This window comes from Lactobacillus sp. CA30L, assembly GCF_059900845.1.
The window spans coordinates 1-115,343 of sequence record NZ_JBWXGB010000003.1 but is presented as its reverse complement, the minus strand read 5'-3'; the positions used below and the strand labels follow the sequence as shown (position 1 = coordinate 115,343).

General features: G+C 46.0%; 103 protein-coding genes, 1 tRNA gene and 3 pseudogenes. 73 read left to right on the top strand and 34 right to left on the bottom strand.

The window, feature by feature from the left end:
- Positions 1-70 precede the first annotated feature (70 nt).
- The 4 genes from AC2JF8_RS04630 to AC2JF8_RS04615 all read left to right on the top strand — a co-directional run bounded on the left by AC2JF8_RS04630 (position 71) and on the right by AC2JF8_RS04615 (position 5,027).
- The gene (locus AC2JF8_RS04630) at positions 71-1,525 is read left to right on the top strand and encodes a DASS family sodium-coupled anion symporter (protein WP_500761482.1); all 1,455 of its coding nucleotides are present in this window, start codon (positions 71-73) and stop codon (positions 1,523-1,525) included.
- A 158-nt stretch (positions 1,526-1,683) separates the two neighbouring features.
- On the top strand, positions 1,684-2,994 hold the full coding sequence (locus tag AC2JF8_RS04625) for an NCS2 family permease (RefSeq protein ID WP_500761480.1): 1,311 nt from the start codon (positions 1,684-1,686) through the stop codon (positions 2,992-2,994).
- 231 nt (positions 2,995-3,225) lie between these two features.
- Positions 3,226-3,519 carry a hypothetical protein gene (locus AC2JF8_RS04620; protein WP_500761478.1) on the top strand — a complete coding sequence of 98 codons (294 nt, stop codon included), beginning with the start codon at positions 3,226-3,228 and terminating at the stop codon, positions 3,517-3,519.
- 167 nt (positions 3,520-3,686) lie between these two features.
- A complete protein-coding gene (locus tag AC2JF8_RS04615; RefSeq protein ID WP_500761476.1) occupies positions 3,687-5,027 on the top strand; it encodes an MFS transporter in 1,341 nt (446 codons plus the stop codon).
- Positions 5,028-5,094: 67 nt separating this feature from the next.
- On the opposite strand, the gene AC2JF8_RS04610 is transcribed toward AC2JF8_RS04615, so the two are convergent.
- The 9 genes from AC2JF8_RS04610 to AC2JF8_RS04570 all read right to left on the bottom strand — a co-directional run bounded on the left by AC2JF8_RS04610 (position 5,095) and on the right by AC2JF8_RS04570 (position 15,646).
- Positions 5,095-6,651 (bottom strand): ClC family H(+)/Cl(-) exchange transporter, encoded by a 1,557-nt coding sequence (locus AC2JF8_RS04610; protein WP_500761474.1) that lies wholly within the window; start codon positions 6,649-6,651, stop codon positions 5,095-5,097.
- Between the two features lie 93 nt (positions 6,652-6,744).
- The gene (gene gnd, locus AC2JF8_RS04605; protein ID WP_500761471.1) at positions 6,745-8,130 is read right to left on the bottom strand and encodes an NADP-dependent phosphogluconate dehydrogenase; all 1,386 of its coding nucleotides are present in this window, start codon (positions 8,128-8,130) and stop codon (positions 6,745-6,747) included.
- Between the two features lie 105 nt (positions 8,131-8,235).
- Complete coding sequence (gene spxB / locus AC2JF8_RS04600) at positions 8,236-10,044, bottom strand: pyruvate oxidase (protein ID WP_500761469.1); 1,809 nt, start codon at positions 10,042-10,044, stop codon at positions 8,236-8,238.
- Between the two features lie 268 nt (positions 10,045-10,312).
- Entirely contained in the window at positions 10,313-12,211 is a 1,899-nt protein-coding gene (mnmG, locus tag AC2JF8_RS04595; protein ID WP_500761467.1) for a tRNA uridine-5-carboxymethylaminomethyl(34) synthesis enzyme MnmG, read from the bottom strand.
- A gap of 12 nt (positions 12,212-12,223) precedes the next feature.
- Entirely contained in the window at positions 12,224-13,609 is a 1,386-nt protein-coding gene (mnmE, locus tag AC2JF8_RS04590; protein ID WP_500761762.1) for a tRNA uridine-5-carboxymethylaminomethyl(34) synthesis GTPase MnmE, read from the bottom strand.
- Positions 13,610-13,730: 121 nt separating this feature from the next.
- Positions 13,731-14,597 carry a membrane protein insertase YidC gene (locus AC2JF8_RS04585; protein WP_500761465.1) on the bottom strand — a complete coding sequence of 289 codons (867 nt, stop codon included), beginning with the start codon at positions 14,595-14,597 and terminating at the stop codon, positions 13,731-13,733.
- 1 nt (position 14,598) lies between these two features.
- Positions 14,599-14,967 (bottom strand): ribonuclease P protein component, encoded by a 369-nt coding sequence (gene rnpA, locus AC2JF8_RS04580; protein ID WP_500761463.1) that lies wholly within the window; start codon positions 14,965-14,967, stop codon positions 14,599-14,601.
- A 52-nt stretch (positions 14,968-15,019) separates the two neighbouring features.
- Entirely contained in the window at positions 15,020-15,160 is a 141-nt protein-coding gene (gene rpmH / locus AC2JF8_RS04575) for a 50S ribosomal protein L34 (RefSeq protein WP_003549412.1), read from the bottom strand.
- Between the two features lie 198 nt (positions 15,161-15,358).
- A complete protein-coding gene (locus AC2JF8_RS04570) occupies positions 15,359-15,646 on the bottom strand; it encodes a hypothetical protein (RefSeq protein WP_500761461.1) in 288 nt (95 codons plus the stop codon).
- 304 nt (positions 15,647-15,950) lie between these two features.
- On the opposite strand from AC2JF8_RS04570, the gene AC2JF8_RS04565 reads away from it, so the two are divergent.
- Entirely contained in the window at positions 15,951-16,583 is a 633-nt protein-coding gene (locus AC2JF8_RS04565; RefSeq protein WP_500761459.1) for a DUF3862 domain-containing protein, read from the top strand.
- An 80-nt stretch (positions 16,584-16,663) separates the two neighbouring features.
- On the opposite strand, the gene AC2JF8_RS04560 is transcribed toward AC2JF8_RS04565, so the two are convergent.
- From AC2JF8_RS04560 to AC2JF8_RS04550, 3 genes are all read right to left on the bottom strand, one after another.
- Entirely contained in the window at positions 16,664-17,548 is an 885-nt protein-coding gene (locus AC2JF8_RS04560; protein WP_500761457.1) for a DUF4097 family beta strand repeat-containing protein, read from the bottom strand.
- Positions 17,548-17,955 (bottom strand): hypothetical protein, encoded by a 408-nt coding sequence (locus AC2JF8_RS04555; RefSeq protein ID WP_500761455.1) that lies wholly within the window; start codon positions 17,953-17,955, stop codon positions 17,548-17,550. Before AC2JF8_RS04555 ends, AC2JF8_RS04560 begins: the two co-directional genes overlap by 1 nt.
- A gap of 113 nt (positions 17,956-18,068) precedes the next feature.
- The gene (locus AC2JF8_RS04550) at positions 18,069-18,917 is read right to left on the bottom strand and encodes a helix-turn-helix domain-containing protein (RefSeq protein ID WP_500761453.1); all 849 of its coding nucleotides are present in this window, start codon (positions 18,915-18,917) and stop codon (positions 18,069-18,071) included.
- Between the two features lie 706 nt (positions 18,918-19,623).
- Here AC2JF8_RS04550 and dnaA point away from each other — a divergent pair.
- The 16 genes from dnaA to AC2JF8_RS04470 all read left to right on the top strand — a co-directional run bounded on the left by dnaA (position 19,624) and on the right by AC2JF8_RS04470 (position 37,359).
- The gene (gene dnaA, locus AC2JF8_RS04545) at positions 19,624-20,991 is read left to right on the top strand and encodes a chromosomal replication initiator protein DnaA (protein ID WP_500761451.1); all 1,368 of its coding nucleotides are present in this window, start codon (positions 19,624-19,626) and stop codon (positions 20,989-20,991) included.
- Positions 20,992-21,158: 167 nt separating this feature from the next.
- Positions 21,159-22,289: a DNA polymerase III subunit beta gene (gene dnaN / locus AC2JF8_RS04540; RefSeq protein ID WP_500761449.1), complete on the top strand. Its 1,131-nt coding sequence runs from the start codon at positions 21,159-21,161 to the stop codon at positions 22,287-22,289.
- 217 nt (positions 22,290-22,506) lie between these two features.
- Positions 22,507-22,728 carry a S4 domain-containing protein YaaA gene (yaaA, locus tag AC2JF8_RS04535; RefSeq protein ID WP_500761447.1) on the top strand — a complete coding sequence of 74 codons (222 nt, stop codon included), beginning with the start codon at positions 22,507-22,509 and terminating at the stop codon, positions 22,726-22,728.
- A 4-nt stretch (positions 22,729-22,732) separates the two neighbouring features.
- A complete protein-coding gene (gene recF, locus AC2JF8_RS04530; protein WP_500761445.1) occupies positions 22,733-23,869 on the top strand; it encodes a DNA replication/repair protein RecF in 1,137 nt (378 codons plus the stop codon).
- Positions 23,862-25,823, top strand: coding sequence for a DNA topoisomerase (ATP-hydrolyzing) subunit B (gyrB, locus tag AC2JF8_RS04525; protein WP_500761443.1), 1,962 nt, complete (start codon positions 23,862-23,864; stop codon positions 25,821-25,823). Before recF ends, gyrB begins: the two co-directional genes overlap by 8 nt.
- A gap of 9 nt (positions 25,824-25,832) precedes the next feature.
- The gene (gene gyrA / locus AC2JF8_RS04520; RefSeq protein ID WP_500761441.1) at positions 25,833-28,337 is read left to right on the top strand and encodes a DNA gyrase subunit A; all 2,505 of its coding nucleotides are present in this window, start codon (positions 25,833-25,835) and stop codon (positions 28,335-28,337) included.
- 206 nt (positions 28,338-28,543) lie between these two features.
- Entirely contained in the window at positions 28,544-28,840 is a 297-nt protein-coding gene (gene rpsF, locus AC2JF8_RS04515) for a 30S ribosomal protein S6 (protein WP_500761439.1), read from the top strand.
- A 49-nt stretch (positions 28,841-28,889) separates the two neighbouring features.
- Complete coding sequence (gene ssb / locus AC2JF8_RS04510) at positions 28,890-29,402, top strand: single-stranded DNA-binding protein (protein ID WP_500761437.1); 513 nt, start codon at positions 28,890-28,892, stop codon at positions 29,400-29,402.
- 22 nt (positions 29,403-29,424) lie between these two features.
- A complete protein-coding gene (gene rpsR, locus AC2JF8_RS04505; protein ID WP_500726266.1) occupies positions 29,425-29,667 on the top strand; it encodes a 30S ribosomal protein S18 in 243 nt (80 codons plus the stop codon).
- 197 nt (positions 29,668-29,864) lie between these two features.
- Positions 29,865-30,188, top strand: coding sequence for a lactococcin 972 family bacteriocin (locus tag AC2JF8_RS04500; RefSeq protein ID WP_500761435.1), 324 nt, complete (start codon positions 29,865-29,867; stop codon positions 30,186-30,188).
- A 48-nt stretch (positions 30,189-30,236) separates the two neighbouring features.
- Positions 30,237-32,336, top strand: a complete 2,100-nt coding sequence (locus AC2JF8_RS04495) for a bacteriocin-associated integral membrane family protein (RefSeq protein ID WP_500761433.1) — start codon at positions 30,237-30,239, stop codon at positions 32,334-32,336.
- Complete coding sequence (locus tag AC2JF8_RS04490; RefSeq protein WP_500761431.1) at positions 32,333-32,965, top strand: ABC transporter ATP-binding protein; 633 nt, start codon at positions 32,333-32,335, stop codon at positions 32,963-32,965. The genes AC2JF8_RS04495 and AC2JF8_RS04490 overlap by 4 nt, the downstream gene beginning before the upstream one ends.
- Positions 32,966-33,129: 164 nt before the next feature.
- Positions 33,130-35,151, top strand: coding sequence for a DHH family phosphoesterase (locus AC2JF8_RS04485; RefSeq protein WP_500761429.1), 2,022 nt, complete (start codon positions 33,130-33,132; stop codon positions 35,149-35,151).
- Positions 35,152-35,163: 12 nt separating this feature from the next.
- On the top strand, positions 35,164-35,619 hold the full coding sequence (gene rplI / locus AC2JF8_RS04480) for a 50S ribosomal protein L9 (RefSeq protein ID WP_500761427.1): 456 nt from the start codon (positions 35,164-35,166) through the stop codon (positions 35,617-35,619).
- 40 nt (positions 35,620-35,659) lie between these two features.
- Positions 35,660-37,039, top strand: a complete 1,380-nt coding sequence (gene dnaB / locus AC2JF8_RS04475) for a replicative DNA helicase (protein ID WP_500761425.1) — start codon at positions 35,660-35,662, stop codon at positions 37,037-37,039.
- 161 nt (positions 37,040-37,200) lie between these two features.
- Complete coding sequence (locus AC2JF8_RS04470) at positions 37,201-37,359, top strand: CsbD family protein (RefSeq protein ID WP_500761423.1); 159 nt, start codon at positions 37,201-37,203, stop codon at positions 37,357-37,359.
- Positions 37,360-37,433: 74 nt separating this feature from the next.
- Here AC2JF8_RS04470 and AC2JF8_RS04465 read toward each other — a convergent pair whose 3' ends face one another.
- A complete protein-coding gene (locus AC2JF8_RS04465; protein WP_500761422.1) occupies positions 37,434-38,633 on the bottom strand; it encodes a DUF2974 domain-containing protein in 1,200 nt (399 codons plus the stop codon).
- A 105-nt stretch (positions 38,634-38,738) separates the two neighbouring features.
- Positions 38,739-39,440: an MgtC/SapB family protein gene (locus tag AC2JF8_RS04460; protein WP_500761420.1), complete on the bottom strand. Its 702-nt coding sequence runs from the start codon at positions 39,438-39,440 to the stop codon at positions 38,739-38,741.
- Positions 39,441-39,877: 437 nt separating this feature from the next.
- On the opposite strand from AC2JF8_RS04460, the gene AC2JF8_RS04455 reads away from it, so the two are divergent.
- The 6 genes and pseudogenes from AC2JF8_RS04455 (at position 39,878) to AC2JF8_RS04430 (ending at position 44,749) form a co-directional block, all read left to right on the top strand.
- Entirely contained in the window at positions 39,878-40,519 is a 642-nt protein-coding gene (locus AC2JF8_RS04455; RefSeq protein ID WP_500761418.1) for a hypothetical protein, read from the top strand.
- Between the two features lie 226 nt (positions 40,520-40,745).
- A tRNA-Thr gene (locus AC2JF8_RS04450) sits at positions 40,746-40,818 on the top strand.
- A gap of 448 nt (positions 40,819-41,266) precedes the next feature.
- The gene (locus AC2JF8_RS04445; protein ID WP_500761416.1) at positions 41,267-41,692 is read left to right on the top strand and encodes a flavodoxin family protein; all 426 of its coding nucleotides are present in this window, start codon (positions 41,267-41,269) and stop codon (positions 41,690-41,692) included.
- A 192-nt stretch (positions 41,693-41,884) separates the two neighbouring features.
- Positions 41,885-42,662, top strand: a pseudogene (locus AC2JF8_RS04440) (amidohydrolase family protein).
- Positions 42,663-42,673: 11 nt separating this feature from the next.
- On the top strand, positions 42,674-43,630 hold the full coding sequence (locus tag AC2JF8_RS04435) for an NAD(P)-dependent oxidoreductase (RefSeq protein WP_500761414.1): 957 nt from the start codon (positions 42,674-42,676) through the stop codon (positions 43,628-43,630).
- Between the two features lie 117 nt (positions 43,631-43,747).
- Positions 43,748-44,749, top strand: coding sequence for a hypothetical protein (locus tag AC2JF8_RS04430; protein ID WP_500761412.1), 1,002 nt, complete (start codon positions 43,748-43,750; stop codon positions 44,747-44,749).
- A gap of 186 nt (positions 44,750-44,935) precedes the next feature.
- Here the strand turns inward: AC2JF8_RS04430 and AC2JF8_RS04425 are convergent, their stop codons facing one another.
- Positions 44,936-46,513 (bottom strand): ATP-binding cassette domain-containing protein, encoded by a 1,578-nt coding sequence (locus AC2JF8_RS04425; protein WP_500761410.1) that lies wholly within the window; start codon positions 46,511-46,513, stop codon positions 44,936-44,938.
- 223 nt (positions 46,514-46,736) lie between these two features.
- Here AC2JF8_RS04425 and AC2JF8_RS04420 point away from each other — a divergent pair, with 223 nt between their 5' ends.
- Entirely contained in the window at positions 46,737-48,683 is a 1,947-nt protein-coding gene (locus tag AC2JF8_RS04420) for a M13-type metalloendopeptidase (protein ID WP_500761408.1), read from the top strand.
- A 156-nt stretch (positions 48,684-48,839) separates the two neighbouring features.
- Here the strand turns inward: AC2JF8_RS04420 and lacZ are convergent, their stop codons facing one another.
- Together lacZ and AC2JF8_RS04410 are read right to left on the bottom strand one after the other, a co-directional pair.
- The gene (lacZ, locus tag AC2JF8_RS04415) at positions 48,840-51,878 is read right to left on the bottom strand and encodes a beta-galactosidase, LacZ type (RefSeq protein ID WP_500761406.1); all 3,039 of its coding nucleotides are present in this window, start codon (positions 51,876-51,878) and stop codon (positions 48,840-48,842) included.
- A gap of 71 nt (positions 51,879-51,949) precedes the next feature.
- A complete protein-coding gene (locus AC2JF8_RS04410; RefSeq protein WP_500761404.1) occupies positions 51,950-53,500 on the bottom strand; it encodes an MFS transporter in 1,551 nt (516 codons plus the stop codon).
- Between the two features lie 369 nt (positions 53,501-53,869).
- On the opposite strand from AC2JF8_RS04410, the gene AC2JF8_RS04405 reads away from it, so the two are divergent.
- The 6 genes from AC2JF8_RS04405 to AC2JF8_RS04380 all read left to right on the top strand — a co-directional run bounded on the left by AC2JF8_RS04405 (position 53,870) and on the right by AC2JF8_RS04380 (position 63,258).
- Positions 53,870-56,353, top strand: coding sequence for a hypothetical protein (locus AC2JF8_RS04405; RefSeq protein WP_500761402.1), 2,484 nt, complete (start codon positions 53,870-53,872; stop codon positions 56,351-56,353).
- Positions 56,354-56,369: 16 nt separating this feature from the next.
- Positions 56,370-57,290: an ROK family protein gene (locus tag AC2JF8_RS04400; protein ID WP_500761400.1), complete on the top strand. Its 921-nt coding sequence runs from the start codon at positions 56,370-56,372 to the stop codon at positions 57,288-57,290.
- A gap of 124 nt (positions 57,291-57,414) precedes the next feature.
- Positions 57,415-59,097 carry a polysaccharide lyase family protein gene (locus tag AC2JF8_RS04395; RefSeq protein WP_500761398.1) on the top strand — a complete coding sequence of 561 codons (1,683 nt, stop codon included), beginning with the start codon at positions 57,415-57,417 and terminating at the stop codon, positions 59,095-59,097.
- A 3-nt stretch (positions 59,098-59,100) separates the two neighbouring features.
- Positions 59,101-60,657 carry an MFS transporter gene (locus AC2JF8_RS04390; RefSeq protein ID WP_500761396.1) on the top strand — a complete coding sequence of 519 codons (1,557 nt, stop codon included), beginning with the start codon at positions 59,101-59,103 and terminating at the stop codon, positions 60,655-60,657.
- Between the two features lie 2 nt (positions 60,658-60,659).
- Entirely contained in the window at positions 60,660-62,186 is a 1,527-nt protein-coding gene (locus AC2JF8_RS04385) for a GDSL-type esterase/lipase family protein (protein WP_500761394.1), read from the top strand.
- A 49-nt stretch (positions 62,187-62,235) separates the two neighbouring features.
- Positions 62,236-63,258 carry an aldose epimerase family protein gene (locus AC2JF8_RS04380; RefSeq protein ID WP_500761392.1) on the top strand — a complete coding sequence of 341 codons (1,023 nt, stop codon included), beginning with the start codon at positions 62,236-62,238 and terminating at the stop codon, positions 63,256-63,258.
- Positions 63,259-63,379: 121 nt separating this feature from the next.
- On the opposite strand, the pseudogene AC2JF8_RS04375 reads toward AC2JF8_RS04380, so the two are convergent.
- Positions 63,380-64,252: pseudogene (locus tag AC2JF8_RS04375) on the bottom strand (alpha/beta hydrolase).
- Between the two features lie 555 nt (positions 64,253-64,807).
- Between AC2JF8_RS04375 and AC2JF8_RS04370 the strand changes: the two are divergent.
- The 10 genes from AC2JF8_RS04370 to AC2JF8_RS04325 all read left to right on the top strand — a co-directional run bounded on the left by AC2JF8_RS04370 (position 64,808) and on the right by AC2JF8_RS04325 (position 69,676).
- Positions 64,808-65,026: a helix-turn-helix transcriptional regulator gene (locus AC2JF8_RS04370; protein WP_500761760.1), complete on the top strand. Its 219-nt coding sequence runs from the start codon at positions 64,808-64,810 to the stop codon at positions 65,024-65,026.
- On the top strand, positions 65,013-65,474 hold the full coding sequence (locus AC2JF8_RS04365) for a hypothetical protein (protein WP_500761390.1): 462 nt from the start codon (positions 65,013-65,015) through the stop codon (positions 65,472-65,474). Before AC2JF8_RS04370 ends, AC2JF8_RS04365 begins: the two co-directional genes overlap by 14 nt.
- Positions 65,475-65,531: 57 nt before the next feature.
- Complete coding sequence (locus AC2JF8_RS04360) at positions 65,532-66,356, top strand: YdcF family protein (RefSeq protein ID WP_500761388.1); 825 nt, start codon at positions 65,532-65,534, stop codon at positions 66,354-66,356.
- 82 nt (positions 66,357-66,438) lie between these two features.
- Entirely contained in the window at positions 66,439-66,651 is a 213-nt protein-coding gene (locus tag AC2JF8_RS04355) for a DUF3923 family protein (RefSeq protein ID WP_500761386.1), read from the top strand.
- Between the two features lie 50 nt (positions 66,652-66,701).
- A complete protein-coding gene (locus tag AC2JF8_RS04350) occupies positions 66,702-67,316 on the top strand; it encodes a Type 1 glutamine amidotransferase-like domain-containing protein (RefSeq protein WP_500761384.1) in 615 nt (204 codons plus the stop codon).
- A 131-nt stretch (positions 67,317-67,447) separates the two neighbouring features.
- A complete protein-coding gene (locus tag AC2JF8_RS04345) occupies positions 67,448-67,876 on the top strand; it encodes a MerR family transcriptional regulator (protein ID WP_500761382.1) in 429 nt (142 codons plus the stop codon).
- Positions 67,866-68,282 (top strand): cupin domain-containing protein, encoded by a 417-nt coding sequence (locus AC2JF8_RS04340; RefSeq protein WP_500761380.1) that lies wholly within the window; start codon positions 67,866-67,868, stop codon positions 68,280-68,282. Before AC2JF8_RS04345 ends, AC2JF8_RS04340 begins: the two co-directional genes overlap by 11 nt.
- Before the next feature lies 1 nt (position 68,283).
- On the top strand, positions 68,284-68,598 hold the full coding sequence (locus tag AC2JF8_RS04335; protein WP_500761378.1) for a carboxymuconolactone decarboxylase family protein: 315 nt from the start codon (positions 68,284-68,286) through the stop codon (positions 68,596-68,598).
- Between the two features lie 35 nt (positions 68,599-68,633).
- Positions 68,634-69,317, top strand: a complete 684-nt coding sequence (locus AC2JF8_RS04330; RefSeq protein WP_500761376.1) for a dihydrofolate reductase family protein — start codon at positions 68,634-68,636, stop codon at positions 69,315-69,317.
- 56 nt (positions 69,318-69,373) lie between these two features.
- Positions 69,374-69,676, top strand: a complete 303-nt coding sequence (locus tag AC2JF8_RS04325) for a MazG-like family protein (RefSeq protein WP_500761374.1) — start codon at positions 69,374-69,376, stop codon at positions 69,674-69,676.
- A 151-nt stretch (positions 69,677-69,827) separates the two neighbouring features.
- Here the strand turns inward: AC2JF8_RS04325 and AC2JF8_RS04320 are convergent, their stop codons facing one another.
- Together AC2JF8_RS04320 and AC2JF8_RS04315 are read right to left on the bottom strand one after the other, a co-directional pair.
- Positions 69,828-71,636: an FAD-dependent oxidoreductase gene (locus AC2JF8_RS04320; protein ID WP_500761372.1), complete on the bottom strand. Its 1,809-nt coding sequence runs from the start codon at positions 71,634-71,636 to the stop codon at positions 69,828-69,830.
- A 14-nt stretch (positions 71,637-71,650) separates the two neighbouring features.
- Complete coding sequence (locus AC2JF8_RS04315; protein WP_500761370.1) at positions 71,651-72,436, bottom strand: SDR family NAD(P)-dependent oxidoreductase; 786 nt, start codon at positions 72,434-72,436, stop codon at positions 71,651-71,653.
- A 117-nt stretch (positions 72,437-72,553) separates the two neighbouring features.
- Here AC2JF8_RS04315 and AC2JF8_RS04310 point away from each other — a divergent pair, with 117 nt between their 5' ends.
- Complete coding sequence (locus AC2JF8_RS04310) at positions 72,554-73,453, top strand: LysR substrate-binding domain-containing protein (RefSeq protein WP_500761368.1); 900 nt, start codon at positions 72,554-72,556, stop codon at positions 73,451-73,453.
- 64 nt (positions 73,454-73,517) lie between these two features.
- Here the strand turns inward: AC2JF8_RS04310 and AC2JF8_RS04305 are convergent, their stop codons facing one another.
- Positions 73,518-74,060 carry a PAS domain-containing protein gene (locus AC2JF8_RS04305; RefSeq protein ID WP_500761366.1) on the bottom strand — a complete coding sequence of 181 codons (543 nt, stop codon included), beginning with the start codon at positions 74,058-74,060 and terminating at the stop codon, positions 73,518-73,520.
- Positions 74,061-74,181: 121 nt separating this feature from the next.
- On the opposite strand from AC2JF8_RS04305, the gene AC2JF8_RS04300 reads away from it, so the two are divergent.
- On the top strand, positions 74,182-75,072 hold the full coding sequence (locus tag AC2JF8_RS04300) for a LysR family transcriptional regulator (protein WP_500761364.1): 891 nt from the start codon (positions 74,182-74,184) through the stop codon (positions 75,070-75,072).
- A 157-nt stretch (positions 75,073-75,229) separates the two neighbouring features.
- Here AC2JF8_RS04300 and AC2JF8_RS04295 read toward each other — a convergent pair whose 3' ends face one another.
- Both AC2JF8_RS04295 and AC2JF8_RS04290 read right to left on the bottom strand, forming a co-directional pair.
- A complete protein-coding gene (locus AC2JF8_RS04295) occupies positions 75,230-75,706 on the bottom strand; it encodes a NanQ anomerase/TabA/YiaL family protein (RefSeq protein ID WP_500761362.1) in 477 nt (158 codons plus the stop codon).
- A gap of 26 nt (positions 75,707-75,732) precedes the next feature.
- Positions 75,733-76,005 carry a hypothetical protein gene (locus AC2JF8_RS04290; protein ID WP_500761360.1) on the bottom strand — a complete coding sequence of 91 codons (273 nt, stop codon included), beginning with the start codon at positions 76,003-76,005 and terminating at the stop codon, positions 75,733-75,735.
- Positions 76,006-76,244: 239 nt separating this feature from the next.
- Here AC2JF8_RS04290 and AC2JF8_RS04285 point away from each other — a divergent pair, with 239 nt between their 5' ends.
- Entirely contained in the window at positions 76,245-77,531 is a 1,287-nt protein-coding gene (locus AC2JF8_RS04285) for an SLC13 family permease (RefSeq protein ID WP_500761358.1), read from the top strand.
- Between the two features lie 122 nt (positions 77,532-77,653).
- Here the strand turns inward: AC2JF8_RS04285 and AC2JF8_RS04280 are convergent, their stop codons facing one another.
- A complete protein-coding gene (locus AC2JF8_RS04280; protein WP_500761356.1) occupies positions 77,654-79,393 on the bottom strand; it encodes a PrpR N-terminal domain-containing protein in 1,740 nt (579 codons plus the stop codon).
- A 164-nt stretch (positions 79,394-79,557) separates the two neighbouring features.
- Between AC2JF8_RS04280 and AC2JF8_RS04275 the strand changes: the two genes are divergently transcribed.
- The 18 genes from AC2JF8_RS04275 (at position 79,558) to AC2JF8_RS04190 (ending at position 98,792) form a co-directional block, all read left to right on the top strand.
- Positions 79,558-80,814: a four-carbon acid sugar kinase family protein gene (locus AC2JF8_RS04275; RefSeq protein WP_500761354.1), complete on the top strand. Its 1,257-nt coding sequence runs from the start codon at positions 79,558-79,560 to the stop codon at positions 80,812-80,814.
- Entirely contained in the window at positions 80,793-81,938 is a 1,146-nt protein-coding gene (locus AC2JF8_RS04270; protein ID WP_500761352.1) for a sialidase family protein, read from the top strand. Before AC2JF8_RS04275 ends, AC2JF8_RS04270 begins: the two co-directional genes overlap by 22 nt.
- A 5-nt stretch (positions 81,939-81,943) precedes the next feature.
- Positions 81,944-83,101: an iron-containing alcohol dehydrogenase gene (locus tag AC2JF8_RS04265; RefSeq protein ID WP_500761350.1), complete on the top strand. Its 1,158-nt coding sequence runs from the start codon at positions 81,944-81,946 to the stop codon at positions 83,099-83,101.
- A gap of 19 nt (positions 83,102-83,120) precedes the next feature.
- Positions 83,121-84,023, top strand: coding sequence for a 4-hydroxy-tetrahydrodipicolinate synthase (dapA, locus tag AC2JF8_RS04260; RefSeq protein WP_500761348.1), 903 nt, complete (start codon positions 83,121-83,123; stop codon positions 84,021-84,023).
- Positions 84,024-84,044: 21 nt separating this feature from the next.
- On the top strand, positions 84,045-85,073 hold the full coding sequence (pdxA, locus tag AC2JF8_RS04255; protein WP_500761346.1) for a 4-hydroxythreonine-4-phosphate dehydrogenase PdxA: 1,029 nt from the start codon (positions 84,045-84,047) through the stop codon (positions 85,071-85,073).
- Positions 85,074-85,208: 135 nt separating this feature from the next.
- Positions 85,209-87,878, top strand: a complete 2,670-nt coding sequence (locus AC2JF8_RS04250; protein ID WP_500761344.1) for a calcium-translocating P-type ATPase, PMCA-type — start codon at positions 85,209-85,211, stop codon at positions 87,876-87,878.
- Between the two features lie 257 nt (positions 87,879-88,135).
- Complete coding sequence (deoC, locus tag AC2JF8_RS04245; RefSeq protein ID WP_500761342.1) at positions 88,136-88,828, top strand: deoxyribose-phosphate aldolase; 693 nt, start codon at positions 88,136-88,138, stop codon at positions 88,826-88,828.
- A 107-nt stretch (positions 88,829-88,935) separates the two neighbouring features.
- Positions 88,936-89,676, top strand: coding sequence for a GntR family transcriptional regulator (locus AC2JF8_RS04240; RefSeq protein WP_500761340.1), 741 nt, complete (start codon positions 88,936-88,938; stop codon positions 89,674-89,676).
- Positions 89,677-89,687: 11 nt separating this feature from the next.
- A complete protein-coding gene (locus AC2JF8_RS04235; RefSeq protein ID WP_500761338.1) occupies positions 89,688-90,101 on the top strand; it encodes a PTS sugar transporter subunit IIA in 414 nt (137 codons plus the stop codon).
- 20 nt (positions 90,102-90,121) lie between these two features.
- Positions 90,122-90,628, top strand: coding sequence for a PTS sugar transporter subunit IIB (locus AC2JF8_RS04230; RefSeq protein WP_500761336.1), 507 nt, complete (start codon positions 90,122-90,124; stop codon positions 90,626-90,628).
- A gap of 2 nt (positions 90,629-90,630) precedes the next feature.
- Positions 90,631-91,473, top strand: coding sequence for a PTS mannose/fructose/sorbose/N-acetylgalactosamine transporter subunit IIC (locus AC2JF8_RS04225; protein ID WP_500761334.1), 843 nt, complete (start codon positions 90,631-90,633; stop codon positions 91,471-91,473).
- A gap of 11 nt (positions 91,474-91,484) precedes the next feature.
- Positions 91,485-92,342 carry a PTS system mannose/fructose/sorbose family transporter subunit IID gene (locus tag AC2JF8_RS04220; protein ID WP_500761332.1) on the top strand — a complete coding sequence of 286 codons (858 nt, stop codon included), beginning with the start codon at positions 91,485-91,487 and terminating at the stop codon, positions 92,340-92,342.
- Positions 92,343-92,710: 368 nt separating this feature from the next.
- Positions 92,711-93,607 carry an ABC transporter ATP-binding protein gene (locus tag AC2JF8_RS04215; protein WP_500761330.1) on the top strand — a complete coding sequence of 299 codons (897 nt, stop codon included), beginning with the start codon at positions 92,711-92,713 and terminating at the stop codon, positions 93,605-93,607.
- A complete protein-coding gene (locus AC2JF8_RS04210) occupies positions 93,600-94,844 on the top strand; it encodes an ABC transporter permease (protein ID WP_500761328.1) in 1,245 nt (414 codons plus the stop codon). The genes AC2JF8_RS04215 and AC2JF8_RS04210 overlap by 8 nt, the downstream gene beginning before the upstream one ends.
- A gap of 348 nt (positions 94,845-95,192) precedes the next feature.
- Positions 95,193-96,086 (top strand): EamA family transporter, encoded by an 894-nt coding sequence (locus AC2JF8_RS04205; protein WP_500761326.1) that lies wholly within the window; start codon positions 95,193-95,195, stop codon positions 96,084-96,086.
- A 212-nt stretch (positions 96,087-96,298) separates the two neighbouring features.
- Positions 96,299-97,246, top strand: coding sequence for an ABC transporter ATP-binding protein (locus AC2JF8_RS04200; RefSeq protein ID WP_500761324.1), 948 nt, complete (start codon positions 96,299-96,301; stop codon positions 97,244-97,246).
- Complete coding sequence (locus tag AC2JF8_RS04195) at positions 97,243-98,013, top strand: ABC transporter permease (protein WP_500761322.1); 771 nt, start codon at positions 97,243-97,245, stop codon at positions 98,011-98,013. Before AC2JF8_RS04200 ends, AC2JF8_RS04195 begins: the two co-directional genes overlap by 4 nt.
- Entirely contained in the window at positions 98,013-98,792 is a 780-nt protein-coding gene (locus AC2JF8_RS04190) for an ABC transporter permease (RefSeq protein ID WP_500761758.1), read from the top strand. Before AC2JF8_RS04195 ends, AC2JF8_RS04190 begins: the two co-directional genes overlap by 1 nt.
- A gap of 156 nt (positions 98,793-98,948) precedes the next feature.
- On the opposite strand, the gene AC2JF8_RS04185 is transcribed toward AC2JF8_RS04190, so the two are convergent.
- Entirely contained in the window at positions 98,949-99,830 is an 882-nt protein-coding gene (locus tag AC2JF8_RS04185; protein ID WP_500761756.1) for a LysR family transcriptional regulator, read from the bottom strand.
- Between the two features lie 205 nt (positions 99,831-100,035).
- Positions 100,036-100,776, bottom strand: a complete 741-nt coding sequence (locus AC2JF8_RS04180) for an SDR family oxidoreductase (protein WP_500761320.1) — start codon at positions 100,774-100,776, stop codon at positions 100,036-100,038.
- Between the two features lie 82 nt (positions 100,777-100,858).
- Here AC2JF8_RS04180 and AC2JF8_RS04175 point away from each other — a divergent pair, with 82 nt between their 5' ends.
- Positions 100,859-101,212: a MerR family transcriptional regulator gene (locus tag AC2JF8_RS04175; protein WP_500761318.1), complete on the top strand. Its 354-nt coding sequence runs from the start codon at positions 100,859-100,861 to the stop codon at positions 101,210-101,212.
- Between the two features lie 121 nt (positions 101,213-101,333).
- Here AC2JF8_RS04175 and AC2JF8_RS04170 read toward each other — a convergent pair whose 3' ends face one another.
- Both AC2JF8_RS04170 and AC2JF8_RS04165 read right to left on the bottom strand, forming a co-directional pair.
- Positions 101,334-103,079, bottom strand: a complete 1,746-nt coding sequence (locus AC2JF8_RS04170; RefSeq protein ID WP_500761316.1) for a 1-deoxy-D-xylulose-5-phosphate synthase — start codon at positions 103,077-103,079, stop codon at positions 101,334-101,336.
- A 95-nt stretch (positions 103,080-103,174) separates the two neighbouring features.
- Complete coding sequence (locus tag AC2JF8_RS04165; RefSeq protein WP_500761314.1) at positions 103,175-103,690, bottom strand: cyclophilin-like fold protein; 516 nt, start codon at positions 103,688-103,690, stop codon at positions 103,175-103,177.
- 261 nt (positions 103,691-103,951) lie between these two features.
- Here AC2JF8_RS04165 and AC2JF8_RS04160 point away from each other — a divergent pair, with 261 nt between their 5' ends.
- The 4 genes from AC2JF8_RS04160 (at position 103,952) to AC2JF8_RS04145 (ending at position 108,038) form a co-directional block, all read left to right on the top strand.
- Positions 103,952-104,545, top strand: coding sequence for a TetR/AcrR family transcriptional regulator (locus tag AC2JF8_RS04160; RefSeq protein WP_500761312.1), 594 nt, complete (start codon positions 103,952-103,954; stop codon positions 104,543-104,545).
- A gap of 2 nt (positions 104,546-104,547) precedes the next feature.
- Positions 104,548-105,258, top strand: a complete 711-nt coding sequence (locus tag AC2JF8_RS04155) for an ABC transporter ATP-binding protein (RefSeq protein WP_500761310.1) — start codon at positions 104,548-104,550, stop codon at positions 105,256-105,258.
- Between the two features lie 14 nt (positions 105,259-105,272).
- Positions 105,273-107,567, top strand: a complete 2,295-nt coding sequence (locus AC2JF8_RS04150; RefSeq protein WP_500761308.1) for an ABC transporter permease — start codon at positions 105,273-105,275, stop codon at positions 107,565-107,567.
- A 96-nt stretch (positions 107,568-107,663) separates the two neighbouring features.
- Positions 107,664-108,038 (top strand): MerR family transcriptional regulator, encoded by a 375-nt coding sequence (locus AC2JF8_RS04145; RefSeq protein ID WP_500761306.1) that lies wholly within the window; start codon positions 107,664-107,666, stop codon positions 108,036-108,038.
- A 100-nt stretch (positions 108,039-108,138) separates the two neighbouring features.
- Here AC2JF8_RS04145 and AC2JF8_RS04140 read toward each other — a convergent pair whose 3' ends face one another.
- Positions 108,139-108,525: a carboxymuconolactone decarboxylase family protein gene (locus AC2JF8_RS04140; protein ID WP_500761304.1), complete on the bottom strand. Its 387-nt coding sequence runs from the start codon at positions 108,523-108,525 to the stop codon at positions 108,139-108,141.
- A 150-nt stretch (positions 108,526-108,675) separates the two neighbouring features.
- On the opposite strand from AC2JF8_RS04140, the gene AC2JF8_RS04135 reads away from it, so the two are divergent.
- Positions 108,676-109,428, top strand: a complete 753-nt coding sequence (locus AC2JF8_RS04135) for an alpha/beta hydrolase (protein ID WP_500761302.1) — start codon at positions 108,676-108,678, stop codon at positions 109,426-109,428.
- 386 nt (positions 109,429-109,814) lie between these two features.
- On the opposite strand, the gene AC2JF8_RS04130 is transcribed toward AC2JF8_RS04135, so the two are convergent.
- From AC2JF8_RS04130 to AC2JF8_RS04110, 5 genes and pseudogenes are all read right to left on the bottom strand, one after another.
- Positions 109,815-110,228 (bottom strand): YjdF family protein, encoded by a 414-nt coding sequence (locus AC2JF8_RS04130; RefSeq protein ID WP_500761300.1) that lies wholly within the window; start codon positions 110,226-110,228, stop codon positions 109,815-109,817.
- Positions 110,229-110,419: 191 nt separating this feature from the next.
- Complete coding sequence (locus AC2JF8_RS04125; protein ID WP_500761298.1) at positions 110,420-111,463, bottom strand: zinc-binding dehydrogenase; 1,044 nt, start codon at positions 111,461-111,463, stop codon at positions 110,420-110,422.
- A pseudogene (locus AC2JF8_RS04120) lies at positions 111,463-112,298 on the bottom strand (SDR family oxidoreductase). Before AC2JF8_RS04120 ends, AC2JF8_RS04125 begins: the two are co-directional and overlap by 1 nt.
- Positions 112,299-112,314: 16 nt before the next feature.
- Positions 112,315-112,959 carry an NAD(P)H-binding protein gene (locus AC2JF8_RS04115; RefSeq protein ID WP_500761296.1) on the bottom strand — a complete coding sequence of 215 codons (645 nt, stop codon included), beginning with the start codon at positions 112,957-112,959 and terminating at the stop codon, positions 112,315-112,317.
- Positions 112,960-112,969: 10 nt separating this feature from the next.
- Positions 112,970-113,578: an NAD(P)H-binding protein gene (locus AC2JF8_RS04110; RefSeq protein WP_500761294.1), complete on the bottom strand. Its 609-nt coding sequence runs from the start codon at positions 113,576-113,578 to the stop codon at positions 112,970-112,972.
- Between the two features lie 177 nt (positions 113,579-113,755).
- On the opposite strand from AC2JF8_RS04110, the gene AC2JF8_RS04105 reads away from it, so the two are divergent.
- Both AC2JF8_RS04105 and AC2JF8_RS04100 read left to right on the top strand, forming a co-directional pair.
- Positions 113,756-114,178, top strand: coding sequence for a MerR family transcriptional regulator (locus tag AC2JF8_RS04105; protein ID WP_500761292.1), 423 nt, complete (start codon positions 113,756-113,758; stop codon positions 114,176-114,178).
- Between the two features lie 81 nt (positions 114,179-114,259).
- Positions 114,260-115,123: an NAD(P)-dependent oxidoreductase gene (locus tag AC2JF8_RS04100; protein ID WP_500761290.1), complete on the top strand. Its 864-nt coding sequence runs from the start codon at positions 114,260-114,262 to the stop codon at positions 115,121-115,123.
- Positions 115,124-115,343 lie beyond the last annotated feature (220 nt).

The window sequence follows — 115,343 nt, the reverse complement described above, 5'->3', positions numbered from 1 at the left end:
AATATATAAATATGGTGAGGTAGAGTGCTATTCTTACCATATTTATTTTTTGTTTTAAAAAGGGGTTTGTATGAAAACACTTGAAAAAATAGACTATCGCAAGTTTATCTTACCGCTCTTGTTCGGTTTGATATTCTGGTTTACGACGCCTATAAGGCCCGCGGGCGTTACTGTCCAAGCGTGGCAGATGCTGGCGATCTTTATTGCAACAATCGTGGGGTGTATTACGCTGCCGATTCCCATTAGCGGCGTCACCCTAATTGGCTTCACCCTGACAATCTGCCTGGGCTTGGCGCCTCTAGCCGACAAGGTGGTTAACGGCAAGGTGGTGGCTAAGGGCGCCATTAACGCTTTTGCCAACTCCTCAGCCTGGCTAATTGTCATGGCCTTCATGATTTCGCGTGGTATCGTCAAAACCGGTCTGGGCAGGCGCATCGCCCTGTATTTTGTCAAATGGTTTGGTCACAAGTCATTGGGCCTGGGCTATGCAATCGGTGCAATTGACCTGATTGTTTCGCCCGCCACGCCTTCCAACGGCGCACGGGCCGGCGGGATTGTTTATCCCTTAATCCAATCACTGGCTGAAACCTTTGGTTCTAAGCCCAATGATCCTTCGCGCAAGAAGATGGGCTCTTACCTTATCTTCACAGAATTTCAGGTAAACGTCATCACTTCTTCATTATTCATGACCGCCTGTGCGCCCAACCTCATCGCCGTTGCCTTAGCTGGTAAAGCCGGTGTTACGCTGAGCTGGATGCCGTGGCTCATGGCCAGTATCGTTCCCGCAGCAATTTGCTTGTTGGTAGTCCCTTACTTCGTCTATAAGTTGTATCCACCCGAAATAAAGGAGACACCCAATGCAAAGGAATGGGCAACTAGTCAGCTTAGTGAAATGGGTAAGCTGACGCTGCCCGAAAAATTAATGGCCCTCATCTTCGCCATCACTTTAGTGCTCTGGATGCTTTCAAGCACTCTAGGCATTGACGCAACGCTAATTGCTTTCATTTCGGTATCCCTGCTGCTCCTTTCCGGTGTTCTTGCACCAAAGGACCTCTTACGCGAAACAGGCGCGTGGAATATTCTAATCTGGTTGTCTATCTTGGTGTTCATGGCTGAAAAGTTGACGCAATTCGGCTTTATCGGCTGGATTTCAACCAGTATTTCAAACAGCATGAAGGGTGTCAGCTGGCTGACCGCACTGATCATTCTTGCACTCGTACTCTTTTATACGCACTACCTCTTTGCTAGTGCAACAGCCCATAACTCGGCAATGTACCTTCCGCTCTTAACGGTAGCAATTGCAGCCGGTGCACCCAAGGTCCTGGCAGCCCAATTCCTGGCACTGTTCTCGGCAATCATGGGGTCAACTACCCACTATTCCAGCCCGGCTGCCTCGGTTTTGGCTTCCTCGGGCTACGTCAAGCAGAGTGAATGGTGGAAGCTCAGCTTTATTTTCGGTATCTTCTATATCCTCGTTTACGGCGTTATTGGCCTAGCGTGGATGAAAGTTATCGGCATGTGGTAAGCTCTAAATAATTTTCAATTAAGCTTCGAAGGCCAACCTGCCTTCGAAGCTTTTTATTTCCCGGGAAATGTTTTGCCACCGAATCATGGAAATTGACACTGATTTAGTTATATACTAGATACATTGGTTTTTATTATTTATGTATTTTTGGAGGAAAAATGACGACACTAGAAAAAGTCTTTCATTTAAATGATGCTCATACCACTGTCAAGCGTGAATTAATCGCGGCGTTAACCACCTTTGTCAGTCTCTCCTACATCCTTTTTGTTAACCCGAATATTTTGCACGCAGCCGGCATCGATAAGGGGGCCGCTTTTACGGTCACTGCCCTTTCAATCGCAATCGGCTGTTTCATCATGGGCCTTGTAGCCAATTATCCCATTGCCTTAGCCCCCACCCTGGGCAGCGCGGCGTTCTTTTCTTACAACGTCTGCGTTGGCATGCACATTAACTGGCAGACTGCGCTTGCAGCTGTTTTAGTTGCATCGTTTCTTTTCATCCTAATTACGGTTTTGAAACTGCGCGAAAAAGTCGTCGACGCTATTCCGCAGGACCTTAAGTACGCTATTTCAGCCGGTATTGGGCTCTTCATCGCCTTCATTGGGCTGCAAAACGGACAATTGATCGTTAACAGCGATTCCAACCTCGTCGCACTGGGAAAATTCAATTCACCGGCGGTGTGGATTACGCTGTTTGGCTTAACCTTAACCGTTATTTTAATGGCAATGAATATTCCCGGGTCAATCTTTATTGGCATGGTTGTTACCGCCTTTTTTGGCGTTATCATTGGCCAGATTGCTATGCCCAAGGGTATCATTGCGGCAGCACCAAGCATTGCCCCGACCTTTGGTCAGGCCGTCTTCCACTTAAAAGACATCAATACGCCTCAGCTACTGATGGTCGTCTTAACTTTTTTGTTGGTAACCTTCTTTGACACCGCCGGCACCCTTATCGGCATGACCGAACAAGCAGGCATGGTTGATCAAAACGGCAAGATCCCCCGAATCGGGCGGGCCTTTCTCTCAGATTCACTGTCGATGGTTGAGGGTGCTGTCTTGGGGACAGCGCCCCTGGGCACTTCGGTTGAATCAAGTGCCGGAATTGCCATGGGGGGCCGGACCGGCCTAACCGCGATTTTTATCGGCATCTTCTTTTTAATCAGCATGATTTTCAGCCCGCTTCTGGCCGTCATTCCGACAACGGTGACCGCCCCCGCTTTAATTATTGTCGGTGTGCTAATGGCCGGCAACTTAAAGAAAATCAATTGGGATAAATTTGAAATTGCCTTTCCGGCCTTTCTAACTGTCGTGGGCATGCCGCTGACTTATTCAATTTCCAACGGTCTGGCTCTTGGCATGATTGCCTACCCGATTACCATGATTGCTTCCAAACAGGCCAAAAAAGTTTCGCCGATGATGTACGTCTTGTTCTTTGTCTTTATTATTTTCTTTTTGATCACCAACATGTAGCACTGGATTAGTAAAACAATTTCAAAAAATTGCAGTTTTTGGTTTATACCCGCTAGAGGCTAATGGTCGACCGACCACTAGCCCCTTTTTTTTGCAGCATGAATACGCGTAAATATCTAACCTATTGAAGATTTGCCTTTACTTTTGCTGGCTATTACTCTAATATATATCTAATAAATTTCATATTTTTTTATTTTAATATATTATCGTATAGAAAGAGGCCGATTCATCATGAAAAACCAACCTGACAAGTGGTACAACCGCTATTATGGAACTTTGATGTTCTTTTTGTTATCACTATTTCCAAGTTTCAATTCTTTCCCCTTCCCTTATACCATTGCCGGCAAGCTCTGTGGTCTGTTTTGGCTTTTCTCTTTCACCCTTGTGATGTTTGCCGGTGAATACATGCTCAACCACGTTGAGTTCAAGGGCGAAATGCGCTACCTGAAGGCCACGGTCATGATGGGCGTTTGGTTTCTTGCCATAGTTGCCCTAGTGCTCTTCACGCTGATCTTAAACAAGTAAACCCATTACGACATAATTAATTGTTTACCGGTTCCACAGGCCGCTCATGTGAGCGGTCTTTTTGCATGAACTTTTAATCTTTGTTATCGTGGATAGTATCTTGGTTCATTGCCAAATTAAGGAGATGTTTGGAAAACAGCTTGGCCACTTGGTTTCAAGCTTTAGTTATGCAAAGTAAAAATGAAAATCAGAATACACACCCCATCAAACACGATTACAAAAAGGCGCCACTGTCGGAGGTTCACCTCCGGGTCATGCTCGCCATTGTATTGGGACAGTTCACCTGTGGCTTTGCCCTGGGAATAACTGGCACTGCGCTTACTAATGCGGCAAAATACGTCACGATTAGCGACACATGGACGGGGCTAATCGGCGCTGGCGGACTGATTGGTCTGGCCAGCAGCGCCTTCATCGGACGCCTGTCAGACCGAATCGGCCGGCGGCAGCTGCTAATGGTCAACATGTACGCCCTCGCTGCATTCTCCCTCTTGCACCTGGCAACGACCAGTCTTTTACTCACGTTCTTGCTCAGAATTGCCATCGGACTAATGATGGCAATCGACTACACGGTCGGCAACGCCCTGTTGACGGAGTGGCTGCCTAAGGGCGAAGACAGCAAACGCCAGAGCCACTTGCTAATATATTGGGTGCTGGGCTTCATCGCCGCCTACTTAACCGGAACCTTCCTTGACGGCTTGGGGCCGCACACCTGGCAGGTTATCCTGGCAACCGGTGCTGTTCCAGCCCTTTTTACCGCTCTTTTCCGCAGCATATTTCCCCTGCCACCGTCCCCGAGCTGGATGGCCAGCAAGGGAAAGGTGAAGGCCGCCAACAAGCTGATTGGCAAGATACTGGGACGCAAGTGGGGCATTTCACGCCACTTTAAGCGCCCTAAAAAAGCGGACCAGCCCTCCTGGACCATTCTGTTCAGCAAAAAATACCTGCGCCGCACGCTGGTCGGCGGAATATTCTACGCCTGCCAGACCTTTGCCTTCTTCGGGATCAGCATCTTCTTGCCCATCCTGCTAAAAGGCATGGGCATCAGCAATCCGCGCGTTTCCGGCAACCTTTACAACGCCAGCATGCTGATCGGCATCTTCGTCGGCATCTTCACCTTCAACCGCCTCAGCCGGCGCATGTTTTTAACCAGCAACTTCCTGATTTCCGCTGGGTTGCTGCTGCTCTTGGTCTTGATGCCGCACGCCTCATCGACTTTTAAGCTGGCGATTTTTTCCATCTTTGCGGTTATTCTGTCCTCCGGACTTGTCCTGGACTACCCTTACCCGACGGAATTATTCGACGTGAAGGTCCAAGCTAGCGGCGTCGGCACGTGCATCACCATCAGCCGCATCGGTGCAGCTGCCGGGACGTTTTTGTTGCCGGTCCTAACTAAAGCGGGTGGTACCCGCCTAGCCATCCTAGTTTGCTGCTGCGTTCTGTTTGCTGCTTTCATTATCTGCCTGATCTGGGCACCCGAAACCGCACCGCAGCGTTTTAGTAAAAAATAACAAATATGGGGTACATCGCCAGTTGTTGCTGATCGTGTACCCCATTTGCATGCTTAATTATTAACTTTTATCCGTCGTATTCAACGCCCTGCATCTGCCGCAGCTGCCTAAAGACCTGGCCGCGGCTGCCGGCATCGAGCGTTATCACCAGCGCGTCGCCCGCCTTAATGATGGTCTGACCGCTGGGAATCACGTACTTGCCGTCACGGTAGACCGCCTTGATCAGCGTATTTTGCGGCCAGTCAATCCTAGCAACCTGTTTCCCAACAAATTGACTATTTTCGTAAACGGGCACCGTCAGCTGGTCGGTTTTACCCGTTGCAATTACGGCGGGTTGCTTGCTTTTGGCAGCCATCGACCGTGCCAGCGTGCCATAGATCGGCTCGCCGCCCAACAGTTCATCAACCAGCAAGGCGACAACGGCCACAACGGCGAGCGGCATCAGGTGCAGAAGCGAGCCCACCATTTCTGTAATCAGCATGATGGCGGTAAACGGCGCGCGAATGACCGCTGCAAAGTAGCCCGCCATCGCAAAAATGATGAGGTTGATTACCAGCCTGGCCGGTAACAAGTGCAGCTGCACCATGATCAGACCATAGCTAGCGCCAATTAGAGCACCCTGTGTGAGTACAGGCAAGAAAATACCACTTGGCAGCCCGGAATCATAAGAAATAATTGCAAAAACCAGCCTGACAACCAAGAAAAACAATAATAGCGCCACCAGGCTCCAGCTGCTGTGCGCAATCATTTTGGGGAGCGCTAAGATGAGGCGGCTGCCCGGCCCGGTAATCAACGGCCAAAAGTAGGCAACTGGAATGAGCAGTACAAGCGGAATCAGGCCATGAAGCCAACTGGGGATAACCGTGATCTTGGCATAGAACTCCTTGCCCTTAAATAGACCCTGCTTATATACATGACCTAGCAGCCCCAAAATAAGCCCCAGTACGAGCAGGTGGCCATACAGGGCAATCGGAAAGCTGTGCCGGTAAACCAGCGATAAAGCAGGCTGCTGACCAAAAATATTGGAGACAACAAAGTCGGAAACGAGCGCCCCGGCAAGGGCGTTCAACCATACGCGCGGTGAAAAATTATGAAAAACCTCTTCAAGAATAAAGAGGGCCCCACTGAGTGGCGCACCAAACGCCGCTGCCAGTCCGCTCGCAGCCCCCGTTGCTAAAAGGACACGAGCGTTCGTTTTGGCCTCCTTGGTGGCCTCACCAACGCCCTGACCAATAGTCGAGCCTATCTGCAGCGACGGCCCCTCAGGCCCCAGAAACAGCCCTGTACTGATGACCAAAATACCACCCAGTACTTTTCGCCATAGAATTGGCCACCAGTCCAAAATAAGACTGCCCTCAAGCTGCAGCTTAACTTCCGGAATGCCGGAACCGCCAACATGCGGATATTGTTTAACCAAATAACCGGCAATTAGGCCAACCAGGGCGAGACCAATAATGATGGGAATGAACCACGCAGCATTTTGATGTGCCACGTGAAACAAATCGAGCCACATTACCGTCATCTTTTCAATACCAAAGCGGAAGAAGCCAACCACGAGCCCGCTGCAAAGACCCACCAGCATGGCTTCAAACAAAAGCTTAATCTGTACTCTTCTTTTCTTCATGTTCCTGCCCATTCTTTCTACAACAATTCGGTGCCATCAAAAAATCAGATGAGCAAGTGCTGATCTGATTTTACTGTTACACGTGTAACAAAACTATTTTTCCTCGTACCACTGGGTATGGTAGACGCCTTCACGGTCATTTCTTAAATAGGTGTGGGCGCCAAAGTAGTCCCTTTGCCCCTGAATCAGGTTGGCAGGCAAACTTGGATTAAAAATCGATTCCAGGTAATTGAGCGCCGCACTGAGCGTCGGCGTTGGGATACCGGCCTGGGTTGCCAAGGCAATGGCTTGACGCAAGGCGGGCAGATTATTATTCATCAGATTCTTGAAATAAGGTGCCTGGAACAAGTTGGCCAATTGTTGGTTCCCAGCAAAGGCCTGCTCAATATCCTTCAGCATTGAAGAACGGATGATGCAGCCAGCTTCCCAAGACTGCGCAATCACAGGGTAGCGCAAGTCCCAGTCGTAGCTGTCAGCAGCCATCTTGAGCTGCTGGAAGCCCTGGGCGTAAGCGACCGCCTGGCTCAGCTGCAGCGCTTTTTCCAAATTATCAACCAGGTCCGCGGGAACTCCGCCGTCCCACTTAACTTCGGCACCCTCACGCGTGGTTGCCTTAGACATGAACCGAGCGATTACGGCTTCGGCAATCACACTGATCGGAGCACCCAAGTGCACGCCGTCTTCCAGCATCCAGTTGCCCGTGCCCTTATAAGAAGCCACATTCAAAATATGGTCAATGATATGATCGTTTGTCAAGTCATCCTTTTGCTTTAACACTTCGGCGGTAATCTCGCTGAGGTACGCTTGAACCAGGCCCTGATTCCAATCAGCAAAAATAGCAGACATTTCGTCATTGCTCTTGCCCGCAACCTTGCGCAAAAGATCATAAACCTCGGAAAATTCCTGCATGATGCCGTATTCAATCCCGTTATGGACCATTTTAACGTAGTGTCCGCTTCCCTCAGGACCAATAAAATCAACACATGGCTGACCGGCTTCATTCTTAGCAGCAATTGCCTCCAGAATAGGGGCAACCTGGTTATACGCCTCTTCATCTCCACCTGGCATGAGGGCCGGACCATTCAGTGCGCCCTCCTCACCACCGGAAACGCCCATGCCGATAAAGTGAATGCCGTGTGCTTCCAACTCGTGGAAACGACGATTGGTGTCATGAAAGTTAGAGTTACCCCCATCAAGCAAGATGTCGCCTTCATCGAGTAGCGGCAGCAGCTTGCCAATGGTTTCATCAACCGGCTTCCCCGCGGCAATCTGAATCAAAATCTTGCGCGGCTTTTCAAGCGAGTTAACAAACTCTTCCCAGGAATACGTTGGCTTCAGCTGGTCATCTTCATACTGGGCAAAAGCATCGACCTCTTTTTTAGCAATGCTGTAGCCTGACACGGAAAAGCCACTGTTTCTAACGTTTAAAGCCAGGTTCTTACCCATGACGGACAAGCCAATAACCCCAAATTGTTGCATATTTCATCCTCCATCATAAAATCGTTCTCTCTCATTATACTTGTAAGGCAACAAAAAAGCGAAGCTTTAATCAGCTTCGCCTTTTCATTTATGATACTAACTAAATTAGTGTGCTGAAGCACCTGAAGTAGTGTCAGGTTCTTCTTCTGGTTCAGGTTCTTCTTCAGCTTCTGAAGCGCCTGAAGCAGCGTCTTCAACCAAGCCAGCTTGTTCAGCAAAGTAGCTGAATGGCTTCAAACCTTCTGCTTGATACTTCTTAACAAATTCTGGGTCGTTAAGAGTATTCAATTCAGTTGAGTAAGGCATGTCATGAGTGAACTTAATGTCAACTAACATTGGTCCATCCATTTGCTTGAATTCCTTAACTGCGTCTTCGAATTCCTTCTTGGTACGTACAGTTACGCCCTTAACGTTCATACCTTCAGCAACCTTAGCCCAGTCGTTGTTTGGCATAATAACACCAGACAGTGGTTGGTGAGATTCATCAACTTGTTCAGCTTCGATGTAGCCCAAAGTTTCGTTAGTGAAGACAACGTTGATAACGTGCATGTTGTAACGAGCTTGAGTCAGCAATTCTTGGCTCATCATTGCGAAACCACCGTCACCGCCTAAGTTCCAAACTTCGCGGTCTGGGTGAACAGTTGCGGCAGCAAGTGAAGCAGGTGAACCAAAGCCCATAGTGGCGTAAAGGCCAGAAGTTGCCCAAGTTTGCTCGTCGTGCAGGTTAATCAAGCGTTGGAAGTCAATGTTGATGTTACCAACGTCAATAGCGTATTGTGCATTGTCGTCAGCATATCTGTTAATAACTTCAAAGATTGGCTCGCGACGTACAGGCATTTCGTCTGAATCGTCAAAGCTGTGCTCCCATTCTTCCCAGTTCTTCCGGTCTGCAATTGCAGCCTTGTAAAGAGGTGACTCTTCACGGGCTGGAGCTGCATCGATGATTGCTTGCAGAGTCTTGGCACCGTCAGCTAAGATCGGAACATCAACTGCGTGACGCTTGCCCAATTTTTCTGAATCAACATCGATTTGTACAACCTTGGCCTTAGGGTCAAAGAAGAATACTGAGAATGGTGAGTCGTTACCAACCCAGATAACAGCATCGGCATGCGTTTGAATGTCGTCACTTGGCTTAGGAGCTACACGGCCGATTGAGCCCATGTAAGCTGGGCACTTGTCTTCGACAACGCCCTTGGCCATAACTGATGACATCAACGGAGTCTTGAACTTGTCAGCAAATGCTGCCAAGACGTCGCCGTGGCCCTTCATACCTAAACCGAAGTATACAACTGGGTTCTTAGCTTCTTCAAGAACCTTAACGGCTGCATCAACTTCTTTCTTCTTAGGAGCTGCATAGTTAGGGATAGCTTGCAGTGCGTTGTAGTTAACACGGTAGTTGTCGTTAATCTGAGCCCAACCAAAGTCCTTAGGCAGGATTAAAACAGCTGGACCCTTCTTAGCATAAGCTTGACGAAGAGCAGTATCCATCATTGTTGGAATCTGGTCCGCAGCCTTAACTTGGTGGTTCCAAACTGCAACGGAATCAAACCAAGGCTTTTCATCAAAAGCTTGGAAGAAATCGATGTCTTGACGACTGGTTGGAACGTTAGCAACGATTGCTACCATTGGAACCTTGTCGTACTTTGCATCGTACAAGCCGTTCATCAAGTGAACAGCACCAGGGCCGGCTGAACCGAAGCAGACACCAGCCTTGCCAGTGAACTTATATTCAGCTGCAGCGGCTAAAGCACCGGCTTCTTCGTGCCGAACCTCAACAAACTTCATCTTACCCTTAAAGTCGTGGATAGCATTCATCGTTGAGTCGAATGAACCACCTGGGAAACCATAAATATGATCAATGTGCCAGTCCAAGAGAACTTGGAGCATAGCATTTGCGCCATTAATTTTTGCCATTGAAGTGCATCTCCTTAAATACATTTACTTACATATTACATTAAAACATATAATTTCACAATTTCAAGTAATGAAAAATTACGTTATGATTACGATGTAAGCGCTTTGTAAAAATATTATTTTCACAATATTGGCCAAAATAAAAATACAACATTATAACATCAACATTAAAATTTGTGATTGACTGATCATCACATTTTTTTGTGTTTTTTTAATGAGTTTCTTCGCCTCAAAAATAATTTTCTGCTGCTTAAGTTTTTACTAAGTTTTACCGGGGCATTCGTGAATAACGGCCGTTTTGTACGTAGACGCTTAAAATAGCCAAATCAGCCGGGTTCACGCCAGAAATTCTTTCCGCCTGAGCAATGGTTTCCGGCCGGATCTTGGCAAACTTCTCCCGGGCTTCAGTCGCCAGACCCGCAATCGCTGCATAGTCGATGTCTGCCGGAATCTTTTTGGCTTCCTGGCGGTGCAGCCGGTCGATCTGCTGCTGCTCCTTCTTAATGTAGCCCGCATACTTAACGTTGATCTCAATCTGTTCCTTGACGTAGCGCTCACGTGCAATGCGCATCTTCGTCAATCGCTCAATGTCATCAACCTTGACGCGCGGCCGGCGCAAGAAGACGTCGGCCTTGACGCCCGCCTTTAGTTCTCCCTCGCCAATGCCCTTAAGGTACTCCTGCACCTCTTCACTCGGGTGGACGGTGATCGACTTAACCACGTTCATCGCCTGCGTGATCTGCTCTTTTTTGGCCAAAAACTTGGAATAGCGCTCTTCCGAAATCAGCCCCAGCTTAAAGCCGTAGTCGGTTAGGCGCAGGTCGGCGTTGTCGTTGCGCAGGATTAAGCGGTACTCTGCACGCGAGGTCAACAAGCGGTAGGGCTCTTCGGTGCCCTTGGTAACCAGGTCATCAATCAAAACGCCGATGTAGGCCTCGTCGCGGCCAAGGGTAAACCCTGGCCTGCCGGCCGCGCGCAAAGCGGCATTAATGCCGGCAATCAGGCCCTGGCCTGCGGCTTCCTCGTAGCCCGAGGTACCGTTCATCTGCCCGGCCGTGAACAAGTTCTTAATGTTCTTGGTCTCCAGCGTGTGCTTGAGCTGCCAGGGGTCGACCACGTCGTATTCAATCGCATAGCCCGGCCGCATCATCTCCGCGTCTTCCAGTCCAGCCACCGAATGCAGCATTTCGAGCTGAACTTCCTCCGGCATCGAAGTGGAAAAGTCGCCGACGTAGACTTCCTCAGTATTGGCACCCTCCGGTTCCAAAAAGATCTGGTGGCGCGGCTTGTCGGCGAAGCGCACCACCTTGGTCTCAATCGACGGGCAGTAGCGCGGCCCGACGCCCGTGATCTCACCGGAAAACATCGGCGACCGCTCCAGGTTGGCGTTGATAATCTTGTGCGTTGTTCTGTTGGTGTAGGTCATCCAGCAGGAGACCTGGTCGGTCTTGTAGTCCTCATCCCTGCTCTCAAACGAGAAGTGGCGCGGGGTCTGGTCCCCCGGCTCTTCCTCGGTCTTGGAGTAGTCAATCGTGTGGCCGTTGACCCGTGGCGGAGTGCCCGTCTTAAAGCGGCGCAGCTTAAAGCCTAATTTTTCCAGATTTTCAGACAGCTTGATGGCGGGAATCGTGTTGTTGGGACCAGACGAGTAGTTCAATTCCCCAATAAAAATCCGGCCGCGAGCCGACGTGCCCGTGGTTAAGACAACGCTTTTAGCATAGTACTTGGCCCCGGTGTTCGTGACCAACCCCCTGCAGACGCCGTTTTCAACAATCAATTCGTCAACGGTGGCCTGCCGCAGGGTCAAGTGCGGCGTATTTTCAATCACGTGCTTCATGTGCTCGTGGTACTGCCACTTGTCAGCCTGGGCGCGCAGGGCCTGCACCGCCGGCCCCTTGCCCGTGTTCAGCATCCGCATCTGGATGTAAGTTGCATCAATGTTTTTGCCCATTTCGCCGCCTAAGGCATCAATCTCACGCACCACTGTTCCCTTGGCCGGACCACCGACGGAGGGGTTGCACGGCATGAATGCCACCATGTCCAGACTAATCGTTAGTAGCAGCGTCTTCTGGCCCATCCGGGCGCTCGCCAGGGCCGCCTCGCTGCCGGCATGCCCGGCACCAACAACGATCACGTCGTAGTCGTTTGAATCGTATTTTTTAATCATATTCCTGTGCACCTATTTTCCTAAACAAAATTGACTGAACAGCTCGTTAACTAGTTCATCCGGACTGCTTTCACCCGTAATCTCGCCCAGCGTGTCCCACGCGCCGTTAAAATCAATCTGGGCAATGTCGACCGGCACCTCATCGTGAAGTGCTTGAATGACGTCCTGGAGCTGCCTGCGGGCCTTCTTGAGCAAGCCCTCCTGCCGCTGGTTGGTAACCAGCACCTGGTCGTTTGAATTTTCGATGCCCGCAAAGAAGAGGTCCTTAATCGCATCCTCAAGCTGGTCCAGGTTCTCCTCGTGCAAAATCGAGGCCGCGACGACGGGACAGCCCGCTAACTGCTTTACCTGGTCCACGGTCACTTTTTGGCCCAGGTCGGTCTTGTTCAAAAGCACAATCCGCTTCCTCGCCGCGGTGGCCTCAATCAGCGTTTGGTCCTCTGGGGTCAGTTCGCGGCTTGCATCGAAGAGCAGGAGCACCAGGTCGGCCTTGGCCAGCGCCCTCTTCGACCGTGCCACCCCAATCTTCTCCACCTTGTTGGCGGTCTCGCGGATGCCGGCAGTGTCGATCAGCTGCAGCGGCACGCCTTTAACGGCAACGTATTCTTCCAGCGTGTCGCGGGTCGTGCCGGCCTCATCGGTGACAATCGCCGTATCGCTCTTGGTCAGGTAGTTGAGCAGCGACGACTTGCCCACGTTGGGCCGGCCAATGATGGCGGTCGCCAAACCGTTGCGCAGAGCCGTGCCCTCGCCGGCCGTCTTGAGCAGGTCCGCAATCTTGGTGCTGACCGACTTGGAGACAGCCGCCATCTGCTGGGCCGTCACCGTATCCGCATCGTACTCGGGGTAGTCAATGTTGACCTCAACGTTGGCCAGCGTGTCCAAAATCTCCTGGCGCAGTGCCCGAATTTTTTCCAGCAGTCCCCCCTCCAGCTGCTTTTCGGCAACCTGGCGGGCCCGGTCGGTCTTGGCCCGCACAATGTCCATCACGCTCTCGGCCTGGGTCAGGTCAATGCGCCCGTTGACAAAGGCCCGCTTGGTAAATTCACCGGCTTCAGCCATGCGCGCACCGCATGTGAGCAGCAATTGCAGGATGCGGTTGGTAACGACAATTCCGCCGTGGCAGTTGATCTCCACGATGTCTTCCCGTGTAAAAGTCTTGGGTGCCCGCATCACGGACGCCATTACCTCGTCGATGACCTCGCCATTGGCCGGATCCACCACGTGCCCGTAATGGATGGTGTGGGTGGGCACCTTGGTCAGGTTGGCCCCCTTGAACACGCGGTTGGCAATTGCCACCGCATCATCACCCGACATGCGCACGATCGAGATGCCGCCCTCGCCAATCGGCGTAGAGATTGCGGCAATCGTATCGAATTCCGTCAAAGTCGTACCCATCATTTTCTCCTTTTTTCAATAAAAAAAGCGCATTATACCACCATGAATAACCATGATGTATAAAGCACTTTGACTGCTTTACCTAAAAATTACTTTAGATTAAACTTTTTAATTTTAAATGCTACTTCTTGCGTCTTAAGCGCTTGTAGGTTCTCCTAAGCTTGCGCTTGCGTTCACGCTCCTGTGCGGCCTTGTGTTCCTGCTCGCGCCGGTATTTGATCGGGTTCTGCAGGATGAAGGTCTGAACCACCTGGAAGAGGTTGGAGATCACCCAGTAGACGACGATCGCCGACTGGAAGTACAGACCCATGACCCCGACCATAATGGCCATGCCGTATGTCATCATCTTCGTTGACAGGTTCTTCGACTCCTGCGGCGTCGACATCTGGCTGATGTAGGTCGACACGAACGTCAGAACCATCGATAAGATCGGCATGATAAAGTATGGATCCGGCTTGCCCAAATCCATCCAGAGGAAGTGTCCGGTCTGCAGCTGCGGCGTCTGCCAGATTGCCCCGTACAAAGCATACATAACCGGCAGCTGAATAATGAGCGGCAGGCAACCCGCATACGGGTTGATTCCCGCTTCCTTGTACAGCTTGTTGGTCTCCTGCGAAAGTAGCGTGCGCGACTCGGTGTCGCTGCCCGGGTACTTTTTGCGCAGGGCGTTGATCTCAGGCTGGATGCTCTGCATCTTGGTCGTCGACTTAATCGACAACGCACTGAGCGGATACAGGATCACACGCACAATAACGGTAAAGACGATGATCGCCCACCCGTAATTGTTGCTCATCAGCTTGGCCAGCCACAGCAAAAACGTCGACATGTAGTAAATGACCCAACGGTTCCACCAGTTGCCGCTGGTATGCGATACAGGTGCTGCTTTGCCCGTTGACGCGGCACAGCCCGTCAACACAACGGCTACTGCAACAACGGCCAGCAGCGCAAGCACCCGTTTGACATTCTTTTTGGTTAAGATGTCTTTCACTCTAATCTTCCTCAACTTTATCAGGTATTTCTTCTATAATATTAGCCAAAAAAAGTGCGTGGAGCAAGTTCTTTCGAACCTCGGCCATCCCGAAGTTGCGGGCGTAGGGCCGGGCAATCACCAAAAAGTCGGTGTGTGGCGCTAAGCGCGGTTTATTTTCGGTCAGAACAGCGCGAACATAACGTTTGAGGCGGTTGCGCACAACCGCCGTGTGACCCACCTTCTTGCCGACCGAAATGCCCACCCGGAAGTGGGTATTTTGCGGCCGGGCAATTCTGTAGACCACAAAGGCCCGGTTGGCCACTGAGTTACCAGCTTTAAAAACACGCTGGAAATCATTTTCAGTTTTAACGCGATAAGACTTTCTCAAAACATTTCATTCCACTCTTTGATATTAAAAAAACCACTGGGATTTCAGTGGTTTAAGCAGATAAGACTTTTCTACCCTTTGCACGGCGTCTGGCCAAAACCTTGCGGCCGTTGGATGTGCTCATCCGTTTCATAAAGCCATGAACCCGTGAACGGTGACGCTTTTTAGGTTGGTAAGTTCTTTTAGTTGTCATTAAACTACACCTCCAATATGTGCTAGTTGCACAATTTAATAACTAGAATACCATTATTGTGGTCAAAAACCAAGTGAAATTGCAAAAATAATTGCGTTAATTGGCATTTTAGGGATAAATTGCGGCGCGGCTTAAACCGGTCGCGACGAATTGCGTGGTGCGCAGTGGGCTAATGCCGGCCCGGCCCCCTGCCTATTTTCACGATAAATCGGCCTTGGCAATCTCAATCGACGGGTAGTGTCCGAGTGCCGGCAGGTCGGTGTCCAGCGGGCAGCTGTAAACCATGTAGTAGTCGCCGTCTGCCTGATTGGCCGTCAGCTCCTCCAGCTTTTGCCGGGCGCGACCAACATCCTGCGTAATAAAAACGACGCTAACAACGCCCACCTTCTCCGCCGCATGCGCACTATTTTCAACACTGCCCTTCAGTATCACCTTCAGGTTGCCGTCGTCTTTCAGTCCCAGCTCAATATAGTCTTGGTAATCCATCTTAGTACCCCACAATACATGAATATTTATGTTTGATATTACCCGGCCTAACTGGCGCTGTCAACTGGATTTGCGGGCAAAGCCGAGCAGGAGGGACAGTAAGACAATAGAACTGCAGCCACCTGCATAACAAAAGTCATGTTTGGATTAAAAATTCAAGCATGACTTTTGCTTTCGTTAAGAAGTATGAGCCGCACCGCTCTCAAATAATAAATAATTGAGGCTAAAAGCAGAAATTTCCACCTAGCAATGGTATCATGTGCTTATTATTAAATACATATTAGAATCAAAGGAGGCTAACCACATGACTACCATAAGACGCAGCCTGGCCGCTATTACCACTATGGCAATAGCTGTCACCCTAGCAGGGTGTTCCTCAACGGTGCCAGGCAAAGAATCCAAGACCGAGCAAGCCGCCAAGAAGACGGTGTCAAAAAAAGACCGGCAAAATAAGGCAATCCTAACAGACTTCGAGCAAATTCAAGTTAGCGAACCGCATAAACAGCCCGTTGCGGGCGAAACTGCTTCAGGTTCAACGGTTGCAGACGTTAAGGGCATCTTGGGTAAGCCAACCCAGGTTTCCAACGCTGACTTAAAAAAGTACCATTTTACATCATATACCTGGAAAAAAGCTTCTACCGCCATCTTGGTACAATTCGCTTATAAGCATGTCGTCATGAAGTCCATTGCCGGGCTGAAGTGGTCCGGGCAAAAGCCGAGCCTGAAGAACTATAAAGCAGTCAAAGACGGCAGCTCATATAATGAACTAATTGGCCGCCTGGGCCAGCCCAACCTGATTACGGTTAAAATCATCAAGGGACAGAAGCAGACTGCGGCGGCCTACACTAACAGCAAGATGAACAAGAGCATGGTCTTCTACTTCACTGAAAATAAGCTTACCAGCAAAGCCCAAGCAGGAGGGGCAGTAAGACAATAGAACTGCAGCCGCCTGCATCAACAAAAGTCATGTTTGGATCAAAGATTCAAACATGACTTTTTTAGTACTATCGCGGTTGGCTAATCAATCGTAATGTCGCCATCTTTACTGGTAACCTTGAGGGTTGGCGTTTTGTTTACTGTGGAAGTGAAATGAGATAACTTATAATGGCCCCGGAATTTAATATCGTTGTTAGGATCGGTTGAGAGATCATAAGTGATTTTAGGGGCACCATTCATTTTGAAATCACCAGTATTTGCTTTGAATGAACTGTTGCCAAGCAACTTAGAATTTCTGACTTTAACGTCACCTTCGGATAAAAATGCCGTTACTTTAAATTTACTGTTAGCAATAATCATGTCCGCATCATCTGAATGTATTATGCTGCTTGCCAACGTCGAGTTTGTTACTTTTAACGTGCCCTCTTTCAGTTGAAAATGAGCTCTTTTGTTATCGACATTATCAATAGCAACATCCCCATAATTTGCTTTAAAATTGATGTCGGGAATAACTAAATCGTTCAAGTAAATGGCACCCTCATGACAGGAACCGGTCGCTTCCTTAATAGCATTCGTATTAGGAACCGTAATAATAACTTGATAAGTGCCTTCATCATGGGCAAAAGCTTTGCGCCCGGCATCAGAGATAGTTAATTCCTGGTCTTTAACTTCTGCCTTGACTTTGCTGAGGTCTTCTCCAGCAATCGTTACCTGGTATTTATTACCTGAAGAGATCTGGATATCCGGTTCATATGTGTCAAACTTAACCTTAGTAAACTTCTTAACTACAAAAGTCTTACTTCGATTGTCCTTACCGTCATCTTTATCGCGAGACATATTGGCGATTCTGCTGATACCCGTGTGTACCTTCTTAATGTCTTGATTGCCGTTGTTTAGTTTGCCAACGATGAACAAGGCTAGCCCGACGATGATAATCAAACCACCGATTTGATAAAATTTTTTCATTATTTTTCCTTTCCCTGGTTAGAGGTACTAGTTTGGTAATAATCTTTCTTTAAAAACTTTCTACCCACAGAGCGCATGAATACAGCAAGTTTAGCAATTAAAAAGTTTAGCGCTTTAGCAATAATTGGCAGTAACAGAAGAATTACTCCCATGCCCAACAGTCCGATACCTAAATAGAAACTTCCAATTGCCCAATTACTAGTGAATAGCAGCGCAAAGGCCTTCAGCACAGTTATCCCTCCAATAACAAAGAAAGCAAACATAAAAGCCATAAAAGCTGCTAGAAAAGCGAACCCTACTGCTAGGAATAAAAGCAACGCTAAAACAAACGGAATTCCTATTGGTGCTGCAAACAATCCCAGCACAACATACCAAATTGTTTTCAAATTTGAACGTGAACTCTCCATTTTAATTCCCCCTACTATATTATGTAATATATAATATAATAAATATATCTTATACAGAAAAATAAAACCAAAAAAGTCATATGTGCGAATTTTTAACCACATATGACTTTTAATTATTTGTTTTCACTGAGGAATCTTTCAAGTTCCTTACCATATTCTGGCATATCCAAGAAGGTAACTACCTTGACAGATTTTTGACATTCATTCATATACTTTGAATCGCCAGTTGTATGATATTTAATGAAATTTTCAAGTAGTTTAAGAAGATTTCTATGGAAAAACAACTCCGGACGATTCGGAAATGTCTTAGACATGGCAATGAAGGCCTCGGTTTCCTCATAGCGCTTTTCTTCAATACATATAAACAACAAATTGACGATAATTGCTAACACCTCTATCTGAATATCCAAGTTATTGCTGCTACTAAATTGTTTAATGGCCTTGCGTGCAATCAGAAGGTTGCTGTCAAGATTATAGAGCCGCATGAAGCTACAATACATGGCCAAAGATTGCAAATCAAAGGTAGTAACATTAAATATCTTATTTTTTATCGCGGCCTTGGTCTCATTATCCAATTCTGCGACATTGTTATTCACCAATGCTATGTAGCCTTTGACTAAAACGAGCAAGTCTTTTTTATTGGGCAATGTTTCCTGTTCAATCATAGCCTTAATGTGTTTTAACTTATCAAGCGAACTTTTATAGTACGCCTCACCAATTAATTTCTTTAGTTCATATTCTCGATCATACTGCAGGCTCTTTTCCAGGTTGATATTTTCAAAAAATTCTGCGGCCGAAATGTTGTTATAATCAAGCAGGCTGACCAAGTCGTCTGCCGTAATCCGGTTGAGGCCCTTTTCAATCTTGGAATAGAATGACGGACTAATCGCGGTGCCGGTCCACTCTTTCTGGGTTTTATTGGCCATCAACCGGTAGTGCTTCAATAATTCATTAACTTTCATTTTTGCCACCTCGTTCTAAAAGGTCACCCAAATTAGCTGTTTGCTTTAATTATATCATTTATAAAGCGCTTTAATATCACTATATTTTGACAATTGCACCGTAAAACCGCACCGCGCACGTCTTCATCCCTCCGGTTTCTACTATACGCTACAAGAATTACCTGGCTGAAACCCGACGCTTCATTTCATTAAAATTCCGCACCCGAATTTTTAAATCCAGAAGGTGAGTTGCATTCCCCGTCAATTTTTGCCGACTCACGGCCTCAATTAATATGTAAGGACAAAATAAAAATAGCATTCAATGTGGTGGGTCAAACTCGTCCCACGAAAATTTGCGTACCCCATTTTTCGGCCTCACCAAATCCCGCGCTTGTTCAAATTTTTGCCCGCATTTTTATCCACAAAGAGTCAATCACAACACTTTGCACAGGTTTATGCACAGTCCCCAGCTTGTTCAAAAGATTATGCACAACATGTGGATATTTCGCTGCTTAGCCCCCTGTAAATACTGTTATTATAATAAAATATGTCCACAGACAATCATGCAAATAAATTTTAGCTGCCGCTTTTTGGCCTAAAATTTGTGCATTTGCCTCAAATCTTTATCCACACCTTGTTAATTCTGAATTCTTTTTATTCACCTGTGGAAAACATTCTGCTTAGATGGTAAAATAGGTCCTGCTAAACGTCATCGGAGGGAATCATTTTGTTTGATATCAATAAATTTTGGCAGCATTTTAACAATGAAATGCGCGAACGCTTCAACGAGGTTGCATACAATGCCTGGTTCAAAAATACTAAACCCATTTCCTACAATAAGGACACCCACGAGCTGCGCATCGCCGTGCAGAACCCCGTAACCAAGGGCTACTGGGAGAAGAACCTGTCCTCGCAGCTGATTCAGTCGGCTTACGGTTATTACAACATCGAAGTCCTGCCCGTTTTTCAAATCGAGGGCGAACAGAGTACAGAACGCCTGGTAACGCCCAAGCCGCAGACCCAGACGATGCGTGAACAGCCCCGACAGGAGCGCCAGAACGTGTTCGTGCGCAACCTCAAGCTTAACGAAAAATACACCTTCGACAACTTCGTCCAGGGCGAGGGCAACAAACTCGCGGCCGGCGCGGCGTTAGCCGTTGCCGACAGTCCCGGCAGCTTCTACAACCCGCTCTTCATCTTCGGCGGCGTCGGCCTCGGCAAGACGCACCTGATGCAGGCCATCGGCCACCAGATGCTGGCGGAGCGGCCAAACGCCAAGGTCGTTTACATTCAGAGTGAAACCTTCGTCAACGACTTCATCAATTCGATTAAGAACAAGACCCAGGACCAGTTCCGCGAGAAGTACCGCACCTGCGACCTGCTGCTGGTCGACGACATCCAGTTTTTTGCCAAAAAAGAGGGCATCCAGGAAGAATTCTTCCATACCTTCGAAACGCTCTATAACGATCAAAAACAGATCGTCATGACCAGCGACCGCCTGCCCACCGAGATTCCGGACCTGTCGGAACGGCTGGTATCGCGCTTCACCTGGGGGCTGCAGGTTGAGATCACGCCGCCGGACCTCGAAACGCGGATTGCAATCCTGCGCAAGAAGGCGGAGGCGGAGAACCTCACGATTGACGACAGCACGTTGGACTACGTCGCAAGCCAGGTCGACACCAACATCCGTGAGCTCGAGGGCGCCCTGGTCAAGGTGCAGGCCCACGCAACGATTGAGCACGAGGACATCAACGTGAACCTGGCCCGCGAGGCCCTGGCCGACCTCAAGCTGGTCCAGAAGAACCAGGGACTGCAGATCTCCAAGATTCAGGAGGTCGTTGCCAACTACTTCCAGACCTCGACCTACGAGCTGAAGGGCAAGAAGCGGGTCCGGCAGATTGTCGTGCCGCGCCAGATTGCCATGTACTTGTCGCGCGAATTGACCGATTCCAGCCTGCCCAAGATTGGCCAGGAGTTCGGCGGCAAGGACCACACCACCGTGATGCACGCGTATGATAAGATTAGTCGGGAGATCAAGACCAATTCCGACGTTAAGACGGCAGTCTTTGACCTGAAGCAAATGCTCGACCGCTAAAAGTTATTCACTGTGGACAACTTCCGTACTTGTGCACATGTTCTTAACCGTACCGATTACGTTATTTTCGGCACGCTTGTGCTTTTCAACAGAAATCACAGGACCTACTAATACTACTAATTAAATATATAATTAATATAATAAAAAATGTAACCAGGAGGCACCAAATGAAATTTACCGTAAACAGAAATCTCTTCGTCGACAACCTAAACAACGTCATGCACGCCATCTCGTCCCGGGCAACTATCCCGATTCTGAGCGGCATCAAACTTAACCTGACTGAAGATGAGTTACTCCTGACGGGGAGCGACACGGACATTTCGATTGAAATCAAGATTCCGGTAAGCGAGGATCTGACCGTTGAGTCTACCGGCGCAATTGTTCTGCCAGCCCGCTTCTTCAGCGAGATCATCAAAAAGCTGCCGGGCAAGGAATTTTCGCTTGAGGTGAAGGAAAGCTTCCAGACCCAAATCATTTCCGAAAACAGCGAGTTCACGATTAACGGACTGGATGCCAATAACTACCCAAGATTACCGGAAATTCCCGATGAGTCCTCTTTTGTTATTTCCGGCAAGACCTTCCGCGAAATTATCAATGAGACCCAGTTTGCGGTTGCGACCCAGGAAAGCCGCCTCGTTTTGACCGGTGTCCACTTTACGTTCAGCCCCGACCAGATTCACGCCGTGGCCACCGACTCCCACCGCCTGTCGAGCCGGGCCTTGACTTTAGAAAACGGCCCGCAAACCAAAACCGACCTGATTATTCCGGGCAAGAGCCTCTTGGAACTGGCCCGCATTATTGGTGAAACCGACCCCGAAATCAAGGTGTGCCCGGGCGACAACCAGGTGCTGTTTGAAATTGGCAACATTCTGTTTTATTCACGTCTTCTTGAGGGCAGCTACCCCGACACGGAGCGCCTGATCCCAACCGAGAGCACAACCACCGCTGCGTTTGACCTGGCCGAATTGTCGAGCGCACTGGACCGGGCCAGCCTGCTCACGCACGCCGGCCGCAACAACGTGGTCGACCTGACCCTGGACACGGAAAAGCAGACCGCCAAGTTGTCGGGTGAGTCCGCTGAAATTGGCAACGTTGAGGAGGACGTCAGCTTCAAGAAGCTGGCGGGCAAGAACCTGAAGATTTCCTTCAACCCGGACTACCTGCGTGATGCCCTGCGTGCATCGGTTACCGATTCGGTGATTATGGAATTCACGCAGCCGCTGCGGCCCTTTACCGTTAACCCGGACAAGGACGACATCGCCTTCGTGCAGTTGATTACGCCGGTCAGAACCTTTTAGCTTCGTAATATTTCCCTAACACAAAAAAGCCGTCAGACGATGGCTTTTTTAGTGGCCAATTTTTCTTAAACGGCTAAAACGGCCCCAGATTTTATTTTTAACTATATTTGCCTTAAAGCCTTTATTTTGCTTAAAACCGTTCATACGGCTTTATATTGGCTTTTAAAGTTGTTTTTTGCTTGTGAAACGAATATACTTAACATAAGTAATTAAAGTGGTGAAGGTGAAGATTATCAAGGAAATTAAAGTCAAGGGCGAGTACATTACCCTGAGTCAATTTTTGAAAGAAGAAAGCATTATCTCATCGGGCGGCCAGGCGAAGTGGTACCTGCAGGAAAATCCGGTTTTGTTCAACGGGGTTAAAGAAGACCGCCGCGGCAAAAAAATTCGTCCGGGCGACCGGGTTGAGGCTGCCCAAGAAGTGTACGAATTCCGGTAGCCTGATGTACCTTAAGCATTTTAGCGCGCAGAATTACCGCAACCTGGACCGGCTTGACGCTGATTTTGACCCCAACGTCAATATTTTTATTGGGCAGAATGCGCAGGGCAAGACCAACCTGCTTGAGGCAATCTATTTTCTGGCGCTGACCCGGTCGCACCGGACAAGCAGCGACAAGGAACTGATTGCATTTGACCAGGACTATGCCAATGTTTCTGGTCACGTATACAAAAGCCAAGTTGATTTGGACCTGCGCGTTTTAATTACCAAGAAGGGTAAGAAGGTCTGGGTCAACCGGATAGAACAGGCAAAATTGTCCAAGTATGTGGGGCAGCTCAACGCCATTTTGTTTTCGCCCGAGGACCTGGAATTAATCAAGGGTGCGCCCGCTTTGCGGCGGCGCTTCATGGACCAGGAATTTGGGCAAATCAACGCCGAGTACCTCTACTTCGCCGGCAAGTACAAGCAGGTGCTGCAGCAGAAGAACAACTACCTCAAGCAGCTGGCCAAGGGAACGGAACGCGATACCATGTTTTTGGACGTCTTGTCCGACCAGCTTGCGGGCGTTGCGGCGGAGGTGATTGTGCGCCGCTTCAAGTTCTTGAACTACCTTAGCCGGTACGCGCGCGCCGCATATGCGCACATCAGTCGAAGCGGCGAGCAGTTAACCCTGATCTACCGGCCATCGGTGCAGGACGTGAGCGCTCAGGATGGCGTAGAAGAGGTTTACCACAAGCTGCTGGCCAATTTTCACAAAAACAAGCAAAGCGAAATCTTCAAGGGCACGACTTTGACCGGGCCCCACAGAGACGACATCGAGTTTGAATTGGACGGCAGGGATGCGCACCTCTACGGGTCGCAGGGCCAGCAGCGGACCATTGCGCTCAGCCTCAAGCTGGCGGAGATTCAGCTGGTCCACCAATTAAGTGATGAGTATCCGCTGCTCTTGCTGGACGACGTGATGAGCGAGCTCGACCACGACCGGCAGAGTGCGCTGCTTAACTACATACACGGAAAAACACAGACCTTTATTACCACGACCGATCTTGCGGGCATTTCCTGGGAAATAATCAAAGAGCCCAAAATATACCGGATTAACGCGGGAAAGATTTATTTAGAAAAGGGGAAATCGAATGGCTGATAAAAAGAACAACTTCGAGCAAATCAAGCAGTATGAAAAAGAAGCCGACAAGTACAACGCCAGTCAGATTCAGGTTCTAGGCGGGCTTGAGGCCGTGCGCAAGCGGCCGGGAATGTACATTGGCTCGACCAGCTCGCAGGGACTGCACCACTTGGTCTGGGAGATAATCGATAACGGGATCGACGAAAGCCTAGCCGGCTTCGCCACCAAGATCGAGGTGACCATCAACGAAGATGGCAGCGTAACCGTTCAGGATGACGGCCGCGGTATCCCGGTTGATATTCAGAAGAAGACCGGTCGGCCGGCCTTAGAAACGGTTTTCACGGTTCTTCACGCCGGCGGCAAGTTTGGCGGTGGCGGCTATAAGGTGTCCGGCGGTCTGCACGGGGTTGGTGCCTCGGTAGTCAATGCCCTGTCTGAGACGCTGGACGTTACCACCATGCGTGACGGCAAGAAGTACTACATTGACTTCAAGCGGGGCCGCGTCAACAACGAGATGAAGATGACGGGCACCGTACCGCTAAGCGAGCACGGCACAATTGTCCACTTTTCACCCGATGCCGATATTTTCACGGAAACCACCTCTTTTGATGACCAGGTCCTCAAAAACAGGATTCGCGAACTGGCCTTTTTAAACAAGGGCCTCAAATTGACCTTCACGGATAAGCGCAAGGAAAGCACGGAAACCGACGTCTACCACTTTGAGGGCGGTATTCAGGAGTACGTTTCTTTTCTTAACCGCAAAAGCGAGGTTCTGTTTGACGAGCCGATTTACGTTGAGGGCAACGACAACGACATCAACGTTGAGGTTGCGCTGCAGTACACCAAGGGCTACAAGACAACCCTGATGACCTTTGCCAACAACATCCACACCTACGAGGGCGGGATGCACGAAGCAGGGTTTAAGACGGCCCTGACGCGCGTGGTCAACGACTACGCCCATAAGACCAAGCTGTTAAAGGACAATGACGACAATCTTTCCGGTGAAGACATCCGGGAGGGAATGACGGCTGTTGTTTCCGTCAAGCACCCGAACCCGCAGTTTGAGGGCCAGACGAAGACCAAGCTGGGCAACTCTGATGCCCGCACGGCCGTTGACCGTTCTTTTTCTGAAACCTTTAACCGCTTCTTGATGGAGAATCCGCAGGTTGCCCGCAAGATTGTCGAAAAAGCCCAACTGGCCGAACGGGCGCGCACCGCTGCGAAACGTGCACGCGAGGTAACCAGAAAGAAATCAGGTCTGGAAATAGCCAACCTGCCGGGCAAGTTGGCTGATAATACGAGCAACGATCCTAGCATCTCCGAACTCTTTATCGTTGAGGGGAACTCTGCCGGCGGTTCAGCCAAGCAGGGGCGGTCACGGTTGACGCAGGCCATTTTGCCCATTCGCGGCAAGATTTTAAACGTTGAAAAAGCTTCGATGGACCGAATCCTGGCCAACGAGGAGATCAGGTCGCTCTTTACGGCCCTAGGCACCGGCTTTGGCGCCGACTTTGACGTCTCCAAGGCGCGTTACCACAAGCTGATTATCATGACGGACGCCGATGTCGACGGGGCCCACATTCGGACGCTGCTGCTCACGCTCTTTTACAACTACATGCGGCCGATGATTGAAAAGGGCTACGTTTACATCGCCCGTCCACCGCTATACCAGGTGCGCCAGGGCAAGGTTATCCGCTACCTGGATACGGACGACGAGCTGCACGATTACTTGGGCAGCCTGCAGCCAAGCCCCAAGCCAACCGTTCAACGCTACAAGGGGTTAGGCGAAATGGATGCCGACCAGTTGTGGGACACCACGATGAACCCGGAGAATCGGCGCCTTGACCGGGTTAGCCCGGAGTTTGCCAAGGACGTGGACGAGGTCTTTGAACTGCTCATGGGCAATGAAGTGGCGCCACGGCGCAATTTCATTGAGACCAATGCCAAATACGTTGAAAACTTGGATGCTTAGGAGGTTTAAATGGATAACGACAATCAAAGTCAGGATCACAGAATAAGAAATGTCGATCTGACTAACGTGATGAATAGTTCGTTTTTGGACTACGCGATGTCGGTTATCGTGGCGCGGGCTCTGCCCGACGTGCGCGATGGCCTGAAGCCCGTCCAGCGACGGATTCTTTACGGGATGAGCGAACTGGGCGTTACGCCAGATAAGCCGTATAAGAAGTCGGCCAGAATTGTCGGGGAAGTTATGGGCAAGTTCCACCCCCACGGCGACTCTTCGATCTACCTGGCCATGGCCCACATGGCCCAGGACTTCAGCTACCGCTACATGCTGGTTGACGGCCACGGCAACTTCGGCTCAGTCGATGGCGACGAGCCGGCCGCAATGCGGTATACCGAGGCCAGGATGAGTAAGATCGCGGTTGAAATGCTGCGCGACATCAACAAAAATACGGTTGATTGGCAGCGCAACTACGACGACACCGAAAATGAGCCCGTAGTGTTGCCAGCGCGCATACCCAACCTGCTGGTCAATGGCACCAGCGGTATTGCCGTTGGGATGACGACCAACATTCCGCCGCATAACCTCTCTGAAGTGATCAAGGGCATTCACATGCTCATGAACAACCCGGACGTGACGGTGAAGGAACTGATGAAGGCCATACCGGGCCCCGACTTTCCGACCGGCGGCACAATCATGGGGCGCAGCGGCATTTACCGGGCGTATGAAACGGGCCGCGGGAACATCGTTGTCAGGGCCAACACAAGCATCGAGACCGAAAAAAGCGGCCGCGAGCGGATTGTCATTACGGAGCTGCCTTACCTGGTAAACAAGGCCGAGTTGGTGAAGAAAATTGCTGATTTGGCGCGTTCGAAAACCATCGATGGCATCACCGGCGTGCGTGATGAATCCGACCAGACGGGGATGCGGATGACGATTGATATTCGCCGCGATGCCAGTGCCAGCGTTGTTTTGAACAACTTATTCAAGCTGACGCAGATGCAGGCCAACTTCGGCATGAACATGGTGGCCATCGTCGACGGCGCCCCGCACTTCTTGAGCTTAAAGCAGATGCTGCAGTATTACCTGGAGCACCAGGAAGACGTTGTGACGCGCAGGACCAAGTTCGAATTGGCCAAGGCCGAGGCGCGGGCCCACATCCTGGCGGGGCTAAAGATTGCCCTCGATCACATTGACGAGATCGTCCACATTATCCGCCAGAGTGAGTCAAGCGACATCGCCAAGGCGGCCCTAATCAGCCGTTTTGGCCTCGATGACAAGCAGTCGCAGGCGATTTTGGACATGCGGCTGGTACGGCTAACCGGCCTGGAACGAGACAAGGTCGAAGCCGAATACCGGGACCTGCAGGCCAAGATTGCCGATTATAAGGACATTCTGACCCACAACGAGCGCATCAACGAAATTATCTATGAGGAACTGCTTGATATTCAGAAGCGTTTCGGCGATGACCGCCGCACCAAGATTGGTGACGGCGAGGTAATCTCGATTGAAGATGAGGACCTGATTGAGAAGCAGGACGTCTTGCTGACGTTGACCCACAGCGGCTACATCAAGCGGATGCTGATTAACGAATTCAAGACGCAAAACCGTGGTGGCAAGGGCATCAAGGGCATGGGCGTCAAGGACGGCGACTTTATTGAGAAGCTGATCTATTCAAGCACGCACGACCTGCTCTTGTTCTTTACTAACAAGGGCAAGGTTTACTCCAAGAAGGCCTATGAGATTCCTGAATTTGGCCGCACCGCTCAGGGCCTGCCGATTGTTAATCTGCTGCAGCTGGAAAAGGGCGAGAAGATTCAGACCATCGTCAATATTCCGGCTGACGTCGACGACCAGTACCTCTTCTTCATCACGAAGATGGGGACGGTCAAGCGCACGCACGTAAGCGATTTTGCCAACATCAGAAACAGTGGACTGATTGCGCTGACTCTGCGTGACGGGGACGAGCTGACCAACGTGCTAACGACGGATGGCAAGCAGGATATCCTGATTGGAACCCACTTGGGTTATGCCGTGCGCTTTAGCGAAAGTGCCGTGCGTTCGATGGGCCGCACCGCCGCTGGCGTTCGCGGGATTAACTTGCGTGAAGGCGACTGGGTTGTTGGTTCTGGCGCCATCAAGGATAGTGACGAGGTGCTGGTCATTTCTGAAAACGGTTATGGTAAGCGCACGTCTGCGCACGAATATCCGGTCAAGGGCCGCGGCGGCAAGGGCATCAAGACGGTCAACGTCACCAAAAAGAACGGTCCGCTGGCTGGTGTTACCGTGATTGACGGAACGCAGGATATCATGGTTATCACCAATGATGGGATTATGATCCGCTTCAAGGTTGCCGACGTTTCCCAGATGAGCCGGAGCACAATCGGCGTCCGGCTGATCAAGCTTAACCGCGCTAGTCGGACTGCAAGTCTCGCCATTGTTCCCGCCGAAGAAGACCAAGAAGTAGTGGAAACAGAAGACACGGAAGATATAGCAGGTGCAGACGCGCCGCAAGAATAGTTGCAGGCTGCGAACTGCAAAAAAATTGCCAGACTTTTAGCGTATTTACTTGTGGGGGTAAAATAACTCCCTACAGGATCACGTGAAGATAGTTTGGTAATTTTTTGTTTATGTGCTAAAATGAGACATTGTGAGTAATAAACGACATTACTCCTTGTTCTTGAACTTTAGCGAGAACCATTTAGTCCAGAAGGAGGTGCACTAGTATGACAACTACTAAGTACGAAATAACTTATATTATCAAGCCGGATATTGACGAGGAATCAAAGAAGGCCTTGGTTGAAAACTATGATAAGGTTATTGCCGACAACGGCGGTACGATGGTTGAGTCAAAAGACTGGGAAAAGCGTCATTTTGCATATGAAATCAACAAATACCGTGAGGGAACGTATCACGTTATGACTTTCACTGCTGATAACGCCGACGCCGTCAACGAATTTGACCGTCTGTCCAAGATTGACTCTGCCGTTCTGCGGTCAATGACCGTCAAGATTGACAAATAATGCAAAAACTTTATCGTTTTCGTGATTTAGGAAAGGAAGGACCTGAAGTATGATTAATCGAGTTGTACTTGTTGGCCGTTTAACACGTGATCCTGAATTGCGTACTACTGGGAGCGGAATCTCGGTTGCTACGTTTACTCTTGCTGTTGACCGGCAGTATACTAACGCTCAAGGCGAGCGGGGTGCGGACTTTATCAGCTGTGTCATTTGGCGCAAATCAGCAGAAAACTTCTGCAACTTTACGTCCAAGGGTTCACTAGTTGGTATTGACGGCCGAGTTCAAACCAGAACATACGATGATAAAGACGGTAAGCGCGTGTATGTGACCGAGGTTGTCGTAGACAACTTTGCGTTGCTTGAATCACGCAAAGACCGGGAAGCCCGCGGACAAAACGGCGGGTTTGCACCAAATAATAACGGCAATTTTGGCAATCCAAATACCACTAATTCGCCTAATACCGGAAGTTCTAGTCAGGCTAACAGTCAGCCGAGTGCTCCGCAAGATCCGTTTGCCGGATCCGGCGACACCATTGACATTTCTGATGACGATCTCCCGTTCTAATTTTTAAGAAAGGACCGAGGATATGGCTCAACAAAGAAGAGGCGGCGGCGCACACCGTCGGCGTAAGGTTGACTTTATCGCAGCCAACCACATTGACTACGTTGACTACAAGGACGTCGACCTGTTGAAACGTTTTATCTCTGAAAGAGGTAAAATCTTACCACGTCGTGTCACTGGCACCAGCGCTAAGAACCAGCGCAAGGTAGCTAAGGCAATCGAACGAGCTCGCATTATGGGCTTGTTGCCATTTGTTACTGAAGACTAGTCAGTCAATAATAAAACTAAAAAACACTGGGCTAAACGGCCCGGTGTTTTTTTATAGCCATTTTTGCTTTTTAGAGCATGAAAAAATAACAATAGTTTTTGAAACCGCTTGCTAAAGCTGACAAATAATTATATAGTATAAATATAACAAAGTCCCGTACGTCAACAAGATTTAAGCTTTTTTCAAATAGTTATTTTATGAAAGTTAGAAATTTTAAAAAAGCTTTTATGCTAGCAACTGTATCAGCTTCTTTGGCAGCATTAGCTCCTGCTACAACAGCTTTTGCTATTAATAAGGGTGGCGGAGATTGGGATTATGGTTTTAAGTGGAACTTTGGTTGGTCCAAATATTATCATGGTACTAAAAAGCATAGCGCATCTGTTGCATTTAATGGTGATGAGCACCGTAATACGGTAACAAAAGGCAACACAGCATATGCAGAATACCACAAGATCCCACCAACAAGATTTGTCTTATTGGTGGAATGTATATTAACTCTTGTACGTAACTTAGTGATGTAGGTGTAATTGATGTGTATCAACTACACCTATTTTTATGGAGGTTTGCCCATGAAAAAAGTGATTTCTGCCTGTCTGACCATTGTTACTATTTTATCTTATTTAATAGTCATTAATTTCTACCAATCCAAGGATTACGACCAGGTAGCAAAAATGGGGCAAACAAGTGATTCATACCAAATTTATCTACAAGATAGTCAAATTGCGCCTAGCGCTCAATTGGTGTTTTTCAAGCATCTAGCACGCAAAGACGGGTTATCGATCATATTGACTACAAAAGGCGCGAACAATTCGGTTGAAAAATCAGTCGTCGCTAATCCAGCAACATTTCCGGTTAGTTCTTTCCGTCTTGATCAGGTGAATTTAAACAACGATAAAGATTATTACGCGAGTTTCAAGACTGCTGCCCCTGGTCAAAAAGGAACAATTCCAGTATTTGCAAAAAATAACCGTGTAATTTTGCAACCGATGGGACGCTACTTTAAAAGTAAGAAAACCGTTGACGGTGTTTACACAATTGTACCGGGAAAATCTGACCGGAAGACTATTCTTACGCAATTAGCACGATTTTACGGTATTCCGCGTATAAAGTTAATAACGCCCACAACCGGGATGAGCGTTGAATACTTGACTAAACCGATTCTTATTTTGAGTTTTATTTTAGTTTTAGCAGTTTTGATTTTTATTTTGGTCAATGCCTATTATCCCGTTTCGCAAAGATACACGATTGGCATTAAGAAACTTAATGGTTGGAAAAATGGTGACATTTTTCTTGTACTGGTTCGTTTTGGCATAATAACAATCGCGTTCATTAGCGTTATGCTTGATTTAGGTACCTGGTTAATTTTTCCTTATCAACCGGATGGTTTCATGTTGACTTGTATCCTAACACAAGTGCTAATCGTATTGTTATACCTGCTCACCAATTCTGTTACCTACTTAATGATTAGGCGGATGTCGATTGCGGATCTGCTGAAGGGGAAGTTTCATTATGGACTTAGTATTGGTTTAGCTTTTATGTTAAAAGTGATGATGACAATTGCGTCAATCGTGTTGTTAGCCAATGTTTCAGGTGCAATTAGTAGCACGATTACTAACTACCAGCTGCAGCAAAATTGGGCTAAGGAAGGCAAACTATTGACCTTAAATTCTGTTGGCACACTATTTTCAAGTAATGAAAGACAAGCTAATAAAACGATGACTAACTGGTTTGGCAAAATGGCCCAGAATAAGGGCGTCTATTATGTCAATAGTGATTTTTATACAGCCAAAGCAGTCTTGCCGGAAAAAGCGATACGTAAAAATCCAAATCAAAAATACGCATTGATGGCGGTCAACCGCAATTTTATTAACGCTAAATTGCCGCAGATGAAGAAATACATAAATTCTGCGCAAGAAGCTTTTCTGGTTCCTGCTAAATACAAAAAGAACGCTAAAAAAATCAAGTATTTTCTGCAAAATTTTAGGTATAACGATTTGACGTCTGCGCAGCAGGAAAAATTAAAACCGGAGCAAGTAAAGATAAATATTAGGTATTACGACGAACAACTCAATACGATTACTTATAATGTCCGTTTGCAAAATAATTTCGTTGATCCACTTATTGAGGTTGTAGAAGAACAAAAAATGACCGAAGGTCAGGTCTTGCCTTTAAGCAACACGGATAAGTCGAGTCCGCTTAAGATTGAACCTAGTAGCGCAGCAAAGGCGCGGCTGCGGAGTTTAAATAAAGATCCGCAAGTGAAAAAATTAAGACTAAAATTTGTCACCTTAAATGAAATCTTGGCGACTAGTCTGGATTCAGCTTACCAAGGGTTGCGTACAATCATTTTTATCTTGTTGGCAATCTTTGTAATCAACTTGTTTGCAACGACGTTCTTAATCTTGTACATAGTTTCGCGTAAACAGAAAAAGTTGGCCGTTGAACGACTATTGGGCTACCGCAAGTTTGACCGTTATCAAATGGAAACACTGATTTTAATATTCTTGGGAATTAGCACGCTATGCGTTTTACTTTATTTGCGAGTTTCGCTCATACCACTACTGCTAGCAGTAGTCTTAGACTTCACCGACCTGCTGGTATTTAACCTTGTGGTGCAGGTGATTGAGGCACGAGACCTGTCATTTCTGCTAAAAGGAGGATTATCATGATTAAATTGAAAAACATGACCAAAAGATTTGAGACAAAAATAGTATTTGACCATTTTAATTTAGACGTCGACAAGGGTGAAATGATTGCAGTAGTGGGTCCAAGTGGCTCTGGTAAGAGTACTCTGCTCAACATTATCGGGTTAATTGATGCAATCGATGGGGGTGAATATCACTTTGAACAGCAGGTCAATGTCAAACCCAATAGTAGTTTGGCGCAGAAGATTATCCGTGAAAAAATTAGTTATCTTTTTCAAAATTTTGCCTTGATTGAGGAAGATACAGTTCAAGAAAATCTGCTGTTGGCACTCAAATATGCTCACCATCGTCACACTGAAAAGATTAATATGATTAAAGCTGCTTTGCAAAAGGTAGGCCTGGGCGAGTATTTACACAATAAAGTCTATGAATTGTCCGGTGGCCAGCAGCAGCGTGTGGCCGTTGCACGAGCCCTAATCAAACCGAGTGAACTGGTTCTAGCTGATGAACCAACGGGATCATTGGACGGGAAAAATCGCGATGAAATTATCGCATTATTGGTCAAACTTAATGCTGCCGGCAAGACTGTGGTCATCGTCACGCACGATAGCCAAGTGGCCGCAAAGTGTCACCGGGTAATTAAACTAGAGTAGTTTTGAATAAATTAACTAACTTAAGGCGGAATAACTTCCGCTTTTTTATTGGAGCTGCTTTTTTGGTAACAATAATTATGTGAAAAACGGGGGTGTTTCTTCTCCAGCCGATCCAAGGTATAATGATAGTGATGTATTTTGCATTAAATTTGGAAGGACCTTACATGAAAGATTTTTTACGTAAGCTTGAATTTCCTGCTTTTATTAAAGACTCACGGTTGACGGCCGCGGTTGCAATTATCTTGGCCCTGTCGCTACTCGGCAGCATCGTCGCACTGGTGGTGAATCCGCTGTTCGGCTTGGCCATGGTTTTGATTTTTGCCTTAACCGTTGCGTGCACCGTTTACGGTGCCTACATCCTGGCGGGCAATGCGAACAACTTTGCCGTTAGCCTGTCCTACCGGATCAAGCGCAGCGAGCAAGAGGCAATGATTAAGATGCCGCTGGGGATTCTGCTGTACGATGATGACCGGCAGATCCAGTGGGTCAACCCCTACCTGCAGCTTTACCTCAAGGATGAGGACCTGGTTGGTCACACGATCAAGGCGATTGACCCCGATTTGGATAAGCTGATTGACGAGTCGCTGAAGGCCAAAACCGCTGAAAACAGCACCGTGACTTGGGATGGCCACCAGTTTGAGATGATTATTCAGGACAATCTGGGCGTCATTTACCTGCTTGATATTACGCATTATGCTAAGATTGAGCAAAAATACAATAATGAACTGCTGGCAATCGGACAGGTGTTTATCGATAATTACGATGAACTGAGCGAAGCGATGCACGACCAGGAGTTGACGGCGACTAGTTCATACGTGCAGAACACACTGAGCAATTATGCCAAGAAGTTTAACGCCTACCTCAAGCGGATCGACGAAGACCACTTCCTGCTGCTTTTGCATATGGCAGATTTGGCCCAAATGGAGAAGGACAAGTTTTCGGTTCTGGATAAGATGCGCCTTGAAACAAGCCGCAACAACACGCCGCTGACACTGTCGATTGGGATTGCCTTTGGTAGCAACCAGATCTCTGCTCTGGCTGACCAGGCCCAGTCCAACCTCGATCTGGCGCTGGGGCGGGGCGGCGATCAGGTGGTGTTGAGCCAGCCCGGCAAGTCGGCCCGCTTTTACGGAGGCAAGTCCAACCCGATGGAGAAAAGAACGCGGGTGCGGGCCCGGATGGTATCGCAAGCCATCAGCGAACTCTTTAAGGAGGCTGATCGCGTCTTTGTCGTTGGTCATGCCAATCCCGACATGGACTCCGTGGGCAGTGGCCTGGGCGTGGTCAAAATTGCCCGCTTGCATGGCGTCAAGGCTAATTTTGTCCTTGACATCAACAAGACCAACTACGACGTGAGCCGGTTGGTGACTGCAATGCAGAAAAAGCAGGCGGAAGCCCACTTGTTCATCACGCCCGAGCAGGCGCTCGACTGCGTGACGGATAAGTCAATGCTGGTTATGGTTGACCATTCGAAGTACTCGATTACCTACTCCAAAGACCTGTATGATCGTTTAAAGAACCGGATTATCGTGATTGACCACCACCGCCGCGGGGAAGAATTTCCGGAGAACCCGATGCTGACTTACGTTGAACCGTATGCCTCATCGGCCTGCGAGTTGGTCACGGAGATGGTGGAGTACCAGCAGCCCAGTTCGGGCCAGCGGGTCTTGACCGACCTTGAAGCTACAGCCATGTTGGCCGGAATCACGGTTGACTCCAAGGAGTTTTCGCTGCGGACAGGCACGCGGACCTTTGACGCAGCCAGCTACTTGCGCTCAATTGGTGCCAGTTCTGTGGGTGTGAGCGTACTGCTCAAGGAAGACATTGACTGCTTTTTGGAGCGCACCCGTCTGGTCTCTAGCCTGAAGATGGTTCGGCCGCAGATGGCAGTCTTATGCGGACCGGATAATAAGATAATGGATCCGATTATTACGGCCCAGGCAGCTGATACTGCCCTTGATTTGGAAAACGTTGAGGCCAGTTTTGCTATCACCCGGCGCGACAAGGAAACAATCAGCATTTCGGCGCGGTCGATGGGCGAGGTCAACGTCCAGGTAATTATGGAAAAGCTGGGCGGTGGCGGCCACCTGTCTAACGCCGCAACGCAATTAAAGGGCGTCACGGTTCAGGAAGCACTTGCAAAACTGCTCGATGCGGTTGATACTTATGAAAAAGAAAATGAATAAAGGAGAGTAGCAATGAAAGTTATTTTTACCCAAGACGTTAGGGGCCGCGGAAAACGCGGTGAAGTTAAGAATGTTCCCGATGGTTATGCCCAAAACTTTTTACTGAAACGGGGGCTGGCAAAAGCCGCAACCAAGGCCAACATGCACACGTTAGAGCGGCTGGCAGCTAACGAGCAGGCGGCATACGAAACGGAAAAGGCTGAGGCCGAGAAGGTCAAAGCCGCGCTCGATAAGGACGAGACTGTGGTAAACTTCAAGTCAAAGGCGGGGTCCGATTCGCGCCTGTTTGGCTCAATTTCCAGCAAGAAAATCGTGGAGGGTCTGGAAGAGCAGTTCGGAATCAAAATCGACAAGCGCAAATTAAACCTACCTGAGCCGATTAAATCCCTGGGCTACACAAATGTACCGGTCAAGTTGTTTAAGGGCGTAGAGGGCAAGATTCGCGTTCACATCACAGAGCAGGACTAGCCCTGCGACGCACAATTCTAGTAAAAAGTGAGCATGATTAATGGATAATATTATCTCGCAGCAAATACCGCACGACGATGACGCGGAGAAGGCGGTTTTAGGTGCAATCTTTATTGATCCCAATGCGATTGCGGACGCAAGTGCGGAAGTTCAGCCGGCTGATTTCTACAAAAAAGCCAACCAGCTGATCTTTCAGGCAATGCTGGACCTGTCCGACCGCGAGATTGCAATCGATCCGTTGACCCTGCAAGATGAGCTAACCAAGAAGAACCAGCTCGACGATATCGGTGGCATTGCGTACGTGTCCGAGCTGGCCATCGCGACCCCAACGGCGGCCCACGTCACATACTACGCCAAGATTGTGCACCGGAAGGCGCTTTTGCGGGGGCTGATTTCCGCTAGCCAGAAGATTATCACTAACGCAATGCAGGATTCCGATGACGTCACCGACATCCTCGATAACGCCGAGAGCGAGATTATGAACGTATCCTCGGAAAACAACGCGAGTGGTTTTCGGGCAATTAAGGACATCGTCAACTCAACGATTGAGGAGATTAACAATTTTCCGGAAGACGGTAACATGGTCACCGGCCTGCCAACTGGCTTCCTTGAATTGGACAAGATGACGACCGGTTTTCATGCCGACGAGCTGATTATTGTTGCCGCCCGGCCCGGCGTCGGAAAGACCTCGTTTGCCCTGAATGTTGCGCAATTTGTTGGTCTGCATACGGATAAAACCGTGGCAATGTTTTCCCTGGAAATGAGTGGCGAGCAGCTAGTGCAGCGGATGCTGGCGTCCGAGGGCCTGATTGATTCGCAGCACCTTAGAACGGGCCAGCTGGACGAAGAAGAGTGGCGCAAGCTGGTCGTGGCTTCGGGCTCGCTGGCCAACGCCCACGTCTACATTGACGACACGCCCGGCATCAAGATGAGCGAGATTCGGGCCCAATCGCGGCGCTTGGCCAAGGAAAAGGGTGACCTGGGCCTGATTGTGATTGATTACCTGCAGCTGATTGAAGGTCCGCGCAGCGAATCGCGTCAGCAGGAGGTTTCCGCAATTTCGCGGCAGCTTAAAAAATTGGCTAAGGAGCTGCGCGTGCCCGTGATTGCCCTATCGCAATTGTCGCGGTCCGTTGAACAGCGGCAGGACAAACGACCGGTTCTGTCTGATATTCGTGAATCGGGCTCGATTGAGCAAGACGCGGACATCGTTTCGTTTCTGTATCGCGATGACTATTACCGCGATGAAAACGAGGATGGTGGCGAACAGCAGGAAGTGGGGGCTGAAGACGATAATGGTGAGGTCGAGGTTATCATTGAGAAGAATAGGTCAGGCAGCCGTGGCACGGTCAAGCTGATGTTTTCCAAGCCCTACAACCGGTTCTCGAACCTTGATTATCGTCATGATCAGCCAAGCTGATAGGCACACACTATAAACTAAGCCGTGATAGCTGTACAATCTTATTATTCTACTAGTTAATGATTTTCTTATTAAAAATAAGCCAATTTTGATGACATTATCTTACTAAAATTGTATTATTATATTGTACATAGGTTATTTTTGAGAAAGGATCAATAATTATGGCAGATAACGGTATGAAAGATAAGTTGGCTGGCAAGGCTGAACAGGTTAAGGGCAAGGCTAAAGAAATGGCCGGCGACGTTAAAGACAAGGCCAAGGAAGCAACTGAAGCCGTTAAGGATAAGGTTGAAGACGTTAAAGAGGACTTGAAGAAGTAATTATTAACTAAAAAGGGGCAGAGGAATTTTCATTTCTCTGCCCCTTTTTGCTTGTTACACGTGAAACACAAAGCCTAGCGCAACTTGGCTTGAACGTCTGGCGGCAATTCCAAATTAGGGTGAGCCGGATCGTAGAATTCATAGAAAACCGGTGCCTTATTGGAATCGTTGCTCTTAGGGTAAAATTCGTAGTTGCTGGCCATCAGCGGCATGGTTATGTTGCTTTTATATGATTCCCAGATGTTGCTGAAAATCTGAGCAATGAGCTTGCGCTCATGCGGTTCAAGCGAGAGAAAGACGCGGCTGAGCCGGTAAGTGCCAAGCAATTTATTGCTGGTCAGCTGGTGCAATTCATCAATATCGAAGTTCTCAAAGGCTTCGAACAAGGCTGAAAACGTCTCGCTTCTTTTATTATTGGGAATAGCGCGGTTGAAATTGATTAAAGCGTGGCGTACTACTCGGCTGCCGGGCGTTAGGCCGTCGGCAAGGGTAAAGCTGTCGCGCCCCACCGACCAGCGGCGGGGGTCATGCTGGTTGCGCATGGCCACCGTGCTCTTCACAACCAGTGTCTGCTCGGGATGGTCCAGCATGGCCCCGAAGATTGAGCCCTGGGGGATGTAGGTCTTCATCTTGGGCATTGCACGCACAAAGCCGGGGCTGGTATAGACTTTATGGAAGAAGCCGGGCCCGTCAAAATTAAAGGCTGTGATTACGCGCTCTTGGATGGCGGCCGTGACCGCACTCAGTGCGTACTGGGCAAAGTTGCCGCCCTTGGAGTGACCGACAAGGTAAATCTGCTGGTCCGGAAACTTCGCGGCAATATCCTTTAGGTAGTCAGCCGCAACGTTTTGCCCGTAAATTTCCGGCAGGTAGTTCATGCGCATGTCTTCCTTCCAGCCGGTCATGGAGCCGTCGGTTCCGCGGAAGGCGATGACGATTGAATCCTGGTCGATAGCAAAAGTGGCGGCGCAGAACTGCAGGGGCGCCGGCTTTTTTTCCAACCGGTCCGTCCAGTCGAGAATCTTCATGTTGCCAATGCGCGGACTCTCCGGCAATAGAATCACCTCGGCGGCCGTTTCGTCATGCATCTGGTGCTGAAAGGCCGGCAGATTCCGCAGCCTCTTTGCCACCTCGCCTAACGTGTGCGTATTTGCAGAGTCATCGGCGGGTAAGTAGACCAGTGATGCCAAAAGAGCCGCGTCAACGCTGTTAAAGGGCTTTTGGGCAAAAGTTAGGTCTCCGCGCCACCGTAAATAATCAAGTGAACTTGCCATGAAACTACTCCCCTCGGTGAAAATTTCCTTTATTGTAATAACTGCTCCGCATAAATAGCAAAGAAAAAGCAATAGATTTAACTATTGCTTAATGATTAGCGTAGATTACTTGCCGACACCGGCATAACTGATGCTTTTAATCTCGGGGTACTTGCGTAGGGCCATGATGATGTTATTTTCGTCGATGTTGTTGTTGATGATCCCATCAACGAAAAAGACAATACGCTCATCATTGACGCTGAGAATTTTAACCGAAATATTTTCAACGTGGTTGGTCGTAAGTTCCTCTTCAATCGTGTGCAGGATGTTGTGCTTGTTGACGGCTTCAATCTGGATGTTGAAGCGAATATGCATGATGATCTTATCGATTATGGCATCATCGTGGAACAGCATCTGGATAACAAAGAGCAGGGCGGTTGACACAATGCCCAGCACGTACAACCCTGAGCCGATAGCCATGCCGATGGCCGCCGTGGCCCAGATGCCAGCCGCCGTCGTGAGGCCGGAAATTTGGGCCTTCTTGACCAAAATTGTTCCAGCACCGATAAAAGAAATGCCGGACACGATTTGGGCCGCGATTCGCGACGGGTCGAGGGCAACGTCCGATAGTTTGAGCAAATCGGCGAAGCCATACTTCGAAACAATCATAATTATTGCAGACGAGAAAGCCACGACGATGTGCGTTCTCACGCCTGCGCTTTTCCGCTGAATTGCCCGCTCGTAGCCAATCAGGGCCCCGCACAGTGCGGCTACAAGCAGTCGCAGCAGCCAGTCAAGTTGAGTAGCAAGCGGTGTTAAAGTAGCCATGATATCACTCCATTTATAAAACTTTATTTCCACTATCCATTATATATTATACGCTTAAAAAGCAGATCAAGGTTTAGTTATAGCATAAATTAATGCGGCTGGCATTTTTTCATGAGCCCGGATACTGTTGGATATTGGGTGAAGCAAATTACCAATAGGGCTAGGGCTTGGCACGTGGGGCGGGATGATGGTGAAATTGGGTGTTGCTTTAATCTTTCTTTCATGCTATACCGATATTATTAAATGAAGCACTGTGTATTTGATTGCAACGGCTTATGGGGTCCGCGAGTTGCTGCGCAATTGGTTGGGACCGGTAGCTGTTTTGCGGTTGCCTGAACTATAAGCACATTGCCAATATGCTGCAAAAAATGAGTAAATCAGTTTGGGCAGATAACAGGTTTGAGCAGGGAATACATGCATTTAGAGGAGTTATAACCATGAAGTTGAAAAAGATAGCAGTTGCCGCAACGGCGGCCGTAATGTTGAGTCCGCTCGCGGCGGCACTTAAGGCGCCCCAGGCGGTGCAAGCGGCTGCGGGCGAAGCAGCACCAAGCGAAATAGACAGAACCTTTACGAATAAGGAGATCTTTAAGGCGCTTGAGGACCAGGGCTTTAACGTTAAGGCCATCCTGGGCGCAAAAGCCTACCAGGCGGCGCTCAGAGACGACCTGAAGCACCCCAAGGAAACGATTATCAAGTTCGCCAACAAGGACATCTTTGCTGCACTCAGGGCCGGCGGCTTCAATGCCCGGCAGGTTCTCGGCAAAAAAGCCTACCAGGCGGCCCTGAAGCAGGACAAGAAGAAGCACGGCAAGTCGTATATCGAGGTCAATGAAGAAAATGATGACGGCGTCGTTGTCTACCTGAGCAAGCCGGTCGTGAAGCTGATTGCTGCGGGCGGGACCGTTGCAATCAGCAACGGGCTGAACCACCTCATTCCCGACGCCGCTGCGGTCAGGTCCATAATCAGCATCGTGCCGGGCGCAATCAAGAATGTTAACAAGTCACGGGGCCTCTACCTCAAGTTTAACAAGGACGGCAGCCTGGGCAACTGGAGTTACCACCGGTATGAGCTGTAAGGAGTACAGTTTGCGCTGCCAACAGGCTCATTGAATAAAAAGCATATCGTGCAGGATGCACAAGTAATTAAGATCGCCAAATTTGGCGGTCTTTTTTATACGGAAGGGCTGCAAATGGGTGCGTTGCTCTTGCCCGGCACGCGCAAATAGCGGTAAAAATGTTAAAAAGGACTTGCGCATTGGCCGCTAATATGGTTTAATTAATATCGTTGTCAAGTATGACAATGCTGACTTAGCTCAGTTGGCAGAGCACGTCACTAGTAATGATGAGGTCGGAGGTTCGAATCCTCTAGTCAGCATAGATTAATTGGCTTAAATTCAACAACCTTGATTTATCAACGTTTTACGCGGGTAGATTGAGGTTGTTTTTTGGTTAAAACGAAGCAGCCGGCACACAAACGGAACATAAAATAAACGGTGTTCCGTGACTGATTTTTTGGATAGGCACAATCACCGGTATCGCAGTATTTTTAGCTACTTTTTTGTGTGCCAGAGTGAAGTTTTAAGCCAGTCAGCCAGGTTCAGGGAAGAACCTGCGGTGGCGGGCTTTTTATTATTTCAAACTAAACGGGCAAGATGATCCAGAATTATAACTGTGACTGTTGTTTTCATGTGCTAGGCCAAGCCAGCATGTTTGATTAATATTCGTAACTGTACTCTGCAATTACGTTATGGCTAATCGTTTGCATTAGAGCGCACTCTAACCTGTAAAATTAAGACAATCGAATTCTGGCAAAGGAGCTGTTGATGATGAAATACTTGTTTATAAATGCCAGTGCCAATCCTCGTGGAGTTACGGCAAGTCTAGCCGCGCGGCTGATGAAGGGTGAAAGTTATCAGACCTTTAACCTGGCCGACCATCACATTTATCCGTTAGGCCAGGAGAATACCGCAGATGACCAGTTTGATGAGCTATGCAAGCAGGTACAGGAAGCGGATGCGTTAGTCATCGGAACGCCAGTTTATTGGTCTTCAATGTCTGCCTACATGAAAATAATGATTGACCGTATGACCGGCGTGATGGGAGAAAACAACCCATTTTCTGGCAAGAATCTTTACCTAATAGTGGATGGCTCCGCGCCCCAAGACGCTATTCCTCATATTAAGCATGTTTGGGAACATGTTTCGCGGCGCTTTAACATGAATTTTAAAAGGACGGTAACTAATGGTTAGGGATGAACAGCTTTAGCCGTGACTGATTCCAGAAGCCTGTAATGACAGGCTTTTGCTCTGCTTGCGTGGGCGGGCCAGACAATCTGGAACGGTGAACTTGCTGCTAGAAGGTGCCGCAAACTAGCCGCATTGGGTAAATAAAGGTTATTCTAGTAGTAATGAAAATATTTAAGTGAAAAAAGAGCGCACATCATGAAGAAAATTGACGGACACCTGCACCTGGTTCGCTCGCTAGCCGGCCTCAACGCCAAGGGCCGCATGACGCCGCTGGGCGACGGACACGCGGTCTGGGACGACGGGACTTTTGTTAAGCTGATTCCTGACGGCTGGGGCGAAGACGACTTCACGGCAGCGGCGGCGCTAAGGGTGATGGATGAAAATGGGGTCGCTAAGGCCGTCCTGCTGCAGGGTAGCCTGTACGGCTTCCAGAATTACTATTCCTACCAGGCCGCCAAGAAGTATCCGGACCGCTTCATCGCGGCCTTTTCTGTTGACCCCTTTGCCGCCAATGCGATGGCAATAGTCAGGCGGCACGTCGAGGACTTGGGTTTTCGGGCAATCAAGCTGGACTTCGTCGTGTGCCACCTCTCCTTCCCGAGTGCGGACCACCCGGACCGCCTAATCAATGCACTGACGCAGTGGCAGCCGTTTGACAACATCACCACCGAGGTGTCCGCAATCCAGGACATCGAGGGCGAGACCGTTTTTCCCTACCCGCGCTGTCAGAAGGACGTCGCACTGACCAAAAAAATCCTGGGTGCCAAGCGCATCTTCTGGGGTTCGGACCGCACCCTGGTCGGCGACCTTCAACGCTTACCATGACCTAGCAACATGGCTCGAAGCAAGCGGGCTTTTTAGCGCGTCTGAACTGGCGGATGTCTTGTATAATAATGCTGAACGGATCTACTTCAAGCCGCAGAACGTGCAGGCGATGCGGGCTAGCACAGATCCTGCTATTAAGAATAAATAGGGAGGTTGGAAATGAGCAAAGTCAAAGTCTTGGTAATGGGCACTGTCCCAGAAGCTGGTCTGACTGAGTTAAAAAAGAATTTTACCGTCACTTACAATCCAGCGGGGACCAGCAGGACGTGGGTGCTGAACCACCTGGCTGAATACGAGGGGGTAATCCTTGCAGGGATGAAGGGCTACCGCGAGCTGATCGATGCGGGGCCTAACCTGAAGGTGATCTCCGCCAGCGGTGTAGGCTATGACCACATCGACGTTGACTATGCCAAGCAAAAAGGGATCGTGGTGGCCAACTGCCCGCAAAGCGTGCTGCTGCCGACCGCCGAGCTGACCTTTACGCTTCTGCTGGCCACGGTTCGCCGCCTCCATTTTTACGATAAGATGATTCGGGCCGGCAAATGGCCCAACGTTTCTAACCCGGAATACATGGGCACGGGTCTGCAGGGCAAAACCTTGGGCATTTACGGAATGTGCCGGATTGGCCGGCAGGTAGCCAAGTACGCCCAGGTCTTTGGCATGAAGGTGATTTACAAGAACACCCACCGATTAGACCCTGAACTGGAAGAGGACCTGGGTGTAGCGTACGCCGATTTTGACACCCTGGTGCAGACCGCCGACGTCATCACGCTGCACGCTCCGGCACTGCCGTCGACCACCGGCGTTTTTAACGCGCAGGTCTTCAAGCGGATGAAGAAGGCGGCCTACATCATTAACGCTGCGCGGGGCAAGCTGATTAAGCAGGACGACCTGCTAGTGGCCCTGCAGACCGGCGAAATTGCTGGGGCGGGCCTTGATGTCTACGAGAATGAACCCAAGGTACCGCAGGCCTTGTGCGACCTGGACAACGTTGTCCTGTCGTCCCACGCGGGGACCGGCACAATGGAAGCACGGACTGCCATTGCGGAGGAAGCGTCCCAAAATATTATTTCCTGCCTGCGGGACCAGCAGCCGCAAAACCAGGTTAACAAGTAGAATCAAGTTACTCGAGGCATGACTTTCCATGCCTTTCGTCCGGGTTGATGTTGCAGCAAAGCTCCCTGCTGGCCATTAGCCGTGGGGGTTTGCAAAAGTGATTGGTGAGGAAAAAGAATGGAATTTAGCAAGATTTTTAGTGACCGGTTGGATCATTGTTACGCGATTATGCGTCTGCGTGCTTGCGGCCGCGACTTTGTGATTGTGGCCTCGGAAGAAAACCAGCCGTGCTATGCCTATGATTTGGACAATGCGTTTAAGAGGACCGTTGTCTGGCCGGACGTCGGGGGCACGATGACGCTCGTTCCCGTTCCGGGCACGCTGAACTTCCTGGCCACGCAGCGCTTTTATCCCGGCTTCAACTCGCTGCGTTGCCGCATCGTGAAGGGGTCCTTCAACGGCCAGGGCTGGGACCAGACCGTGGTGGGTGAATTTCCTTATATTCACCGCTTCGACATCATTCCGGCGGCTGGCGACGCCTACTGGTACGTTGGTTGTTCCATTGCCAACTCCAAAAAATATACAGACGACTGGTCCGATCCGGGTAAAGTCTGGGTCGGCACCTATTACGATGAACGAGGCCAGATTACCGACCTGCGGGCACTGCCCGTCAGGATCACGAAAAATCACGGTTACAAGCGCATGACGGGCTACTCGCTGATCACCGGTGCCGAGGGTATTTTCCGCCTGGACCACCCAACCCGGGAGCATGATTGGCAATTGCACCAGCTGGCCCAGCGGGAAACGTCGGACATCGCGGCAGTCGACATTAACAATGACGGGCAGCTGGAGTACCTAGCGATTGAGGGCTTCCACGGCCCACACCTGCGGTTGTATGACACTAACTTCAACACGCTGGCGGTCAGCACCACCGAGACGCCCTTTGGCCACGCCATCTGGGGCGGCGCGATTAGGGGGCAGAACTGCTTCTTGTTTGGTTGGCGTGCCGGCACGCAGGGCCTGGAGCTGATTAAAGATGACAAGCTTGCCGCTGACCTTCTGGGCACGCGTCTGGGTCCCAGCAACGCCACCGTTTATAAAAAGGATGGCCAGGAATATCTATTGGCGGCCAACCGCGAGGCCAACGAGGTGGCCATCTACCAGATTGACGCCGAATAGAACTAGTTGGATGCTTGAAAATACGGACAATGACAGTTAGTTTGAGCAAAAGCAAATTTAAAAAAATGATTTAAATGCTAAAAGGCCTGCCCTTCAGGTTCAGAAGAACTTAGAAGGACAGGCCTTTTTTAGTGCGAGCTTAGGCAAAAGGAAATGTTGCGCAGGCCATTTTTAAGGGGGGGTGTCTTATTTTAGATACAGAATCTTGTCAAACATGCCTTTTTCCTGCGCGGAAATCTTATGGGCAACCTCAATCACGGCCACCTCGGGGTTCTGCAAAAGAATCCGGTGAATCTGCAGCGATAATTTCGCATCTAGCGAGCTGGTGGCTTCATCGGCTAATAGAATAGGACGTTCAGCCAACAGGGCCCGGGCGATTTCGATTCGCTGAATCTGACCGCCGGAAAGATTGCTGCCGTTTTGGCCGACCTGGTAGTCTAAGCCCTTTTCTTTTACTAAAGCGGATAGACCCGCCTCTTGTAAGACCGCGGTTAATTTATCCGGCGCAACGCTTTTGCCCAAGGTAATATTAAAGGCTAAATCGCGGTCAAAGATAAAGGGTTTCTGGTTGATGTAGCCAAAATAGTCGTGGGCGTTGTTCCAGTCGCCGGCGATATCTTCCTGATCAATTTTGATTGATCCGCTGGTGGGCTTCAACTGACCGACAAGCAGGCGCAGCAGGGTGGTTTTGCCCCAGCCGCTGGGCGCCATCAGCATGATTTTTTCCCCAGGTTTAACGGTGAAGCTGACGCCGGCAAAAATTTCCTGTCCGTTTTTCTTGTAGGCTAAGTTGCTGACAACCAATTCATTAAAAGTCTGGGGCTCTTCTTGCCGATCAGCTGGCGTTTTAAAGTTAAGCGCCCGTTCAACCTTATCCCACATCGGCTTGGTGGACCTGATCTGGTTTAACTGGTCGAAAATCATCGTCACGGGGTTAATAAAGTCGTTTGATAGTTGGACAATCATCACAAGCGTACCGGCCCCAATCTGACCTTTGAACATCAAGATGGCACCGACGAGGAAGGGAACAATGAAGCTAAAAATATCGGCAACTGTAATGATAATCGTCGATACTGCTCCTTGAGTATAGTTTAATGCTCTTAAAGCATCTTCCATTTGCCGGGCTTGCTTAATGACGTAAGAAACAACGGGAATTTGAATATCATAAAGTGCAGCAGTTTTAGAACCGTTAATCGCATCAGCTACGGCCTGGGTATAGTCGGCATTCCTATTTTCCCAGGCGGCCGACTTGGACTGGATGCTCTTGATGAAGAACTTTTGAACAAAGCCGGGTATTGCCGTTGTAACGACGAAAATTAGCGTCAACAGCCAGGAGTTAGCCAGACCAGTAATGATTGATACCAAAAAGGCGATTGCCTCGGAAATAATCATCAACTCGTTGGTAATCTTGAGGGCCTCGATCTGCTTCAGGTCATTGGTCATCAAGTTCAAACCGTCCTTTTGCGAATCAGCCTGCTGTTCGATCAGGTAGCGGATGGTTTTGTTTTTAATTGCAACATTAATATCGCGCACAATGTCACAGCGAATATAGCGGTAGGCAAAGTTAGTGCACATTATTGCAAGCAGAACCCCGGCACCGATTAGTGCGATTGTGACCAATTGGCCCAAAGTACCGTGGTGGTATTGAGCACTGTTAAGCATGATTTTTGTGACGTAGGCGATGACAACGTTGCCACCGCTACTGATGCAGGCCAAGAGAACGTAAAGCGCCAACTTGCCCTTGTTAGCAAATTTTAACGACATAATAAGCAGCTTTCTGACCCCATTAAAATGATATTTTTATTAAATATATCATAAAAATAAAAAAGTGCAACAGGCTGACGTTGAATTTTGTGTCCAATGTGTTTAAAAGGGTATGTGAATCCATGCAAAAGCACATAAAAATGTCGAATATGACTTTTTTGCCAAATCTTCTCTAAAAAGGCTATATTAAAATAAATAAAATATTAAAAAATGGAGAAAGAAAATGATCAAATTTAATGTACGTGGCGGTGCAGGCGACGGCACCAGGCCCAACACCGATGCTCGCCCGCAGGACAACCTGTACCTGGCCGTGAATTCAAAGTGGATGAACGATAATCCCGTTCCCGCGGATGAACCGTGGATTAGCAGTTTTTATGCGGTCGACCAGCAGGTGCGCAAGCATCTGCTCCAGGACTTCGATGATTTTGCCGCTGGCAAGAAGCCGCTCCCAGCGCTGAGGAACTTTGCCAAGGCCGTGGCCATTTACAAACTGGCGAAAAATGCACAGAAGCGCGATGAGGATGGTACTGCGCCCATTAAGGACGACCTGGCATTCTTAACTGGACTGTCCAGCCTTGCGGACGTCAACAAGAACCTTAAGAAGTTGCTGCTTGAGTACGTTCTGCCCTTTGAGTTTGAGGTCGCTCCCGACTTCAAAAACGCGCAGCTGAACGTGACGGTTTTTAACCGGCAGGAATTGATCCTGCGTGATCCTAGCTACTACCAGGATGACAAGACCGCGCAGCTGCTCGGTATTTGGGAGAAGCAGACTGCGAAATTATTGACGATGGCGGGCGTCGAGGAAGAAGAGGCCGCCGGCTATGCCAAGGCCGCCGTTGAGCTGGACCAGCGCATGGCGCAAGTTTATAACACGGCCGAATACAACGCTCAGGTTGAGAATAATTACCACCCCGTGAGCGTAGCGGAGTTTGCAAACAAGAGCCACAACCTGGACCTGGCCACGCTGCTTAAACAAACGGGTCTTGACAAGACCGCGCTGATAATCGTCGGCGAGCAGAAATACCTGGACCACTTTGATGATTTGTTTAATGAAAATAACTTTGCCGCATTGAAGGGCTGGCTGGTTGGCCGCTTCATCAATGATGCTGCAAACTACCTGTCGCACCAGTTCAGAAAAGCTGCGCTGCCGTTGACCCAAGCGATGTTTGGCATCGATGCGCTGCCTTCGGACCAGCGTTTTGCCTATAATCGGACCAAAGCCATGTTCGACGACGTGGTCGGCCAGTACTACGGCGAAACCTACCTGGGCCGGGAGGCCAAGGCCGATGCCACCGCGATTGTCAAGAACATGATTGCGGTGTACGAGGAACGCCTAAGGGCCAATACCTGGCTCTCGAATATAACCAAGGAGAAGGCAATCAAGAAGCTAGACACCCTGGTGCTCAAGATCGGCTACCCGGACAAGGTACAGAAGTTCTATGATTTGTTTGAGGTGATCCCGGCCGAAGAGGGGGGCACCCTGTATGCTAACGTTAAGGCCAATAAACGAATCAAAATCGAGGATAATTTTGGCGACTTGCAGCACCCGGTTGACCGCACTAAGTGGGTCATGTCGGCCGTCGAGCCGAACGCCTGCTACGATCCGCAGACCAACGACATCACCTTCCCGGCGCTGATCCTGCAAAAACCGTTTTACAGCCTGGACCAGGACCGCGCGGCCAACTACGGCGGCTTTGGCAGCGTGATTGGACACGAAATTTCCCACGCGTTTGACAATAACGGTGCGCAGTTTGACGAGGCAGGCAACATGAAAAACTGGTGGAGTGCTAAAGATTTCGCCGCGTTTAACAAGCGCATCAAGGCCGAAGAGGACCTGTTTGATGGAGTCGAAATCGGCCAGGCGAAGTTAAGCGGCAAGCTGACCGTCTCCGAAAATATTGGCGACCAGGGGGGCTTGACCGTTGCCGTTGAGGCCAACAAGCAGGAGGGTGGCAATAGCCGCACCCTCTTTGAAAACTACGCTCGCGTCTGGGAGACAAATGCCAAGCCGGAATTCCTGCAAATGCTTGCCGCAACGGACGTGCATGCGCTTCCACAAGCGCGGACCAACGTCCAGGTGCAGTGCCAGGATGAGTTTTACCGGGCATTCAACGTTCAGCCGGGCGACGGCATGTGGCTGGATCCGGAAAAACGGGTCAAGGTTTGGTAAAAAGATAATCACAGATGAAAGTTAAAAGACCTCCCCTCCAGTAAGTTGTACTGTGAGGGGAGGTCTTTATTCTTATAAAAACATATTTATTTTTATTGCAGATTAATTCATTGAAATTAACGATTATTGACTAACCGGGTAGTTTAAATTGCTTGACTAAAATCCTTCTAGCTTAAAGCTTAAGTGAAGGGCTTCGTTAGCCTTAATTTGAAATTCAGGATGAACAGGGGCACCCCAAGAATCGTCTCCACCAACTCCCATTTGCTTAGCAAGAATTCTCACCCTTGTACAATATGGTCGTGGCAACTCATATTGATGACGTGAATTCTGAATCTCATATTCACTAAATGGTAAAACGCTTTGTTCAAATGGAGTATTAAGCGCGGTAAATTTCAGACCATGACCTTCATTGTCAGTCACGGTTAGCCAGCGTGTTTCACGATGATTTCCAGCTTCCTGCGGTACTAAATAGGGCGTAAAGTTATCTTGGGCAGTTCCGCTGTAAATGCCTAGCTTGACGCCATTATCACGGTCTAGATAATTTTCATCAGGACCGAAGCCATAAAACATATAATTGTCATAGATTTTAGGCAACCTAAAATCTATACCAAAAGCTGGAATATTAGGTAAATTATTATAACCAGGATAAGTTGCTGAGATAGTCACTGCACCATCTGGGGTAATAGCATAAGCAATAGTATTGTAAGCTTCTACAGGCAATTTTAGTTGAAACTTAAAGGTGACAGTAACCCTTGTAGCAGTTGATGAAATTTGAGTATCTACTAATTTTTGATACTTACCAGCCAGTAGCCATTCTCCAGATTCAAAACCAGCAGTATAGCCATCGTCATTATTGGTAAGCGCACGCCAATAACTAGTTTTAGGAATCTCAGAAATAAATTCCTGACCATTGTATTTATATGAGCTCAAGCCTCCATGTGCTTTTGATAATTGTACGCTGAAGTTCTCACCGTTTATGCCAATATTGGTACTTCCAATGACTAAATGGAGTTTGTCTTGGCGAGAAGATGAAAAATCCGGCAAAATGCAATGTTTGAGTATCTGTTGGGCAAAACATGTTTCGAACCCCTTGTTAGCCCACTTTGTATCGTTTTTAAGTTGAACTGATATTTCAGCTACATATTCGTTTTTATCATCTTTGCCTTGAGATTGTAGCCAGTTTAAAGGCTGATATAGGCTTTCACCTGGATTAACTGATAAACAAAAGTCTTTTTGCCACATTGAATGGCCATTTTTTAATATTTTGGCAACAAAAACCAGGCCATCGGTGGTTACAAACAGATTCTTGTTATTTACGGAAAAACCATTGCTGTCAATTTTAACTTTAATGTTGGAATAATTTTGTTTAACCTCTGCTGCTTTGGGTGATGGGGTACGGTCTGCAAGAAGGATGCCATTACCACAAAATTCATAGTCACTTGGACGATCATCCCAGTCGCCACCATAAGAAAGGCATTTTTTTCCATTAGGATCGAGGGATAAAAGTCCTTGATCAATATAATCCCAAATGAATGCACCTTGATAATTAGGATATTTATCTTCGAGATCTGTATCAAGCTTCATGCCACCAGTAGAATTTCCCATCGAGTGCATATATTCGCATTGAATAAATGGTCTATTAGGATGCTCTCTTAATTGTTTAGCGCAATCTTGAGGTTTCCAATACATTTGGGTATCCATATCTGAAAATTCTTGGTACGCTCCGCCTCTGAAGAAGCCTTCATAGTGTACCAAGCGCGAATGATCGTGTTTATGAAACCACTTAGAACTTTCGACTAAATCTTTGCCAGCATATGATTCATTTCCCAAAGACCAAATGAGTATTGCCGGATGGTTCTTATCTCGTTGAAACATGGAATTATTGCGATCAATGATAGCTGGCAGCCATTCAGGATGATCTCCGGGTATATTCCAGTAGTCTCCTAAATCGTCTATTTGTAGCCAACAGCCGTGAGTTTCTAGATTAACTTCGTCAATCACATAAATACCGTACTGGTCGCAAAGCTTGTACCAAAGTGTCTGGTTGGGATAATGTGAGGTTCTGACTGCATTTATGTTGTGTTGTTTCATAAATTTGATGTCAAAAAGCATATCTTCTCTAGTAATACTATGTCCAAAGCGATAGTCGAATTCGTGGCGATCAATACCTTTAAAAATAATTCTTTTACCATTAAGAAGCATAATGCCGTTCTTTTTCTCAAATCGTCTAAAACCGATTCTTGTAGAAACTGTTTCAATAATGTTTCCATGATCAATAATACTAAGAATTGCTTGATATAAGTTGGGTGTTTCAGCACTCCATAAGGCAGGTTCAGACAGCCTAAAACTTGTCTGATTTAATTGTTCAAAGGATAGAGTACGATCTACTACAGCTGTACTAGCAGAATCCATTAATTGTAAATGAAATCGAGTTTGTGCATCCCAATTTTCAACATCGGCTGTTATGCTAAAAGTACCCTCAGATAAATCAGTGCTAAGTTCAGAATGACAAGTTAAATCTTTGATATAGGTCTTTGGTACAGCATAAAGATATACATCACGAAATATCCCAGATAATCTAATCATATCCTGATCTTCTAACCAACTGGCACTGGAGTATTTAAAAACCTCGACGGCTAATCGATTGGTACCGTTGACTAAATAGTCACTAATTTCAAATTCGCTTGGGGTGAAGGAATCTTCACTGTATCCCACGAAGTTTCCGTTTAACCAAACGTAAAAAGCGGTTTGGACGCCTTGAAATGATAAAAACACTTTTTTATTTTCAAAACTATCGCTAAGCTGAAATTGTTTGACATAACTAGCTACTGGGTTCGATTTTTGAGGAATGGCAGGTGGCACCAATTCTTCATGTCCGTCCCAAGGATACTGTGTGTTAACGTAAATTGGGCTGCCATATCCCTGGAGCTCTAGTTGGCCAGGCACCGTGATATATGAAAAGCCGCTGTCATTAAAGCTGTTTTTGTAAAAATCTAATGGTGCTGTTGACAAGTTTGAAGCCATGTGTACTTTCCAAGTACCATTTAGGCTCTGCTTTAAACTGGTTTTTTCTTTAGCAAGTTCTGTTGGATTTTTGTAAAATTCAAAATCCGCATGGGCTGGCATACGATTAACCTCAAAAACCTGAGGATCGCTTAGCCAATCTAAATTGGGGGTTTGTGTTCTTGTACTCATAATGCCTACACTTTCCTAATGCTTTATCAAAAAAGACAGGAAAAGTTTCCTGCCTTAATAGCTAGTAAAAATTAATTGTTTGTCTTTTCTGTTTCAGGCCAAACCTTGTCATAGTCCACACCAATGATTTCTTTGGTGGTGCGTTTAACTTCTTCGGTTGCATCTGCTTTAGAGCCACCAGCCCGAAGTCGTGCAATTTCATTGATAATAATTGTATGACTTTGCTTATTTAGCTTGTAACCAAATGAAATAAGCAATGCAAGGAGAATTAAAGCACCTGAACCAAATAGAATGACATTTAGTATTGCATTTTGCGTTGCAACAGGCTGGGTAGCTGCATTCTTAACAAATCCGTTGTTGTCAAGATACATACCAATAAAAATACCAGATAGGCCAGAAGTAAGACCACGTACGAAGCTGATGACTGCCTGGAAAGTACCAGCCTTATTCTCACCATTAAGTAATTCACCTAAGTCGGGCATAAATGGGAACATGTTCCAAGGTAGGAACCAGTCAATAGCTCTTGAAATGATGAAGAGCATCATCATAATGAATAACAATACAAAGGCATTTTTAGGTTGTAATTTACCCAAAGTATAGAGAACAATAAATGTAATCAAATCTATTCCTAAAGTGATGCCGTAAATCTTGCGTGGCCCGAATTTCACAACAGCCCAGCCACCAAGCAAAGTACCAATAAAGCCAAAGCCGGCAAAAGACATAATGTAACCAGCCGTTGTGGCTGTGCCATGTAGACAGAAGACAACATAATATGTCCAGACCATACTCATTACGTCAAAACCAGTAAATGATAACAGGTAAATCAAGATTTGTTGAGTGTAGGATTTAACCCGAAAGACACGAATGTAGTCTAACAACTGCCGGCCAAGAATTTTCCAGAACGAACCTCTAGGTTTATTTTCACTGGATGATCCATTTTTTTCTGCTTCTCTTTCAGCAACGCTTTCAACCTGATTAACCGGCATTTCCCAGGTGTTAAAGGCAGTAAGCCAAAGTCCGAATAGGTATACAACACCAAAGAAAACAGCATTGAGAGTCAGTGCCATAGCACTGTGCTGACCGAACACTTTAAACAATTGCGCAGGGATGAAATTTGCAAAGAAGTTAGAAAATGCAGCAAACACTAATCTTGTTGTAGAAAGCAGCGTCCGCTCGTTAAAATCAGTCGTCATTTCATTTGGTAAAGTTGAATATGGCACAGTGATCATTTGCTGAATTAACAAGAATGCTAAGTAAACAAAGAAGTAGTACCAATAGCTCAAGCCACCAAACCATAAACAAATATAAGAAAGAATAAATGGAGAACCAAAAATCAGAAAGAAGTGGCGTCTGCCAAAAATCTTGCCCAGTTTAGTGTGGTAAAAATTATCAGTAATTCCACCTGCTACTAAGCCAAAAACAGCAGTTACCCAGCTGCCAATTGCTATAATAGAGGCTCCTTGTGTAGCCGATAAATTACAGAATGACGTAAAGAAGAACAGCATCCACGCCGATTGAACGGCTTGTGCGCCACCACTACTAAAATCTGTTAATCCATAACATATGGCTGTCCAAAGAGTGATTTTTCGCTTTGTATAAATTCGTTTTGAAAGTTTATTCATTTTTAAATAAGTGCTCCTAAATCTAGTAAGAATCAATAAGTGATTCAACATTTAGGAAGCGGTTCCGATATGTATTGTAAACATAAATGCTATAAAAAACCAGTTTTTTTAAAAAATATATTTGTTAAAAGACACGTAAGAATTTATAAGCAACAATGGCTATATCAAACAATAAAAAATTTGAAAGAGTGGTCTAAAACATACATGTTAAAAATAAGTTATTGCTTGGGTTAGAAGCTATTATTTTTTGTCATATTGGTATAGTCCAAAACAACAAATGTTAAGTTGTTTTATAAAAATTACTGTGGTAAATTTTTAAACGTGGGAGCGGTTCCATCGATCTTGCTAATAAAGTTAGGAGAAGTATTAATGGATTCTAAGGAATATACAGTTTCAAAAAACGAATCTTTAACGGATTTTTTGTTATCGTCAATCAATTATGAACGCCAAACAACGGTTTCGCCACGGAAGTTTCGTGAGGGTCTTCGCCCGAGTCCATATGAATACGAAATGAAGGGTATTGATAATGAGTATCCAGGTCGAGCATATTTTTTAACTCACAAAGTAATTGATAATCAAAAATTAGACCAAACTATTGACTATACTAAAGTATATTCTGGCTTTGAAGATGATTTTGTTACTTTATCTACTGACGTACCAGTGCCAACTATTCTCAGATGCTGGGCTAAAACTTATATAGATATGGATGAGTCGAAAGAAATTACTTTCCAAATCTCAACTCCAGGCGGAATGAAAATCTGGGTTAACGACCGTTTAGAGGCAACTTATAAAAACTATACGAGAAATACTACCAAGGCTAAAAATATTGAATTGTCTTTGGACAAGGGTAGCAATGAAATCGTTGTTTATTTTGATGATCTAGCAGAAAGAGATGCAGACTTCATCTTCTCGATGATCAATTTAAGCAATGAAACTTTGCGTGGTCATATTCCTGTAAAAGACGCTGCAGATATTGCAAATGCTCAGGATGCATTGGCGTCAATTTGCTTTTTGAAGGACTACTATGACAAGGACGACATTAAGTTTTTTGTTGATTCACCAATAAATACCACTTTGAGAATCCGGTTTAATCCGCCGGCAGAAGACCCATATGGCGATATGCAAAGTGGCAATATTACTGAATTTAAGCAAGGGGATCGTAAAGTAGAAATCACCAAGGGTGCTCATGATTACATTATGGGCAATACTTATGACTTCCAGTTTGCATCACTTACCAATGTCGAATTCGGCATTAAATTGTCAGATAATTCTTGGGTTACTAGAGTTATTAGGCTAACTGTCTACAATACGCAAAACTATGAGAATGTAATAACCGGCAGAACGCTTGAAGAACGTAAAAAACAAGCACTTGAATATTATGCTAAACAAAATCTTGATGATGTTAATATTGCCATGGTTAAGATGTACTTAGGCAAGCCGCTCACTTACACAAAGGGTCACAAGCTGCCTTTTGAGCTGGAAAGCGCGCTCAATCTGGTTAATAATCATGGGGACTGTTCGGACTTTATTTTGGCACCGTTGCTTAGCTTCTTGATCAAGTATCCTGATAGAGTACCAGATTCAATTAAGGAAACGCTAAGAAAAACATGCTTGGAATTTAGATATTGGATTGATGAACCCGGTAATGACGTGATGTGGTACTTTAGTGAAAATCATGCACTGCTCTTTCATATTGCACGCTACTTTGCTGGATATCTATACCAAAATGAAGAATTTAGCGTAAGCAAGCATAGTGGACAAGAGCAGTATCAACTAGGTAAAAAGCAAATTGAGGACTGGTTTGATGAGTTTTTCAAGTATGGGTTGGCGGAATGGAATTCTTTAACCTATATGCCGATTGACCTCATTGGTTTCTTTAGTTTATACAATGCCGCACCAGATAAAAGCATTAAGGCGCTCGCTAAGAAGGGGTTGGATTTTTGCTTCCAAATTATTGCCATCAATTCATTTGGCAAAAATTACGCCTCAACTTATGGCCGGGTTTATGAACACAATTTGAAAAATATTTCTTTAAGTGAGATTGCCAGTCTATCAAAGGTAGCCTTTGATATCGGCTGCTTTAATGATGCTTTGCGGGATGCTGCACCATTTGCGCTTTCAGACTACGTTCCGAACGAAAAACTGCGTAAATTATTTGTGCCATCGAAGCCAATGAAATTTGAATATGTTCAAGGAATCAACCATGCTCATTCATATATTTACAAGACGCCAGAATATGCAATGGCAAGTGTAATTAACTATCAGGTTGACGAGCACGGGGTTCAGCAACATAATATGAATGTGGCGTTAAAGGGTATGATTAATAACATTTGGATAACTAATCCAGGTGAGCATAAATACAGTGGGGATCATAAACCTAGCTATTGGGCAGGAAATAATAGGGAACCACAAATTAATCAATACGATAACTATATGTTCATGACTTATCGATTGACCAAAGAAGATTTTCCGTTTATTCATATGTATTATCCATTTTGGGAATTCGATGAGGATTTAGTTGGTAAAAATTGGGTAGCATTTCGCAAGGGCAATTCTGCTTGTTTCATTCATTTTTCTAATCCGATTAAATTGACTAAATTTGGTCCAGAAACTAACAGAGAATTTATTAGTGATGGCACAAAGCACTCTGTGTTTATTACCTGCTTTACTGTAGATGGTAAACTTCCTTCAGAAGACGAATTGCTTAAGCGCTATCAAGTAGATGATGTTAAGCATACGGTTAAGACAAATGAGCACTTGTTTAAAGTTGAGCCAAAAAAACTATTGGTTGATGATCAAGAAGTAGCAACTGATAATGTCAAGTACCTAAAAATTGGTGACTTTGTAGAATGATGAGTGGAAGGCAACTATGGAAAATGTTGTAATTGGTATAGATTTTGGCGGGACTACTATTAAGTTTGGAATGGTTACTAAAAGTGGTCAAATCAGAAGCAAATGGTCCATTATGACACCTTCTACAACAGATCCAATGGATACGATGAAAATCATTGTTCGTGAAATTCGTCAGCATGTGGCTAATAATAACCGACTTCTAGGAGTTGGATTAGGCATCCCCGGTTCTGTACGGCTAAATACGCGGCAGATATATGACTGTAATAATTTAGGCTGGAATGATAATGTTGACATTATTACGCCACTTGCCAATAGTTTGAATGTACCAGTAGCAGTTGAAAATGATGCTAATGCTGCAGCAATTGGGGAACAATGGCAGGGATCTGGCACCGCCAAAAATTTGTTATACGTCACGCTAGGTACCGGTGTAGGAGCAGGTATTGTGATAAACAATCAGCTAATCCACGGTGGAACTGGAGCTGCTGGAGAATTAGGACATGTTATTGTCAATTCCAAGGGCCCTGAATGTACTTGTGGGAATAAAGGCTGCCTAGAAGTATTTTCTTCTGCTACGGGAGTAGTGCGGCTCTACCAAGAGGAGATCAATGACGATAACACAGCTATTACAGCAAAAGACGTATTTGATTTGGCTAAACAAGACTGTATACCAGCAAATAATGTGATTAATCAGGCTTGCGATTATTTAGGCTTAGCTATAGCAAATGTAGTCAATGTTTTAAATCTTGAAGAGGTAATTATCGGTGGCGGTGTTTCCAATGCTGGCGAATTTCTCAGGGCAAAAGTTGAACAAGCGATGAATAAATATATTTATTCTAGCAATCAAAACTTTACTGAAGTTAAGTTGGCAGCTCTTGGCAATGATGCTGGTATTTTAGGTGTAGCAAAATTGGTCTTGAAAAGTAGAGCAATTAGTTAATTACTAAAGTGCTATCTTGATTTAAAATTTATAAATATTGTTTGATCTGATTTTAAAGGGTAGATAGAGGTGGAACTTTATCTCCCCTTTTTATTTAGGCAGGTGAATTAAGGTGAAAACGCATTTGAGCTTAAAATTAAGAGGTGCTTCTTCTAAGGAAGCTGAAATTGGTAATGGAGTGATAAAAATCTCATTTGATGATGAGGGGAAGGTTAGCCATCTAAGGTATGAAGGCAGCGAACTGCTTGCAAACTTAACTGGGGAACCAGATGATCCTGATAAATATAATAGTTTCTACTGTGACTATCATATAGGTGCTAAGGCAATTAGACTGCATCCTACCTCGCTCAAAATAATTGAACAATCTGAAGAGCGTATTCACCTTGCATATATTGATGATACCGGACAATTAGGCTTAGAATATCATGTTATTGTAAAAGATAGCGATGCTGGAATTTATTTTTACGTTAAAGCTTGGAGCAACAGCAAAACAAGTTTTCATATTAACGAGTTACGCACGGTTTATCGCTTAAATAGTTCTTTATTTCCCATTGCTTACAATGGTGTAAGAATGGGCGTGCAACCGACTTCTTCGCTCATGTTGCAAGGTGAGAAATTGCAGGATGAAACTTTTTTGATGAAATATGGATCCCTATATGATAGTAGTGTGGTTTATTCAAAATATGATTATGCGGGCTATTTCAAGGATACAGATTTTTGGGGTCAATATAGTCCGAGGCTAGGTTTTTGGGTTATTGTGCCTGATAAAAGTGCTTATGGATGTGGTCCATTAAATCAGGACTTGATGGTTCATTATGATGCTATTACTTTGAATTATCTAATCAGCGAGCATTTTGGCAAAGGTATAACTGAAGTAAAACCTGATTTTCAAAAAATGTATGGCCCTTGGTGTATTTATCTTAATCACGGAGATATCCAGGATGTGAAAAAACGGGCTGCTTTTGAAAAAAAGGCGTGGCCTTATGATTGGATTAGTGAACGAGAGTATCCTAACGAACTGTATACTGTTACCGGGAAGATTGTTTCTGAATATAATAAAAAGAATTGCACTGTGATTTTGACGAATACAAGCATTGAGCGCATTCCAATTGATCATCAAAAGTCCAATTTTGTATATTATGCAGATACCGATAATGAAGGAAAATTCAGGTTAACTAATATTCGACCTGATAAATATTTCTTATATGCTTATGAAAATTTTTCTGATGATTTAGAAGTTCGCTTACTAAAAGAAATAATAATTAATAATAATGCAAACTTAAATACTTTCAGGATTGAGCGCAAAACAGAGACAATCTGGCAAATTGGCTTGTGCACACATACCACAGCTGGTATGAAATTCAGCGATCAACTTAGAAATTATTGCTGGAAAGATTTGGTGCCGTCAAATTTGGATTATTATGTTAATCAGGCTAATGATTGGTATTATCTACAAAACGATTGTGGTGTATGGAAAGTTCATTTTAGCAAAGAAGATATACAGTTTGATGGACAAAATTACGAGCTACAAATTTCTCTTGCTGGAACGACCCAAAAAAACATGGAAAATAATGATGGGTGTGAAGCAAGCATTAAGCTGAATAATAATTTGATTTCAACACGTGTTTTTCCAAATGATAGAGCTGCTTATCGATCGGCTATGCAAAGTGGTAGTCATCATTTATGGAAGATTAGCATACCTGCTGATAAAATTTTGAATGATAACGTTGTAAGTATAACTACTAATGGCTATTTGATGTATGACACCATAATTTTGGTTAAAAAATTAGCAGCATTAAGGAGATAAATGATGAGTGAAAGCAAGAATGATACGCGCCATCTTTCAATGGGGGGTGAGGGAACAAAAATACCTTTATGGAGAAAGTTAGGCTTTTCAGCATTTCAACTATCTAATGTGATGATTACGTTGATCACTACTTGGCTAATGTATTACTATACAACATTTTTGAAAATACCAATTGTAATTGTTACCCTAATGTTTACAATTGCAAAAATTATTGGTGCGGCAATAACGCCAATTTATGGCTATGCCTCAGATCGGTTGTATCAAACAAAATTCGGCCGGAAACATGGACGAAGAAAATCAATGTTCTTGATAGGGATTCCGTTAAAAGCAATTACATATATTTTAATGTGGATTCCGGGAATGCCACGCCTGTTATATTTTGCCTTTTTCTTACTCTATTTTTTGGTGACGCCTATGCTATCGACGTCGCAGTTGACCCTAACCTCTGAAATGTCCGAGGACTCAGGTCAGAGGGCACAGCTAGTTGGATTTAACCAGGCAGGGGCAGCTACTTCTGGAATTTTCGCTTCTTTATTTATTGCCTGGATTTTCAAGCTTTGTGGTCAAGATAATGCCAATAGTTTTCTCATTGCAGCGGTTGTCTATGATGTTATTGGAACAATTATGTTGATTGTTTTTTATAATTCCGTTTATGAGCGACCGGTAGATGAATCAACTATTTTAGAAAATAATAAATTGAGTTTGTGGCGGCGCTTGATCAATATTTTTTGGAATTTTGTTAGTGCAATTAGAATCAGATCATATTGGACATATTTATTGATGTGGCAATGTGAAGAATTATTCCGGACTATTCGCGGTGATATTAATACTTACTTTATTATTTTTGTCCTGCTTCTAAGTCCTACTGAAGTGGCCGTTTCGACAAGCGCCGGCTATTTCTTTGGCATCATATTTTTGCTTTTCTTTATGTGGCTGCAGTCAAAAACGAATGGCATGGTTTCATATCGTGTTGGTGCGTGGGGAGCGATTATTGTCTTTATTGGTATCTTTATGTTGGCAGTTATTAAGCCTGCGCAATTGAATATGTGGTGGATAGCTGCTATGATAGCGCTGAATTTTGGCATTACTGGGGTTGTTAATTCATCGCAATATATATTTACTTTTTTGCCTGATGTGGATGAAATGGTTACCGCCAAAAGACGTGAAGGCGAGTACGCTGGGGTTAATACGACTATCGATACAATCTTAGATTCTCTGTTCACTTTGATTGTTGGTGTTATTTTGCAAGTCACTGGCTTCAAAGCAGGTGTTAAGGTACAGTCGCCTGCTACTATTAACGCTCTACTGATTTTATATTGTATAGTTCCAATTATTTTATTGCTTCTAGGGATTGTTTTTTCTTATATTTGCAAATTGAACGTAGAGAATCATAAAATCATCCTGCAAGAAATTAAACGCTTGCGGAATGGTGGCTCCAAAAAGAATGTTACGGAAAAAACGAAGGCTGTAGTTGAAAACTTAACTGGTATGCCTTACGAAAAATGCTGGGGCAATAATAATGTTATGGACATTGCTAAAAAGATAGAAGATGAATATTGACTATGAAAAGCTTCCTGCTTGATTTTCAACAAAACGATTTTTCGATTGAAGCAAGATACTATTTTTGGAGCTACCCAAAGCCTGCAATTGGCTGGGAAGGCGGTGTGTATCGTCCTAGAACAGCTTATATTGAAAAAGATTACATTGTTCAAAAAGATTTGCTTGGTTTGAAATTGATTAATAAATCATGGCATGAAGAGGGTGAAGCATTACATGGGGACAACAAAACGCGTGCACATAATGTTTATGCTGAAACGCTTCACCTGGTTTTAGATTTAGATATTGCAAATTATCGGCTTTCTTTGCTCCTCAGCAATGACAGTGAAGATGATAATCAGGTGGATATTATGGTTAACCAGATTAACGAGAAAACAGTTCTGGTTCCTGCTAATGGTCAGATACATGCACAACTGAATATTGCTCTATCGGTAAACACTTTTGACTTATCCATAATTAATCATGTTTGTTCGCCCAGCTTAAGTCAGAGCAGAGAGACACATTTATGGTTAAGCCGCTTAAATTTAGAAGAGCTGCCATTAAAAAAGAAAACAGACAAATTAGGAATTTATATAGCTTCTGATTCAACTGCACAGACCTATTCCGGAGAAGAAGCTCCCCAATCAGGGTGGGGAGCCGAGCTATATCATCAAGTGAAAGGTGGTTTTGCAGAACTTAGGCAATCTTCCTTTTACCCCCAATCCGTTCGCTATGACTGTGAAAAGGCCTTTATTGATAATCGTTCAATTGGAGCTAGGTCTTCTAAAACTTTTATTTATGAAGGCAGACTAGAAGCAATTTTACAAGATATTAGGCCGGGGGATTATTTGCTCGTTCAGTTCGGCGATAATGACGCTACATCCTATCGACCTGACCGGTACGTTGCACCAATTAACTTTGCTAAGTACTTGCAACAATATATTGATGGTGCTACAGCAAGAGGAGCTAAGCCTGTATTGGTTTCGCCACCTGCTCAGTTTAAGTATGATAAAGATAAGCTCAAATTTAAACTCTGTTTTAAAGAATACCGAAAGGTGATGCAAACAATAAGTAAGCAGCAGCAGATACCTTTTATTGACCTGGGTAAAGAATCAACTGAGCTGTTAAATGAATTGGGATTTAATGGTGCGCACGCTCTTTATTTACAAGTTAAAAAAGCTGATTTTCCGAATTTGGATAATGATAAATATGATACAACTCATTTTAGTGATTATGGTGCCTTTATTCTTGGCAAAATCATAGCTAAACAACTATACCAATTAATAGGATCGTCGTATTTTACTGACCGGGAATTTAACCAAGATTTTAGACCATTAGTGGATCACCGGCATAATTTGATTCGTCTAAGTTGGCCAAGGGTCAAAGAGGCCGATTTTTATATTATTGAATCTTGTGATGAAGAAAGGCAGTATCTGGCAACAAGCGTTAATCCCAATGTTTCTTTCGAAAAAAATGGGCATAAAAAATTCGTGATTATTCCATACCATGATAATAAGCCACTGCCTGATAAAGCGATTATTAAGCTGCAATAGCGATTGATATGAATATTTGTTTGATTTATTAATAAAGAAGGTTTTGCACATGAAAACGCAAATACATAAATATGGTATTTTAGGAAATAAAGCTCTGTATGAAATAATCTTGATTAATGATAATGGTGTTAGGGTGAAGCTTCTTAACTACGGTGCTACCTTGGAAAAATTTGAGTTACCAACTGCTAATAGTCGAGAAAATATCATTATGTCCCTTGCTCGGCCGGAAGATTATGCCAAGGAGAGGAATTATTTAGGCGCTACGATTGGTAGAGTAGCTGGTCGAATAAAAGACGGAAAATGGGAATGTGGAAATAAAACTGTACAATTTCCACTAAATGATAATGAAAATTCTCTTCATGGGGGTGGCCCAATAGGACTTGACAACAGACCCTGGAATTTTGAAATAAAAAGAGATCGTAGCAGCGCTAGTGTGTGCTTTACGCTGCTTGATCCTGATGGGATGAATAATTATCCGGGGAATATGAAAATTTCTACTACTTACTCTTTAGACAACGACAATAACTTGCAGTGCAATATCACGGCTTATACCGATAAAATCACTTTGTTTAACCCCACTAACCACACTTATTTTAGGCTTGATGGTCCTAGCGAGAATGTTGAAGATTTAAGTTTACAAATTAATGCTGATTACTATGCTTCACTTGATAATGAAACCATTCCTACTGGTATTAAAAAAGTAGATGGCAGCATTTTTGATTTTCGCCGCTTTCAGCGATTAGGGGATGTGATTACTGGTAAAGGTGAGAAACAAATTGCAGTACGCAATGGGTTAGATCATCCATTCATACTAAACGGATGCAATCCTGCAGCAATTTTATTGTCAAACAAGACTAAAAGAAAGCTAACGATGACTACAGATGCGCAGGCTGTGGTTGTTTATACAGCAAATGATTTTGACCACCGTGGCGTTGCACGGGACTTAGGACAGCATGATGGCGTGACACTTGAAGCGCAATCTGTTCCTCAAGCGGGACATGATTTGGATGCGATTGTTCTAATGCCAGGCGAAAAATTTTCTCGAAATATTAATTGGAAAATTGAATATTAATTTTGGGAATAAAGCATCTTTAGATTTATAAAACGATATCAATTCAATAAAGCCATATTCCGATTCTAAGTCTGAATACGGCTTTTTTGCTGGCAATGAGCGAAGCCGTTGCGATTAATCTTTATTTCAGCAATTTAATGATTTGCTGCTGGGCTCGGCTTGCTTCTGGAGTGGGATAGACCGGGTAGACGTGGTTTAAATTATGGCCCACATGGAGCGTAACGGGGACAGCATTATGCTGCAATTTGCGGGTTAATTGTAGTTCATCGGGATAAAAGATTTCGCGCGTTCCTGTAAATATAGTTGTTTTAGGCAGGCCTGCCATTTTGCCATTTATTGGCGACAAGCGGTAATTGTGAGGAGATAACCTGCCTGCTCAGTATCGGCCATCAACCTTTAAGACAGGTATTTTTAGCATCGGGTCCGTTTTTTGGTACTTTTGTTCCGCTGGATTCGACTGGGTAATGTCAACCCACGGCGACAGGAGGATTAGCTGCTGGGGCAGCTTGATTTTCTTGTGCATGAAGTCTTGGGCTAGTCCCAAGGCAAAGCCTCCACCTGCACTGTCCCCTGCTAAAGCAATTTCTTTATTAGGGCAACGCTTAACCATCGTTTGATAGACGGCATCAATGGCCGCATACCCTTGTTTCCAGGTGGCATAGGGAGCAAGACGGTAGATTGGTACCCAGATCTGACTGTTGCTAGCAGCGGCAACCTTACCTAGCATTTTCCAGTGAAAAGCAGAAATCTGGTTGACGTAGGCCCCGCCGTGCAAGTAAAGCATTGCCTTTTTACCTGTAGCCTGGGGATTAATTCGGTAGACTGGAATTCCCGCCACTGTAATTTTGCTAATCTTTGTCTGCGGTTTCCAATTACTAGGCAATGCATATGGCGGTTCATGTTTTTGACTTAGCTTTTGCAGGCGCGTGTCTTCTTGCTGTGCTGATTGGCTGGGTAGGGCAACGCGTAAAACTAATTCAGAGACTGTTGCCATCAAGGAGCGTTGATAATATAAGCGTGAAACACCAAATAAAATTATGAATGCGGCTGATATTATGCTGATAATCGTTATAAGAGTGCGTTTGAATACTTTCTTTAGTGTTTTCATATTTCCTCCAGTTAGATTTTCTTGTTAATAAATTGGATTTAGCATTTATCAAAAACCATGTTGGCACGCGGAACATTGACTTTTAATAGACGCTAGAAATCTTGGGGAACCCAAAATAAGCATAAAACTATCCCATTAATTTTGGGCTTGAATTTTTATTGGTGTCAGGCATCGTTTAAAGATTTCATCAATCGCTGCCGCAATGATTTGTCGACCTAGGTCCAATTTATTCTACGACGAATACCTTAACGCGTTCCCGCATGATAATAATAGTTCTTGAACTGATAACGGCTTGCGTTTTTAATAAATAATTTTAGTCTAATTAGTTTGCGATATAAACCCACAATTTACTTGCTGCATTAGGTCTTGCTTTTTGGAAATTTTCCGGTAAAATATGAAACAAACTACATGAAGTATGCTTCATATTGAGGGGAAGGTGGAATCATCAAAAACCTGGTTAAAGAGAAGAGAAGAGAACGGGGCATGACGCAGCGCGATTTGGCCGAAAAAACGGGCGTGACCGAGCGCACCATCATCTCGGTTGAACGGGGCAAGTACAAGCCATCAATCGTTTTGGCCTACAAACTAGCGCAGGTTTTTGCTACCGATATCGAAACCCTATTTTGTTTAAAGGAGTATGTGGAAAATGACGAAGAATAAGAAGAGAAAACTGCGATACTACGCCGAGACCGTGTTTTTTATGCTCTGCACCGCCGGCCAGTTGTTCCTGCTGAGCCAGCACATGCTCAGGCATCTTGCCTGGCCATATATCGTAAAAGACCTCGTCTGGCTCGTCCTGAGCGTCGTGTTCACGCTGGGCACTTACTTTGCGGCCAAGGACGTGGGCACGAGCGAAGACCTTGATGCCGATGAGCGGAACAAGTACCTCAGCATGAAGACCGAGCAGCAATTGTTTAAGATTACGGATACGATGCTTTTTGTTCTGGGTTATGGCTTCCTGGCGGGGGGCGTTATCTTGTTCCAAAAAAGCACTACCTGTTACACGGCATTCGTTTTGATTGCAATTGCTGTAGTGTTGATAGCACTATGGAATTTGTTAATTGTAATTGAATTGGTCTTGTACTTTGTTAACGACTACCGCAATTAAAAAGTAGTAGACCAAAATAAGTTTCTGCTGTAATTTTCATTTCAAGGAGGTGTCTGAATGAAACTTGCCTTTACGCCGGCGACCGCGAGACGTGTGGCTGGCAGCCTTAATGAACTGGCCGCCTTTCTAGGCGTGCGCGATGTCTTGCGCCTCACGCCGGAGGAAATTCGCCGGGCAACAGGCCAGGAAAAATTAGACGGTCTAATTCTTTTTGGCGGCAGCATTCTGGCCGGTGCGGTCTTGCTGCACGAAGCCAAGCAGGCGGGGGTGGCCGACCACTACATGATTGCCGGCGGCCGCGGCCACACAACGGCCAAGCTGCAGGAACAATTGGCACGGCAGGCGCATTTGACTTTCGCGGGTGAACCGAGCGAGGCCGAGATGCTGGCGCAATTCTTAGACGCAAAATATGGTGACGGGGACTTTGTGCTTGAGACCAAGTCGACCAATTGCGGCAACAATGTGACTAGCAGCCTGGCGCTCTTTGACCAGCGCGGCATTGCGGTGAAGACGCTCGGCATCATCCAGGATGCAAGCATGCAAAGGCGGATGGCAGCCGGTTTTGCCAAAGTGAAACCGGACATCAGGCTGGTCAACTACGCGGCATATCGCACGAAGGTTGTTGCGCCTAACGGCCAGCTGTGTTTTGACTCAGCTCCTTTGGGCATGTGGTCGCTGGCCGACTACGTCACCCTGCTCATGGGCGAGATTCCGCGCCTGCACGACACGGCTAAAGGCTACGGCCCCCGGGGCGCCGGCTTCATTGCCCACGTCGACGTGCCGCCGCGCGTTCTTAACGCCCATCGTTATCTGGCCGAACAAGTCGGCATCAGCGAGCGCAGGGCCAATGGGGCCTACCGCGAGCAGCTGCCGGATGACTAAATTTAGTGGCACATTGTGGTAAAATATAGTGAAATTAACTGCTTTAATATTATGTTACGACTTGTTAAATTAGAGGGCCAATATGAAAAACAAGAAATGGAAAATAGTAAATACAATTTTAGGAATCATTTTCCTGTTAATGGCTGCCATAATCTGGTTTAGAAAGTACGATGGGGCGGGTGTTGCCAATACGCTGGGCAATAGGACTGTTTCGCTGGTGGTTTTGGGCGCGTTTATTCTCTTTGTTTTATTTATTGAGGTTGTCGTTTACTTGATTATGAAAAAAAGCAGATGACTTTAAAAAGTAATCAATTGAAAGGCTGATTTTAGTTGCGGGTAAGATTCATGAAAAAAATATTTTTAACGTCATATTTTGCGGGAACCATTCCGCAATTTAAGCAGTTTAGCGCAGAAAACCAAATTACTGCTAAAGAAGTAACGTTTATTACGACTGCCGGCAACGTCGAAGATTATACGGGTTACATCGATGAGGGTCGGCAGGCCCTAATAGATTTAGGCTATCGGGTAAACGACTTGGATATTACGCGCGAATCATTGACTAGTGTTGTCAAAAAGCTTTCCGCAGCCGAACTTTTATTTATTACGGGTGGCAACACTTTTTATCTCTTGCAGGAACTGAAGCGGAAAGACCTATTACCTTTGATTAGTGCGCGGATTGCTGCGGGCATGCCCTACGTGGGTGAGTCCGCTGGTGCAATAGTTATGGCCCCCAGTATTGAATATAATAAAATTATGGATGACTCCGCGGTTGCCCCGGAATTAACTGATTATAGCGGCTTTAGACTGACAGACTTTTATACTTTGCCCCACCTTAATGAGGAGCCTTTCAAAGAGACAGCTAAAGCAACCTTAGAGGCTTACCAGAATCAGCTAAAGATAGTAGTGCTTAACAACAGTCAGGCAATTATTGTTAATAATGAAGACTACCGCATTGTATAGGGAAGAGAATGAGTAAGAGCGTGCCAACGTGCACGCTTTTTTGGTGCTTTTAGCTAAAAGCACTTGACTTAGAGTTAACTCTAAAGAATATGATTAGTGCAAACCATGCGGCAAGTTGAGGCAGGTGAGTTATGGAAAAGCAGTATAAAATTAGTGAATTTGCCCGGTTGGTGGGACTTTCCCCCTATACGCTCAGGTATTATGAAAATGAGCAATTAATCATTCCGCAGCGCCGTCCTAACGGGCAACGCTACTATACCGAACACGATATCCAGTGGGTGGGCTTTCTGCTGCACCTCAAGGGCTGTGGCATGAGCATGAATGAAATCAAGGAATACGTTGCCCTGCGCAGCTGCGGCGATAAGACGATTGCCCAGCGCCAGGCCCTGCTGCAGAAGGTCAGGGCCAACAGCCTATCCAAGATTCAGGAAATGCAGATGCATTTAAGGGTTTTAACCCATAAGATCGACTGGTATGAAGGCAAGCTGCACGATTGTAATGAAGGCAGTTTTGCCAAGTATTTGCAACAATTTGAGGAGGAAGACAAAAATGAAAAATGAAGAAGTGAAAAACGGGGTGATTTTTCCCCTGGGCGAGGAAAATGTCGCTTATGCCGAAGACTTTATCGGCAAAAGCTACTTGGCCAACCTAGTTAATGATCCCAAGCTCAATGTCGGTGTTGGCAACGTTACCTTTGAACCCGGCTGTCGCAACAACTGGCACCAGCACCATGATGGCTTTCAGATTCTGCTGGTTACTGGCGGCGAAGGCTGGTACCAAGAATGGGGCCAGCCCGCCCGTCTGCTGCATCCGGGAGACGTGGTGGTTGTGCACAATGATGTCAAGCACTGGCATGGTGCAGCCAAGGATAGCTGGTTTGCGCACCTGGCCATTACCGCCGGGACCCCCGTGTGGCTGGAAGCAGTGACAGATGAGGAATATGAACAAGTCAATCAAGGAGAATAATATGAAAAAACAAACAGCAGGTCGCGACAACCTGGGTGCTTTTGCCCCTAAATTTGCCGAATTGAATGATGATGTCTTGTTTGGCGAGGTTTGGTCTCGTGAGGACAAACTGTCAGCCCGTGACCGCAGCTTAATCACCGTTGCCAGCCTGCTGACGCAGGGCGTGCCGCAGCTTGAGACCCACATGAGGATTGCCAAGACCAATGGCGTTACCAGGGAAGAAATGGTGGAACTAATTACCCACCTGGCCTTTTATGCAGGTTGGCCTAAGGCCTGGTCGGCGATGAATTATGCCAAGGAAATTTACGGTGAATAGTGTAAAAATAAAGGTTAATATAAAGGAGAAAAATAATGCAGCGCAGCAAGGTTATTGTCCACATGTACGTTTCAATTGATGGCAAGATCGATGGACCCTATGGCAGCGGTGTTTCCAGTACATATTATTCAGACGAGCTGTTTAACCTGAGCAATGCCGATGGGAACGGTCGCAACACCATTCAGATGTATGCAGCATCAGGCCATCCGGATCTGAGCAAGTATCCGACGGCGGGGATCACCTATGAAGACTGGCTTCCTGACATTAAGTCGGCAACCTGGTCGGTTTCCTTTGATCGCAAGGGCAAGTGTAATTGGACCAAGAATTACTTTGAGTATAACGGGCACAGGATGCATGCGCTCGAAGTTGTCACTAAGCAGGCGACCAAAGAATATTTGGCCTTTTTACGGTCAATGGATATTCCCTATATTGTTAGCGGTGAAGAAGACTTTGACCTAAGCGCGGTGCTGATCAAGCTGAAGCAGCACTTTGCCATTGATACCTTGGCTGTGTGCGGCGGCGCTGTTATTGACGGTGTTTTCTTGAAAAATCACCTGGTTGACGAAATTTCTCTGGTAATCGCACCGCATGTTAGTGGGGATGCCAATGAAAAGGCCGCCTTTGACACCCTGGGCCAATACGTTGATGACACATTTGCCATCAAGGAGGTCAAGCAGCTGGCCGATGGCGGGGTACACTTGATATTTAAAAAGCAATAGGCCAAAAAAGGCTTGCTAGTCATCATTATGATGGCGGGCTGCGTGAGGAGATAAAAATGATTATTGATACCGAAAAACTGCAAAAGCGCGTCATCGCCAACAAGGTGAAGCACAATTTCAGCACCGGTGACGTGAAGTTTGAATTGCTGCGGCTGTACGGCGAGGTCAACGAGCTCTTCGAGGCCTGGACCAAGCGCGACCAGGCCAACATCGACGAGGAGCTGGCGGACGTCGCCATTTTCCTGCTTTGCATCGCCGAGATGCTGGGTAGCGACCTGGGCGAGGACATTACTGCCAAGATGAAGGTCAATGAGGCGCGCATCTACAAGGACGGTAAGAAGACGTTAAAGGGCGAGTGACCAATACCGCCTGCACCGCCAAACCCGATAACAATAACATCATATTCTGCTTGCCAGTTAAAATCTGGAATTTGTGTAGTTAACATTTTTAAATCCTTTATTAAAGTAAAAAAGCATCTCTGAAAAGAGATCCTTTTTTAATTGAATAAAATTATTCCAGTCCTAGAATTGACCTGACCGCTCTGCGTCCTTGGTGAACGATGCCGCCGATTGCGGTACCCGAACCCGGATAATAGGAACCCAGCCACCCGCCAGCGTTGAGGCCTGCGGCGTATAGACCCGTAATCGGCTGGTTGTAGACGTCGAGCACGTTGCAATTCTTATTGATTTTGAGTCCGCCCAGAGCGCCCAGGTTGCCCGGCGTGTTGCGGTAGGCGTAGTAGGGGCCGGTGAACGGCTCAATGCCATTGCTGCGTCCGTATTCAGGGTCCCTACCCGTGGCCGCATTTTGGTTCCACGTTGCAACGCTTTTAACTAGGTTTTCAGCCGGTACGTTGATCTTTTTAGCCAGCTCCTCAATTGTGGCTGCTTCGATAACAAGACCGCTCTTAACGTCGCTAGCCAGTGTTTCTGCATTCCACGGACTAGTTTTGCCTGTAATCGAACTTTGGCCAAAAATCTGGTAGGTCGGCTTGTCCAGCTGCTTTTCCTGGTTGAAGATAGCCCTGAATTCATAGGCGTAGGTGGCGTCTTCGTTGACGAAGCGGAGGCCGTTGCCGTTAACGAAGATTGACGGGATAGTTGGTACGCGGTCATCGGTGCCGTTGCCCGTGCGGGCGTCAAAGTCGATGGTGCCGCCGAAACCGGTAACGGCTGCGCCAATGGCCATGCCCATGACAATACCATCGCCGCGGTCGGTCGCAACAGACCAGCAGCGGTGCGCCTTCACGTCCTCATAGTGCTGCGGGCTTAAGTCTTTGGCCAATTCGATATTTTGATCAATCGAAGCAGCAGCCAAAACGACGCCCTGACGTGCGCGCAGGTACTTCACTTGCCGGTCCCGGCCCTCGGTCACAACACCGACAACCTTGCGCTGATTTGGATCACCGCTTGTGATTAAGCCAATTGCTGCCGTGTTGTAGGTGATTTGGGCGCCGCGCTTCAATGCGTAGTTGAGCATATGCTGGGTGAGAATAATGCCGTTGCCACTGGCTCCACCACCTTCATAGACGTGAATGCGATCTGTAAAGTTCTTTTGGGCATAAGGAATCTCGGTGTGACCATAAACGTTGTTCCACTTGATACCCATCTTGCCCAGCCAGTCAATGTTTTGGGGTGAATTTTGGGTGAAATCATGAATTAAGTCTTCATAAACGCGGCCCTCGCCGGCCTTCATGTACTCGGCCTCATGGTTTTGGGGTGTATCATCCTGGTACTTGGTGGCTTCTTTTTGCAATTTGGTTCCGGCTGCTTGAATAACGCCGCCGGAGTAATTGGTCGTGCCGCCGGCAATGCCCTGCTTTTCAATGACCATGACGGAAGCATTATTCTCGGCGGCAGTGGCAGCAGCTGCCAGACCGGCGCCGCCAGCACCAACGACGATGACGTCATATTCACCGTCGTATTCGGGGATGTCGTCTTCAGTAATGATTTCCTTTAATAGCGGAAAGTTTGCGGGAGCGGGAATGCCGTTGTCTTCCGTGTGGGCACCGGCCTGGGAAGCACCGGTCAGTGCGTCCGCATTTGACTTAAGCACCGCCGCTTTTGACTGGCTGGCAGCCCTGATGGCAGCCAGTCTCAGTGCTCCAGTTGAAATTGACGCACCCGAGACGGCGTCGACCTCGACGGATTGTTCCTGATTGGCCCGGGCAAGCCACTGCTTGACGCCGGCGGCGCCAACTGTATCTGGGGATACGTTTTCAGCTGCAACGTTGACAATGGCACCTGTTTCTTCATTAACATTCACAACAGCGGTCAGTACGCCGTGGAAGCCTTTTTCTTCTGCACGATATTTAGTCATGATTTTACCTCCGTTTATCTGCTTGTACTTTCCATTCCGTTATCCATGCGTATCGCGCCACCATTAATGTGATTTGCTTGTTCAGAAGCCAGAAACACTGCCACGTCGGCAACTTCAGTCGGCGTAGCGTAACGGTTATCAAGATAACCGACCGCATATTTTTTGTACGCTTCCTCGTGAGTGAGATCAGGGAAAGCCATCTTTTCAATCCGCTTCATCATATCAGTATTGATTGCTCCCGGAGAGACTGCGTTAACGTTGATACCGTGCGGCCCCAGCTCCATGGCTACACTCTTAACCAGGCCGAGTGTGGCGTGCTTGGACGAACAGTAGTGGGACATTGCTGGTGCACCGACCATTGATCCGTCTGAGGCGATAACTACAATGTGACCGTGGTTCTGCTTGACCATCTGGGGTGCCGCGTACTTCATGCAGTACATGACTCCAAACACGTTAACCGCGTAAGTGTGCTCGAAGTTTGCGTAAGTTTGCTGCTCGATAGGTAGTGACTTACCCTCATCACCGGCGTTCGGTACCAAAACGTCCAGGCTCCCAAAATGACTGACCGTTTTTGCAATTAATCCTTTGACCTGTTCTTCTTTAGTTACATCAACAACCGAAGTCAGGAGGTAGTCCGAATCAACGTCAAGGGTCGGTACAAACTGGTCCAGCTTTTCTTGGCTAGTAGAAGAAATAGATAATTTGGCCCCTTCTTTTGCAAATTCCTTTACCAAAGCCTGGCCGACACCACCGGTTGCCCCGGTGATGACGACAACTTTGTCTTTTAAACCGAAATCCATCGTGTGTATCCTCTCTATGAAAATCTTATCTGAAATAACGCTTCCAGTAGATATTATAGATGGTGTATGTCTATAATAGAAATAGAAATCTTTGATATGTAATAAGGAAATACAATTATGGATATTAGTAAACTCAGGATTTTTGTTAATCTAGTCGAAACCACAAACTTCACCCGGACGGCGCAGAACCTTAACCTGACCCAGCCGAGCGTAAGTTATATTGTCAAGACAGTTGAAGACGAAGTTGGTCAGCAATTGTTCATCCGCAACAAGAGGCACGTGGTGCCGACTAAAAACGGCCTGATTTTCTATAACCAGGTTAAGCCGCTGATAAATAAATACTATTTGGCGCTCCAGAGCATCCGCGATAATGAGAAAAAGGATGCGGATATTATCACCATTGGCTGCACGGTTACGCCCTACAATACAGATATTCTTCCGCAATGGATAAAGAAGTTCAGCTTAATGCACACTAACGTCAAGTTTAACGTGACGATCTTAGACCATAACAAGTTGAAGCAATATCTGGAAAACGAAAACATTGACCTGTTTTTGACTAGTGAGGGTGATGCCTCAGACCTCAAGAACATAAAATTCTATCCGTTAGTTAAAGATGAATTTTTTGCGATTGTTCCCCAAAACAACCCCTTAGCTAATAAAGCAGAATTAGCGTTCGGCGATTTTTCAAATCAAAGCATGATATTCGTAGATAATGACTGGACGGGTGTCGAGATGGTTAACTTGCAAAATAAGATTATCAGTGTAAATGGCAATTTAAATATTACTTATACCAATGATATAATGAGCGCGTTTATTCTTGTGAATTCTTTGCAGGGTATCACAATGGGCCTGAATTTTATCTATGAGGAGCACAGAGAGGGGCTGGCGCACGTTCCAATAAAGGAAAGTCCTAGAATAGTCTATGGTGCGGTTATTAATAAAAACAATAACAGACAAATAGTTCAAAAATTTATTAGGTTTATCCAACAGGAACAAAAAAGTGTTCCAAACAATTAGTTTTTACTTCTAAACATTGTGGGAACACTTATGAATGTCTGTTGGTAAAGAATTTACAGTGCGGTTATTTTTGCTCGGACGCACCTGAGACCACATCGGCAGGATTGTTATTTTCGTCAGGTACCAGCTTTTGGCCAGTCTCCTTTAAGTACCACTTAATGGTCGGTAACAGGTCAACAATCCACTCTGTAACGCCAGCATAGTCACCGTTTTTGTCGCGCATGTCCTTGAAGTAGGCAACCATGTACTGGTCCTTGCTTGGCTTAACCAATTTGTAAGTTTTACCGGTTTTGGCATAGTCCATTATTTTTTGAACGTGCGGCATGGACGTTTTTTGGTGGACGTCGGTTAGGGTTTGGCCCAACTTTTCTGGCCAGCGCGGTGAAAGCAGCTTTTCCTTGGGAATCTCGTTGTTGCAGTACACGTAGCGATCGTCCTTGTCGATGGTGATGAATTCGAGCGGTAAGCAATTGAGCATTGCATCAAGCGTGTCGACGGTCATCAGACCCTGATCCAGCTCGACATAATCTGTGCCCTTGGCGGCGTTAACTTTTTGGGAAGTTTCAACAACCCAGGTACTGGTTGCTTCTTCAGTGTGTTTAACCATAAAAATCCTCCTTAATTAATATTTTGGTAAAATCGTTTACACCAAAAGTATATTTTATTTATACTTATAAGTGAAATTAATATCGGTTATTAATAATAGAAATTACTTATGAAGGAAAGTTATGGATATTAAGAAATTAGCGACGTTCATCAACTTGGTTGAGACGCGGAATTACACTAGGACGGCCAGGGCGATGCACGTGACGCAGCCGACCGTTACCCATGATATTAATGCAATTGAGGGTGAAATTGGAGTCAAGCTGTTCAACCGCAATAAGCGCTACGTCAACGTTACCAAGAACGGTCAGGCCTTTTACCAAAAGATCCGGCCGCTGCTTAACAATTACTATTCCGCCGTGCAGGATATTCAAGAAATTGACTTGCGGGAAAATTCGCAGATAACTCTGGGCTATTCTTACACGCTCTTCAATGACCACTATATTCCCATTTGGATTAAACAGTTTCAAAAGATTCACCCCAAGGTCAAATTTGTGGTTGTGGATTTGAACCGTAACGAACTAAAGCAGCATTTACTGTCCGCTGAGCTGGACGTTATGATTACCACGGGCAGCGAAGCTGCTGATCTAAGCGGAGTCAAGCAATATCTGGTTGAAACGGAGCCGTTTAAGGCCATTGTTCCCCGGGATAATCCGCTAAGCAAGCGTGCAACACTGGAGTTGACCGCTTTTCAGGGCGAAAAGATGCTCTTCTTGGACAATAACTGGGCCGCCGTCGACCTAATCAATCTGCAGAGCAAAATCATGCACCTGAATGATCAGATTGAGGTTGCTTATGCCAATGATCTTTCTTCTTTGAATATCTTGATTAAGAGCGGCCAGGGAATTGCCCTCGGACTCTACTGCATTTACGCTGAACTGGACAATGATTTGACTTATGTTCCGATAGATTGGGAACCGACGGTGGACCTGACGATTATTACCCCGGAGAACAACCACAAGAGGATAGCCCGCCAGTTCATCAAGTTTGTGCAGGAATTCAAGTTTGAAGATTAAGAAATTAGCCCATGTCTTTTTCTAATTGGTCAAGTTGAACGATAGGCTCAGTGGATTAAATATTAAATGGCAAAGCAAAACCGGCGCTCATACAGAGTGCCGGTTTATTTGTAAAGATGAAATAAAACTGGTGGTTTTTAGTTCAAAAATTGCATGTTTACTGTAACAGTTTGATGGGCACTTTTATTACGGCCTTTTTGCAGGGTACGGCATTGCGTTCCAAATTCAGGCAGGCCTCATGGGCATCTTCCGGAAATAAAATAAGGTAATCCCCTGGGTGTAAGCAAATTGAAGTTGCCGGACCATCAAAGCGTTGATAATGGGCAACGTCATCGGCTGTCCCCAATGCGTTGTCCGTTTCTTTTAGACCGGTTGGCTTAGTTATCCTTGTTATTTCCTCACCTGCAATCAGGTAATGAAAGTCTAGGTGCTCTTCGTGATTTTCAAACCGACCCATTTTTTCTTCTTTAGTATCATATTCCTGAATTTTTACAAAAATACCATCATTTAGGTCATATCTTCCAACTTTTAATTTCTTTAAATCAGTTTTCTTCAACCAGTCAAACGCCTTGGCTAAGTATTGATTCTGACAAATAAAGTTGGTTGTCAGATCATTAATATTGGCAAAAATCATTATAATTCCTTTCTTTACAAAAATAATTAATTATTGAGCATTTGCTTCGAATTAAGTTTTTGAATCTTATTGACCATTTCATCAAAGGATAAATTGCTCAGTTTCTTGTCACCGTTGAATTCGGTTTTTTCAATATCATTGAAATCATCGATTAAATAGTAAGCCGTAAGGTAACTCAACAAAAACTTTTTGGCTTCAGGTATTAAATCCTGGTCTGAGTAGTTCATACGCCTAGCTACAGTAGCAAAGTTATAAGCGAATTTTTCGGGATCAATCTGTGTATTTTCTTTATCTGCCATGTATTTACCTTCTTTCAAATTAATTGTTTACAACTTTATTCTATATTGTCGAAAAGAATAGTTTTATTATTTACCGTTTAAAAATAAGACAATAGATATTTTAAAATACTGATTTATGATTTTATCCGCAAATTGTGTTTAAAAATAAGACAATAAATAATGCAGTTGAATGTTAAATTCTATTAGCATATAAATGTAAGCGATTGCCCCGATTATTTTATTTGAAAGAGGTCATTTAAATGTCACAAGCATACATTGTTTTAATTGTTATGGCGGTAATGATCATAGCAATGGTTTCTGATAAATTCGACTTTGGATTTGCACCCGTTGCTGCATGTACAATTTTGGTTTTAACAGGAACAGCAACAGTACAGCAAGCATATGGCGGTTTTATCAATAACAACACAATCCTAACCGCTGGGTATGTTATTATCAGTTCGCTGTTTGCAAAAACACGCGCCATTCATAAATTACAAGCATTTTTATTAAAAGTTCAAAAAGGCAAGAGCGGACTTACACTATTCGCAGTACTACTCTTGTTTACCATTATTTTAATGACGGTAATGGAACCGGGTCCGGCAACTTTACTGATTTGTCTAGTGTTATCAACACTGCCAGCTGGAAGCGGCATCCCTTCGGGCCAAATGCTATTGCCACTTGCTTCAATGGTTGATATTGGCGCCCGCAAGGTTCCGATGGGCATGACGATGGTTTATGTATTGGCCCTCAATAATTTCATTACCAATGCGGGCTTTAGTCATACTGTAGGAATGGGAACCTGGATTATTGCCGGTGCCATTCCACTGTTGGTTGCCTTCGTCTATTCTTTAGTGGCTTATCGGGTTTTACCCAAAAAAGACCTTAAAATTGATGCCGGTGAAGATCAAGCGGATAAAGAAGAAACTACAGACGATAATTTAAAGACCTGGCAGGAAGACTTAATCTATATTTCTTTTATTGTCACTACTATTGCCATGTTCTTTACTAACCAATTAGGCAATATTGTCTATGTTATTCCTCTAGTAGGCATTGGTCTAATGTATTTCTGCAATATTATTAGTTTCAAAGAAATACGTGAAGGCATGTCAAGTCCGATTATCTACCTGTTAGGTGGCATGTTTGGCCTGGCCGACATTATGGCTGCTAAAGGTGTGACTAAGATGATTGGTTCAGGATTGCAGGGACTTTTGGGTAACAATTCCAGTATTTGGATTATCACTTTGGTCTTTGCCTTTGCTGCAACTATCATGGCTAACTTGACTGGTTCTAATATGGGCACGACGATGATTCTAACGCCGATTGCTATTGCTGTGGCTGTAGCCTCTGGGTTAGATCCGCGTGCAGCAGGTTTGGCTACAGTAATTGCTTCTAATGCAGCAATTATTATGCCGATGGATACTGCGATTGGTATTGCGGTTGCTCAGGGCCACTATAAGATTGGGCGCACCTTTGTCTATACTATCCCGCTGACGATAATATATATTACGGTGGTGGTAGTAGTATGCTGTTTACTGTTTCCAGCATAGAACAATAAAGGAATGTAAAAAGGTGTTTTTAGTTTAAAGGCACGTATAAATTAAGAGGCTGATAAATCAACGCATGTTAACGCGATTTATCAGCCTTTTTAGATTGAATCTTAAAAAATACTTTACTTAAGGTAGCGCCATAAAGTTGCACGACTGATATTGAGTTCTAGAGCAGTTTTGGTTTTGTTACCGTGATTTTCTTTGAGCTTATCCTTAATTATTTGCACAATAGCATCATGTAGAGTCTGCCCCTTAGTTTCTAAATTATGTGTGGAATCAGCTGTTTGTTCGGGACGCGATTTTTCCGCAATTGAAAATTGATCCAATATTTCTTCAATATCCTTCCCCTTTAAAATTGGACCTGTTGCAGTTGCCAGTGCTGTCGTCAAAACCTGAATAAATTCACGATAGTTGTGCGGCCAAGCATAGCTCGATAATAGATCTAAAGCAGTATCGGATACACCAGAAAAAGTTTTACCGGTTTTAAGGCTAAAGTCGTTGAGAATCGAGCGCACTAACTGGTTAAAAACCTCGTATGACATTTCATTTAGGGGTTTTAAAAATAGTTGGTTAACGTTTAAGTCATTTGGAAAATCAACTGTTAGTTTAGTACCGTATGCTTGGCTAATTAAGAATACTAGTTTATTTCTACTGGCAAGGTTTGACTTGCGAATAAACGTAAAGAAATCCTGTAAGTCGCCTTGACGCATTTTCTCAATTCCAGAAATTTGGACAAGATTATTATTTTCAAAGAAGGGTGAGCTGTTGTCAGTAATAGCCTGCTCTAATTCCTCATGATTGGAAAGTGAGATTTCGATAAGTGGTAGGTGATTTTTGCCGGCCTTTTTAGCAATTAGCCTGGATAGATATGTCTTTCTGAGTCCATCTGCACCCGCAATACATACGGGTGTAGGCAAACCAGCATAGTAGTCAAGCAGCTTAAAGAAATGTTGATCATAACAAATTGAATATATTGAGGAAATATAATTAAGGTCTCGTTGTGGCTTGTCCTGATAATGGCTATTTTTTTCAAGTCTATCCAAAGTAGCAAGGGAAAAATGATCAGTTTGCTTAATAGTTAAATGCCACGAAGCATCATCAAAAAAGACCAGCTGTTTGTGTTCATTGATAGCCTTCCTAACCTTTTGGGCCAAAATTGCTGTTTTCTTTTTGTTGCTGCTAAAGAGAACTTCAAAGTAATTATCCCTTGCAAAGAAAAGGGTGTAGTTATGAAACGCTTGGAGGGACTCAGAAAGCAATTCAAAGTAATTGACGTTTTTTTGCTTTTCTTTGAGTAAAAGAAAACAAGTTTCGATGGCATGGTGCACGACTTCATCACCGGATTCAATTAAATATGAACTGAAGTGGTAGATATTGTTCGAACTGGCAATAACGCCGGAATCACAGATAATATTCTTATAACCCTTGCTTGATAACTGCTCCATAGCCTTTTTTATATCTATTTTTTTCTTAACTACAAATTTAGTTATTTTAAGATTAAATTGGGCCAGAGTCTCGGTAATAGCCTTGTTAAAGGCATCATAGCAAATAATAGCTGTTTTACCCAAATCGGGAATACTCGTGATTGTTCGAATAATATCGTATTGTGAGATTCCAATATCGATTACAGGGACATTAGTTTGTCCCTTCAAAAAATCAACGGTTCCGCCGCGTGAAAGAAGCAGATCAAAGTAATTGCTCTTAACCAGGTTAGTTAATTCCCGTTTGTTTGCTAGATTAGCCAATTCAATCTGGATTTTAACGTTGAGATGAGGATTTTCCGCAGCCATTTTTTCAAAAAAAAGCTGCACCTTGGTTTTAAGCCCCGGATAGGGTACTATGCAAAGTATTTTAGCGGTCATTTTTACCTCCTTTGTTTCAAATTGAAACGTAATTTTACATTAATTATACTTCTTTTCTTTAATGGTGAATAGCGTTTAAAAATTAAACAATAAAAATTACAGCTTTCAGTTAAATCAATTTAATATTAAGTATGTAAACAGAACACGAGATGGGAGGTGAAAAAATGAATAAGTTTCTGATAATTGCTGATGATTTCACTGGCGCAAATGATACCGGGGTTAAGCTTACAGAAGAAGGTATGCCAGTAAATGTGTTTTTTTCAGCAATTAATATTGTTCCGCACACTTCCTGCGTAATTGATACTGAAACAAGAAATGATCCTGAAAAAAAGGCCTACGAAAAGGTTAAGACGATTTTAAATTCAATTGATCTTAAGCGCTTTGACGTCATTTACAAAAAAGTGGATTCAACGTTGAGGGGCAACATTATTCCAGAACTGAAGGCACTCAGTGAGCGCTTGAATCCCGATTATGTGGTTTTTGCGCCAGCTCTGCCAGCTTTAGGAAGACAGGTAATCAATAAAAGATTATTCGTTAACGGCACTGACTTGAAGAAAACAGAATTTGCCCATGATCCAGTTAAACCTGTAAAACTGGCCAACGTTGAACAGATTTTAACTAACAGTTTCGGTGCAGACAGTGTTCAGTACTATTCATTGCATGAGCTAAGGTCCGGTCAAGAACTTGATTTAAGTAAAAGATGCTTTGGTTTTGACACAGAAAACGATGGTGATTTTGCTAAAATTACCGCCCTTTTTCAAAATCTTAAGGGCCAAATTTTATGGATTGGTTCCTCGGGATTGATTGAAGGAATGGTTAAAGAAAGCAAGTCAAGTGCTCCTGCGATTGCCTTAGTTGGTAGCGTGAGCAGCAAAACCAAAGAGCAAATTCTATATGCACAAAAGAATGGATTAGCAATCATCTCGTTGCCTATTTACGAAATATATAAAGCAGAAAATTATTCGCAATACGTTGATCAGGCTCTGCAGGTATTAAAAGAGGGCAACAATTTGGCCCTAGTATCTTCTGCTTCGCTTGAGCGAAATGACCTAGTGAAGACCAAGGCAAAGTTTAAGGCGGCAGGAATTAGTGAAACCGAAATGGAAAAAATCGTGCAAACAACGCTAGCAGGAACATGTCGGAGAATAGTTAACAAGTTTTCCGTTTCTGGATTGTTTGTTACTGGTGGAGCAACTGCGCAGAGTATTTTACGAATGGTTAAGGCCCAAGGAACCGTTATCAAAGAAGAAGTTGCTTTGGGCATGCCGCTGTTAACGATTTCGGGTGGCGAGTTTGATGGTATTAATATGATTTCCAAGGCTGGTGCCTTCGGAGATTCGAGTTTAATTATGTTTGGTCTAAATAAATTACGTTCTTTAGGAACAAAGGAGGAACTGTCATGGAGCTGCAAGAAAGCTTAACCGCTAAGTTTGAAAGAACCATGCTATTACCAGATTCAGGTATTCAAAGTCATGCTTCAAACTTATTGATGTTGGCTAATGGTGATACCCTTTGTACGTGGTTTTCTGGTACAGAGGAGGGTAAAGACGACATTACCATTTTTCTCGCACGTATGAAAAATGGTGAGAGTAAATGGTCAAAGCCAGTGCCAATGTCGAACAATCTTGGTCGTTCTGACCAGAATCCAGTTTTGTTTAAGACGCCAAAGGGTGACATTTGGCTGTTATATACTTCGCAGGAAGGCGGCAACCAGGATACAGCAATCGTTCAGTACCGTATTTCACGGGATGGCGGCCAAACGTGGAGTAACCAGAGCAATCTTTTTCCGGGTGAAACCGGCTTGTTTATTCGGCATCCGCTAGTCGTGACCGATAAGGGCAAATGGCTGCTACCCCTGTATCACTGCGTAGTCAAAAATGATGGCAAGGCTTGGGACGGCAGTTATGATTACAGCTGCGTTCGGGTTACAAACGATGAGGGCCGGACTTGGACGGAACACGAAATTCCTGCAAGCCGTGGCTGCGTCCAGATGAGTATCGTCAAGTTGCTGAACCATGGTGGATATGTCGGCTTATTTAGAAGTCGCTGGGCCGACTATATTTACCGTACTTTTTCAGAGGACGGCATTAATTGGTCAGCACCAAAAGCAATCGACTTGCCCAATAATAATTCATCTATTCAAGCCGCCCTTTTACCAGATGGCAATTTGATTTTGGCCTTTAACAATTCTAGTGCAAAAGACGCTAAGGTCAGGAGACTATCGCTATTTTCTGAGGAAACTGAGGCCAAAGATGCACCTGGTCAAGATCATGGCAAAGTAGCTTTTTGGGGAGCCCCGCGTGCGCCGATGACGGTTGCATTATCAGAAGATAAGGGTAAAACTTGGCCGTACGTTAGAAATGTTGCAGAAGGCAGTGGCTATGCACTGACTAATAATTCAAAAGATAAGAAGAACAAAGAATTTTCATATCCGTCGGTTAAACCTACCTTAGATGGAAAGATTGATCTGACCTTTACGTATTTTAGACAAAACATTGCATTTGTTGAATTAACCGAAGATTGGGTTAAAGAAGGAAAGGAATAAAAAAGATGACAGTACAAGCATTTTTACAATTACCACAAAGAGTTTATTTGGGCGAGAATCTATTAGACAATTTGGGAACATTCCTTAAGACCAGGAAAAACACTAATGTTTTGCTTTTTACTGATCAAGGGTTGCTTAATGCGGGACTAGTTCAGCCCTTGGAGGACTACTTCAAAGAAAATAGGGTGCAATACCAAATTGAATCCGAAATCAAACCAGAACCAAGTTACGTTCAGGTTGATGAACTTTTCAAAAAGGTAAGCAAATTCGACTTTGATACGATTGTCGCCATTGGTGGTGGCTCAGTCATGGATGCGGCTAAATTGATTTCATTGCTTTTACACACGGAATTGAGTGTTAAGGATCTGATTGATGATCCAACTAGAGCACAAAAGCATTGTGCAACGGTCTTTATTCCAACTACTGCCGGTACGGGTTCAGAAGCTACAATTAATGCAATTGTGGGAATTCCGGAAAAACAGGTTAAGTTTGGCATTGTCTCAGACGCGATGCTTCCAGACTTGGTCCTTCTCGACGTTAACAACGTTAAGAACTTGCCTAAAGGAATTTTGGCCTCATCTGCAATCGATGCTTTGAGTCACTGCGTTGAATGCTATACCGCTAAGAATGCAACGGTGATGAGTGATGGCGTATCCCTGTTAGGTGCTAAGCTGATTTTTAAGAATATTATTAAGGCTTACCAGGATCCAGAAGATATTGCCGCCCGTGAAGCGCTGCAATTAGGAGCATTTTACGGCGGGGTTGCGATTACAGCCTCTGGAACCAACATTGTCCATGCCTTGTCTTACCCATTGGGGGGTAAATTCCATATTGCACATGGGGTTTCCAATGCAATTTTGTTTAAAGCGGGAATGGAAACTAATAAGTCTGCAATTAAAGGTCGTTTGGCGTCACTTTACGATAATATTTGGCCGGAAGAAGGCAGTAAGAGTGTCGATGAGAAGGCCGATTTTGTCATTGATAAAATTGCTGAGGTAGTTGAGAAAACGGAAATTCCAACCGATTTAAAGAAATTTGGCGTCAAGGATTCTGACTTAGACTTCCTGGTTGATTCTGCACTTGAACAGAAGCGTTTGCTTAGTCACAACATGAAGGAATTAACCCGTGAAGATGTTGAAAAGGTCTACAAGTCAGTAATGTGATTTAAAAGGAGATTTTAAAATGAGCAAAGCAGAAATTGCACATGGTATTATTGCCGCAATGGTCACCCCTATGGATGACGACGGGCGGGTAAACTTTGAAGAGTTGCGCAATCAAGTTGACCGGCAAATTGCTGCTGGAATTAGTGGCGTCTTCACACTAGGAACCAACGGCGAGGGCTATATTCTGAGTCACGATGAAAAGTTAAAAGTGATGGAGGCAGTGATTGAACAAGCAGATCACCGTGTGCCGGTATATGTAGGTACTGGTTGTGTTTCAACGGCTGAGACCATTGAATTATCAAAAGAAGCTGAAGATCTTGGTGCTGATGCCCTCTCCGTAATTACCCCGTGGTTTGCCAAGGCATCACAAGAAGACCTATATCAGCACTATAAGGCTTTAAACGAAGCGGTTCATATTCCAATCTTGCTTTATAATATTCCTGCACGTACGGGTAATGCTTTGGCTCCACAAACTGTTGCTCGTTTAGCAGATTTACCTAATATTGCTGGTGTAAAGGATTCAAGTGGCAATTTTGATAATATTTTACAGTACATTGAACTGACACGGGACAAGGATTTTTCCGTTATCTCTGGTAATGATTCATTAATTTTATGGACCCTAAAGGCGGGTGGCACCGGTGGCATTGCTGCTTGTGCAAATGTTTTGCCAGATATTATGGTATCCATCTACCGGCACTTTGAAGATAGCGACTGGGAGGCAGCCCGGAGGGCGCAAGACTCAATTCGTCCGTTCAGAAACTGCTTCAAGCTGGGCAATCCCAACACAATCGTTAAGGAAGCTACCAATTTGATGGGCTTTCCCGTAGGAATGCCGCGTGCGCCGTTCAATGGATTAACCCAAGAGGCTGTACAGACGATTCAGACAACTTTGGATGAATATTACAGTAAGTATAAGAAATAATTGATAAAGGAGATAAAACTGATGGATAAACCAATTGTTGGGATCACAATGGGTGATCCTGCAAGTATTGGACCAGAAATTTCTCTAAAGGTGTTTCAAAATAAGGATCTTTACGAAAAGTGCCGTCCGCTTTTAGTTGGTGACAGCAATGTGCTTAAAAGGGTAATGGAAGTATTGCCTGACCGTAAGCTAAAGCTGAATAACATTAGGAATGTTCAAGATGCTAAGTTTCAGTTTGGTACGATGGATGTTTATGACATGCATGAGGTTGATATTAATAAGCTTGAATTTGGTCAGGTAAGCAAGATGGCTGGCAACGCCGCGTTTCAATACGTTAAGAAAGTAATTGAACTGGCTAATAGTCACGAAGTTGATGCGACGGTCACTAATGCCTTGAATAAGGAGGCAATGAATCTAGCAGGACACCATTATGCCGGGCATACTGAAATATACGGCAAGTTTACCGATACGCCCAACTACACAATGATGCTGGCCCACGGAAATTTGCGGGTAGTTCATATTTCAACGCATGTTTCTTTGCGTAAGGCTTGTGATTTAGTGAAAAAGCCCCGTGTTGAGGAGTGCATTCGTCTGGCGGATGAAGTATGTCGGCACTTGGGAATTGTAAATCCTAGAGTTGCAGTAGCAGGTCTAAATCCACATGCTGGTGAAGATGGACTGTTTGGGGATGAAGAAATTAAGGAAATCGCCCCAGCTGTTAAAGAGATGCAAGCTAAGGGAATTAATGTTGAAGGTCCAATTCCAGCTGATACAGTCTTTGCTAAATGTATTGGGGGCATGTATGACATTGTTGTGGCAATGTATCATGATCAAGGTCATATTCCGGTCAAAGTAATTGGTTTCCAATATGATGAAAAGAAGAAAAAATGGAGTAGTGTTGCGGGGATTAATGTTACGCTAGGGTTACCAATTATTAGGACATCTGTTGATCACGGTACGGCTTTTGACCAAGTGCTTAAGGGTACGGCTAATGAAGTAAGTCTGGAAAATGCAGTTGATTACGCAATTAAACTAGCTAAAAATGACTAAAGGGTCAAGGAAACGACTCGTTTCCGTCTTTTCTGTATGCATATCAGAAAATGTAAAAATTGTAATTTTCAGTCAGTTTTAATTAGGCTTGGGTGCATGAATTGCATGTGAGCCTTTTTGTTAGGAGGAAAATTCGTGCCTGAACATTATTATTCAAAAAATATTTCAGCCGTGGAGGCGGAATTAACGACATCGCTTAAGCAGGGCTTGTCGGATGCGGAAGTTAAAAAAAGGTTGACCCAGTACGGTAGTAATGTGCTGACTTCTAAAAAGAAGAAGAGCATGTTTATGCGCTTTGTCGACCAATTTAAAGATTTTATGATTATTGTCTTGATTGTGGCAGCCATTCTTTCGGGCGTAGTCGCCAAGGAGTGGACGGATGCTGCAATCATCATGATTGTCGTTATTCTTAATGCTATTTTAGGGGTAATTCAGGAAGCACGTTCAGAGGCAGCAATTGATGCCTTAAAGGAAATGGCGACGCCTAATGCCCACGTTAGACGTGATGATGCAATTTTAGAAATTCCCAGTACTGAGATTGTTCCCGGCGATGTTGTGCTCCTTGAAGCGGGCGACGTTGTTCCGGCCGACTTGCGTTTGACTACCGCAAAAAGCCTAAAAATCGAAGAATCGGCTTTGACCGGTGAATCGGTCCCCGTTGATAAAAGCAACGAAACGCTTGAAGGCAGCGATGTTGCGTTGGCCGACCGCATTAATATGGCTTATTCAAGTACTAGCGTCACGTACGGCCGTGGCGAGGGCATTGTTACAGCCACCGGAATGGATACTGAGGTCGGTAAAATAGCCACGATGCTCAACAATACGGATGAGACTGATACACCATTAAAAGAGAACCTAACACAGCTTGGCAAAACCATTACGATTATGATTTTGGTGATTTGCGCGGTTGTGTTTGCAGTTGGTGTTTTCACCAAGCGCGGTACGGCACCAATGAATTCATTACTAATTGATATGTTCTTAGTGGCGGTATCTTTGGCTGTAGCTGCGATTCCCGAAGGCTTGCCAGCAATCGTCACAATCATTCTGGCCTTGGGAACGCAGACAATGGCCAAGCACAAGGCGATTGTCAGGAAGCTGCCTGCAGTCGAGACACTGGGGGCGACGGATATTATCTGTTCTGATAAAACTGGTACTCTAACCCAGAATAAGATGACCGTGGAAAAGCTTTTTTACCAGGGTACGATTCACGATGATGATGAAGAAATTGAAGAAGATAATCCGGCACTGCTTTCAATGATCTTGGCTAACGATACTAAAATTGAAAATGAGGGCAACTTACTGGGAGATCCTACTGAAACAGCGATGATTCAGTATGCCTTTGATGAAAATATTGACGTGCAAGCTATTCAAAAAAAATACAAACGTATTCAGGAAGTTCCATTTGACTCGGAACGGAAACTGATGAGTACCGTTAACCAGTTTGACGGTAAGTATTATGTTGCAGTAAAAGGTGCACCAGACATGCTGCTGAAGCGGATACGATCCGTTAATATCGGTGGCAAGATAACCCCGATTACTACGGAGCAGCAGCAGGATATTTTGGCTTCGAACCAAAATATGGCGCAAAAAGCTCTGCGTGTCTTGGGTCTAGCATATAAAATTATTAATAAGCCCTATGATGATCCGACAACAGATAACGTTGAACAAGAGTTAGTCTTTGCAGGATTGGTAGGAATGATTGATCCTGAACGTCCTGAAGCCAAAGCAGCTGTTGCTGAAGCCCATAGTGCCGGTATTCGTACCGTAATGATTACGGGTGATCACCAGGTAACAGCGCAGGCAATTGCAGAACGTTTAGGTATTCTTAAGCCTGGTGAAAGCAAACGCGTCTTGACCGGCGCGCAACTTGATAAGCTGAGCGATGACTACTTTAAAAAGCATGTTAGTGATTATAACGTTTATGCAAGGGTTTCACCGGAACATAAGGTGCGCATTGTAAAGGCCTGGCAGGCTAACGATAAGATTGTTGCAATGACCGGTGACGGTGTAAACGACGCACCAAGTTTGAAGCAAGCTAATATTGGCATTGGCATGGGAATAACCGGTACCGAAGTTTCTAAGGGTGCTAGTGATATGGTGCTTGCTGATGATAACTTTGCCACAATTGTTGAAGCTGTCAAGCAGGGCCGTAAAGTATTCAGCAATATTCAAAAGGCCATTCTTTACCTCATGAGCTGCAACGTCGGTGAGGTTCTTACCGTCTTTATCATGACGATGCTTGGTTGGGATATTCTAAAGCCAGTTCAACTGCTTTGGATTAATTTGGTAACGGATACGCTCCCAGCTATTGCTCTTGGTGTTGAACCGATTGAAAAAGGAATAATGAAGCGTAAGCCAAGGGGAAAGAAGTCCAATTTCTTTAGCGGCGGTGTTGCAAGTTCTATTATTTATCAGGGCATCATCGAAACTGCTTTGGTTTTAGGGGCTTATGGCATAGGCTTGGCAGTCGGTCCGCATGTGGGAAATGCAGCAATGCAACATGGTGATGCACTCACAATGGCATTTTTGACTTTGGGACTTATTCAACTTTTCCATGCCATTAATTCTAAGTATGTTCACCAATCAATTTTTTCTTCTGATACTTTTGCAAATAAGTGGTTCAATTGGGCAATTTTGATTTCAGCTATAATTATGGCAGCAGTTGAGTTGCCGTTCTTAACCAATTTGTTTGCCGTTACGGAGTTAAATATTGCTCAATGGACAGTGGTTTTGGGTGCAGGCATCGTGATGATTTTGATTGTTGAAGTGGTTAAACTAGTACAGCGTAAGATGGGGAAAATGTAACTATCTGCGCTTAATCAGTGAAGGTCAAACTCGAGTGAGTTTGATCTTTTTGTTTCAGCTTTTTTTGCTTAATAAGCCAATAAGTGAAATGAGTCCCAAAAGTTGTCTAACTTTCGGGACTCATTTCAAAGATTAAATAAAAAAGGCCAAAATATCATTTTTCCCTTGACATAGACGTCCATAGATGTTTATATATAATTGCAAGCGATTACAAGAAGGTCGCAAAGAAAAATGTTTTAAAAGAAAGGTAGTTTATTATGTTAAATTTATCGGATAAAGAATTGGCAGCAAAGATTCAACACACTAATGTCAACCCGGAATTAACACCGGATGATATTAGGGGCCTATGTGATGATTGCAAGCAATTTGGTTTTAACGGCGTTATGATTCAACCTCAGTGGGTTGCACTTGCTAAGAAGGAGTTAGCTGGTACGGATATCGAAGTTGCTACTTGCATGAGTTTTCCGATGGGTGCCCAAAAGACTGAGGTTAAAGTTTTTGAGGCAGAAAAATGCTTTGAAGACGGAGCTGATCAGCTCGACTGGATGCCTAACGTTGGTTTCTTAAAAGCAGGTATGTATGACGAATACCAAAATGAAGTTGCTGCTGTTGTAAAGGCAGCAAATGGTAAAGTTGTAAAAATTATGCTGGAGTTCGGGATGCTTTCTCGCGATGAAAAAATCAAGGCAGCTGAGTTGTCTAGGGATGCTGGAGCTACTTACCTTAAGAATTCAAGTGGCTGGGGTAAGGGCGGCCATGCAACCGTTGACGATATCCAATTATTGAAGAGAATTGCTGGTGATAAGTGTTTGGTTAAGGCTTCTGGTGGTATTAGAAATCGTCAACAGGCCTTGGCACTGCTTGAAGCGGGAGCTTCACTTTTGGGTACCAGTGCAGGTCCACAAATTATTACAGGGGAAGCAAGAGAAGATAATTCAATCGCAGATTAACTTATTTAGCTTTATTGCTTATAGGGTTTAATAGTATAAATGCTTTATAATTAAGGCAAAGAATGTACTATATTAAACAAAACTTTTTAAAGAAGGAATGAATCCCTATGAGCAACATGTCAATAGATAATAATTCTCCAATTTCCATTTATCAGCAAATTGCCGATCAAATAAGGGCAGACATCGATAAGAAGGTTCTAAATCCTGGTGACAAAATTCCATCGGAAAAATGGTTTGTCGATAATTTGGAAGTGGCACGGGGGACGGTTCGTAAAGCAATTTCTTTACTTGTTGAGGAAGGAACTTTGGAAAAGGTCCAGGGCAAGGGCACATTTGTAACAAAGCCACAATTTTCTTACCCGTTTGCGCAAGAACTAGTCTCTTATGCGGAAACAATGAAAATGAAGAATATTGACTATACTACTAAGGTTATGGAACAAAAAGTTGTGCAGCCACCGGTTGATATTCAGAAAAAGCTCAAATTAACGGGCAATCAGAAAGTATTGTATCTGGTCCGCCTGAGAAGCGTAGAAGATACGCCGGCGATACTGACCTTTAATTGGATATCGCTCGATCGTTGTCCAGACTTAGAAAAAGTTGATTTTAATAAGGTAGCTTTATTTGACGCAATTGAAAAAACTGTAGGAATAAAAATTAAATATGGTATTAGAAATTTTTCAGCATGTAGTCTTAGTAAAAATCAGGCAAAGATAATGGAATTATCAGCAGGCAACGCTGCCTTGGAACTAAACCAAGTAACCTTTGCCTCAGATGATGAACCGATAGAATGTTCTGATGCACTACTTAGAACGGATCAGTATAAAGTCACTTCGATCTTGTACAGATAAGGGAAAATACAATGAGGATATTAGTAACAACACATGGAAATATGGCAAAGGGAATCTGTAGTAGCTATGAGATGCTAGCGGGTTCAACGGATAAAATCGAATATTTAGGGCTTGCTCCGGATGATACCGGCCAGTTTAAGAAAAAGCTTGCTCAAAAAATAGATAATGAAACGGATAATTTGTTGGTTCTCTGTGATATTAAAGGTGGATCTCCATATAATGAGTGCTTCGCCAAGTATTTGCAATATCCCGAAAGAATAAGAGTTGTATCAGGTCTCAATTTGTCCATGCTGCTTGAAGTTGGCTTAGCTCTCCCCGGTGAACCAAGTTTGGATCAAATCACAGATTTAGCTGAAAAATCTGGTAAAGAAGGAGTTTGTGTAGCTAGAGATACAGCAAACACAAATCAAGATATCGAATTTTAGCTAGAGGAAGGTGTTTCTCTATGTCAATAACATTAGCAAGGGTAGATGATCGTGTAATCCACGGTCAGACTACTACAAGATGGTCAAAGGAAAGACCGATAGATGGGTTCTTGGTAGTGGGTGACAAAATCATTCACGATAAACTTAGAACAAAAGTCTTAAAAGCAGCCGCTGGTAACCTTAAAGTAGGCATATTCAGTGACGAGAAGGGACCAGAAATAATTAAAAAGGGCGTCCAGTCACAAAAGAATTTTTTCTTAATATCTAATTCTCCCCAGACTTTTGCAAAGCTGCTTAAGATGGGTGCAGACTGGGGCAAGGAATTGAACGTTGGCCCGATGAATACGCGCGAAGGTGCAATTGTAGTCGAGCGGACTTTAGCCCTTGATGATCAGGATTACGCAGCCTTTGAGTACATGTATAACCAGGGAATAAATATTTACTTTCAATTAATCCCTGATGAAAAAAAGAAAACTTGGCCTGAAGTTAAAAAGCACTATGATGAGTTGAAAGCCAAGGAGGTATAGAGATGAATATAGCTCTGTTTTGGCAAGCAATTCTTGTAGGCATCCTGGGGTACCTAGGTGCGGTGGATAGCATCATCATGGGGGGCGTGGCCTATGGGTTCTATGTCTTAGGTAGGCCATTAATTGCAGGCTTTATGTGTGGACTAATCTTTGGTGACGTGAAGGCCGGCATTCTTTGCGGATTAGCCGTTCAGGCTGTCTTTATTGCGACAATGCACACGGGTGGCACTTCAAGTACGGAAATTACTTATGCGTCATATGGTGGCATTGGCTTAGCTATGGCTACAACTAGAGATCCTGCAATCGCAGTAACATTGGCTATTTTTATTGGTCAAACGTTTGGTTTGATTTTCTACAATTTGCGGATGGCGGGCTTCTCTTACTTCAACCATAAGGTTGATCGCGATATTGATCGCTTTGATAAGCATGCGCTCATCATGGATCAGGTTATCTGGCCTCAAATAATCACCTTTTTAGTACGTGCAGTACCTATCTGGGCCGCCATCTACTTTGGTAGGGGAGCGGTTGAGACCTTGCTAAAGGTTATCCCAACGCAAATAACCAGCATTATCACGGTGCTCGGCGGATTACTGCCAGCACTTGGTATCGCAATGCTGATGAACATGTTGATTAAAAACAAATTGCAGATAATATACTTCTTGTTTGGTTTTGCTATGATAGCCTTTGCTAAGATGAGTACTATCGGTTTGGTATTCATTGCCGTTTTAATTGCGTACCTGGTTTACCAAATTTCCGCAAAGAATGGCAGCAACGGTGGAAATTCTTCTGAAAATGAAAAAGTCGTTCAAACTGAAGATGAATACGAAGATGCGGATTTATTCTAAGGAGGTACAAAATGGCTAATACTGAAGAAATGATGAAGCAAGCAAATAAGTCTTCTAAGCCGGGACGCTTAACTAAGAAAGAACTGCGTTCAATCTTTTTGCGATACATGTTTTTGCCTGAATCTGCGATGAGTTATGAAAAGATGCACGGTGCTGCATGGGCAGTTTCCTATATGCCCCTAGGCAATAAGTACTATAAAGACGATGATGCGGCCTATAAACGACTCCTTAAGCGTCATTCGCCTTTCTATAATACGGAACCACAGACGGGCCAGCTAGTGAACGGGATTGTTGCTTCCCTGGAAGAACAAATTGGTATGGGAAATACCAACGTTAGCGAGGAGATGCCTGTTGACGTGAAGGCCTCTTTAATGGGACCATTAGCTGGCATTGGGGATTCATTAATGCAAGGAATCCTCATTCCAACTTTATTATCAATTGCTATGGGCCTTTCAAAGGGTGGCAATCCCTTAGGACCGCTATTCTATATTTTAGCTTATGTTGTAATAATTACTATACTTGAAGTGGTTTGCTTCAGGGGCGGTTATAAATTGGGCGTATCGGCGATAGATAAGATTGTTGGCGAGAGTGCTAAGCGTTTGACCAATATGTTTACAGTACTGGGTACTATTGTTATTGGTGGATTAGCTGCATCCACAATTGCACTGCAAACAACCGTTAAAATTCCCTTTGGCACGCAGACTAAGCCGTTGCAAACAATTATTGATGGTTTCTTTCCCGGGTTACTGCCCCTAATTGTGGTTATGTTTACTTTCTGGCTGATCTCTTCTAAGCGAATGAGTGCAAACAAGATAATCTTGATTTTGACTGTGGTTGCAGCAGTTGGAGTTCTTATCAAGTTTTTATAGTTAGGCATTGCTATCAAAGACAAGCGAAATATTTTGAATAATAATTTCTATAAGACCAAAATTTTTAATTTAGAATTTTGGCCTTTTTGCATGTCTAATTACTTGGCCTTTATAAGATGATACGCGACTTTAACTTGGCAGCAGCAAGTTTTCCTTCTCTTAAATGTAATCAGTTGTTGACATCACTGACGGATATGGTAAACTTACAAAGTAACTAAATAATTACATTTAGTAAAGATAGCTTTACTTTAAGCACAATAGTTATGTCGATGTTTTTGACAACAAGTTTACTGACAAAAAAAACATAGCCATATATTATTTGCTAAGGTATAATTGTTAGTATCTTATATATAAAAGGAGAAAATACTATGCTACAAGTAGACCATTTGAGTAAGAAATTTGGGTCCCTGCAGGCACTGCAGGACGTTAGTTTTACTATTCAACCCGGCCAGATCATGGGCTTGATCGGCCAAAATGGTGCTGGTAAAACAACCACATTTCACAGTATATTGAACTTTCTCCACTACCAGGGACAAATTACCTGGGAGAATAGGCCAATTACCGAGACAACTTTTAACGCGATTGGCTACCTGCCGGAAGAGCGGAGTCTGATGCCCAAGATGACCATCGAGGAGCAGATTGTCTACCTGGCCCGATTAAAGGGCTGCGTGACCAAGGAAATCAAGCCCAAAATTGACGAGTGGCTTGAACGCTTTGAAGTTAAGGGCAAGAAGACAGACAAGATTAAGACCCTGTCCAAGGGCAACCAGCAGAAGGTGCAGCTGATCTGCACGCTGATTCACAATCCCAAGCTCATTATCCTGGACGAACCGTTCAGCGGCTTGGATCCGGTCAACGCCGACCTGCTCAAGCAGGCAATTATGACGGCCAGGGACCAAGGTGCGGCTATTATCTTCTCCAGTCACGACATGACCAACGTCGAAGAAATCTGTGACACTCTGCTCATGTTAAAGGACGGCCAGGTTGTCTTGAGCGGCGATCTAGAGACGGTGCGCGATTCCTTTGGCAAGACGGAGATTTACGTTAAGACGGCTAAGACGCAGGCCGAATTTGCCGCTCTGCCGCACGTATTGCAGGTGAAGAAATTGCCCTACGGTCGTTACCTGTTGCGAATTGATAAGGAACAGAGCGGTCCTGAGGTCTTTGATGCACTGACGCAGGGCCAGTATATTGAGGAATTCCGTCAGCAGCCGCCAACGCTAGATGAAATCTTTAGAATGAAAGTCGGTGAACAGCATGAATAAGTTGTGGATTGTTACTCTTCAAACGTATTGGCGCCAGGTTAAGTCGTGGTCTTTTGTTATCCTGGTGTTCATGCCCTTTATCTTTATCGGCGTGACCCTTCTTTTCAGCACAGTTGGCAGCGACTCGGCTACGTCGCAGTCGGACCAGCAGATTGCCGTGATCAGCCCCTCCCCGCAGCTGCGGCAGAATTTTATTAAGGAAAACCGCAGAAAAGTCGATATTGATCAGAACGTTAAAACGGCTGCAGCGGCCGAAAAGCGGGTAACAGCCGAAAAGCTCGACGGCTACCTGGTCCTGGACCTTAAACAAAACCGGGTGCGGGCGACCTACCATGGCGTAGGAGCAGTCGATGAGGAGCTAAAGGCGCAATTTTTGCGCTATACGCAGAAATTGCAGGGCCAGCTTAACTTGCAGGGGGCGCGCCTGGCACCAAAACAAGCCCAGGCCCTGGCGCAGCGGCCGCAGTACAAGGAGGTCCTGCACAAGGCCGACGGCAAGGGCGATGATAAGGCTGGTCAATACATCTCGCTTGTTCTCCTGCTTTTCATGAGCTACATGATCCTACTTCTATACAGCAGCATCACCGCGCAGGAGATTGCCGCGGAGAAGGGCAGCAAGATTATGGAGATTATCTTTTCCAGCACGACGGCGGCCAAGTACTTCCTGGGCAAGATCTTGGGTATCTTCGGCGTCATCTTGACCCAGGTGGTCATCTATATTATCGGTGGCACGGCCATTTACCGGTGGGCGCTGCACGCCGACCAGACCGCGTCCTTCATGCACGCCAACCAGCAGCTGATCAACCAGGTGCTGGGCAACCTGGTCAACATCAACCTGCTCTTCGTCATTCTAGGCGTGGTGCTTTACACCATCCTGGCAGCCTTCTCCGGTGCCCTGGTGGCCAAGCCGGAAGATTCCTCCAAGGCAGTATCGTGGATCAGTGGCATCGTGATGCTGGCCTATATCATCACCTTCATGTTCATCAACAATCCGGACCAGATTTTGGCCCAGGTCATGTCTTACGTTCCGCTCTTCTCGTCGTTTGTGATGCCGCTGCGCATCATCAGCGGCCACGTCAGCGGACTCGAGGTCGGTATCTCGCTGGCCATCCTGGTGGTCAGCGTTGTGGGGCTAACCATCTACATCAGCAAGATCTACCAGGGCGTTATCCTGCAGACGGATGATACGAACATCTGGAAGCGGCTCAAGCGCGGCCTCTCGTACAGCAAGGCCTAAAATAAAAGGCGTCCGCGGACTAGTCATTAGTCCACGGCGCCTTTTTTGGTGCAATTTTAGTTAAAGGGCGTGCCGGTGGCGCAGGGCGCTCCAGGGGAAAACTATCAGGGGGAGGCCAGGCTAACTAGGACTTGTCAGCCAATTTGCTTTGGTGTATTCTGAAGTACTCTTTAAAACTTTTTAGGCATTTTAATGGTGAATTTAAAGTGCCACTAAACTTTGTGGGCCGCTGGCATCCGGTACAGCTTTTGCCCCAAGCGGCATGGGGTTGACGAACGTTGCACTGCCGGGCACGGACTGCAAAGGGGCAGATTTTTGGCCGTATTTTTTATGTAGAATGGAGTAAAGATGGTTATTGGCAGCATTTGGCTGATTGTCTTTGCCACGGTGTCCTCATTTTCGCGCGGAATCATTTCGGTGATTGACCGCTACCAGATGGGTTACCGCAAGCAGAGTTCAATCGACGTCAATTTTTTAAACAATATTTGCAGTTCGGTTTTAGTCACTTTTTTTCTGGCGTACGTGCTGGTTAAATTCCCCCTGCCCCGCATCACGGACGGGTATCTGGTCAAGGTGGCGCTGTATGCGCTCTTGGCCCAGGTGGTCGCTTACGGCTACAGCTACGTGTATAAGAAGGTGTCCATCATGCAGTCGGTCATCTTGAGCAAACTGACGGACCTGTTTATCCCGCTGGCGCTCTTCTGCACGATGGGCTACTTCAACCGGTCGTCGTACCTTGTTTCCCTTTTATCGACCCTGATCGTGGTGGCCTACATTGCCTATGCGCAGCGGCACAACGCGTTGGACCTCAAGGTCATGCTGCAGACCTTTGCCGTTTTGGCCCCGCTCTTAGTTATTCAGGCTGCGGTTTCACCGCTCTTGACCACGGGCCTGGTCAAGCCGATTGACCTGGTCTTCTTTACCATCATGACGATCTACCTGCGCTGTCTGATTTCGCTCGTGACCTTTTGGTATAAAAACAAGACGCTGAAGATTGGCGGGGCCACCTTAGTGGGCCACGTTGCCCTGCTGTATGGCGCGCGGGCTGTTTTGACCCTTTTGGCCCAGGTCACCTACACGCTGGCCACGTCGTCCGCCAATTCCGGGATTGCCTGGGTCTTTTTGAACATGACCGCTCTGTACAGCGTGATCTTTGGCGATCTTTTCCTCAAGGAAAAGATGAAGCTTACCGATATTCTGGTGATCGTCTGTATTTTTGTCCTCGTGCTACTTGCGCGCTAGAGCGGGGCAGCAGGCTTCTAGTCTGTTGACTAGAAGTCTTTTTTTATTCGGTAAAATTGGGGACAGGTCGTATTTTTAATTGCTTAAATTAAAATAAAGGTGTATATTTCATTAAATAATGTGTGAAAAATTTAAATTGTACATTGACAAAAATATCTAGGCAACGGAGCGCAAGCAGGTGCTCAACCGCCAGCAACAATTGGAGATAAATAATGATTATTGAAACCCAAAATCTTTCCAAGCAATACCAGAAGGTCGTGGCCGCTAAACTGCTGCACAAGGAGCGCAAGCAATTCTATGCAGTCCAAAAGGTGTCGCTTGGGGTCAAGCCGGGTGAACGCGTGGGGCTGGTTGGTCTCAACGGGTCCGGTAAGTCCACCCTGATCAAGATGATCCTGGGAATCCTGCAGTCGACCAGCGGCACGGTAAGAGTCTTTGGCGTTGACCCGGTCGCCAGCCGGCAGAAGAACGCCATGAAGGTTGGGGTCGTCTTCGGCCAGCGGAGTCAGCTGCGCTGGGACCTGCCCGCCATGGACACCTTCAAGTTAAACCAGGAGATCTACCGGGTTGCCCAAAAGGACTTTGACGAGCGGGTCGCACGGCTGGCCGAGATGCTTGATGCCGGCGACTTCCTGCTCCAACCCGTGCGCAGCCTCAGCCTGGGCCAGCGCATGAAGGCCGAGTTCATCGCGGCCCTGATCCACGACCCGGATCTCATCATCCTGGATGAACCGACGATAGGACTGGACGTCTTGAGCAAGAATAGCATTGTGCGCTTTCTTAACACGCTGACGGACAAGACCATTATCTTTACCTCGCATGACCTGGACGAGGTGGAAAAGGTCTGCACGCGCATCGTCATCCTCAACCAGGGCCACCTGGTTCTGGACAAGGATAGTCGTGCGGTGGCCAACCTGGACGTGCCGGCCACGGTTACCTTTGCCAGTGCCCGCAGCTGCTACGGTGACCTGCAAAGAGTCTGGCCGCATTTAGAGCAGCTTGAAAACGGCAGCTACCAGCTGGCCGGCGTTGGCCGCGGCGAAATCAAGCGGGTCTTGAGCCGGATTACCGCAACCGTGCCGATCGATAACATTGAAGTCAAGTCGGGCAAGCTGGAATACCTGCTCGCACACACGCAGGAAGGGGGCGAACGCCAATGAGATACCGCCTAATGCTGTTCAAAATGGGGGTGAAGAAGGGTTTTTCGTCCAAGTACGTCCTGCTCTTCTACCTTTTTTCCACGCTGATCTCAATTATCGTGCAGTACTTCCTGTGGCAGGCCGTGCTCGTCAACCGGCCGGCCATTGAGTTCAAGCAAACGCTGAGCTACCTCGTCTTGATGCAGCTTCTGACCGTCTTGTTTCCCAAGACGAGCTACGACGTTAGCGACAAGGTACAATCGGGCGATATTGCCTTGGACCTGTTGAAGCCGGTAGCGATTGCCACCCCACTGTTTTGGGAGGGCGTTGGCTACGCGGCGGCCAAGTTCATGCTCGTGGGCCTGGTCAACATCGGCATCTACCTGTGGGTGCTGGACTTCCGGATAACGCTGGCGGCCGTCTTAATGGTGGCGGTGGCCGCTATCCTGGCCTATATTTTGTACTTTGAACTGGAAATGCTCCTGGGCACCCTGACGTTTTACACCTACAGCATCTGGGGCATTTCCACCTTCAAGGAGGCCATCCTGCTGGTCTTGGCCGGCAACGTTTTTCCGGCCTACTTTTACCCGGCGGCACTAAGGACGCTGGCGTCCTTTTTGCCCTTCCAGTATTCCTTTGGTGCGGTCGGCATGCTGGCCCAAACACCATCGCCCAGCCTGTTCTTCCGCGTGGCTGCGATCCAGCTGGTCTACATCGTGCTCTTTGCCGTCCTATTCAGGGTGCTCTTTAAGCACGCCGTCACCAAGACGGTCATTCAAGGAGGTTAATTATGCGCTACCTCAAACTCTTATTGACCTACATGAAGGTCAACCTCAAGTCGCTGGCCGTTTACGACGTGGACTTCTACTTTGCCATCTTTGGCATGATTATCCAGAACGTTTTAAACATCGTCGCCTTGCGTTTTATTTTTAACCTCGTGCCGCGTATCAAGGGCTACAGCTTTGAACAGCTGCTCTTGACCTATGCCCTGGCGACTTTGGCCTGGTCGATCTTCCGCTGCTTCTTCATCAACACGCTCAACATCGCCGACTACATCCACAAGGGCAGCCTCGACACCATCCTGATCAAGCCGGTCAACCCGCTCTTCCAGCTGGTCAATGAGCGGGTTGACGAGGACTCATGGGGCGACCTGCTGGTTGCGCTGCTTCTGCTCATAATCGTGGACATCCACCTGCATAACCCCTGGTACATCACGGTCATGTTCATCTTTATCTCCTTTTTCACCGCGCTGATCTTCATGAGCCTGGCGGTTCTGGGCAACACGGTGGCACTGTTTTCGAATGGCCTGTCGGATCTGGCCGAGACCACCTTCGACTTCTTTGAGATGAGCAAGTACCCACTGGCCATTTACTCGGGGGTCCTCAAGGTGATAATGACCTTTGTCATTCCCATCGGCTGGGTGGCATCGATCCCGCAGGAACGGATTGCCCAGCGGCACGAGTGGATTTGGCTGGCCATCATACCGCTGGTCTGCATCTGCTACTTTGTCCTGGTTTACCAGCTTTGGCGCCTGTTTCTGAAAAAATACCAGAGCACGGGCAGCTAATAGCCAACCAAGCAAAAAAAGCTTCTTACTAGCGGTCATAAGCTGGCAGCAAGAAGCCTTTTTTATTGAAAAATTTAGCTGGCACATTGTTTGTGCTTGAGAAAGTCCAGCAGAAGCAGGGCGGATTTTTATGGGTGCGCGCCCAGCTATTAACAATTAAGGGCTAAAAATCGAATCCTTCAGCCGCGTTAAAAACAGTTCCGCTACCGGCGATAAGTTGACCCCTTGTTTCCAAATCACTTTAATGGATTGGCGGACCTCAGGTACTAATCTTCTGAACGTTAAGCCGGCTTCTTCGGAGGTATCTGCGAGGTTAGCCAGGGTAAACATCAGGGCCGCCCGGTTTTTCACCATCAACGTGCCGTTGAAGTTCAGGTTATACGTGCCAATGAAATTGACGCAGGGGTTGTAGTTGCCCAGCCAATTTTGAAAAAGCTGCAGTTCTTGGGCCTGTTGCGAATTGATGACGGTGCGCCCGGCCAGGTCGTGCGCCGTGACTGCCTCTTTTTGCGCCAGCGGGTCAGTGGCCGGCATCAGTACGCCCCAGACGCCTTTTTCGGGTAGTGTCAGCGCAGCGTAATTAGAGGTGGGAACGTCACCGATAATGACCGCAAAGTCGGCAAGACCGCTGTTTAGCTTGCGCTTGGCGTAAGCATAGTCGCCGCTCAACAGGTGGATCTTAACGGTAGGGTAATCCCTGATGATTGAACTGACAACGTTCATTACCCGCTGCATGCCGCTGCTCTCACCGGCTGCAATGGTCAGGTCCCCGCTGACAATGGTCGTGGACCGCAGGCTGCTTTTGGCTTTCGCGGTCAGGCTGAGGATTTGCTGTGCCTGGCCCAGCAGGTAGTGGCCGGCGGGTGTCAAAACCAGGTGTCGCTTTTGGCGACTGAATAGTTTGGTGCCCAGCTCTGTTTCTAAATCCGCAATCTGCCGTGATAATGCGGGTTGGGAAATCAACAGTTTTTTGGCTGCCCGGGTCATGTTGCCTTCACGGGCAACCGCAACAAAGTAATTCAAAGCTCTTAGTTCCATTATGGCCTCCGGTTCCGTGACAATGACTGCAATCAAGGCGGTCATGCGCTTTAGTTGTGCTAAGTGCTTATTATAACAAATATTGCACGCGGGCCTGGCGGTGCGTAAAAATTTCCACGTGAAACAGCGCTTGGCCAACACCTGCGCAGCCGTTCACCGGGGCAGAAGGTGCACTAGCATTAGCACAAGGGAAAACGGCCCTTAACTAGATGTCCTGGCCCGTTGGTCTGACCAAGATTTCATTAATATCGACGTTTGCGGGCTGATCCATCATGAAGAGTGCGGCGCGGGCCACATCTTCTGAAGTCAGGATGCCATTCTTGCCCCGGTTGGCCTGTTCATAAGAGTCTTTGATTTCATCATCGCCAATGGTGGAATACAGGTTGGTCTCGACGCTGCCCGGTGAAATAATACCGGTCTTAATGCCGTTTGCGTGTTCTTCTTGGCGCAGGCCTTCCATGATGGCGCGTACCGCAAACTTGGTTCCGTTGTAAACCGCGGAGCCGGGGTAGAGCACGTGTCCAGCAACGGAATCGGTGGCCATAATCAGCCCGTAGCCCTGCTTTTTCATGATTGGCAGGGCGCTGGCAATGCCATTCAACACGCCCATGACGTTGATGTTAAGCATCTGTTGCCAGGTCGCTCTCTTGGCCTTGATTAAATTGCCCTGGGGCATGATGCCGGCGTTGTTATACAAAACGTCCAAATGCCCGAACTTTGCAACCGCCAGGTCAATCAGGCTTTCGACCTGCTCTGCCACCGTTACGTCTGTGACCTGGTACAAGATCTTTTGCCCACTGGCTTCTTCAGCTGCCTTTTTCAGGTCATTTTCGTTTCGTGCACCGATTACGACCCTGGCGCCAGCTTGTGCAGCCAGTTTGGCGGTCGCTGCGCCCATGCCGGTTGATCCACCGGTGATGACGATTACTTTATCCTTTAAACTCATTGTAATTTCCTCCTTAACTAGTATAGTTAAACTGTAATACTTAAAGTTAAGGTTAAGTCAAGCCTGAAGGGAGCCAAGAATAATGAAAATATCAGAAGTTGCAGAAAAAGTTAATTTGACGCCGGTAACGCTGCGCTACTACGAAAGGGTGGGCCTGCTGCCTAGCGTTGAACGCAAAAACGGTGTCAGGGACTACGCGGATAGCGACCTTGAATGGATCAACTTCATCAAGTGTATGCGCCAGGTCAAGATCCCTATCGATGACTTAGTGGAGTACACTAAGCTCTTGCAGCGGGGGCCGGAAACGAAGGGGGCCCGGCGTCGAATCCTGGCGAATGAACTGGATCGATTAGAAGAAGAGGAAAAGGCCCTCCAGGAAACGATTGCGCGGTTAAAAACCAAAATCGGTCTGTACGACCAGGGCAAGATCAATTAAAATTTAGTCCTTGCAGAAATACAAAAAGAAGACTGGAAATGATCCGACCCCTGAAATTGTCTTAATTTTGGGGGTTCACATCACTGTGCAGTCTTCTTTTTGTTCAGATGCTTAATTCACCTTAGAGTCTGCTTAAGTCATCCACAATTTGGGCAACGGTTAAATGATTTTCCCGGTAAAGCTCAGCTAGCGGCACCTGGTCCGTGTAGACCCGCTTTTGGCCGTAGTTAAGGACCTTCACGCTGCGTGTTGCTAAGTAGGAGGCGACCTTTTGGCCAAAGCCGCCGTCGAGCAGGTTGTCTTCCAGCGAGACGATTACTTTGTGATCATTGGCCAGGTCATCCAGAGTCTGCTTGTCTAAGATGTTGGCGGAAATAGGGTTGACCAGGGTGGCACCCGTCTCGGCTGCCAGCTGTTCACCCAAAGAGTAGAAGTCGCCTAAGGCCAGGACCGCAACGTTTGTGCCCTTTGTAACCTGATAGCGAATGTGCGAATAGTCTTGTCCTGTCGGGGCCTCGTCTCCCTGAGCTACGGCCTTGGTTGGAAGTTTGATGGCTACGGGGTGATTTCTCTGCGTCACGGCCCACTCCAGCATCGCCTTTTCCTCGGCCAGCGTGGTTGGAGCCAGGTAGATCCAGTTAGGCAAGTTGGAAATTAATACCTGGTCAAAGACACCGATATGGGTCTTGGAGTTAGCGGAAAGGCCGCCGCCCCCGACGACCATAACGACGGGCAGGTTGTTGGCTGCTACGTCATGGGAGAGTTGGTCAAAGGCGCGCTGCAGGAAGGTCGAGTTTTCAAACAAGACGGGGATGCCGCCCTCCTTGGCAAATCCGGCCGCAAAAGCGACGGATTCCTGTTCGGCGATGCCAACGTCGGTGTAGTTGGCAGGGTGCTCGTTTTTAAACTGATCAAGGTCAAAGGCACCGGGGATGGCGGGATCGATGGCCATGATTTTTTTACCCGCCTCAACTTGCGCGGTTAGCACATCAATTGCCACGGAATTGGGCGTGGGCGCACTCACCTGCGGGGCGGTCGTCTGGTCAGTGGTTAAATCAAATGGCATCACCCAGTGGTGGGCTTCTTCGTCTGCCACTGCCGGCTCGTAGCCCTTGCCCTTAACCGTATTGATGTGCAAAAGAATCGGGTGGTCAACGTCTTTGACCGCCTGAAAGGCCGTAATCATGTCTTCAAGGCTGTTGCCATCTGCCACGTAGCGGTAGTCAAAGCCCATGGCCGTGAATGGGTTTTCCGGTGCTTGGCCGTTTGCGGCGCGCAGTTTGTCCAGGGCGGTAACGAGTCCGCCCACGTTTTGGTCAATTGACCACTGGTTGTCATTGATGACGACCACCAGGTTGTGCGGCTCAATCGCGGCGTTGTTCAGTCCCTCATAGGCCAGGCCGCCGGTCATGGAGCCATCACCGATCAGCGCCATGATGTTTTCCCGTCCGCCCATCAGGTCGCGCGCCTTGGCCATGCCCGTTGCGAGGGCAATCGAAGTTGAAGTGTGTCCAATTGCATAATAATCGTAGGGACTCTCGTCCGGGTTGGAGTAGGGCGTGACGTCTTCGTAGTGATCCGGGTCAAGCCAGGCTTGTGCACGGCCCGTCAGCATCTTGTGTGGGTAAGTCTGGTGGGAAACGTCCCAGACAATCTTGTCCTTGGGTGCATCAAAGACGTAGTGGTAGGCAATGGCCGTCTCCACGATGCCCAGGTCGGGTCCCAGGTGGCCACCCTCAGCCGCGTCTTTTTCCAAAATCAGCGTTCTAATCTCCTGGGCCAATTTTGTCAATTCCGGGATGCTCAGCTTTTTGAGGTCTTGTGGTCCCGCAATGTGGTTTAATAAGTAATTCTCGTGTTTGTTCATTGTAAATGCCTCCGTGCAATTATTATAGGAGTAATTATGCTGCCAATAAACTACCTTTTAGTATTGGAAAGAATTCCTATTGGTAGTATAACAGGTTAAAGTGCAAGCTTGACGCCTACCCCTTTTTTGCCCAAGAGTTGTCTTAGCTGTTCAGGACTTGTATTTTGCAAGTGGGCAATGGGGGTTAGGCTCCAAGAATTGGTGCCATAGTAAATTGATAGCTTATCGCCCTGGTAGAGAATAATGTCGCCTGGTTGTGCGTGCATTTCTTCGTTGTTTTGCGGCAAGGTCCACGGCAGATTGCCGACTTTTTCAAAGTTGCCGTAATCGTTTAGGTGCAGGGTTAAACTCTTATGCCTTAACTTGTTCTTCAAGGCCTGGGCAGATGAATTCTGCGCCCACTTAGCCTTTAAAACGGTTTTGCCCACGGTGATTTTTAAATCTCCATTCATTTTTCTCTTGGTCCTTCTTTTAGAGTTAGTTCTTTTTGCGACTGAAATGCTGGTTAGCGGCGACTTTGTGCTGGGTGAGTGCCAGGCGCTGAAGAGACCACCGCCAAGAAGCACCACGAGAACGGTTGCCAAAAAAATAACCACTTTTTTGTGTGCCATTTTAATTGCCTCACGATCTGTTAATCTTTTGAGTAAAAATATAGACCTTAAAGTCGAGTTTAAGTCAACCTTGATTTCAAACCATTAATTTTATTTGAAGGCAGTAGACCACTTTACGTTGTTTTTGTCAAATGGCAAAAATTAATCTTTTATTGACAGGTAAAGCAAAAAAAATTATACTTTCTATGACTGTATGACCAAATTAAATTATTTAGTCACAAAGCAAAAAAACAACAAGAGCAAAATGAACGGGGAGTAGCCATGGGTAGAGGTTTTACAAAACAAGAAAAAAAGGAATTAAAAGAGCAGCTAATCCAAGTATTTACCAATGAACTAAATTATCAGAAAATCAGTTCAATCAACATTGATGACTTGGTTAAAAAAGTGGGGATAGCCAAGGGCTCTTTTTATCACTTTTTTAAGTCAAAGGATGAACTGTTTGCTGAGGCAATTAACCAAGTTCAGGAGGATATTGTCAATAAATCGTTGTCCATTGCCAAAGAAGATGATTTGCCCGCCAAGGAACGACTGAAAAAGCTGCTTCTTTATCTGGTTGATACGGTTAGTCAATATCCTTGGATAAAGCAATTGTCTAACGTCGAATACGACAAGGTTATTCGGCGCCTGCCGAATGAAACGAAGGAAAAGCTGCGCCAGAAGGATATTACTGACTTGGCGAAAATTTTAAGGGAACTGGACTTAAAGTCAACTTATCCGCATGAAGCTATTTCTATCATCGTACAGATTATTTTATCATCCGCTGCCAATAAAGATGATTATGGCGATAAGTACGGGAAGGCGACCGCAATAATGATCGATATTCTTGTCGATAATATGTTTAAAAAGGTGAATTGATAATGGCTAATAACACAATCATTGAAATGAAGTCAGTCTGCAAGGTCTATCAGAGTGGCGGTGAAAAGTTGTATGCCGCCAATCACCTCAATCTGACGATTGAGGATGGAGAACTGGTGGTGATCGTTGGTGCAAGTGGGGCTGGTAAGACAACGTTGCTGAACTTATTAGGCGGGATGGACACTGCTTCTTCCGGTGAAATCAATGTTAACGGCGTGCGGATTAGTGATTATTCTGAGAAAAAATTAGCACTCTACCGCCGAAATGAAGTGGGCTTTGTCTTTCAATTTTATAACCTGATTTCCAACCTGACGGTGCTAGAAAACGTCGAATTTTCTAGTAGCTTTACTAAAAATCCGCTAGATCCTCCCAAAATCCTACAAGAAATTGGGTTAGGCCAAAAATTGGCTTCGTTTCCTTCAGAACTCTCTGGCGGCCAGCAGCAACGCGTCGCGATTGCGCGTGCAATCGCCAAGAACCCGCTCCTATTGCTGTGCGATGAACCGACAGGGGCACTTGACTTTAAGACTAGCAAGGAAGTTTTGCGTCTCCTGGCCGACTTTAACCAGTCCTACCGGAAAACGGTCGTTATCATTACCCACAATTCGGTTCTTGCCCAAATGGCAGATAAAGTAATCAGAATCAAGGATGGCCAGATTGCCGCTGTTACGCACAACCAAGATAAAATCCCGGTGGAAGAACTAGAGTGGTAGGTGGGAATATGGGAATGACGTATTTATTCAGGAAGTTCTGTAGAGAAATCTTGCGGGAAAATGGCTCACAGATCCTGTCGCTAATTATCATTGTTTCAATTGGAATTGGTTGTCTTATCGGCTTTGCAAAATCATACAGTGATTTAGACAGCACCTTTTCTCAGTACTACAAGCATTCAAACTTGGAGGATATGGAGATTTCCGGCATCTTTTCTGCTAAAAAGGTGCGGCAAATTAAAAACATTCCGGGCGTTAAGGAACTTGCACAAAATTATGATTACCGGGTCAGCAGAGAGAATACTAACTTGCTGGTTGGCGGATATGCCAAGAGCAATAAGATTAATCGCCCAACGCTGCTAGCAGGCAGGTATCCGCGGAGAGGCGATGTTCTGGTTGATCACTTATACCTCAAAAAGAATAAGCTCAAACTTGGTGATCAAATTAAGCTTGTTGTGAATGGATTAAAATTCAGGGAAAAAATCTCGGGCAGCATCCGCAGTCCTAAATATTTATACATGACCGAAAACACGGCCGAGCCGATTCCAAATCACAAAAAATACGGCTACGCGCTGCTGCCTAACGCGGAGCTTAAACAACTCGGTCTGCCGGTCAATTCTCTCGCAATCACGGTAACCAAGCCGGCTCAAATAAGGCGGGTTGCCAACCGGATACGGAAAATGGATTACGATGCGCTTGTCATTAAGCGTCAGGACCTCATGAGCTACAACATGATTCATAGTAAGCTTGAGACAATTAAAAATATCGCCGGGGCTATTTCAAGTGTTTTTATTCTGTTGACCATTGCAGTCACGTTAATCAGTTCCGCCAAGCAGGTCAGCAATAAAAGGGCAGAAATTGCGTCCCTTAAAGCCCTAGGAATCCCTAAAGGCGAGATTCTAACCTACCTCTTTTTTCCTGGGATAGTCACGGCCGTTACCGGGACGATTGTCGGCTCACTGGTTGGGATCTTGGTTTTTCCACCGATAATTACCACGGCGCTAGCAACTTTGTTCGACTTTCCGCCGACCGTGCACGGCAACTATGCCTTCCTAATAGTTGGTGCATTTGGCACGGTTTTGGCAGTTGAACTGCTTGCGCTGATGATTAATGTGGTTAAGCTGCTGAATGAGTCTGCTGCCGATTCCATGCGTCCAGCAGTTAGTGCAGCCAGAGCCAATACTTTTTTAGCAAAAATACCCTTTCTTTGGCGCCACCTTTCATTTAAGGTCAAGTTATTGGTGCGCAATATCGCCAGTGGCCGGATTAAATTCTTATTCAGTGCGCTTGCACTCGCCTTCTGCGTTACGCTTTTGATTTCTTCCTTTGGCCTAAAGTCCGCTCTTGGCGATATTGAAAAAACCGAGTTTCATGATATTAGAAGATATGATATTAGTGCCAACTTGGATGCTAAAAATCCTGCTGGTAAAATCGTCCATGATCCGTTGGTAGTCTATGCTGATGACTATTCCATGGTTCCAGCCAAGGTAGGTGACACGGATACACACCTAAATGTCATTGGTCAAAATGCGCGGTCAATCAACTTGCCTGCAAGCGGTAAAAATAGGCTTGGCTTTAACCGCCTTAAGGGCGTGTACGTCTCGGTCAAATTGGCCCGCAGGCTAGGTCTAAGCAAGGGCACGAACGTCAATATCAAGATCTTCAATAACAATAAGTACCAGCAGGTTAAGGCGAAGATCAGGGGTCTCTATACCAGTTACACGAGTCAAGGGTTCTACACCACCTATAGCTATTTGAAGAGTCAGGGCGTGGCGGTGTCCGTTCAAACGAAATTTATTAAGTCACGGCATGTTCAAGCTGAGCAAAAACGGTTGAGTAAGGATCCCCGGATTAAAAACATTTCGCTCAAAAGCAAACAAAAAACGAGCTATGAACAAGCTTCGACTTCGGTTAATGCCATCTTGGTGATGATTGTAATTATTGCAGCGCTACTGCTCTTTGCCGTTATTTACAACATCAGCACCATCAATATTGCTGAACGCAAGCGGGATATTGCCACCGAGAAGGTTTTGGGTCTAAATAGTAGTGATATCAACAGGCTGGTTTTAGGTGAAAATGCACTGTTGGTGGCAGTTGCGACGGTGATTGGAACAATTATTAGCCCGTGGATGTACAATTTGCTTGGTAGTTCAATTGCTTCAGATGATATGTCTTTTCCAGCACAATTTAATCTGACCTGCATTCCAGTTTCGCTTGGTCTGATTGTCTTATTTTTAATGTTAACCAGCCTTTTTCTCATTCGCAAGGTTAAGCAGATTAACCAGCTAGAGGCCCTGAACGGTTTTGAATAAGGAGATAAGTGATAAGCGAATGCTATTAAAAATATAATGGCAAAATTAGGCCGGCAAACTATAATTATCATTAATTACTTTAAGTGGGTGAGTTGAGTGGAAGATAAAGCATACAAGATTGGGCAATTTGCCAGGCAGGTGCAACTGTCGATTGACACCTTGCGCTACTATGAAAAGGAAAACCTGATTGTTCCCAAGCGGGATCAAAATAATCGCCGGATATATGATGAAAGCGATTTGCGCTGGATTGAATTCATCAAGCGTTTAAAGCAGACGGGCATGCCCATTAAGGAAATTCAGCAGTATGCCCGGTTGCGCTACCAGGGAGACGGCACCATAAATGAACGCTTAGACCTGCTGTACCAGCAAAAGGAGCGCTTGGCCGCGGAATCAGCGGTGCTCGCACGACACATTGCCTTTTTGGATCAAAAAATTGGCATCTACCGGGCCAAATTGAAATTAATTAAGTAAAAAGGGGATACCAAAGCCAAAACTGGCGGTGGTATCCCCTTTATTATTGATAAATTTATTATCCCTGCTCTCGCCGAGTATTGCATCATGCAATCGACAATTATTCATGGTGCTCATTTTGGGCAAAAACTTCCTTGGCAACGTTAATTGCGTTCAGCACCTTGGGAAACCCCACGTAGGGCAGGCACTGAATAAATGCTTCCGTGATTTCGGTAGTGGTTAAACCAACATTCAGGGCGGCCTGAATGTGAACGTGCAGCTGCGCGGCCGTATCGCCCTGCGTCAATAGGCTGGTGATGGTGACCAATTCGCGCTGCTTGAGGCTAAGCCCCGCCCGGTTATAGATGTCGCCGAAGGCAAATTCCAAAATATATTTGCCCACGTCAGGCGCAATCCCCTGCAATGACGCCATTACGTTATCTGCGGCGGCACCGTCTACCTGTGCCAGCGTTTTTTGGCCTAATTCTAATCGTTTGTTTGTTGACATAAATTTGTCCTCCGTTAGTTTTATAGTTTTAATACTACGAAGGTAATCGTAATTGCTGGAGTTAACTCCATGTCAAGGACAAAGGTGCATTTTTGTTTTAAAATATTGAGACCGGTGCCCGTGCAATGTATAATTACCGCAGGAGAAACTATGAAAACAATTGAATTTGGTCAGGATCACCCGGAAGTAATCATTTTGCTTCATGGTGGCGGCCTTAACTGGTGGAACTACCGGACTGAGGCTGAACTATTGGCCACAGATTATCACGTGATTCTGCCGGTTATCCCGGGTCATGCGGGTAGCGAGCAAGATTTTATTAGCATTCGGCACTGTGCCCAAGAAGTTATTGCTTTGATTGAGCAAAAGTGCAATGGATCGGTGCTTTTAATTGGCGGCTTGTCGCTGGGTGCGCAGATTGCTATTGCGGTTTTGGCCTTGCGTCCAGGCATTTGCCGCTATGCCATGATTGAAAGCGCCGCAGTCATTCCGGCGCCGCTGACCCACGCACTGCTTCCGCTGGCACTAAAAACCAGCTATGGCTTAATTAAGCAGCAATGGTTTGCGCGCTGGCAGTTTAAGGCGCTCAAAATGGATGAGCGCTATTTTGCCGACTATTACCGTGATACGTGTCGCATCACCCGCCAGAACCTAACCGCAATTTTGCTGGCCAACACCAGTTTTACGATTCCTGCCAGCTTGGGCCAAACCAGTGCGCAAATAGTCTTCATTGTCGGGGGCAAAGAGGGCGGGAAAATGCAGCGCTCCGCATGCTTATTGCAGCAAGCGTGTCCCCGCAGCATAATCCGAAGAGAGGCGGGCTTGTATCACGGTCAGTATTCGCTTAGTTACCCGCACAAGTTTGTGACAGATCTGGGTGAAATCATAGAAACGGCTTGTAGCTAATGTTTTTGGCATGGTGCCTATTGCCCCAAATATTGTTTCTTTAACGTGCAGTTCTAAGGGGCGGGACAGGATTAACGAGTAACGGGGCAGAAATAAACCTTGGTTTATCTCTGTCCCGTTTTTGCTAATACAGGTTATGGATTTTTTCAGCAATGCTATTTCTTACGGACTATGAAAAGCACGTCAAGACTTAAATACTTGTTTAAAATAAAAGTCGCGTTGTACTATGCGTCCATAATAATTACCGCACGTATATAGCTAATTGAAGAAGATTGTAATTAAGAAAAAGACTGGCAAATCACGTTACTAAACGCTGTTTTACCAGTCTCTTAAATTGTAAACACGTTAGTGTTTAAGCTAAAAGTACTTCCTAGACTATTTGATTTTTAGTGTCCCTGGTGCTTGGCACGTCTTTTTTCTTGCTTTTGAATGAACCGCGCTTGTTTTTCTTCATGCATTTGCTCAACCGAAGTTTTTTTCTTGGCCACTTTCAAATTTTCAAACTGCTTTTTTAAAGCCTGTTGGGCTTTGGTACTGATACCCCTGCTCTTGACAGCTTTGTTAACCAAGCGCTGCCTTCTTTTGGGGTTGACATGCTGCACAACGCTTTTTTCAATACTAGTTTTATAAAAGCTTAACTGAGAATATTTTCTATTCACAAGGTTTAAGATTTCCGGCATCTGGGGGACGGAAGCGCCCAAGTTGACTTGCGCCACATAATAGTCACTGCCGTCAATTTTCTCAAAAATAGCCTTATAAAATGGATCATCAAAGATGATGGTTAGCTTTCCCTTTAACACAATGTGTTCCTCCTAAATAAAAATGATTAATTAGGAAAGCCGGACGACCTAGGAGGAAGGTTACTGATTCAATTGTTTGAACATTCGGACTACCAACCGAATAGTGTTTTTGCTTTCCACAAAAAATTATATCGTAAAATTAATACTAGCTGGTATAATTTTCAGACTAAAAAGCATTTATTATGAGCGGATTATGATTCGCTGACGATTACTAATGATTTGATTGCTTCGCGGCAATCCATCGCCTCGTACGCTGCCTGAATCTGGTCTAGTGTGAAGTGCTTAGTGAAGACCTTGCCGGGATGGATCTGTCCTTTTAAAACAGCATCCAGTAAAACCTTGCGGTCATCGCTTGTTACGGCTGCAGTACCACCGCGCAAGCCAATGTTCTTCCAGAATAAGTTATTGGTATTCATTTCCGCTTTTTGGGGAACGCCAACGCGTCCGACAACTGCTCCCGGACGTCCGACCTGCATCGCGGTTGCAACGGATTGCGCGGTGCCCACGCATTCTAAGATGGCATCAGCACCATTACCAGAAGTTAAATCCATTACCCTTTGAACGGCCTCTTCACCGCGCTCTGGAACAATAGCGGTTGCGCCAAATTCCCGTGCCAGTCGCTGGCGGTCTTCATGGCGGCTCATGGCGATAATTTTCTTTGCGCCCAATAATTTGGCTGCAATGACACCGCATAAACCTACGGCGCCATCGCCGAAGACTACGACTGTATCGCCGGCCTTCACTTCGGCACTGGTGGCTGCGTGGTAACCGGTAGCCATTACATCTGCTAAAGTTAACAGATCATTTAGTTGGTCGTCAGTATAATCACTGGGGTGGCCGGGTATTTTAATGAGTGCCCAGGCTGCATTTTGAAACCTGAGATATTCCCCCTGATAGCCACCGTTAGGCTCATCGCTCTGGTTAAGGCAGTCGCCGTCAAAGCCGGCAAGACAGGCAGCGCAATATCCGCAGCCATGTGTAAACGGGGCAATGACGAAGTCGCCCGGGTGCACGTTAGTTACCTCAGCCCCCACTTCTTCCACGATGCCAATGGCTTCGTGTCCAACAGTAGTATTGTGCGGGCGCTGGGAGATTCCCCGGTACCACCACAGGTCGGAACCGCAGACACACGTACGAATAATTTTAATGGTTGCATCGGTTTCCGATTTAATTTCAGGATGAGGATATTCGTGCAATTCAATTTTTCCGGGTTCAATAAAAGTTGCAGTTTTCATTATTGCTTTCCCCCTCTTATTTTATCGCCATAATAAAAGTTGGCTGTAGCACCACCATCAATTAAAAAGGTTGAACCGGTAATAAAGGCGCCCTTTGAATTCAGCAATAATTCTGCTACGTTGGCTACCTCATCAGCTGTTCCAGGCCGCCCGGCTGGCGACTTAGCAAACATTTCTTTATAGAAGTCGCCGCGAATGCCGTTAAACTCATCTAAAGCAAGCGGCGTGACGATGATGCCCGGTGCGATAGCATTTAAGCGGGCCCCTTGCCTAGACCACTTTAAAGCTTCCGCCATTACCCGTTTTTCGTTGCAACGTTTGGCCAGTTGATAGGCATGCAGAGTATCCTTAATATTTTCAACTTGCAGCAGTTCCAAGTCCAGCAGTTCTTCAGTAGGAGTGAGGGCCAGTTGTTCGTCTTGCTTAGGCGTTCGGGCATGCGGTGGCCAGATTGACTGGTAATGGTCACGCCAACGCCGCCCGGGGCAATAACGTGGCCGACTTCTTCCAGCAAGACGGCAGTACCATAGAGATCAACCTTCAAGATGGCCTCAATTGATGCCTGGCTTGGCGATAGGCCAGCGCCATTAATCAAAGTTGTGATTGGCCCGTATTTTTGACCGGTTGCAATCATTTGCTGAATAGATTGGCGAGATGACAGGTCCATTTCTACTGGCTCAACATCAAAGCCGGCTTCAGCCATTGTTTTGCCTATAGTTTGGGCATTTTGGAAGTTTTTGTCTCCCAAAATGATTTTTTGGTCGGCACCCATTCTCCGGGCTATGGCCATGCTAATTTGACCGGCGCCGACTACTAACATAACTGGTTTATTCATTATTAATTTCTCCTTTTTAATAGACTGGGCGCTCTTCGCCCTGGGTATCTGGATCAGCAATGCCAATGCTTTCATTGACGAAAAGACTTGGGTTGGCAATGATTTGCAAAATTACGTCTGCAATACTTTGGCGCGATCCAGATACGCCATTGTAGGGCTGCTTGCGTGTGGTAATAGTATATTTGACTTCATCGCGATCATTGAGCCAAGGCAGACGCAAAGTAGTGTACTTAAGGCCGGATGCTGCTAGCAATCGGTCAGAATTGATGGCTTCTTGGAGTCCGGGCAAGACCTGCTCGTGGTTCCAGCGGCCAAATTCACCGCCCACTTCGTTATATAAGCCAAGAATATTGGTGAAGATGATGCGCTGCACGTTTTGCTTTTTCATGGCAGCAATGACGTTTTTGGTAATCACATTTTGGGGACTGTGATCTACAACGCCAACAAAAACCAGATCTTGACCGGCAACTGCTAGTTCTACGTCGGCGGCCTTGGTCAAGTCAACCTCAAGAACGTGAGCCTGCTTGTTAAAATCAGCCAATCGCTGACTTTGGCGTAAGCCAAGCGTCAAATTCACCTTATTAAAGGCCGGCTCGGTTAAGATGCGACGTTCAACAATGCGGGCAATCTGCCCATTAGCAGCTAAAATTAAGACCTTCATGGCCCACCTCCTATGCTCGATTAATACCTAAGCTGTCGCGACTGCCAAGTTGCGGATCATGTGCTAGCCGTAAGACTAAGTCGGCGATGCTCCTGCGGGAGACGTCATGACCGCCAAAGGGTTCGCCCTTGTGGGTAACCTGGTAGTCGATATCGTTGCCATTATCAAACCAGCCTGGTCGAATAATGGTATAGTTCAAAGAAGAATCCGCGATAATGTCAGCAGCCTGGCGGTAGCTGGATAGTACCGGGCTGTTCTTTAGGTTGCCTGCAGCACCGATAGATGCGGGGATTTCATTATAAATGCCCATAGAGCTAATGAATAGCAAGCGCTCAATGCCGGCCTTAGTCATTTGATCGACTAAGGAGCGTGCCATTTGAGGTAAATCTCCACTTAAAGCCGCAAAAACCACATCCTGCCCTAAAAGCGCTTCGTGCAGGCTAGCGGCAACAGTCACATCTCCTGCAATTAGGCGTTCACGGTGGGGATTGATTGTGTTTTGCAAAGAATCGATGTGGCGCGCCATTAGGGTCAACTGATCGTCTGAATGATCTAAAAAATACTGTCTGGTAACGCGGCCAATCGACCCGGTAGCACCAATAATTAAAACTTTGGTCATTGATCTTGTCCTTTCTTATAGCAAGTATGCTAATTGTATTACCTTAGACTTACTGTAAGGCAAGGCGAAATTAAAAAAATAAAAATCTGTTGTGGTAGCATTTAACAACTTAAAAGTAGCGCATAGGCTAAAGTTGCTCTATACTGCTTTTAAAAGAAAAAGGGAGGTGTAGTACGATTGAATTACAGTGTGCACGAAGCTGCTGATAAAGTGGGCCTGACCGCCTATACTCTGCGCTATTATGACAATCATGGGATGTTGCCTTATGTAAAACGGGATGAGAACAACAACCGAATCTTTGATGACGTGGACTTAGAATGGATTAAAATCATTATTTGCTTGCGTGAAACGGGGATGCCCCTGAAAAACATCCAGCACTATTTGCAATTAGTCAAGCAGGGAGAAGCAACTGTTCCTGAACGTTATCAAATCATGCTGGATCAGCAGCAGCGAACGCTGGCAGAAATTAGTGAACTCAACCAGCATTTGGCAACCATTAATAAAAAAGTAGCCCATTATGCCGATACGTTGATTAATCAAAAACCAGATTCATATGAGCCCTCAAACATTGCAAAGCTGCATTCGTTGAAGCAAAAATAATTTTAAATTAATGGTACAAATTAATTGGTAAGCTAGTATGATGATATTAACCAGATAATAATTATTAAGGAGGGCTTCTGGATGAAAATCGGTTTTATTGGTACAGGCGTGATGGGCAATGCAATTTGCTTGAATATCTTAAAGGCGGGGCACCAATTATGGGTCTACAACCGGACTAAGAGCAAGACGGACAACCTGGTTGAAAAAGGCGCCACTTGGTGCCCGCATCCCCAAGCGGTAGCCGCACAAGCCGACGTGATTTTCACGATGGTTGGTTTTCCCACTGACGTCGAACAGGTCTATAGGGGTAAAGACGGGCTCTTGACGGCCCCCGTCGAAGGCAAGTATCTCGTTGATATGACGACCTCTAAGCCGTCCCTGGCCCAAAAAATCTTTGATGAAGGCGAAAAACGCGGCGCCAAGGTCCTGGATGCACCCGTTTCCGGGGGCGACTTGGGTGCCAAGAAGGGCACGCTGACTATCATGGTCGGCGGTGACGAAGGGGCCTACCACGATCTAGAGGGGCTCTTTCATGACTTTGGCAAGACGGTGCACTACTTTGGCCCAGCCGGATCGGGACAGAACACTAAAATGGCCAATCAGATCATGATTGCGGGCACCATGACGGGGATGACCGAGATGCTGGTCTATGCCAAGCAGGCGGGGTTGGACCTGCCCGCTGTCCTTGAAACGGTGGGCGCTGGCAGTGCGGCCAACTGGAGCTTGTCCAACTACGGCCCGCGGATTCTTAAGGGCGACTATACACCGGGCTTTTTCAGCAAACACTTCTTAAAGGACCTGCGGATTGCCCTGGAAACGGCCCAGGAAATGAAGGTCGATTTGCCAGCCACCAAGGGGGCCAAGCAGCTGTACGAGCAGCTGGTCGACGACCGGGGTCTGGGTGACTTAGGCACGCAGGGATTGATCAAGCTCTGGTGGAACTAGGTCAGGCTCAATCCCAAGTTATGACTAAAATGCAAAATAAAGAGTCTGGGAAAAAACTAGATCCTTTGACTTAATAAACTAAAGCAGGCAAACCACTTTTTAGTGATTTGCCTGCTTTTTGTCTCTACTGAATTGCGGTTGATGGTCCCAGCTGCCCCTTGGGGCCACTTCCGGTGCCAATATTTACTCAAGTTCATGGTCATAAGCATTAAACCTAGGT

Coding starts and splice junctions, on each gene's coding strand:
- AC2JF8_RS04335 (WP_500761378.1), top strand. CDS start 68,284: ATGAAAAAACAAACAGCAGGTCGCGACAACCTGGGTGCTTTTGCCCCT.
- AC2JF8_RS04100 (WP_500761290.1), top strand. CDS start 114,260: ATGAAAATCGGTTTTATTGGTACAGGCGTGATGGGCAATGCAATTTGC.
- AC2JF8_RS04180 (WP_500761320.1), bottom strand. CDS start 100,776: ATGAGTTTAAAGGATAAAGTAATCGTCATCACCGGTGGATCAACCGGC.
- AC2JF8_RS04160 (WP_500761312.1), top strand. CDS start 103,952: ATGGGTAGAGGTTTTACAAAACAAGAAAAAAAGGAATTAAAAGAGCAG.
- AC2JF8_RS04230 (WP_500761336.1), top strand. CDS start 90,122: ATGTCAATAACATTAGCAAGGGTAGATGATCGTGTAATCCACGGTCAG.
- AC2JF8_RS04620 (WP_500761478.1), top strand. CDS start 3,226: ATGAAAAACCAACCTGACAAGTGGTACAACCGCTATTATGGAACTTTG.
- AC2JF8_RS04345 (WP_500761382.1), top strand. CDS start 67,448: ATGGAAAAGCAGTATAAAATTAGTGAATTTGCCCGGTTGGTGGGACTT.
- AC2JF8_RS04295 (WP_500761362.1), bottom strand. CDS start 75,706: ATGATTTTTGCCAATATTAATGATCTGACAACCAACTTTATTTGTCAG.
- AC2JF8_RS04445 (WP_500761416.1), top strand. CDS start 41,267: ATGATGAAATACTTGTTTATAAATGCCAGTGCCAATCCTCGTGGAGTT.
- lacZ (WP_500761406.1), bottom strand. CDS start 51,878: ATGAGTACAAGAACACAAACCCCCAATTTAGATTGGCTAAGCGATCCT.
- dnaB (WP_500761425.1), top strand. CDS start 35,660: ATGGATAATATTATCTCGCAGCAAATACCGCACGACGATGACGCGGAG.
- AC2JF8_RS04165 (WP_500761314.1), bottom strand. CDS start 103,690: ATGGCACACAAAAAAGTGGTTATTTTTTTGGCAACCGTTCTCGTGGTG.
- AC2JF8_RS04185 (WP_500761756.1), bottom strand. CDS start 99,830: ATGGAACTAAGAGCTTTGAATTACTTTGTTGCGGTTGCCCGTGAAGGC.
- AC2JF8_RS04495 (WP_500761433.1), top strand. CDS start 30,237: ATGAAAAAAGTGATTTCTGCCTGTCTGACCATTGTTACTATTTTATCT.
- AC2JF8_RS04305 (WP_500761366.1), bottom strand. CDS start 74,060: ATGGTTAAACACACTGAAGAAGCAACCAGTACCTGGGTTGTTGAAACT.
- AC2JF8_RS04225 (WP_500761334.1), top strand. CDS start 90,631: ATGAATATAGCTCTGTTTTGGCAAGCAATTCTTGTAGGCATCCTGGGG.
- AC2JF8_RS04155 (WP_500761310.1), top strand. CDS start 104,548: ATGGCTAATAACACAATCATTGAAATGAAGTCAGTCTGCAAGGTCTAT.
- rpsF (WP_500761439.1), top strand. CDS start 28,544: ATGACAACTACTAAGTACGAAATAACTTATATTATCAAGCCGGATATT.
- mnmG (WP_500761467.1), bottom strand. CDS start 12,211: ATGATTAAAAAATACGATTCAAACGACTACGACGTGATCGTTGTTGGT.
- AC2JF8_RS04390 (WP_500761396.1), top strand. CDS start 59,101: ATGAGTGAAAGCAAGAATGATACGCGCCATCTTTCAATGGGGGGTGAG.
- AC2JF8_RS04360 (WP_500761388.1), top strand. CDS start 65,532: ATGAAACTTGCCTTTACGCCGGCGACCGCGAGACGTGTGGCTGGCAGC.
- AC2JF8_RS04550 (WP_500761453.1), bottom strand. CDS start 18,917: ATGAAAGTTAATGAATTATTGAAGCACTACCGGTTGATGGCCAATAAA.
- AC2JF8_RS04385 (WP_500761394.1), top strand. CDS start 60,660: ATGAAAAGCTTCCTGCTTGATTTTCAACAAAACGATTTTTCGATTGAA.
- AC2JF8_RS04380 (WP_500761392.1), top strand. CDS start 62,236: ATGAAAACGCAAATACATAAATATGGTATTTTAGGAAATAAAGCTCTG.
- AC2JF8_RS04240 (WP_500761340.1), top strand. CDS start 88,936: ATGAGCAACATGTCAATAGATAATAATTCTCCAATTTCCATTTATCAG.
- AC2JF8_RS04140 (WP_500761304.1), bottom strand. CDS start 108,525: ATGTCAACAAACAAACGATTAGAATTAGGCCAAAAAACGCTGGCACAG.
- AC2JF8_RS04400 (WP_500761400.1), top strand. CDS start 56,370: ATGGAAAATGTTGTAATTGGTATAGATTTTGGCGGGACTACTATTAAG.
- AC2JF8_RS04110 (WP_500761294.1), bottom strand. CDS start 113,578: ATGACCAAAGTTTTAATTATTGGTGCTACCGGGTCGATTGGCCGCGTT.
- AC2JF8_RS04490 (WP_500761431.1), top strand. CDS start 32,333: ATGATTAAATTGAAAAACATGACCAAAAGATTTGAGACAAAAATAGTA.
- ssb (WP_500761437.1), top strand. CDS start 28,890: ATGATTAATCGAGTTGTACTTGTTGGCCGTTTAACACGTGATCCTGAA.
- AC2JF8_RS04300 (WP_500761364.1), top strand. CDS start 74,182: ATGGATATTAAGAAATTAGCGACGTTCATCAACTTGGTTGAGACGCGG.
- AC2JF8_RS04630 (WP_500761482.1), top strand. CDS start 71: ATGAAAACACTTGAAAAAATAGACTATCGCAAGTTTATCTTACCGCTC.
- AC2JF8_RS04220 (WP_500761332.1), top strand. CDS start 91,485: ATGGCTAATACTGAAGAAATGATGAAGCAAGCAAATAAGTCTTCTAAG.
- rpmH (WP_003549412.1), bottom strand. CDS start 15,160: ATGACAACTAAAAGAACTTACCAACCTAAAAAGCGTCACCGTTCACGG.
- AC2JF8_RS04215 (WP_500761330.1), top strand. CDS start 92,711: ATGCTACAAGTAGACCATTTGAGTAAGAAATTTGGGTCCCTGCAGGCA.
- AC2JF8_RS04615 (WP_500761476.1), top strand. CDS start 3,687: ATGCAAAGTAAAAATGAAAATCAGAATACACACCCCATCAAACACGAT.
- AC2JF8_RS04235 (WP_500761338.1), top strand. CDS start 89,688: ATGAGGATATTAGTAACAACACATGGAAATATGGCAAAGGGAATCTGT.
- AC2JF8_RS04325 (WP_500761374.1), top strand. CDS start 69,374: ATGATTATTGATACCGAAAAACTGCAAAAGCGCGTCATCGCCAACAAG.
- AC2JF8_RS04405 (WP_500761402.1), top strand. CDS start 53,870: ATGGATTCTAAGGAATATACAGTTTCAAAAAACGAATCTTTAACGGAT.
- AC2JF8_RS04315 (WP_500761370.1), bottom strand. CDS start 72,436: ATGGATTTCGGTTTAAAAGACAAAGTTGTCGTCATCACCGGGGCAACC.
- AC2JF8_RS04265 (WP_500761350.1), top strand. CDS start 81,944: ATGACAGTACAAGCATTTTTACAATTACCACAAAGAGTTTATTTGGGC.
- gnd (WP_500761471.1), bottom strand. CDS start 8,130: ATGCAACAATTTGGGGTTATTGGCTTGTCCGTCATGGGTAAGAACCTG.
- AC2JF8_RS04350 (WP_500761384.1), top strand. CDS start 66,702: ATGAAAAAAATATTTTTAACGTCATATTTTGCGGGAACCATTCCGCAA.
- AC2JF8_RS04455 (WP_500761418.1), top strand. CDS start 39,878: ATGAAGTTGAAAAAGATAGCAGTTGCCGCAACGGCGGCCGTAATGTTG.
- AC2JF8_RS04135 (WP_500761302.1), top strand. CDS start 108,676: ATGAAAACAATTGAATTTGGTCAGGATCACCCGGAAGTAATCATTTTG.
- AC2JF8_RS04565 (WP_500761459.1), top strand. CDS start 15,951: ATGACTACCATAAGACGCAGCCTGGCCGCTATTACCACTATGGCAATA.
- AC2JF8_RS04210 (WP_500761328.1), top strand. CDS start 93,600: ATGAATAAGTTGTGGATTGTTACTCTTCAAACGTATTGGCGCCAGGTT.
- gyrB (WP_500761443.1), top strand. CDS start 23,862: ATGGCTGATAAAAAGAACAACTTCGAGCAAATCAAGCAGTATGAAAAA.
- AC2JF8_RS04410 (WP_500761404.1), bottom strand. CDS start 53,500: ATGAATAAACTTTCAAAACGAATTTATACAAAGCGAAAAATCACTCTT.
- AC2JF8_RS04200 (WP_500761324.1), top strand. CDS start 96,299: ATGATTATTGAAACCCAAAATCTTTCCAAGCAATACCAGAAGGTCGTG.
- AC2JF8_RS04115 (WP_500761296.1), bottom strand. CDS start 112,959: ATGAAGGTCTTAATTTTAGCTGCTAATGGGCAGATTGCCCGCATTGTT.
- AC2JF8_RS04320 (WP_500761372.1), bottom strand. CDS start 71,636: ATGACTAAATATCGTGCAGAAGAAAAAGGCTTCCACGGCGTACTGACC.
- AC2JF8_RS04285 (WP_500761358.1), top strand. CDS start 76,245: ATGTCACAAGCATACATTGTTTTAATTGTTATGGCGGTAATGATCATA.
- AC2JF8_RS04280 (WP_500761356.1), bottom strand. CDS start 79,393: ATGACCGCTAAAATACTTTGCATAGTACCCTATCCGGGGCTTAAAACC.
- AC2JF8_RS04275 (WP_500761354.1), top strand. CDS start 79,558: ATGAATAAGTTTCTGATAATTGCTGATGATTTCACTGGCGCAAATGAT.
- AC2JF8_RS04420 (WP_500761408.1), top strand. CDS start 46,737: ATGATCAAATTTAATGTACGTGGCGGTGCAGGCGACGGCACCAGGCCC.
- AC2JF8_RS04175 (WP_500761318.1), top strand. CDS start 100,859: ATGAAAATATCAGAAGTTGCAGAAAAAGTTAATTTGACGCCGGTAACG.
- AC2JF8_RS04150 (WP_500761308.1), top strand. CDS start 105,273: ATGACGTATTTATTCAGGAAGTTCTGTAGAGAAATCTTGCGGGAAAAT.
- AC2JF8_RS04560 (WP_500761457.1), bottom strand. CDS start 17,548: ATGAAAAAATTTTATCAAATCGGTGGTTTGATTATCATCGTCGGGCTA.
- AC2JF8_RS04310 (WP_500761368.1), top strand. CDS start 72,554: ATGGATATTAGTAAACTCAGGATTTTTGTTAATCTAGTCGAAACCACA.
- dapA (WP_500761348.1), top strand. CDS start 83,121: ATGAGCAAAGCAGAAATTGCACATGGTATTATTGCCGCAATGGTCACC.
- AC2JF8_RS04610 (WP_500761474.1), bottom strand. CDS start 6,651: ATGAAGAAAAGAAGAGTACAGATTAAGCTTTTGTTTGAAGCCATGCTG.
- AC2JF8_RS04500 (WP_500761435.1), top strand. CDS start 29,865: ATGAAAGTTAGAAATTTTAAAAAAGCTTTTATGCTAGCAACTGTATCA.
- AC2JF8_RS04425 (WP_500761410.1), bottom strand. CDS start 46,513: ATGTCGTTAAAATTTGCTAACAAGGGCAAGTTGGCGCTTTACGTTCTC.
- AC2JF8_RS04195 (WP_500761322.1), top strand. CDS start 97,243: ATGAGATACCGCCTAATGCTGTTCAAAATGGGGGTGAAGAAGGGTTTT.
- AC2JF8_RS04290 (WP_500761360.1), bottom strand. CDS start 76,005: ATGGCAGATAAAGAAAATACACAGATTGATCCCGAAAAATTCGCTTAT.
- dnaN (WP_500761449.1), top strand. CDS start 21,159: ATGAAATTTACCGTAAACAGAAATCTCTTCGTCGACAACCTAAACAAC.
- AC2JF8_RS04460 (WP_500761420.1), bottom strand. CDS start 39,440: ATGGCTACTTTAACACCGCTTGCTACTCAACTTGACTGGCTGCTGCGA.
- AC2JF8_RS04330 (WP_500761376.1), top strand. CDS start 68,634: ATGCAGCGCAGCAAGGTTATTGTCCACATGTACGTTTCAATTGATGGC.
- AC2JF8_RS04485 (WP_500761429.1), top strand. CDS start 33,130: ATGAAAGATTTTTTACGTAAGCTTGAATTTCCTGCTTTTATTAAAGAC.
- rplI (WP_500761427.1), top strand. CDS start 35,164: ATGAAAGTTATTTTTACCCAAGACGTTAGGGGCCGCGGAAAACGCGGT.
- mnmE (WP_500761762.1), bottom strand. CDS start 13,609: ATGGGTACGACTTTGACGGAATTCGATACGATTGCCGCAATCTCTACG.
- AC2JF8_RS04570 (WP_500761461.1), bottom strand. CDS start 15,646: ATGGATTACCAAGACTATATTGAGCTGGGACTGAAAGACGACGGCAAC.
- rpsR (WP_500726266.1), top strand. CDS start 29,425: ATGGCTCAACAAAGAAGAGGCGGCGGCGCACACCGTCGGCGTAAGGTT.
- AC2JF8_RS04625 (WP_500761480.1), top strand. CDS start 1,684: ATGACGACACTAGAAAAAGTCTTTCATTTAAATGATGCTCATACCACT.
- AC2JF8_RS04470 (WP_500761423.1), top strand. CDS start 37,201: ATGGCAGATAACGGTATGAAAGATAAGTTGGCTGGCAAGGCTGAACAG.
- AC2JF8_RS04430 (WP_500761412.1), top strand. CDS start 43,748: ATGGAATTTAGCAAGATTTTTAGTGACCGGTTGGATCATTGTTACGCG.
- recF (WP_500761445.1), top strand. CDS start 22,733: ATGTACCTTAAGCATTTTAGCGCGCAGAATTACCGCAACCTGGACCGG.
- AC2JF8_RS04125 (WP_500761298.1), bottom strand. CDS start 111,463: ATGAAAACTGCAACTTTTATTGAACCCGGAAAAATTGAATTGCACGAA.
- AC2JF8_RS04355 (WP_500761386.1), top strand. CDS start 66,439: ATGAAAAACAAGAAATGGAAAATAGTAAATACAATTTTAGGAATCATT.
- pdxA (WP_500761346.1), top strand. CDS start 84,045: ATGGATAAACCAATTGTTGGGATCACAATGGGTGATCCTGCAAGTATT.
- spxB (WP_500761469.1), bottom strand. CDS start 10,044: ATGGCAAAAATTAATGGCGCAAATGCTATGCTCCAAGTTCTCTTGGAC.
- AC2JF8_RS04170 (WP_500761316.1), bottom strand. CDS start 103,079: ATGAACAAACACGAGAATTACTTATTAAACCACATTGCGGGACCACAA.
- deoC (WP_500761342.1), top strand. CDS start 88,136: ATGTTAAATTTATCGGATAAAGAATTGGCAGCAAAGATTCAACACACT.
- AC2JF8_RS04465 (WP_500761422.1), bottom strand. CDS start 38,633: ATGGCAAGTTCACTTGATTATTTACGGTGGCGCGGAGACCTAACTTTT.
- AC2JF8_RS04435 (WP_500761414.1), top strand. CDS start 42,674: ATGAGCAAAGTCAAAGTCTTGGTAATGGGCACTGTCCCAGAAGCTGGT.
- AC2JF8_RS04270 (WP_500761352.1), top strand. CDS start 80,793: ATGGAGCTGCAAGAAAGCTTAACCGCTAAGTTTGAAAGAACCATGCTA.
- gyrA (WP_500761441.1), top strand. CDS start 25,833: ATGGATAACGACAATCAAAGTCAGGATCACAGAATAAGAAATGTCGAT.
- AC2JF8_RS04340 (WP_500761380.1), top strand. CDS start 67,866: ATGAAAAATGAAGAAGTGAAAAACGGGGTGATTTTTCCCCTGGGCGAG.
- AC2JF8_RS04365 (WP_500761390.1), top strand. CDS start 65,013: ATGACGAAGAATAAGAAGAGAAAACTGCGATACTACGCCGAGACCGTG.
- AC2JF8_RS04205 (WP_500761326.1), top strand. CDS start 95,193: ATGGTTATTGGCAGCATTTGGCTGATTGTCTTTGCCACGGTGTCCTCA.
- AC2JF8_RS04555 (WP_500761455.1), bottom strand. CDS start 17,955: ATGGAGAGTTCACGTTCAAATTTGAAAACAATTTGGTATGTTGTGCTG.